The following is a 115343-nucleotide window of genomic DNA, read 5'->3' as shown; positions in this document are numbered from 1 at the left end:
GTCGAATTGCACGCGGGCGTCGTCCGGCCAGCCCGTGTCGCCGATCGGCACCATCATGTTCCAGCCGTGCGTTTCCAGCGTGCGCGACCGTTCGCCGTCGCGCAGCACGGCCCGCACGCCCGGCCGCGGCGCCGGCGTGCCGTAGTTGAAATCCTTCTTGGCGCACCAGTCCGACGTCAGCATCAGCGTGTTGATTGCAGCCTTCGCCATGAACGGCATCTGGTCCTTGACGATGGCGATGGTGACGCGGCACTCCAGGCGCAGGTCGCCCAGCCGGCGGACGTTGTCCGGCAGGCCGGCCGTGCGCACTTCCGGATGTCCCGTGTACAAACCGTTCTTCTGGTTCAGGATGAACGTGGCGTCCGCATCGTAGGCGGCCTGGTTGCGGCCGACGGTGAGCAGGCCCGCGGCATCGATGGGGACGTCTTCCTGGAAGCTCCCGTCGTCGCTTGCGAGCCGCAGCCGCAGGCCGTCGCCCGCGTTCGCCGGGGCGCCTTCCGCGTGGCGCATGCGGAAGCGGAGCAGGGCGTGCGGCGCCAGCGCGCGGTGCGCGTCGAACGCGTCGAGGCCGGCCACGACGCTGCGGTACGAGCGCATTTCCGGATCCGCGATGCCCTTCACCTGCACCGACGGCACGGGGTCGTCCGCATGCGCGGCGGGCAGGGCGCAGGCCAGCAGCGCGCACAGCGCTACAATCGTACGCTTCATGGCGCGGCTCCTTCCGGCGCGACGAACGCGAGGTCGACGACGGCATCGTTGCCCCAGCTGGCGTCATACAGCGGGAGTTCGAACTGGCGACCCTTCACCTTCAGCGGCAGCGTGCGCTCGCCTTCGCGCAGCATGGCGGACGCGAGCGGCGACTCCACGTTCACGGACCACGTGCGGTCCTGGTCCTTGAAGAAACTGCACCAGTCGCCCGTCAGGAACACGGTGTTGGCCAGCGCGACGGCCCAGAACGGCGCCTCTTTCTTGGCGACGGTGACGAAGACCTGGCATTCGAGCCGCAGGTCGCCCAGGCGGCGCTGGTTGTCGGCCAGGCCCGGCGTGCGCACGTAGGGCCAGACGCGGACCTCCTTGCGCTTGCGGCTCAGCACGAGTTCCGCGTCGGCATCCCACGCCGGCTGGCTGCGCGGGACGTCGAACAGCGCGTCGGCGCCGACCGGCAGCGCCAGCGTGAACGCATCGGCGGCCAGCTTCGCTGTCGGGAGGTCGCCTTCCAGCAGGGCGCCGCCACGCTTGCGTACGGCGAACCGCAGTTGCGGGACGGCGGGCGCCAGCGCGTGCTGCGCGTCGAAGGTGTCGAGGCCGGCCGCGATGGCGCGGTAGGAATGCATCTCCGGATTCTTGATCGCATTCACGTGCACGACGCCTTCGCGGTTTGCGCCCGGCTCGACGTCCTGGGCGCAGGCCGCGGCGGACAGCAGGGAGAGGGCGAGGAGGGTGGCGCGCACGGCTTCAGCCCTCGTCGCGCCAGCGACGCATGCGGATGGCGGCATACAACATCGCGACGCCCAGCACCACGCCGATCCACGCATCGGCGCCGGCCAGCGACAGGTAGGACTGGGACACGAGCCCGCCCATGTCGACACCGTGTTCGGTCGGACGCATGCCGGTCTGCAGGCCAGGCTGGAACGTGAACCAGATGCCAGGCACGATGCCGCCGAGGATGCGGGCGACGACGTCGCTCGCATAGTGCGACAGCAGCAGCGTCTGGCCGGAAAAATTCTCGAGCGCCGCGTTGATCCACTTGATGATGACGAGCGCGACGACCGGCACGCCGACGGCCCACAGGAACGGCTTCGATTTCGCCCAGCTCGACACGAGCATCAGCCAGCCCACGGTCGGCAGCGCCCACACGACGTACACCGGCAGCAGGGCGGCGAGGCGCAGCGGCGACAGGTACAAATCGGACGACGCCAGCAGCGACGCGAACAGATTCAGTCCCTGTGTACTGAGCGCCAGGCAGGCGATGAAGAGCAGGGCCAGCGAGGCGGCGACGGCCAGCACGAGCGTGATCGCGGGTGCGACGACCATCGCCATGACCGCCTTCGACAGCACCGTCATCGGATCGGACACGGGCAGCGATTTCCAGAACAGGATGCTGCGGTCGCGGCGCTCGTCGTACAGTGCGCCGAGGCAGTAGAAGAACACGACGCCGACCAGGATCGCGAACAGGGGCGCCGATGCGCCCAGGTACATGCCGGTGGCGATCTTCGCGACCACCAGCTTCGTTTCCTCGGGCAGGATCTGGTCGAGACGGGCGTGATCCAGCGTCTGGCCGTTGATCGTCACGTGCGCGGGTATGCCGTGCTGCATGATGCCGTAGGTGATCGTGCAGCCCAGCAGCACGACGAGCAGTGAGCCGACGATGAGCGGCGCCCAGAACATCGAGCCCTTATGCTCCCAGAACTCTCGCTTGAGCAGCCATGTCATGGTGTTCGTATTCATGCGTAGGTTCCTTTCATGGTCGCCACGAACAAATCGGCGACGGACGGATTACGGGTTTCGCCGAGCGCGGCCAGCTGCTGGCGCGACGCGCCGCCGGGGCCGGCATCGAACAGCAGCACGGCCTTGCCGAACACGGTGCGGCGGTCGAGCGGCTGCAGCGCGTTGGCGGCGCTCAGTTTCTCTTGCGGCACCATCACCTCGACATAGCGCTCGCCGATTTCTTCCATCGACGCGGCGAGCACGATGCGGCCGTCGCGGATGAACATCAGGTCGGTCAGGATGTGCTCGACTTCCTCGACCTGGTGCGTCGTGATGACGATCGTCTTGTGCTCGTCAAAATAGTCTTCCAGCAGGTTCTGGTAGAACTGCTTGCGGTAGATGATGTCCAGGCCCAGCGTGGGTTCGTCCAGCACGAGCAGCTTCGCATCGATGGCCATCACGAGGGCCAGGTGCAGTTGCACGATCATGCCCTTGGACATCTCCTTGACCTTCATGCCAGGCTGCAGCTTCGTGTTCGCGATATAGCGTTCCGCCTTCTCGCGGTTGAAGCGCGGGTGCACGCCGGCCACGAAGTCGATGGCGTCGCGCACGCGCAGCCAGCGCGGCAGGATCGCCACGTCGGCGATGAAGCAGACGTCCTGCATCAGCTCGTCGCGGTGGGTGCGCGGGTCGAGGCCCAGCACGGACAGCTCGCCTTCGAACGGGATCAGGCCCAGCGCGGCCTTCAGCGTGGTGGTCTTGCCCGAGCCGTTCGGGCCGATCAGGCCGACGATGCGGCCGGCGGGGATGGTGAAGTCGATGCCGTTCACCGCCGTGCGCTTGCCGTAGCGCTTCGTCAGGTTTTTCGCTTCGATCACGGCGCTCATTTGTCGCCTCCGGCTGGTTCGCGCAGCAATTGGTCGATGTCGAGGCCGAGGCGGCGGATCCGCTCCAGCATCGCCGGCCACTCCTCGCGCAGGAAGCGCTCCCTTTCGCTGGCGAGCAGTTTCTCGCTCGCACCTTCCGTGACGTACATACCGATCCCCCTTCGTTTTTCCACTAAGTTGTCGTCGACCAGTTCCTGGTAAGCCTTCGAGACCGTGATCGGATTCAGCTGGTATTCCGCTGCGATCTGGCGCACGGAGGGGAGCGGATCCCCGGCCTTCAGGGCGCCATCGAGCATCATACCGATCACCCTGTCCTTCAACTGCCGGTAGATTGGAGAGTTGTCATTCCAGCCGATGGTCATTGCCGGCCTCCTTGCGTCGCGGTGCAGTCCATGTCATGCCTGCCTCCATGTTGGTGATGTAGAGTCGTGGTGTTGTAGTGAAGTATAACACCATGTCGGCAATGGTCAATACAGCATCGACCTAGCAGGATTGAGGGGTTTAGATCGTGCGACCGTCGAGATCGCAACGCAGGATGCGGCCGTCTTCGTCGATCGCGATCCAGCCGCCGCGGACGGGATCCGCGTCGAGTTCCCAGTCCGGCAGCACATAACGCCGCTGGCCGCCGGCCTCGTGCAGGGCGGGGCGGTGGGTGTGGCCGTGGATGATGACGTCCGTGCCCGTGTCCGCATGCAGCGCGGCGACGGCGGCCGGGGTGACGTCCATGATCTCGTACGGTTTTTCGCCGTGCGCCGCGCGGCTGCCTTCGCGCAGGCCGGCGATGATCGCCTTGCGCTGGGCCAGTGGCATGGCGAGGAACTGGCTCTGCCATGCCGGGTCGCGCACCTGCGCGCGGAAGGCCATGTACTTGACGTCGTCCGTGCACTGGGCGTCGCCGTGTACCAGGACGACCTGGCGGCCGGCGATGGTCGCCACGTGCGGTTCGGGCAGCAGGGTGAGGCCGGCCGCGTCGGCGAAGCCGGTGCCGACGAGGAAGTCGCGGTTGCCGCCGAGCCAGTAGACGGCCGTGCCGCCGTCGCTCACACGGCGCAGCGCGGTGGCGACGCTGCGGTTGAACGGGTCGTCGAGGTCATCGTCGCCGGCCCAGTATTCGAAGATGTCGCCGAGCAGATAGAGCCGCTCGGCATGCGCCGCGCGTTCGGCCAGGAAGCGGAAAAAGGCTTCGGCCGTACGCGGGTGGGATGCCTGCAGGTGCAGGTCGGAAATGAAGAGTGCGAGCGTGCGCGCGGTCATGTGCTTCCAGGATCAATCGCCGGAGCAGGGCCCGCGCGTCATGCCTGCCTTGTTCAGATTACTGGACGACTTCGATCTTCTCGATGACGACGTCTTCGCTCGGCACGTCCGAGTGCATGCCGGCGCGGCTCGTCTTGACGTTGTTGATCTGGTCGACGATGTCCTGGCCTTCGACGACCTTGCCGAACACGGCATAGCCCCAGCCGTCCTGGCCCGGGTAGTTCAGGAAGTCGTTGTTCTTGGTGTTGATGAAGAACTGGGCCGATGCCGAGTGCGGGGCCATCGTGCGGGCCATGGCAATCGTGTACTTGTCGTTCTTGAGGCCGTTCTTCGCTTCGTTCTCGACGGTCTGCTCGGTCGGCTTTTGCTTCATGCCCGGCTCGAAACCGCCGCCCTGGATCATGAAGTCCTTGATCACGCGATGGAAGATCGTGTTCGAGAAGTGACCCTTGTTCACGTAGTCCAGGAAGTTGGCAACGGTCTTCGGTGCCTTGTCGGCGTCCAGTTCGACCTTGATGTTGCCCTTGTTGGTGGTCATGAGTACGGTGGTCATGTTTTTTCCTATCGTTGGAGTTGCGAGTTCGTTATTTTACTTTATCGCCCTTGAGGAGGGTCGCGGACTGAATCGTGACGGGCGTGACCGGCACGTTTTCGAGACCCCGGATGTCGTCCACGACGACGGCCTTGATCTTGTCGACGACGTCCTGGCCCTTCACGACCTTGCCGAATACGGTGTAGCCCGAGCCCTGCATGTTCGGATAATCGAGCCCGGGATTGTCGACAACATTGATGAAGAATTGCGAGGTGGCCGAGTCCGGATTCGATTCGCGCGCCATGGCGACCGTATACTTTTCGTTCGACAGGCCGTTGTTGGACTCGTTCTTGATCGGTTTGTTCGTCTTGCGTCCATGGAACTGGGCATCCATGCCGCCGGCCTGGATCATGAAGCCGTCGATCACGCGGTGGAAGATCGTACCCTTGTAGAAGCCGGACTTGACGTACTTGAGGAAATTGTTCACGGAGATGGGCGCTTTTTCCGGGTTCAGTTCCAGCACGATCTCGCCCATCGACGTTTTCAGCGAGACTTGCGGGTCGGCGGCGAACGCGGCGGCAGACAGGGTCAGGGCGGCCAGGCCGGCGGCAAAGCGGGCAACTAAGCGGGCAGTAAAGCGGGCGCCGGGCGATTTCAGGACGTGCATCGTAGCTTCCTCTCGGTGGATATAGCGCAAAGGGCTGTCAAGGGTTTTGCAGAAAAATAAACCTATGGCATATGCGGCCAGTCGGGATTTTATCAATGCTATACTTTGCGACGGACTGCCGATTCTATCAAAAAGAACAAGGTTCCCAAGATTCGCGGTCCTGACACTCCCGACGCGCCCGCCACGTCCCGGCACTGCCGCAAGGCTGCGTTTCGAGCGTCATGCTCCAACCCTCTAGCAAACATCCGATGAGCCAACTCAAGATCTACAACACGCTCGCGCGTGACAAGCAGGTATTCGTTCCCCTCCAGTCCGGCAAGGTCAACATGTACGTGTGCGGGATGACGGTTTACGATTACTGCCACGTCGGTCATGGCCGGATGATGATGGCGTTCGACGTCATCTACCGCTGGCTCAAGGCATCGGGCTATGAGGTCAAATACGTCCGCAACATCACGGACATCGACGACAAGATCATCAAGCGTGCCGTCGAGAACAATGAAACGATGACGTCGCTCACGACCCGTTTCATCAAGGCGATGGACGAAGACACTGCTGCCCTGGGCATCCTGCCGCCGGATTTCGCGCCGCGCGCGACGGAGTACGTGCCGCACATGCTGTCGATTATCGAAAAGCTGGAAGCGAAGGAACTCGCCTACCGGGGCGAGGACGGCGACGTGAACTATGCCGTGCGTAATTTTCCGGGCTACGGCAAGCTGTCCGGCAAGTCGCTGGACGACCTGCGTGCGGGCGAGCGCGTGGACGTGAACACGGGCAAGCGCGATCCGCTCGACTTCGTCTTGTGGAAGGCCGCCAAGGAATCCGAACCGATCGAGGCCAAATGGGACTCGAAATGGGGTAAAGGTCGTCCGGGCTGGCACATCGAGTGCTCCGCCATGTCGTGCGCCATGCTCGGCGAACACTTCGACATCCACGGCGGCGGCGCCGACCTGCAGTTCCCGCACCACGAGAACGAGATCGCCCAGTCGGAAGGCGCGTTCGGTCCGCCGATGGCGAACTACTGGATCCACAATGGCTTCGTGCGCGTCGACAATGAGAAGATGTCCAAGTCGCTGGGCAATTTCTTCACGATCCGCGACGTCCTCAAGAAATACGATGCCGAGGTCATCCGCTTCTTCATCCTGCGTGCCCATTACCGCAGCCCGCTGAATTACTCGGACGTCCACATCGACGACGCGAAGGGCGCGCTGACGCGCCTGTACACGGCCTTGTCCGAGGTCGATGTCGGCCCCGAGCCGCTCGCCGTCGACTGGGACGAAGCCCATGCGCAGCGCTTCCGCGACGCGATGGACGACGATTTCAATACGCCGCTGGCGGTGGCCGAGTTGTTCGACCTGGCCACGGAAGTCAACAAGAGCAAATCCATCGCGGCCGCGCGCCAGCTGAAGGCGCTGGCCGCCGTGCTGGGCCTGCTCGAACGCAGTCCGCAGGCCTTCCTGCAGGCCGGCACGCCGGGCGAGGGCGGTCTCGATGAGGCGGCGATCGTCGATGCAATCGCGCGCCGCGCCGCCGCCAAGAAGGCGCGCAACTTCGCCGAGGCCGACGCGATCCGCGCCGAGCTGACCGCGGGCGGCGTCGTGCTCGAGGACAAGCCGGACGGCAGCACCAACTGGCGTCGCGCCTGACCGGCCCTCCGCGCACGAGCATGGCACTTTCCAAGGACCTCGCGGGCGCCGTCCCGGCGCCGCCGGACGTTCAGCCTTCCGTCCCACCGTACTGGGCGGAGGCGAAGGCCGAGCTCATGCGTCGGGACCGCATCATGAACAAGCTGATCCCGCAATTCGGCGACATGCACCTGCGCGGCCATCCCGACCCGTTCACGACGCTGGCCCGCTCCATCGTCGGCCAGCAGGTGACGGTCAAAGCCGCCGAGTCCGCCTGGACGAAGCTGCGCGCGCTGTGCCCGAAGATGACGCCGTCGCAGGTCATCAAGGCCGGCGCCGAAGAACTGGCGGGCTGCGGCCTGTCGAAACGGAAGACGGAATACATCCTCGACCTGGCCGATCACTTCAAGGCGAAGCGCGTCCATGCCGACCAATGGTCGCAAATGGATGACGAAGCCGTCATCGCCGAGCTGGTCCAGATCCGCGGCATCACGCGCTGGACAGCCGAGATGTTTTTGATATTTAATCTGCTCAGACCGAACGTCCTGCCCCTGGACGATCCCGGCCTGATCCAGGGCATCAGCCAGAATTACTTCTCCGGCGAGCCGGTCTCGCGCAGCGATGCGCGCGAGGTCGCCGCCAATTGGGAACCCTGGCGAACAGTTGCCACATGGTATTTGTGGCGTAGCCTGGATCCGGTTCCGGTATAAAATAGCGCCCTTGCCGCCGCGCGGATGATCTTCCGCGGCCACGAACACACCCGGAGGTACAATGAGTAAAACAACTTTCCTCAGTTTCGAGCAGCCGATTGCCGAGCTCGATTCGAAAATCGAAGAGCTGCGCTTCGTGCAGGACGATTCCGCCGTCGACATCTCGGAAGAAATCGACCGCCTGGCCAAGAAGAGCCAGCAACTGACGAAAGACATCTATGCCAAGCTGACCCCTTGGCAGGTTTCCCAGATCGCCCGCCATCCGCAGCGTCCGTACACGATGGATTATGTGAACGCGATCTTCACCGATTTCCATGAATTGCACGGCGACCGTACCTTCGCCGACGACCAGTCGATCATCGGCGGCCTGGCCCGCTTCAACGGCCAGTCCTGCATGGTCATCGGCCACCAGAAGGGCCGCGACACGAAGGAACGCGCGGCGCGCAACTTCGGCATGCCGCGTCCGGAAGGCTACCGCAAGGCCATGCGCCTGATGAAGGTGGCCGAGAAATTCAACCTGCCGATCTTCACGTTCGTGGACACCCCCGGCGCCTTCCCCGGCATCGACGCGGAAGAGCGCGGCCAGTCGGAAGCCATCGGCCACAACCTGTACGTGATGGCCGAGCTGAAAGTGCCGCTGATCGCCACGATCATCGGCGAAGGCGGCTCGGGCGGCGCGCTGGCGATCGCCGTCGGCGACGCCGTGCTGATGCTGCAGTACGCGACGTATTCCGTGATTTCGCCGGAAGGCTGCGCGTCGATCCTGTGGAAGACCTCGGAGCGGGCGGCGGACGCGGCCGACGCCCTGGGCCTGACGGCGCACCGCCTGAAGGCGATGGGCCTGATCGACAAGATCGTCAACGAACCGCTGGGCGGCGCCCACCGCGACCCGGCCCAGATGGCCCAGATGCTCAAGCGCGCGCTGGCCGACACGCTGCGCCAGTTCCAGGGCATGAAGACCAGGGAACTGCTGGATGCCCGCCACGCCAAGCTGCTGGCCTACGGCAAGTTCAAGGAAACGACGCCGCGCGAAGAGTGAGCCGTCGTACGCAGGGGGCGGCCGTGATCGTCGCCCAGTTCGCGCAGGCCATCGCGGCCCTGCGCGAAGAATGCCTCCCCGATGCCATGCCGCCCGTCGCGGTCGCCCTCAGCGGCGGCCTCGATTCGATGGTGCTGCTGCACCTCGTGCACGCGCACGGCCTGAGCGCCCGCGCCTTCCACGTCCACCATGGGCTGAGCCCGAACGCCGACGCCTGGCGCGACCATTGCGCGGCCGCCGCCGCTGCGCTGGGCATCCCGTTCGACTGGCGCGCCGTCGTGGTCGCGAAAGGGAAGAGCGGCATCGAGGCCGCCGCGCGCAAGCTGCGCTACGCGGCGCTCGGCGAGATGTGCCGGGCCCACGGTGCCGGTCTGCTGCTGACCGCGCACCACCTCGACGACCAGGTTGAAACGGTGCTGTTGCAATTGCTGCGCGGCTCCGGTCCGGCCGGCCTGTCCGGCATGGACCCCGCCAATCGCGCGCCCGGCCTGCTGGGCGACGAACCCCTGGCCATGGCGCGCCCGCTGCTGGGCGTCGCGCGCGCCGACCTCGAACAGTTTGCGCGCGAGCAGGGCATCAGGTGGGTCGACGATGAATCCAATACCGATCCGCGCTATGCCCGCAACGCGCTGCGCCACCAGGTGATGCCGGCGCTGGCCGCCGCGTTTCCCGGCTACCAGCAGCGCATCGCGCGCAGCAGCGCCCACACGCGCTCGGCCCAGCGCCTGCTGGATGAACTGGGCGAACAGGACCTGCAGGCCTGCCTGGCCGGCGATGGTCTCGACCTCGTCCGCGTGCGCGCGCTGAGCCGCGAGCGCATCGACAACCTGCTGCGCCACTGGTTCACCGTGGGCCGCCTCGCGATGCCGTCGACGGCCTGGCTCGCGCAGATGGTGGCGCAGATCCTGTCCGCGCGCGAGGACGCGCAATTGCTCGTCGAACACCCGGACGTCGACGTGCGCCGCCACCGCGACCATTTGTACCTCGTGCCGCGTCTGCCGGACCTCGCCGGGATGCGCGATCCCGAGGATGCCGGCATCATCGACAAGCACGCCCAGGCGTTCCGCTGGAGCGGCGAGGCATCCATCGCGTTTCCCGATTACGGCGGGGTGCTGCATTTCGATGCGGCCGAACGCGGGTTCGATCCGGCCTGGTTGCGGGAGCAGGGCCTCGAGATCGATTTCCGCAAGGGCGGCGAACGGCTGCGCCTGGCGCACAACCGTCCCAGCCGCAGCCTCAAGATGCATTACCAGGCGAGCGGCATCCCGGCCTGGGAGCGGGGGCGCCTGCCGATCGTGAATGCCGGCTTCGACCTGCTGTTCGCGGCGGGTCTCGGCATGGATTGCCGGCACGTGACCGAGGGGCGGGAGCGCGTCGCGCTGCGTTGGGAAAGCGCGACGGCGGCCATCCCGGGTTAATGCCCTTTCCGTATTACCATATTCCTATTTGGTATAGCTTTCGCATCTTGACGGCTTGTGATTCCGCGCCGCAGCATGTAGAGTAAAAGGCTCATTTGATTTTTTACAAGCGGAAATCCCTTCAGTCATGGCCTTAATAGTCCACAAATATGGCGGTACGTCGATGGGTTCGACGGACCGCATTAAAAACGTCGCAGCCCGCGTCGCCAAATGGCACGACGCCGGTCATCAAGTCGTTGTCGTCCCCTCGGCAATGTCCGGTGAAACCAACCGTCTGATCGGCCTGGCGAAAGAGATTATGTCGCAGCCGGACCCGCGTGAACTGGACATGATTGCATCGACCGGCGAACAGGTGTCGGTCGGCCTGCTGGCCATGGCGCTGCTGGCGCGCGGCAAGGATGCCGTGTCGTACACGGGTTGGCAGGTGGGCATCAAGACGGACTCGGCCTTCACGAAGGCCCGCATCCAGTCGATCGACGACACGCGCGTGCGCGCCGACCTGGACGCCGGCAGGATCGTCATCATCACCGGTTTCCAGGGCATGGATGAGGACGGTAATATCTCGACGCTGGGCCGTGGTGGTTCGGACACCTCCGCCGTCGCGATCGCGGCCGCACTGAAGGCCGACGAATGCCTGATCTACACGGACGTCGACGGCGTCTACACGACCGACCCGCGCGTCGTGAGCGAAGCGCGCCGCCTGTCCAAGATCACGTTCGAAGAAATGCTGGAACTGGCGTCGCTGGGCTCGAAAGTCCTGCAGACCCGCTCCGTGGAATTTGCCGGCAACTACCGCGTGCCGACGCGCGTGCTGTCGTCGCTGACCGACCCCCTGATGTCGCTCGAAGAAGAAGCCAACTCGGGTACCCTGATTTCGTTTGAGGAAGAAAGCAACATGGAACAAGCCGTCATCTCGGGCATCGCCTTCCACCGCGATGAAGCCAAAATCACCGTCCTGGGCGTGCCCGACAAGCCGGGCGTCGCCTTCCACATCCTCGGGCCGATCTCGGAGGCCAATATCGAGGTCGACATGATCATACAGAACCAGTCGGTCGACGGTAAGACCGACTTCACGTTCACCGTGTCGCGCAACGATTACCAGCGCGCCATGGGCGTCCTGGAAGGCGTGAAGGCCGAAATCGGCGCCGACAAGATCCTGGGCGATGCCAAGGTCTCGAAGGTCTCGGCCGTGGGCGTGGGCATGCGCAGCCACGTGGGCGTCGCGTCGCAGATGTTCCGTACGCTGTCGGAAGAGGGCATCAACATCATGATGATCTCGACGTCGGAGATCAAGATCTCGGTCCTGATCGACGAGAAGTACATGGAGCTGGCGGTGCGCGCCCTGCACAAGGCGTTTAACCTGGAGCAAGCTTAACTTTTTTCAAAAAAATGGCCGCGCTTCCTTGACCAAAAAGGGTGTGGCCATTAATATGCGTGCACTCAGCGCTGACGCATAAACGTTGAAGCTGACTGGAGGCGTGGCCGAGTGGCCGAAGGCACTTCCCTGCTAAGGAAGCATACGGGCTTAAACCTGTATCGTGGGTTCGAATCCCACCGCCTCCGCCAGAATGTCGTCCTAGCATGTTTAGGGACATCAAAGAACCCGCTGTTCTCATAGAGACGGCGGGTTTTTTGTTGCCTAATACTGTCCAGCGAGGTCCCCAGTTATCCAAACTTTTGGGGGCCGATTTGGGGGCCGTTCTCGGAGCCCCTTGGGCAGGAGGCCCCCAAAATGTCAAAGCGTGTACCGCCGCTGACCCAGCTTCAGATCCGCAACGCGAAGCCGGAGGAAAAACCCTACAAGCTTGCCGACGGCGGCGGACTGTATCTCGAAGTGACACCTGCCGGCGGCAAGTATTGGCGAATGAAATATCGCCGTCCAAACGGCAAGGAAGCCAAGCTGAACTTTGGTGCGTTCCCTGACGTATCCATTAGTGATGCGCGTGAGAAGCGCGACAGCGCACGCCAACTGCTCGCTGCCGGCAACGATCCAGCCCACGCGCGGGCCGAGCAGGCGCGCCAGGCGCGGTTGGCCGAGCAGAACACCTTCGAGCACGTCGCGCGGGACTGGCACCGGACCATGCTCAATAAGTGGCGGCCGCAGACCGCCGAGGAAATCCTGCGGCGCTTCGAGTCCGACATCTTTCCGGCGTTCGGACACCTGCCGATCAACAAGGTCCAAGCGCGTGACGTGCTCGACGCCATCCGGGCCATCGAGCGGCGCGGGGCGCTCGAGATCGCGAACCGGCAGACCGCGAACTGCTCACGCGTGTTCAAGTATGCGATCCGCTGCGGGCTGGCTGAACGCAATCCTGCGGAGTTCCTGCGCGAAGTTCTGCAACCTCGCGAGAAGGGACACTTCGCGGCGATCGGCGCCGACGGATTGCCCGAGTTCCTGCGTGCGCTGTATGCCAATGAGGCCTGCATGGGTGTGCCCACCCGCATTGCAATGTGGCTGATGTTGCTGGTGTTCGTCCGCACGAGTGAGCTTATCGAGACGCCCTGGGCCGAGATCGACCTGGAGAAGGGCGAGTGGATCATTCCGTGGAAGCGCATGAAGCGCGGAAAGCGCCGCATCAATCCTGACAAGACCGATCACCACGTATGCCTGTCGCGACAGGCTCTCGGGCTCCTGCGCGATCTGCACCGGCGCACAGGCGGCGGGGAATACTTGTTCCCGAATCTGCGCGATCCGAAGCGACCGATGAGCAACAACACGTTGCTGAAGGCGATTGAGCGCATGGGGTACAAAGGCGACATGACTGGGCACGGGTTCCGCGCGCTGGCGATGAGCACACTGAAAGAAAACCTGGGCTACCGGCACGAGGTCGTCGATCGGCAACTGGCGCATGCGCAAAAGGACAAGCTGGAAAGCGCATACGACCGCGCAAACTACTTGGAAGAGCGGCGAAAGATGATGCAGTGCTGGGCGGACTACATCGACCGCATTGCGGCGGAAGCCATGCAAGCCTCGTCCGGCTGCGCAAATAATTCGATGCGCAGACGCTAGAGCGGCCGTATCTCGCTGATCGCGTTTTCGGGGGATTGCGTTCCATGCCAGTTGAGATATCTTGGCTCCATTGAGAACTCAAGAGGAGTACAGATGACTACCGACGCCAACTCGAGCGACCGGATGATCAAACTGCCGGAAGTGATCAGCATGACCGGGCTGTCGCGATCGAGCATTTATCTGCTGATCAAGAAGGGTAATTTCCCGCCTCAGATCAAGCTGTCGACCAGATCTTCAGGCTGGCTTTGGAGGGAAATAAACAGTTGGCTGGAATCGAGGCCCAGAGGGTCGAAACATTAACCGAGGACGCAGCAACAGAATAGCGCGGGCCTGTCGCCGGTAGGGGGATCACTTGCTCTGGCGCTCCGAGCTCGGCGTTAAACTTACATCGCGCAAGACCCCGAAATATCCACGGTACAGATTCGCATCCGGCAGCAGCCCCAGGGCCATCATCTCTCGATGTACCCTGCCCAAACCGTGGAAGGGGATGCGCACGAACAGGTGGTGCTCGATATGGTAATGAATCCCGTGCGGGCCGAACAGGAAGGTTTGCCAGGATGGGCGGACGATCGTCCTGGCGTTGCGGCTTTGGTCTTCGCATTCCGGCAGCCCCGCATGCTCCATGATGGCGCGGATGCGTCCGAAGAACTGCAGCAAGGTCAGCGATGGTAGCGTCCACAGGCCGAGATACAACCATGCATGGCCGCACGCAGCCAGCGCGCCCAGGATCAGGCCATTACTGGCCAGCATCGTAGACAGTTCCCACGCCTTATGGCGCGCGCAGTTGTCGAAGGCAGGCACCAGACCCCGGAAATCGCCGCGCATGAATTTGCGTGCGGTCACGAGATTGCCGACCCCGAACAGGTCGCCGACCAGCCGCAGGATCAGCTCGCGCCGCCCGATCGGGTAGTCGTTGACGCCGAAGATGATCGCCACTGGGTCATCGAACCGCATCGGCGCAAGGTGATGCTTCAAGTGGCCGGCCCGGTAGGTCTTGAGCGACAGGCACAACGGCCCAGCGGCGAACGCCTGCCCGACGGCGTCGTTAGCCGCTTGCGACGGAAGCAGCAGGCCATGAGCGCTTTCATGCATCATTACCGCCAGCGCGAGCTGCGTGCGTCCTATCACAATGGCGGCGAGCATGTACGTTGGCAGGGACGGCCACAGGAGCGCGGCCGAGAACGCGGCCGCGATCAACGCCCAGTCAGCTGCCAGCGCGGCCAGTCCGCGCCATGGCCGCGGCCGATAAAGAAGGGCGTCGGGAACGAAGCGGCCCCGTATTTCGGTACCGCTGGAATTTGCCTCACGTGGCGCCATGGAACACCTCCTGTCGTTTCAGCCTTGCCGTCAGCCCGGCGCACAGCAGCGCCATCGACAGGCCACCGGCCACGTCCGCAAGGGTGTGCTGCTTCAATGTCAGCGTCGACAGGCAGATGAGGACACCCGTCGCGGCGACATACCAGCGATGCGGGGCCCGCCAGACCATCCGGCACGCAAGGCACGTAATGCTCACGTGCAGGCTCGGACAGCCGTTCGATGCCAGGTCCATCATCCACAGCCGTGCGAGGCGCTGGCGCAGGAACGCGTTGTCGATGGTCGCCTGGTCGGGGCGGGGAATCTCCTCCGGGAACCACACGAAGCAGACGAAACTCAGGAGGAACGCCATGGCAGCCGCACACCTGAAGCTGTCGAAGTCCCGCTCTCGGGCGAGCGCCGACATTGCGATGACAAACGGGAAGAACAGCATGTAGATCGGCCAGGTCAGAGGAACGAACGGAATCGCGCTGTCCGCCGGCGTGGCAAAGTCATAGCGCGGCACTACCAGGCGCTCGATGAGCACGAACATGGCCAGTCCGATGGCCATGCCGCCGAAGGCGGTCAATGCCTGCCGCGTCGGCTGCGTCATGCCGGCGTCGCGCACAGCGCGAGAAGACGGTCGGTCCAAGCGTCGACCCGGGCTTGCGCCTGTACGATGCCGGACGCCAGCGTGGCCGATACGGGCGCGCCGGCTGCCAGGCCGGCCACCGCCGCAGCGACCTGGCGCTGAAAGTCGAGTGCGTCCCCGCGCCACGTAACTGTCCTGTGCCGGATGCGCAGCTGCATGGCGCGTCTCGCATTGGTGGCCTGCTCGGGCTGGTCCGTGAGCACGAGCACGATCGGCCGGCCATAAACCGTAGCCACCGACAGTGCCGCCATGCCTGGCGCGGACACGATCACGTCCGCATGGGCCGCATGCGTGGCCCAGTCGGGGTCGACGCTCAGCCAGCCACGGCTTGCGGCGTAGCCTTCGCCGACGCGATGTGCCGACAGGCCTACGTCTGCAATTCCGGCGCACAAGGCATCAGCGAGGGCGGTGTCGCGGAAATGCGGGTTGAGGTAGACGGCCGCCTCTGCCCGGCCCGTGCAGGGCTGCGGCCCGGCGATCGCGACAGGTGTCGGCAGCCGATGATCGCGGAGGTCGACAGCGTCGCCCAGGGCATACGCGAAATCGTGCTCGAAGCGCGCTCGCGCCGCGTCGATCTGCCAGCCAACGCAGCGCCGGAACAAGGGGCCGAAAAACGCGGGGCCGATGCCATCGAAATTGCCGAGGACAGCCTCGCGCAGACTCCCGCCATACACGTGCACGACCTTGCGGCGCCATGGCGGCAGCATGCCCATGACGATTGCGGCAGGGTGGAACGAGTCGCTGATCAGGAGGTCGTTGGCGCGCAGCGCGCGCTGTAGCCGCCAGATATCGCGCAACATCTTCGTCGGATTCGCCATATAGCCGGCCACATTGCGGTTCGATGCCTGGCGCAGCATGTTCTGGCGGGGGTCGAACTGCATCGCGTAGTCATGCGACAGGATGCGCGCCTGTATGCCGAATCCGCGCAGGAATGCGCAGCCAGCGTGCGAGGTCGTCACCACGTCGACGTCCGCGCCGGCCTGGCGCAACGCATGCACGAGCAGTTGCGCCCGCATCAAGTGGCCGCGCGCATCGGCCGTGGCAAGGTACAGAATGCGCGGCATTACCGGGGACCGTTCCCAGGCGCGATGCGCAAGGCCAGGCCTGCCGCATACAGGGCGATTGCACCGGAAATGGCGAATCCGGTCTCGATCTTCCGCACTTCGGCCAGGACCCGTGCCAGGTACGGCATCTCGGCGGGCGCCACAAGGCGGTGCAGCGTATGGGCACACAGGCGTACGTGCCGGCGTTCGTCCGCCAATACTTGGGAAAACAACGGGTACAGGGCGTGTCCGGCACCGATCGTTTCGCAGTGGCGCTGCAGTATGCGCACGGCCATCTGTTCCGCACACAGCACCGTTGCGTACGACAGGACGACGGACCCGTGGGCGAACGACGGAGCGTGCTTCCGCGCCACCCGGCCCCAGCGTTCAAGCTTGCGCCGGCTTAGCCCGGCCGGAACGCGACGAGAAGAAAGGCGCGGGCCCCGGGCGTCCAGCGCCGCGGCGTAGAGGGCCGTATGGATGTCTTCTTCCTCGAGGTGCTGGGTGATCTGGCGGGTCATCTGGCCATCCCTGTCGAGATGTAATTGGCCGCGCAGGATGTCCAGCGACGCCTCTTCGGCATCGAGGTACATGCTCAGCAATAGCCGCTCGCCCAGCGCACTCGCGTGGAGGTGGCGCAGCGCGCGCCGCTTGATACGATCGACGAGCCAAGCCTGTAGCGCTGGCCAGCCCTGCGTCGCAGGCGGGGCCGCAAGGGCGTCCGCCACGTTCGCCAGACCGTCCGGGCCGTCGCCAGCGAGGCGCGCGAGAGTCATGACTTCGACAGGCTCTGGTCGCGCTGCCAGGCGAGGATCAACCCCATGAAGCTTTCCTGCATGAAGGCGTGCCCCGAACGGACTGCACCGTCGAAGGGCGTCTCGCGGCCATTGAAGCGGACGTAGCCCTTGCCATCGCGGACCCCAAACGCGAGCGCGTCATGCTTCTTGAAGCCGCCGTCCTGCAATGCGCGCAAAACAGGCTGGTTTTCCAGGCCGAACAGAAACAGCTCGCGCTGTACGACCCAGCGCGGAATGTGGCTACTCAGTGCGTCGAGCTCGATTTCCCAGTTTCCGCTCCGGAAAGCCTGGTCCACCCCGACGGGGCTGCTCGTGCCGGTCGCTTTGAAGCCAGCCCGCAGGAGAGACTTCGACACCTTTCCAAAGCCTAATCCGACCGTGATCCCAGCCGTCGCCGGATCGCCGCTGTCGCTGGACCTGACCGAGACGACCGAACGCGCCAGCCGTTTTCTCAATGACGGGTCCGCAAACAGTTTGCCGACATCCGCCGGGGCCATGATCGTGTGCGCATGCGGGCCGTCCCGCACGACGATCTCGTACGCGTCCATCGACACTTGGGAGAAGTTGCCTTCGACAGGCGCATGGACATACGTCTCCATCTCCCATTGCTCTCCCTTGCGCCGTACCAGCACATGTAGGCTCAAAGGCACGCGCTGCCCGTCCGTCGCAATCCCGCTTCCTTGCAGCAGAACGTCGCCGACGACGATGTCCTTGCCGATCGGCCCGCTCGAAAAGAGAATCTGTCGACTCGTCGTATCCACCTCCGCTTTTGCCGCCGGGAGGTCGACCGCGATGCGGTTGCAGTCGGCGTTTGCCGCGGCGTCGCCGCCAGCCGGACAACCGCTGGCGGACGCGAAATGGTACACCCCGCGCCCGCTCAGTTCGATCGGGGCGGCGGCGGCGTTCGCGCCATACAGCAAGAGCGTAGCAATCGCTGCGCGCGAGGCCACCCTGCAAAATTCGTTCATGCTCATCCCCATGGTCGATGGATTAGTGACGGTGATAAGACAGCGCTTCGAGCTTCCGGTCTGGCGCTGGCGAAAACATGGCAATGAGGGAGCGCGTGATCGCGCCGCATGTATCGATTGCCGACAAGCCCAGCAGCAACAACACGCCCAGCGGGCGCTGCAGCCCGCGCAAGGGTGGCAGATCCTGGCGGTTGAGGGCCTTCAGGCTGTAGAACAGGCGGGCGGCCATGACGCACCCCGGACCGATCGGGCCGCTGCGCGCGAGCCATTGGAACGAGCTGGGCAGCTGCGAACGCACCAGGTAGGGCGTCAGGCTGACGCTGTCCTCTCCGCGCATCCACCGCAATTTGAACAGCTCGCGGCGCGTGTCGGGTAGCCGGTGCTCGGTGTGCGCGTCCACGGCATAATGCAGCTTGATGCCGTCGGCGAGCAGGCGCATTCCCAAGACCTGGCAGTGGGCACGATAGACTCCCGGCAATTCCTGGTAGCGATACTTGTCGAACACCTCGCGCCGGAATGCGACGTTGTTCGCGTAAAAATTGCTGGTCGCGCCAGTTCCCAGCGTACTTGGGAAGTACATGAAGTCGATGGACGTCAGCGCGACGCCGAATGCGCTTGACGAGTAGCTCGTACGGCCGGCGACGACTAGGGGGGCGTCCGCCGCAGGTGCCGTGAACGGGAGAAGCAGGTGCTCGAGCCACCGCGCGGCAGGATTGCAGTCAGCGTCGCAGAATGCCACGTAGTCGCAGCGCTCGGGGTCGGCGTAGTCGAAGCCGGCGTTCTTGGCTTCGTAATAGCTGTCGCTGGCGCTGATGGGGACAAAGTCGATAGTCCGGCCGGCGAGCCGGACGATTTCGGCACGAGCGGCGGCATCGATACCGTCGTGCGTAATGATCCACTGTGCCAGCGTGGCAGGTGCGACGGTTTGCAGCGCGAGGCTGGCCACGAGACGTTTCAGGCTCGCCAGCGCCTCTTCGACATTGCCGCCGCCGCGCAGGTTGTTCGTTTCAAGGATGAGTGCAGTTCTCGATGCGATAGAACGGACTGCGTCAGCCGGGGTCTCGCTTCCGTGCATCCCAACTCCTCGTCGTTTCCTATGGAAAACTGCACATTAGTGCAACATATTCCGGGCGGCAAGGGCGGATGACGTAACCTTTGATCTGCGTCGTGAGCGATGAGCAACGGACGCAGCAAGCTGAGCTATTCTAGTGTTGCTAAGCCATCAGGTCCGAAACTTACGTCTTTGCGCGGGATCTACGAGTACTTTCGGTTGATATGTGTACGCCGCCCTTCCACCAAAACTGAATCGCCCCGGCTTTCGTCGAGGCCGGTTGGTGTGCGCGCCCAGGTATGCGCCGGAAACCTGGCGGCGTCTGTGGTCCAGTAACCGAGGTGTCTCAAGATCGAGGGGGAAAGCCGGAGTGGCTGAGAGGTCCCCCGCCGGAGTGGCACGGGAATCGAACTGATAGGCGCCATGCGTCAGTTCGTCAGGTGCCACCCGTCCGATCGCCTGCGGCTGTCCTGAGGGGCGGCACCGTGACCGGAGCACCCGGACATGAGGGCTTATCGAATTCTCCTTTGTCGTAGCAGGCGGCTCCTTTCAGTGTCGACGTTTGATCGTTGAATACCGGGATAATTTATCATCGCTGTCCGGGCGCGCTTAGTGGAGAGCGATCCTATGGGAGTATCGACGCTGTGTTTTCCGGGCGCCGACAGCGGTCCGCCACAGATTCGTCACGCGAAGGCACCCGACTGCATCATCGCTAGCAGTTTCGCAACTCTTTCCTGTCCCTCGATCGAATGCATGTACTCGGCAGGGCACCGTCCACCTAATGCCGCCACGGGCTGATCCATCCAGTTGGTCAACCATTGGTCGAGGTCGAAGTCCGCAGCCGCAGCCGGGTCGCCCGATTCGGCGAGCATTGCCTCTAGCTGATCGATCAGCCGGGCTCTTCCAGCGCGGGCGTCCTCCTCGGGCAGAAATGACCCATTCATGTCCATTGCTCCTTTCTCCTGAGATGCAAACTGTTTGTGGGGCGACAAGTTTCGTCCGACCGCAGCACTGATTCTATAATCATACTCTTACGCATCTCCGTAATAGAGCAGCGGGGCGCAGCACCGAACCGGGTTGTGGGCTCGTGCTGGCTACGCTGCGTCGCTCGATGGCACGGCCCTTGTATTTGCCGGTCTTGATCGGGCACTTGCCCGGATTCTGGTGGCCGGCGCCGAACAATGCCACGCTCAGTCGGATCGCGCACGTATTGTAGAAGTTCGGATTGCTGATTTCTGATCCCCGTCATTTCCGCTACGAAATCCTATGCCACGACCACGCGTGTCGCGTTGCTAGTCAGCGGGTGAAGCAAGGATTACTCGCACTACCATCGCCCTACAGTCAAAGACTGAAACGCATCTAAACCCCGCGCCAGTAAGCGAAGTATCACTGGCGCCGCTTCGTGACGATCAACGCGCGCCTGCCCGATCAGGCGGGGCAAGATTAATGATGGGGTAGCTCTGTGCCAGTGAACGTACGTCCGTCGAGGTCGGCTCGTAAAGGCTAATTGTCGCCGTTCGACCAGTCAGGGCGCTTTTCTAGCGGGACATCGCCTTGGTAAAAGCTTGAGATCTCTCTCAAAGTCTTGGTGTCGTAAAGTATTTCGGTGCCAGCGAAATGTCTTCCTCCACAGTCAATCGCAATTTGACTGCCATTCTTCCAAAACCAGTAATCGCGAATAAATGGTCGGCATTTTATGGTTGCAATTTTTTTGTTGTGATAAATGGCGAGTTCTTCCGATCCGGGCTCAACGTCGCCTTCTGCAATCCAGTTATTAATCACAAGCCACGCTACAGTTTCATTATTGGGCGCAATCTCTAGGGATGTGGCGTTTCTTTTCGTCGTAAGTTGGACGTGGTGGCCGTGGCTTGTTACGATGTGAACGTTTTGATTTTTATCCAAGTAGGCATTTCTTAATGTCCCGGCATTAACAGTTGCAGTTGCTGCACCATAGGTCAAGAAGCAAGTTGCGATGATGAGACGCCGTTGTGGTCCTAGAGTTTTTCTCGTTGACATTATAGTGCTCGGTCGCTTGTCCGCTTATTGACATGGCGACGCGGGTTTGGTCTCGAAATGATTCTTGCTAATCATTAGTGTCCTCTTTTTTTTGTAATCATCCTCGACTAGTCGATAGGTAAAAGAGCCATCATTTTCATGAGTTAATCCATTGCTGGGATTGTCGTCTCCCTGATCTATGAACATAGATATACTTTTAAGGCAGCTTTGTAGCAAAAATTGATCTTTAAGTGTTAGTTTTTTGCCTCGTATCTCGACTAGCAACAGATAATCCTCGTAGCCCGCGCCACAGTATCCTTGCCCCATCGCACCTGGTCGAGAAGGTTCCCGAGTGAGTACAGTGAAGAGTTGTGCCTCTGGCTTGCTTTCGTTTTCAATTAGTCGAATATCCTCTGCTCGTCTAAAATGTCGTATGATAGCGTTGTCGATGATGTAACTGATTTTTCTTTCTTTGTCTTTTGCAAATACCTGGGACTTCTTTACATCGATCACAACACGCGTACCTTGAGCGGACTGCAGAATGAGGTCATCTGCAACGGCAGTAGGCGAAATAAGGATTGTGAGAAGAATGATCGTATAAGTGGGCAGGCTAGTCACTTTTGATATGGTCTGCATAAACAATCCCTGAGTAAAACCATAGACTATATTTGAATCTTTTGAAGCACAGTCCGTAAAGCGTAGTTCCGGCCGGGTTCCTACCCTTAGTCTTAGGTTGCTTTCGACACCGATAGCGGACCTACCTGGCAATCACAGTGATGAAATCAGTTTCGCACCACACGCGGTCACATCGCCGTCGTAGGCGTACGGGCGGCCCTCGTGCCGGGCGCCGGCTCCGTCCGGCTTGATCGGGTAATCGCCCTTGCACTTTGGGCACGTGGTCATGTCCCCGGCCAAGGCGGCTTCCGAGCCCATCACGATCGTGCCCGATGACACGGCCGTAACATGTCCCCCGTGATCAGTCTTGTCGTTCATGCGGATTACACCGCGTCCTTGATGCTTCATACAGTCCTGCTCCCTATGTGTTGGAGGACGGGCCGGCTTCCATCAGGTGCCACGTCAGTTCCGCGGGATCGAAAGGCGGTTGCTCGCCATGCCATGGATTCGGAAAATGCTGTCCCGCGACTAGCCAAGCCTGGCGCCACGGCTGGTTTAGCGCAACACGTGCTGGGTGGCCGGATGCAAGCCATGGCTGCCACACGCCGGTCACCGGGCAGGGCGTGCCCACAGCGCATGAGAGCGCCGGCTCCGCCAGCGGGACTTCGCGCACGACGCCGGCCACGGCGACCGGCGCGACCGAGGGGGGATCGCGATGCACCGTGAGGAATCGCTGCCACACCAGGCCGCTGATCGGGACCGGGCCGGTCGAAGCAGGCACGTGCACTTTGTCGAACGCCTCACCCGGCCGGTACAAGCCTGGCGGCATGCTCGCGAGGTGCGCCTGCAACTGCGCCGAACCGCCAGGCGCCGTCGGCCCCCAGTATCCGGCGCACGGCGCCGTGCCGCCCGACGCCGTGTCGCCGCACGGACGCAGGTCGTAGGTGCCATCGACATGCGCACGCCCGTCGCGCTGCGACGCGGCGCTTGACGCGGATACCGGCAGGCGGGGCGTAACGGCTTTCGCGGCATCAATCAACGAATCTTTGTCTCCGTTCCACCGGGGGAGCTGAGCCGGCGGCAAGGGCAGGATCTTGTCCAGGTTGGGGAATCGCAGTTCCGGATTGAAATCAAGAGCCTTGTACAGGACGTCGTAGCGATCCGCGCGCGCCTTGTCCAGGTGAGGGACCAGCATATCCGCGAGGTCGTCAGGGTGCTCGAATTCGATCGACAGGAAGCTCGCGCAGTCCTTGCAGCCCAGCCTGACACCCTGCTGCAGCGTCTGGAGGGCGACTGCCTTCGTCGCCGCGGTGCGCGGTCCGGAGCGCTTGCCGTCGGGCGAGCGGGGCCATGCCTGGATAAAAAATAGGCTGGTCGCAGCCGGTCCGTACCCTTGGTCGAGGGAACATTCGAGCATCTTGCTTGCGACCGACATATTCGCCCAGAATCCATCCGTCGGGCTGTCCCACGTCGCGGCCATCTTGTCGCCCAGGTAAGCCATGGCGTGCGGGCTGCCCATCTCAGCGGCCTTTTGCCAAAACGCGAAGGCCTTGGTGGCGTTCGCTGGCACGCCAACGCCTTCCATGTAATACGTTCCCATTCTGTCGTAGGCTGCAGGAACGCCAAGCCGCATCGCTTCTTCCACGAGCGCTAAGGCGTCGGCCGGGCCGTGAGGCAGGTCGCGCTTTTCCAAGTACAGGCTGGCCAGGTTGAGCATCGCTTTCCAGTGCCGGCGTTCGGCTGCGGCGCGTGTCAGCTGGACGATCTTCTTGTAGTCCCGATCCTCTTCCCACGTGTTGGGATCTTCCAGCGCCCGGGCCTCGCGGAACCACGCGTCGGCCTGCGCATCGATGGGCGGCACTTTCGTCGCCTCGATTTCGCAAGTGAAGCCGGTCCGGTGCGGATTGAAGAGGGGGAGTTGTTCGTTTCGAGGCAACGCCTGCTCGGCCTTGTGTTGATCGTGTGGCATTTTGAACCCCATGAAAAAGCAGGCGGCGGCGACCGCTGCAAGTATGCCGTAGGACAGCTTACGTAAGTAGGGCGCTTTCATCGTCAGCCTAATCTGTATGTGGCGCTGCGGTTGTCCCACAGGGGTAGCAGAAAACCCTGCATAGCCTCGGAATCGCGCTTCGCCTGCAAATTGAATAGCATCAGTCTCGTCCAGGCTTTGTAGGTTTGCGATATATCTTCCTGCGTGCCGCCCTTCCCATCGAAGTTGCCGCCACTGAGTTGACTGAAGATTCGTCGTCGCAGGTCCGTCGCGTGCCTGGTATCGTTCGTCGCGAAGTTGATCTCGCTGTCCACGGACATGCTGCGCTGGTTGAGGTTTGCGCTGCCAAAACTGATGAAGGTGTCATCGATCAACAGCATCTTCGAATGAATGTAGATTTCGCGATAGCGCATGCGGCGATATGATCGACCGCTGGTCTGCAGCATCGACACGGCCACCTTCAGTCCGTACTGTTTTTCCAGTGCGTCGATGCTGGGTTTGTCGATGCGATTGGCGTACTCGACGACTGCCGGCTTTGCACGCCCCAAGCTGATCGGCTGCCCGAACTCGTCGTGCATCGCGAGCGTGGCCGGCTTTTTGTTCTCGCTGTCGATGAACTCGGATTGTCCGGCCATTGTCGATTGCTGGCCGAGCACGGCGAGGGTGTCATAGGTCCGCGGCACCATCTGCTGGCGCTCGGGTACCGGTATCACGATGAACACATGCATGAGCGGCATGTCGGCTTTGCTCTTGCCAGCCTTCGCGGCGCCTGCCTTCCAGGCGGAGATGACGTTCTTGCGCGCCTGAACCAGCCGCTCGGACCATTCCTGGTATTGGAAATACTGATTTTCGATGTAGAGATATCCGGAGGCGAGCGCCGCCTGGTCCGTAGCAAGGAAGTACATCTCCTTGATGGTCTTGTCCTGTTCCTGCGGCTGGGTACGGATGATCTGCACCGAAGAGTGCGACGCCTGCCGGACCTTGTTCTTGATCGCGGGAGGAGTGTAATTCGGATCGTCGAAGTCGTAGCCGATCCGTTCCCACGCACGGGCGAAATTCGCGTACACGGCAGTCAGCGCCCCACCCGAGTCGATGCGGCAGGCGTAATCCCGGTAGGGCTTGAACGTCTCGAACCCGATGTATACGGACTGGTTCTTCTCGACCTGGACGATCTCGCCGGCTTCCCGCGCGCCACCGGTTTCCCGGCGCGGATCCTCGATGAGATGCGCTTCGGTGTCCCAATAATCCGTTACCGAATTCAGCCCCTTCACATATCCCACGGCCCGGGAGCCATCGTCCATGCGGTTGTAATCGATGAGAATCGTTTTCTGGTGATGGGTGCCGACCTTCACCATCCCAGCGCGCTCGACTTCCAGCTCGCCCAGTCCACCGGGCTGGTGTTTTTCACTCGCCAGGCTCTTTTCGATCGAACCAGAATCGCCTGCACGGGTGCGGACGTGGACATTCTCCAAAAGGCCTGCGAAGGCGGCCTTGTACCAGCTGTTGCAGTACTCCTCTCGCGCCAGCAGGGGAAGGTCGTCCGACGTCGCGCGGCGCCACCCGCTCGCACCGTTGAACATCAGGTTCCTGCCAGCGGCACTTTTGTAGTAATGCTCCTTGAGCAGGGAGAGGCTGCGCTGGGCTGAGATCTTGCCGGCCTCGTTAGATCCGACCGCTACCACCCGCCACGGGTTCGTTCCGTGTGTATGGCCTGGCATGTTCTGCGTCGAGCCGCCGACCAGACTGCTATACCACACCAGCAGCCGAACCTTGACGCCGCGCTTGCCCGCGGCGATCAGGAGGTCGCCATATGTCTCCCCGCGCGGCCACGTCGATCCCGTGCGCACGAACTCCATGCCCGGATCGAAACCCCAGCAAATGATGTCGATCGAGTGCTTCGCGTTACGAATGTGTTTCGCGACGTCTTCGAAAGCTTTTTCCCCGCAAATGAAGATCGTGAGCTCATTGTTGTGGGTGACCGGGTGGGTCGCCGTGCGGTTCTCGAGGAACCACTGGCCAGTGCTCCTGGCCCGGCGGCTGCGTTCATCGATGTGAACCTTCTCGGTGCGTGTGATCGGATCAGACATGTGGCCTCTTTCGGTGGAACTGTTGCGTCGGTTTTCAGTGATGCGCGCGGCTCGCGGTCGTTCCCGAGATCGCGCGTGCGCCCGCGTTGGACAACGTCTGCTCGGTATGCGCCTCGGAACCCGCCGGTTCGAACTGCGGAACGGCCGTCAGGTCGTAGACATGGCCGTTCGGAAGCTGGACCTGATAGTTTGCAGGGCCCGCGTGGTGTTCGACCGCGATCCTGCCCAGGTCGTCGGTGATCCCGTCCTCCACCTTGGCGCCGCCCTTGAGCAGCGTGTACGGGATGTTGGACCACGCACGCCCGTCCGCTGTGCTGTGCAGGGTGAACACCAGCTGCATCGGATCCTGCGGGGTCTGCGGATCGGTGACCGTGATCTTGTGCTCCGCGGCCGGCTGAGGCATGTTTTTCGGTCCGAGCGTCTGGAGGTTGCCATGAAACTGCACTGGCTTTGACGTGAAGACCTGTACCAGATCGCTGATCTCGACCATGGACTCGGCCCCGTGAAGCCTGACGCCCTTTTTTCCCTTCAGGTCGATCCAATCGGACTGGCTGATGAGTGAAAGCACCTTGTTTGCAATGATCTCGACGTCGTTGTCATGCGCTTGAACCGTGATCTTGCCGGCGGCCGCGACCAGCTTCATGCCGGCCTTGTGCACGAACAGCCGGAAGGTCTCCTTCACGCTCGCAAAGAAGCTCTCTCCCGCGGCTACCGACAGGTTGCGGCCCGTCGTCAGCGCCGTGTGCTCGCTGCTCGCGATGTGCGTCGACTGTGCCGAGGTCGTCTCAATCCCGGCAGGGCTGGACAGCACGAGGTGCGGCTCGCTCAACTCGGGAAATCTTTCGCCGGCGCCGCGGATGGCGTCGTTCTGCGCTTTGAGCGTATCTGCCACGTCGTGCTGATGGCCGTTCTCCTGCGCCTTGCCCTGCAGCGCGGCCGACGCGCTGGCGTCGTGTAGCGCATGCGCTGCTTTCAGTCGCTGGGCGGTTTCGCCCATGTCCTTCATCGCGGACTGCGCCCGCACGCGCGCCTCGGTGGTGATCAGCATCCCATCAGCCGCGCGCGCGACCCCGTGCCCGTCCGTGCGCAACTCCCAGCCTTCACCGCGCGCATCTGTCCGCCCGCAGTTGTCCTCGATCCGCGTGATGTATCCGAGCGAGAGCTGGCTGTGCAGATGATCGCTCTTGAGCTGTGCCTGGATCTGTCCGTTGGTGTCGTCGAGGATCAGGTGATTGCTACGCCCGCCGGCCGCGTTGCCGCCGCCCGGCGTCAATTCTCGGCTGCGTAGGCCGGACAGGGCATGTTGCCCGCCCAGCTTCCACGGCGGCAGGTTGTCGCTGTTGAACACGCGGCCGATGATGATGGGATGGTCGGGGTTCCCGGCGACAAACTGCACCGCCACCTCCTGGCCGACGCGGGGCAGGGCGATGAAGCCCAGGTCGTTGCCGGCCCAGACGCTGGCCACGCGCACCCAGGCCGAGCTGTTTCCGTTGTCATTGCCGTCGCGGTCCCAGTGGAACTGAACCTTCACCCGTCCGTATTCGTCGGTGTGGATGTCGCTGCCGGACGGCCCGACCACGATCGCGGTCTGCACCCCGGGCATCACCACGGCATGGCTGTTGAAGCCGCGGCGCGGCCGCCACAGGATGTCCTTGCGCATGCACGTGAACGAACATGCGTATTCCGACTTCGCGTCCCTGCCGGCCTGATAGTTGTTGCTGGCCTCGTGGACGGCCGACAGGATCACGTATTCGCGGCTGTCGATCGATGTCCTGGCTGGTTCGTCGGGCCGTACTGGCCGAGGCGCGCCGCTGAAGTGCCCGCCCAGGCGGAAGCTGCGGCCGGGCTGCACGGTGCGGTTGTTGCCGGAGGCTTCGAAGAACTGGGTCGGTGCGTCCCGCTCCTCCATGCGGCGCTTGGCGAGCTTGTCTCCAACATCGAACGAGGCGAAGGCGTAGCCGCCGGTGTTCTCGTACACTTCCAGTCGCGGCGCCGAGCCCTGGTCGTTTTTCGAGCTGCGCGTCTGCGCCTGCGGGCGCGGCCATTTGTAGTTGAAGCCGCCGACCGTGGTGCTGCCCGGCCCGATTTGCCGCACCGGCTGCCATTCGTGGATGCCGTCCGCCTCGCCCGAACCGGCGTTGCGCTGGAACGGGATTTCATCCGGCACCTCGACGTTCCCGCCTGGCTCGATCGGCCGCTGCATCTGCGTCATGTCACCGATCCGCAGCGTGTGACCGTCCGCGCGGTGCTCGTACCAGTAATGCAGGCCGAGATCTTCCCAGCGGCGGTGCAAGTGGTTGTGGTCTGTCTCCTCGTACTGGATGGCGCAGCTGAGCGGCTCGTATTGATTGTAGAGTTCGAGTTTCCAGTCGCGCTGCGGGTACTGGTTAAAGATCTCCTCGGTGATCTCCAGCACCGTCCGTTCCAGGAACACGACGCAGTTCTTCCGTAATTTCGCGAAGGCGAGCCACGGTTCCAGGACCATGCTGTACCAGGCATAGCCGCCGTCAGCCTTGATTAGCCTGAACTCGGTCACGTAGCCGTTAAAGTGCCGCAAGGTCCCGTCCTCGCGCACGAGGGAGACCGTGACCATATTGCCCATCATTTTCTTGAGCGGGATGCGCGCGTTGTCCGACAGGACCTCGACCTTGTAGCGGAAATCGCGCGACAGGCCTTCCTCGGCGACGAGCCTGTTGGCGAGCATGATCGCGTCGTCGGGTTTGTCGTCCCTCGGGAAGGAAAGCCGTAGCAGGCGGTTGTGTTGTTCGCCTTCCAGCGCCGCCAGTTCCCGTGTCGCACCATGAAATACCGCTCTACTCATTTTGCTCATCCCATGCCGTCTTCAAGAGACCAGAATGTAGAGAAAGAAATTGCCGAGGTATTGATATAAGTCTTCGAGGCAAGCTCTACGATGGCCGCAACAGGTAGCGGACGTCGGCCGCCTTGCCGGATACGCCGAGGCGCGCGTCGAATCCAATTCGCTTGCCCGGTCTCGATCCGCCCACGAGATCCAGGGACGCGACGTCCTCCGGCCTGAGCATCACATGCGCGATGTATCGCAGCCCGGAGATGCCGACCAGCGCCAATATCGTTTCCAGCGCGCGCGCGCCGGCGGTGCCGGGCAGGAAGCGTTCGAAGTCCGCCTTGTCGAGCGGGCCGATATGCAGCGTGACGCCGAGGTCGTGCCGCCAGGCGCGCACGCCAAGTGCGCCGCTGTGGCCAAGCGTGGAATTGGCGCCGCCCATCCGGCATTGCCGGTTGTCGGCGATATCGTTCCAGCCGCCGACGAACTGCTCGATGGCGATCGGCACGCCGAAGTAGTCTGGCAGGATGGAAGACAAGGCAGCCGCGGACATCGGCCGCTGCCGGAGCAGGCCGATGTAGAAGACCATCGCGTCGGCATGTGGGGCGAGGTCGTCGATGTGCGCACGTGGTTGCGCGGCGGGGCGAGCGCCGAGCGAGAGCAGCAGCGGACGGTATGGATCATCACCCTCGATATCGATGGCGTGCTCGGGGCGGTACTTGGTCCACGCCTTGAAAAACAGGCCGACTGCCCGGTCGCTGAACAGATCCAGGCAGGCACGGATCGATTCGTCGCGTTCGGCGTATTCGTGGGCCGCGATCCACTCGGTGTAATGCAGTGGTAGCGTGCCGTTGGCGCCGAGCAGGCCCATGAAAGCCGGGGTCAACTGGATACCCGATACGGCGCCGGGCTTCGGCGTATCCGCGGCCAGGTCGATACTCAATGACTCGATCTCGCTGGCCGGAAAGGTGAGGGTCAGGCTGTTCCGAAAGCGCAGGATCTGGCGCAGCGCTCGTTCGGAAGGTATCCCATCTCGGCGTAGCCAGATCAGCACCACGCGCAACGCCTGCATGAACTGGAAGCGGTAGGGCGCCGCCTCCAGGCGCGCGATCACGCCAGGTACAGGCCGCCGTTGCGGGGATGGCATCGTATGAGTTCCTTGCCTGTTTGGTTGGACAGGACGACCAGTTCCGTAAAGCTGTTGATCTGGACGTAAAGGCCGAGGAAGCGCTCGATCACATGCGCGAAGAGCACCAGGCCGCTGCCGACGAAACCGTCCTCATTGACTGTGATGCGCACCTCGATGCCATGCACGAGCGAGGCGCCGCGTTCGTTCCTGATCCATGCCGTGGTTGGCCGATGGGCCAGCCCGATGATCGATTCGATTTGCCGTCGGGTGGCGGGCGTTCGCACGAGGTCGTAAAGGGACAGCATCTCGCGAAAGCCTTCGAGCCCTTCCTGCACGAGCGAATGGAAGTTCAGCGTCAGGTGCGAGAGCAACCGCCACTGCAGGCCCGGCGTCGCGGCGAAGCGCCGGGGCGCGGTTGGCCTGCGCACGAACCTGATGGTGGAGCCAGATGCCCAGCCGATCGGAGGCGACAGATCGCTTTCCGGTTGGCCGTATGCGATCCGGGACGGCAAGTCGCGGTTGGTGCACGTGAGTTCTGCCGACACGGTCGCTTGCTCGCAGCGGGCTGGATCGAAATCGGCGTCGACGAACGCGATGCGGTGCTCGTGGCCGGCATCAAAGTTTTCGTCGCGCCGCACCACGTAGTAGTGGCCGCGCCTGTCCTGGCCCTCGCCGTGGCGGAGCGAATAGAACGGCCGGAATTCGGTCAGGGACGGCCCCTGTTCGTCCTGGCGCAACATCTGGACGGCATCGACGGTATGGATGTCATAGGCCCAGGCATGCTCGGCGTCGGAGAGTAGCGGATAGTCGGCCCGCTCGTGCGTGACGAGGATCGGCACGGCAGTCTGGCGAAACAGGTTCACCACCGGAGAGCAGTCGGTTAGGAAGTTTCTCGCGGACAGGGTCGACAGCAAGCCAGCCTCGTGCGAATCCGCGCGCACGTCGGCCAGGAGCAGGTGCAGCGTGAAGCGGCGGCATTCTTCTGGCACGTGCGGCACGATCTTCGCCAGGTCGACGTCGATGAAATTGAACTTCTCTGGGAAGGTGAAATATTCGGTGAGAAGTCGATAGGCAGGGTGCGAGCGCGGCGAAAACGGAACGAGCGCCTCGTCGTCGGCGAACCCGACCGCCGCCAGCGGCACGCACGGCAGCTGCGTCCATTCGCCGACCTCGGTCTCGACACAGGCCGCGACGATATGCCCTTCCAGGATGTCGCGCGCGACGGTGACCACCGACGTCTCGCCGTCAAGGTAGACGCGCAGGGCCGTGTTCGCGAGCGGTGCGAAGCATGCCTGTTGATCGGTCGTTTCGATGTCAATGTCGAGGCTGGCGCCGCAACTTCCCGGCACCCGAATCGACGGCGGGACGGCCAGGGCCGGGGTGAAGCAGACTTCCGGTAGTCGCACCGGCAAGTGGCGGATGTCGTAGCACGTCCTGAACCGGCAAGATACTCCACCGACAGGTGCTGCGTGCAATTCGGTACCACGCGAGATGACCTGCCCAGACTTCGCTTCGGCGGGAAGCCTGGCCTGCACGATCGCGCAGGAAGGGAAGGGCCTCAGGTAGTGTGGGAACAGGGTGTCGAGGAACGACTCGGTGAACCGCGAGTATCCATCCTCGAGCGATTTGTTGACCCGGGCCGTAAGCAGCGCGGTGGCCTGGATCAGCCGCTCGGTGTGCGGGTCGCCAACGGATCCGTGACCGATCTGAAGTTGCGAAGCCAGGCCGGGATACCGCGCCGCGAATTCCGCCGCGCGCTGGCGAAGGAGGCTCAGCTCTTGCTCGTAATGAGGAAGCAGGTCTTTCATCGAGGCGTCGGGAACGTGGCCGAGAGCGTCATTATTGACAGTCGGAAAACACGCCGATTGATTGTTCGCAAGATTTTTACGCTGGCCAGCGCGGATCATGACGGTTGAGTCAGGTCATGAACCGGGAGCCCGCAGATGAAGACACCATCGAAAATCCTGTGGACGGAAGGGGTGACGCTGCGCCCGCAGCACTTCCAGCAGCAGGACCGCTACCACGAGGCTCGCCTGCACCGGATGGCGACCGCGCTGCACCCATACGCATGGGGGCTCTCGGCGGAGTCCATCTGGAACGAACAGGCGCTGGCCAACAACATCTTGCAGGCCGAGTCCCTGTCGCTGGTGTTCCCGGACGGCGAGACCTATGACGCGCCGGGGGCGGACCTTTTGCCTCAGGCGGTCGAACTGGCGGGGCTGCCGTCGAGCGAGCCTCACTTCACGTTCTACGCGGCGCTGCCGGCCTATCGATCCCATGGTGGGAACGTCGCCGGCTTTCGGGGACAAGACTTGGGGCAGGCGCGGTTCCGTCAGTTGGAACTGGAGACCGCCGACCAGTACACCGAGGCATTGGATTCCCGCATCGTGTACTTGGCCAAACAGGCACGTCTCCTCCCGCATCTCGCTTCGCGAGACGGGCACCTCGCTGTCCCGGTGCTGCGAGTACGCCGTCGCGGTGGCGGTGGATTCGAAATCGATCCGACATTCATTGCGCCGGGCATGACGGTCGCGCCCGCGCCCGCGCTGGCGCGGCTGCTGGACGCCCTGATGCAGAAGCTGCAGGCGAAAACCGACGCGCTCTACGCCGCGCAGCGCGAGCCGAGCAAGGATGTGGTCGTGCAAGGCGGAGACATGTCGTCGTTCTGGTTGCTGCAGACGATCAGCGCGGGATGCGCGGTGCTGCACCACCATGCCCAAGGCCACAGGTTTCATCCGGAACGCCTGTTCCAGGATCTGCTCGGGCTGGCCGGCGGCCTGATGGCGTTCTCGCGCAAGGTCAGGATCAAGGATCTGCCGGTATATGACCACGAGCAGCCGGGACCTGCGTTCGCGAGGCTCGATGCCATCCTGCGCGACCTGGTCGACACGGTCGTTTCATCGAAGTACCTGGCGATCCCGCTGGCCCAGGATCCGGCGCGGCCGTCGTACTTCGAGGGGAGGCTGCCGGACGCCGTCGACCAGAAGACCATGCTGTGCCTAGGCGTGCGGGCCGACGTGCCGGCGCTGGAGCTGGTGGCGATGGTGCCATCTCGCTTCAAGGTCGGCGCGCCGGACGATGTCGCCCGGCTGGTCGCGTCCGCGCTGCCGGGTGTGGACCTGATGCACATGCCGCAGGTGCCGGCGGCAGTGCCCATCAGGCCTAACACCTACTATTTTGCGCTGCAGGACAAGGGGCCACTGTACGCGAACATGTTGCAGGCACAGGCCGCATCGGTCTACGTGCCGTCCGGGATTCGCGAGCTGTCGCTGGAACTGTTCGCCATCGCGCCATGAGGGAGTGATGATGAATGACCGTGTAAGTAATCGCATGGCGCAACGGGAGGACGGCGGCGTCCCAGTTCCGGATCGCGGGGGCGGCGCTCGTCGACTGAGGCATGGGAACGAAGAACTAGTCTACATCGGCGACGCTTTCGAACGCAGCCATGTCGAAGCCCTCAACGGGAGGCCCTATCCGGTCGAATGGCGGCGCCAAGGCGCGGAGGAGGCATGGTCTCGGGCGCTTTGTGAAACCCACCTCTGGCGGCGATGGAGTGCGCCTGGGACGTCGTGCGCAGCGATCAGGGACGAGATGCTCTGGCAGTTGGATCGGAATTTTCCTGTGGCTGAACACGATAATCCCGAGAGCCTGCGGAACAGTCAAACCCATATCGCTAACCAGATCAGCGTGAATCTGCTGTACTGCCTGCACAAGGGCACGGTGATCGAAGCGACGCCCGCGCTCGAATCACTGCTCGCGAATTCCGACGTCGACTTGGGTTTGCCGATGAGCATGGTGGCGCCGCCGTTCGCGGCGCAATATTTGCATTTTGGCGAACTGGCGATGCGTCACCTGACGCCGCCGGCTTCCAATATGCCTGGTCATGTATTCGATGGCGCCTGGAGGTTATTCTCATCAGCAAGCGCGGCGATCGCTATAGCGGCCAGGTCACGCTGGCTGGCGAGACCGACCGTGGAGACACGAGCCTGGGCCAGTGGATGGAGTGGGTACTCGGCGCGGCTGACGGTCGGCTTGACGATGACTGCCGCGAAGTCATGCATGCCGTCGTCAGCTACGTGGTCAAACTGTTCCTGTACATGGGCCTGAAAAACGCACGCCGCGTCGAGCGCAACGATCGTGACGACGCGCTTAAACGCGCCAAGGGCCTGGGCGAGAGGAAGCGCGACAGGCTGCTGAAGAGGACGGCGTCTGTCTACAACGCGATTCTGGTCGGCCCGGAGACATTACCCGCGCAGGCCACATCCTGTGGCGGCGGCTCGGCCGTCGCACCGCACTGGCGTCGCGGGCACTTCCGGATGCAGCCGTGCGGGCCGGGCTGGCAAGAGCGCAAGCTGATCTTCGTGGCGCCAGTCTTGATTCACGCAGACCAGTTGCAGGACGAGCCGCCGGCGCCGAAGGCATACTGCGCCGATGCGCGGCTTTGATTATTCAGGCTTATTAAGCAAAAACTGAAGTCTCTCATCAATTTCTTTCTCTAGCTGCATTGCCGTCGCGTTTGATTTGGCCTGCGGCCCAGCCTTCTTCTTTCTAGCGCGGCGCTTGCTCGGAACTCCTGGCTCGTCCGACGGAAATTCTACTACCCGCATAGCCGGAGTCAGAAGAGCGTCGGGCCATGGGAACACGTTTCGATTCATCCCACTCGGTACGTACCATTTCTTGAAATCCCAGTCCCAGCGTGCGCCTCGCCACTTCGCTTCATCTTTTTCTTCGAACGGAACCTCAAGAAAGCGACGTGTTGGATGTGGTTCTAAATCCAGAATTTCCTTCTCCTGTACCGCAAGCTTGGTCTCTTGAGATTGGGGAAGCATAGGTGCAAAGCACTTCGTTGGCGGCTGCAAGCTCCGGTCGAATTTGCAGCGGCGCAGCGCCAAAAGGAACATTTCCTGCCATACCAAATCCCAGTGCTCGGCGTCGAATCTGGATGGTTTTGATTTGGAAGGGATATTGATGATGCCGCAGCGAGCGAGCAGCTGGCCTGGCACGGTCGGATGGAACTCGAAGCAAGTATGCTCTTTGAACAGTGCGACGGCGTCTTGGGAAGTGAAAGTGTTCTGCAACTTTAAACGTTAGTGTCACTTATAGTGCGTCACTTTATGGCGTGGCCCCATAAAGGTCAAACACGTATGCTCGTGACATTGCATTTTGATAATGGCGTTATGGAATACGACTCTCTTCAGTTGTTCGGCCGGCACTTGGCAAAGCTGCGCAAGGCACGCGGCTGGTCGCAGGAGAGGCTTGCGCTGGAGAGCTAGTTAGCCAGATCTTATGTTGGCGGAATTGAACGCGGGCAACGCAACATTGCGCTAGTCAATATTTGCGTGTTGGCGGATACTCTTGGCGTGCCTCCAGCCGAGATGCTCGATTTTCTTGATCCGGATGACCAGTCGAGGCGGTTACGGCCGCCAGCGCCTGAATGCGGACGTCAACCATTTCACGTCGATCGGCGCGGACTATGTCTTGTCCCGGCGCACCACCTTGTATGCGAGCCTGGGCAACAAGCGTGACGCGACGACGGATGCGCGTACGTCATTTGGCGTGGGGCTGGCGCATGCGTTCTAGCATTCGGAACTGCGCAAAAAAAAGCCCGCTCATGAGCGGGCTGAATCTACTTTCTTGAGGAAAATAGAGGAGACACAGTCATTATGCTGCGCTGCGTCAGCAAACGCCAATGACGATCGCTGATGTCAGTTATTCAAAGGCAACATAATTTACTGGCGAATCAATCGATGTATTTGAGACCGGCAGCCGCCAGCGGTTCGCGCATCCTGTACATGTCCAGGCCCAGCACGCCCGACGCCAGCGTCGCGCGCTTCTCTCCCTCGAGCGATTCGCGTTTCTCGGCGACATCGGCGACGCGCCCGGCATCGAGCGCCGGCACGACGACGACGCCGTCGTCATCGGCCACGATCACGTCGCCCGGATTCACGAGCGCGCCGGCGCAGAGCACCGGGATGTTGACGGAGCCGAGCGTCGCCTTGATCGTGCCCTTCGCGCTGATCGCTTTGCTCCAGACCGGAAAACCCATCTCTTTCAACACGCGCACATCGCGCACGCCGGCGTCGATGATGAGCGCTTTCGCGCCGCGTGCCATGAAGCTCGTGGCAAGCAAGTCGCCGAAATAGCCGTCCGTGCATTCGGCCGTGATGGCCGCGACGACGATGTCGCCCGGCTGGATCTGCTCGGCCGCCACGTGCATCATCCAATTGTCGCCCGGGTGCAGCAGCACTGTCACGGCCGTGCCGGACACCTGCTGGTCGGGGAAGATCGGGCGCATGTACGGTTTCAGCAGGCCCACGCGGCCCATGGCTTCGTGCACGGTCGCACTGCCCAGTTTGCCGAGGCGTTCGGCCGCCGCGCGGTCGGCGCGTTCGATGTTGCGTTTGACGATGCCCAGTTGGTTCATCAATGGCGTGGTCATCTTAAAATCCTTTCAGTGTCAGGGCGGCGTCGAGGCGGGCGAAGACACGGCGGGCGTTGCCTTCGAAAATCTGGAAGCGGTCCTCGCCGGAGAGTGCCGCGGCCTCGATGTAGCGCTTCGTGTCGTCGTAGTAATGGCCCGTTTCCGGATCGATGCCGCGCACGGCGCCGATCATCTCGGAGGCGAACAGTACGTTTTTCGTCGGGATGACTTTCGTGAGCAGGTCGATGCCCGGCTGGTGGTACACGCAGGTGTCGAAGTAAATGTTATTCAGCAGGTGATCCTGCAGCAGCGGCTTTTTCATTTCCTGCGCCAGGCCGCGGAAGCGGCCCCAGTGGTAAGGCACCGCACCGCCCCCGTGCGGGATCAGGAATTTCAGGGTCGGGAAATCCTTGAACAAATCGCTCGTCAGGCATTGCATGAACGCGGTCGTGTCGGCGTTCAGGTAATGCGAACCCGTCGTGTGGAAGCACGGGTTGCAGCTCGTCGACACGTGGATCATCGCCGGGATGTCGTACTCGATCATCTTTTCGTAGATCGGATACCAGTGGCGGTCGGACAGCGGCGGAGACGTCCAGTGGCCGCCCGACGGGTCAGGGTTCAGGTTGATGCCGACCATGCCGTATTCCTTCACGCAACGCTCCAGCTCGGGGATGCAGGTACGTGGGTCGGCGCCGGGCGACTGCGGCAGCATGGCCGCGCCGATGAAGTGATCCGGGAACAGTTGCGACACGCGCCAGCACAACTCGTTGCAGATCGCGGCCCACGTGGCGCTCGTCTCGAAGTCGCCGATGTGGTGTGCCATGAAGCTGGCGCGCGGCGAAAAGATCGTCAGGTCGGAGCCGCGTTCGCGCATCAGGCGCAGCTGGTTCGTTTCGATCGACTCGCGCAGCTCGTCGTCGCTGATCTTCAGGTCGGAAACGCGTGGGCCCAGTTCGGGCGTGTTCAGGTTGGCGATCTGCGCGTTGCGCCAGTTTTCCAGCGCTTTCGGCGCCGTCGTGTAGTGGCCATGGCAGTCGATGACCAGGGGCTTGCGCATTTTATTCTCCTCTCCAGATGTCTTGCGATACCAGTACTTCGCCGCGCATGATGGGGCGCGCGGTGCGCAGCAGGGCGGCACGAATCACCTGCTGCGGATTGTCCTTGTCGAGTTCCAGCTCGACGCTGAATTCGCCGGTCGGATGCTCGACCGAGACCGTCTTGACGAGGCCCGCCGGCACGCTGGCGATGCCTGCCGTGACGGAATCTCCCAGCACGCACGCGGTGGCGACGGTGACGGCCGCGAGCACCCCGATCGCCTCGTGGCACACGTGCGGGATAAAACAGCGGGTGGCGATGCTGCCGCCCGCGCGCGGGGCCGCGACGAGGCACATCTTCGGGTAGTTTTTATTCGTCACGTCGCCCAGGCCCATGACCGGGCCGACGGCCAGGCGCAGGGCTTCCAGCTTCGCCTTCAGCATCGTGTTCGCGTTGAGATCGGCCACATCTTCGTAACCGGTCATGCCGAGGTCGGCCGCACGCACGAGCACCATCGGCATGCCGTTGTCGATCAGCGTCGCTTCGATGGTGAACGGTGCGGCGCCGGGCACGTCGATGCGGTCCAGCACGCGTCCGCTGGGCAGCAGCGACGGGCAGACCGATCCGGCCGTGTCGAGGAAATCGATCGTGATCGGCGCCGCGGTTCCCGGCACGCCATCGATGCGCGCTTCTCCCGTGTACTGCAGGCGGCCGCCGGGCGTCTGCACCGTGACGTCGCACTGCATGCCCGTGTTCAGCGTCAGGACACGCGCCGTGGTTGCGCCCTGGCGCACCGGCAGCAGGCCGCGTTCGAGCGCGAAGGGCAGCACGGCAGCGAGCATGTTGCCGCAGTTGGGCGACGTGTCGACGGTGTCCTTGTCCGGTTGCAGTTGGGCGAACAGGAAGTCGAGGTCGACGCCGGGGGTTTCGCTGCGGCGCACGATGCCGACCTTGCTCGTGAGCGGATGCGCACCGCCCAGGCCATCGATCTGGCGCTTGTCGGGCGACCCCATGGCCGCGAGCAGGAAACGGTCGCGCAGGGCCGGATCGGAGGGCAGTTCGGACTCGAGAAAGAAGGGGCCGCGGGATGTCCCGCCGCGCATCAGGATGCAGGGCACGGGCACCAGGTCGGAGCGGTCATGCGTGGTCATGGTGAGGATCCATCTATTCATTGTTATGCCGCCAGTATCTGCGCCGGCCGGGCCGGCATGGTTGCTTTGTGGGGGCGAGTTTGTTCTAATCTGCTTATTGCGAACTCCAGAAAGGGCGGGGCACCATGTCTCTCGTCAGCCTGCGCCATCTCCACGCCTTCAGTGCCGTCGCCGCCGCCGGCGGCATCCGCCGCTCCTCGGAAAGCCTGTTCCGCGCCTCGTCCGCGGTGACCCGCTCCGTGGCCGCGCTGGAAGCAGGATTGAATGTTCGGTTGTTTGAACGGAAAGGTCGCGGCATGCTGCTCACGAGCGCCGGCGAGACGGTCCGGTTGCGTGCCGACCGCATCGAAGCCGAGCTGCACGAGGTGCGTGAAGACGCGCTGCGCATGAGCGGACGCGGTGGCGAGCGGGCGGGCGGCAAGGTGGGCGGCAAGGTGGGAAGCATCGAGGCCCTGCTGAACGAGCGCAGGCTGCAGGCGGCGGCCTTGCTGGCCGAGGCGCACTACATGCCTGGCGTTGCGCGCGCGCTGGGGGCGTCGCAGTCCGCCATCAGCCAGGCGATCACCCACCTAGAGGACATGCTTGGCCAGCCGCTGTTCCTGCGCACCGCGCACGGCATGTTGCCGACCGACGCCGGACGGCGCTGGATCGAACGGTTCGAACGGGTGCTGGCCGAACTACGCCATATCCCGGAGGATATCGCGGCGCTGGCCGGCGTCGTGCGCGGCGTCGTCACGATCGGTGCGCTGCCGCTGGCACGCTCGCAATTCCTGCCGCTCGCGATCGCAGCGGTACAGGCCAAACACCCGCACCTCGTCATCCGTTCGCTCGAAAGTCCTTATGACGAACTGACGGCCGGTTTGTTGAGCGGACGCATCGATTTCATTCTTGGCGCGCTGCGCCCGTCGTCGGGCGTCGCATTCGTCGCGGAAAAACTGTTCGAAGACAAGGTCGCACTGGTGGCGCGCGCGGATCACCCGCTCGCGGGCCAGAAACGGGTCACTGTGCACGACCTCGAGCGCTACCCGTGGGTCCTGTCGCGCGCAGGGACGCCGTTGCGCGAACAGTTTTGTCGCTTCTACGAGGACGCCGGTGTCACGCCGCCGGCGCCCGTGGTGGAGACGGGGGATCTTGCCCTCGTGCGGGGTTTGTTATTGGCGAGCGACATGCTGACGGCGCTCTCCGTGCACCAGCTGTACCACGAAATCCGTACCCGCCAGCTGGTCGAACTGCCTTTCGCGCTGCAGGGCATGGAGCGCGACATCGGCATCACCACGCGGCGCGGGGCGCACCTGTCGCCCGGCGCGCGCGCACTGATCGAGGAATTGCAGAGACTTGGCGCTTCCTGGCGCTGATATGGTCAATAAGCAGATTGCAACGCTGGCGTAGCTGAAAGCAATACATTAAGGCAAGTCAAAACGTACACTGGAAAACTGATGGTGCCGCGATTCTACGGTTGTAGACACGGTCGGCACCGGCAGTCCATAACAGCGTATCTGACCAGGAGACTTAATGAATATGGCACACACCCTCGATGTGCGGGCGCACATCAACGGCCGCAAGATGTCCGGCTACCAGTGGCTCTTGCTTTTCCTTTGCTTCCTCATCATCACCACGGACGGCATCGACGTCGCCATCATGGGCTTCCTCGCGCCGGCCATCACGAAGGAGTGGGGCATCTCGAAAGCGGCGTTCGGCGTGGTGATGAGTGCCGCGCCCATCGGCCTGGCCATCGGCGCGCTGATGATCGGCCCGCTGTCCGACCGCTACGGCCGCAAGCGCCTGCTGATGGTCGCCGTGGCCTGGTTCGGCCTGTTCAGCGTGCTGGCGTCGCAGGCGAACGACGTCGTGTCGCTGTCCGCGCTGCGCTTCCTGACCGGTCTCGGTCTCGGCGCCGCGATGCCCAACACGACGACCCTGCTGTCGGAATACGTGCCGGAGGCGCGCCGCAGCACGCTGCTCGCCATCATGTTCACGGGCTTTAATCTCGGCTCGGCCCTCGTCGGCTTCGGCGCGGCCGCGCTGCTGCCGCAGTACGGCTGGCGCATGGTACTGGTCGTCGGCGGCGCGATCCCGCTCGCCTGCCTGCCGTTCTACATCTTCCTCGTGCCGGAGTCCGTGCGCTTCCTCGTCGTGAATAAATATCCGGCAGCACGCATCGCGGCGACCCTGAAGCGCGTCGTCGGCGGCGAGGTGCCGGCGGGTGCCGCGTTCACGATCAGCGAACAAAAGGTCGAGGGCAAGGCCAAGGTCGGCGCACTGCTGGCACCCGCCTTCCGCGGCATCACGCTGTCGCTGTGGGCCACGTATTTCATGGGCCTGCTGGTCATCTACCTGCTGTCCGGCTGGCTGCCCACGCTCATCAAGGAAGCGGGCCTGCCGATCGAGCGCGCCGCCAATATCACGGCGATGTTCCAGCTCGGCGGTACCGTGGGCGCACTGTTCGTCGGCTGGCTGATGGACCGCTGGACGCCGAACAAGGTCATCGCCGCAACCTACGTGGGCGGCGCCGCCTTCATCCTGACCGTCGCGTCGAGCGGCGTCGAATCGGCTTCCTTCGGTATCCTCGTGCTGTTGGCGGGCTTCTGCATGAGCGGCGCCCAGACGGGCCTGAACGCCTTCGCCCCGCAATGCTATCCGACGGCCGTCCGTGCCACGGGCGTCAGCTGGATGCAGGGCATCGGCCGCTTCGGCAGCATCTTCGGTTCGGCCGCCGGCGGCATCCTGCTGTCGCTGGGCTGGGGCTTCTCGGCGGTAATCGCGATCCTCGCCGTTCCGGCCACGCTCGCGGCGCTGTCCATCGTCTTCACCCGGTTCGCGGCCCGCGCCGTACCGGCAACCGCATAAGGAAATATCATGGCCAGGATCATCGGCGCAATCGCCTCCTCGCACACCCCGACCATCGGCTTCGCCCTGGACGCCAACAAACAGAACGACGCCGTCTGGGCACCGATCTTCAAGGCGTACGAGCCGGTGCGCCAGTGGCTCGACGACAAGAAGCCGGACGTGCTGCTGGTGGTGTACAACGACCACGTGACTTCGTTCTTCTTCGATCACTACTCGGCGTTCGCGCTCGGCATCGGCGACGAATGGCGTCCAGCCGACGAGGGCGGCGGGGCGCGCGACCTGCCGGCCGTGGGCGGCCATGCCGCGCTGGCGCGGCACATCGGCCAGTCGCTCGTCGCGGACGAATTCGACATGTCCTTCTTCCAGGGCAAGCCGCTCGATCACGGCTGCTTCTCGCCGCTGTCGATCATGTGGCCGCAGAAGGCGGAGGGCGGCTGGCCCGGCGCGATCGTGCCGCTGCAATGCGGCGTGCTGCAGTTCCCGGTGCCGTCCGCGCGCCGCTGCTTCAAGCTGGGCCAGGCCCTGCGCCGCGCCATCGAGAGCTATCCAGACGACGACCTGAAGGTGGCCATCGTCGCGACCGGCGGCCTGTCGCACCAGGTGCACGGCGAGCGCTGCGGCTTCAACAACACGTCCTGGGACAACGAGTTCCTCGACCTGTTCGAGAAGGATCCCGAGGTCATCCTGAACATGACGCAGGCCGAGCTGGCCAAGCTGGGCGGCTGGGAAGGCGCCGAGATCATCATGTGGATGATCATGCGCGGCGCGATGCCGGCCCGTATCAACTGCCTGCACCGGGAATACTACCTGCCGTCGATGACGGGCATCGCGGTCGCCGTGTACGAAAGCGATGTCGCCGTCGATCCGGCGCGCCAGGCCCGCGCCAACGCGGAGCACCTGGCGCACATCGGCCACCAGACGGCCGGCGCCGGGGAACTCGAGGGTACGTATCCGTTCACGCTGGAACGCAGCGTGGCGCACTACCGCATCAACCGCTACCTGCACCAGTTGATCCAGCCGGACTTCCGTGCGCGCTTCCTGGCCGATCCGGACGCGACCTACGAGGACGCGGGCCTGACGGCGCAGGAACGCGACCTGATCACGCGGCGCGACTGGCGCGGCATGATCCGGTACGGCGTCATCTTCTTCCTGCTGGAGAAGCTGGGTGCCGTCGTCGGCGTGTCGAACCTGCACATTTATGCCGCCATGCGCGGCGAGTCGCTGGAAGACTTCCAGAAGACCCGCAACACCAAGGCCCTGTATTCGGTCGCCGGCAAGGGCGCCGCCAGTACGGTCGACTGGAACAAGGACGGCGCGAAGTCCTGAGCCACAGGCAGGTCCATTCCCTCTGAACACGAGCAAGGCGGACGCCCCGTGCGTCCCGCCAGGGCGGCGCTCGCCCCTGCGCCGTCACGGACAACATTCATTCACTAAAAACCAAGGAGATTTCATGAAGAAGATGATCGCGATCGCCGCCATCGCGGTGTGCGGTGCCGCCCACGCACAGACCAACGTCACGGTGTACGGCCTGCTGGACACCGCCATCGACTACAACACGAACGCCGACGCGGCGGGCCACAGCCGCACGTGGATGCCGAGCCTGGGCGGCGGCATGTTCCCGTCGCGGATCGGCTTCCGCGGTACCGAAGACCTGGGCGGCGGCCTGAAGGCGATCTTCACGCTGGAGACGGGCATCTACACGGACAGCGGCACGACCGGCCAGGGCAACCGCCTGTTCGGCCGCCAGGCGTGGGTGGGCCTGGCCGCCAGCTGGGGCCAGGTCACGCTGGGACGCAACTACAACATGCTGTACAACTCGATGCCGGAAGTGGAGATCATCGGCCCGGCGCAATACGGTCTCGGCTCGCTCGACGCGGGCATCCCGAACGGACGCACCGACAACTCGATTGCCTATAAAGGTACGTTCGGCGCGGTGACGGTCGGCGCGACGTACAGCCTCGGCCGCGACGTGTCGAACGCCGGCGGTCCGGGCGGCACCAATTGCCCAGGCGAGGCGGCGGCCGATGCACAGGCATGCCGCGAGTGGTCGGCCATGCTGCGCTACGACACCCCGACCTGGGGCATCACGAGCGCCTACGACCGCAAGAACGGCGGCACGGGTGCCGCGGCCGGCCTCACGACGAGCAACCTGAAGGACAGCCGCCTGCACCTGGCCGGCTACACGAAGTTCGACGCCTGGCGCCTGGCAGCGGGCGCCGTCGTGCGCGACAACGAAGGTTCCTCGGCCACGCCGCGCAGCAACCTGTATTACTTCGACGGCGCCTACAAACTGTCGCCGGCCGTGACGGTCGACGGCCTGGCCGGCCGCCTGGATTACAAGAACAGCGGCAACGACAGCACCCTTACCATGCTGCGCGCGATCTACGACCTCTCGAAGCGTACGTCGACCTACGTCGCCATCGGCCATGTGAGCAACAGCGGCACGGCGGCGGTCGCGCTGTCCGCCGGCGGCGCCGTCGGCGCCGGCATGGCGCAGAACGGGATCATCACGGGTATCAAGCATTCGTTTTGAACTCTCACCGTTAATAACAGCAAGGAGACATCATGCATCGTTTTTCTCTGCCAGGATCGCTGCTCGGTACGGCCGCGCTGCTGGCCGCCTGCCATGGCGGCAGCAACGTCGCGCCGGACAGCACCGCGCCGGTCGCCACGACGGCGACCGCGCTCGCGGTCGTGAAACCGGTGGTCGATTGCACGCAACTGGCTGCGGTCGACGTGACCGATATCGGCGGTGCGGGCAGCAAGATCACCTCGGCCACGGTCGTCACCACGATGCTCAACGGCAGCAGCGTCAGCATGTGCGCCGTGAAGGGCACGCTGGCGCCGGCGAACACGTTCGAGGTTGCGCTGCCGGTCAGCACGTGGACCCAGCGTTTTGCTGAACTGGGCTGCGGTGGTCTCTGCGGCAGTGTCAGCGACCCGACCCAGCAAAGTTCGTTCAGCTTCAGCTACAAATGCCCGTTGGTGCAGCAGGGCGGCTTCGTGACCGCGGCAACCGACATGGGCCACCAGGGCAACGACGCCGGCTGGACCACGGATCCACAGAAGCAGGCCGATTTCGCCTACCGCGGTCAACACATCACGACCCTCGCCGCGAAAAAGCTGATCAAGGCCTACTATGGCCAGGAGCAGAAGTTCTCGTACTTCGTCGGTTGCTCGGACGGCGGCCGTGAAGCGCTGATGGCCGCGCAGCGCTACCCGAACGACTACAACGGCATCGTCGCCGGCGCCCCCGCCGCGCACTTCGAGGTCCAGAACTCGGTCTTTCACGGCTGGAGCGTGGTGGCCAACAGCACGACAGGTGACAGCACCGGCAATTCGGTCCTCTATCCGGACAAGGTCGCCGTGCTGCACAAGGCCGTGCTGGCCGCCTGCGCCGACACGCCCGATGGCCTGATCTCGGATCCGCGCGCTTGCAACTTCGACCCGGCATCCATCGCTTGCGCGGCCGGTGCGCAGGACACGAGACTATGCCTGACCGAGGCCGAAGTGGTCGCTGCCGGCAGGATCTACGGCGGTCCCGTCGACGCGAAGACGGGGATGCCGATGCAGATCGGCCGCCCGCTGCCGGGTTCGGAAGGCAACTGGGTCGGTGTCGAAGTGCCGAGAACAGGTTCGTCCGGCGCACCCGTTCCCGTGAAGTCCGGTGTGTTCAGCTACAACATCGTGACGGGTGCCTACAACCTGATCTTTTCGGGCATGCCGGCCATGCCGAACATCGACACCTTCGGCTACACCGACGGCGGCTTCTACAGTACGTACCTGCTGGAGAATCATCCGCTCAACGACGCGACGAACCCCGACCTGTCCGCATTCAAGAAGGCTGGAGGCAAGCTGATCCTGTGGCATGGCTGGGCCGACCAGCACATCTCGCCGATGTACACGATCCAATACTACGAAGCAATGCAGAACCAGATGGGGCAAAAGACGGTCGATGAATTTGCGCGGATGTATCTGGTGCCGGGTGTCGGTCACTGCAGCGGCGGCGAAGGTGACGATAGTATCGACCTGGTCTCGAACATCACCGGTTGGGTGGAGCAGGGCACGGCGCCCGGATCCGTCATGACGTACAAACTCGACAGCGCGGGCAGCCAAACGGCCTCGCGCCCCGTATATCCGTACCCGGCTGTGGCCCGGTACACCGGCAGCGGCGACTGGCATGACGGCACCAACTACGTGAGCGATGCGGCACGCTACAACGTGCGTACACCGTCTTGGCCGGGCTCGATCCTCTACGCGCCCTATGCGCCGAAAGTGCAGGGCGTTCCCGCGCCGTAAGCAGCGTTGCCCGGCAGCTTAATATCGCCAGCGCGTCGTGATTCGGTGGAATTGTCGAACCCGGCAATTCCACTTTTTGTTGATGGGCTCTGTTCATAATCTTGCCCCCGTCCGACGACTCCAATTGTTACGTAAGTACACTCAGCTTGCCTGAAACCGCCGCGCTTTTCTAAGTGCCGGAATGAGAAACACTCAACTTTACGGGGTCTCGCCCCCGTGCGATCATCAGTGGCCCTCGTACAGATGGTGTGCATTATTCAAACGGAGCCTGTTCAAGAGCGCGCGGGGGCGCCATCCTGATCGCCAAGCGGCCTTGCATATCAAAACGACGACGGCCGCTCGATGGGAGCTCGTCGTCGGCTGATTTCAACCAGAACGGATCTTGATGACTCCAGGCCAACCCCGCCGGTGCAGGAAGATCGCAAAAAAGTACGGAATCGCTGCCCCCTTGCCATCATCGACAAGCGCTGGCCTTTCAATTTTTGCGGCAGTCAGATACCAATGCCATACGAGCCGATCGTAAAACCGAACGTAATCAGGCCCGGCGGTTCTTTTGGTTTAGCGAATATTGATTGCAACCGCAGTCGCAAACGGCATCTTGTGTGGGGTAACGATGACCAGACCATCGGCGTCCTGGCGCCAGGTAATCGGCGCGCCCTCGTGGCCGACCAGCGACACCGAGGTAACCGGTTTGCCCAGCAGGTTCTCGCGGGATCCGAGCGAGGCAATCTTGAGCGTAGCGCCAGGTGCCGGAACCGTCATGGTGAATGCGTACAGCGAACCATCGCGGCCGACCGTGAAGCGGAAATCGTGGGGGCCGAACTTGAAGTCGGCCTGCTCCCGTCCCAGCTTGCCGGCGGGCAGGGTGCGCAGCTTGCCGTTTTCGCCTTCGCCCAGCCGCACCCAGGCCTTGCTGCCATAAATGCCTTCGCCGTTCACGCGCATCCAGGCGCCGACTTCCTTCAGCATGCGGACGCTGCCCTCGTCCAGCGATCCATCCGGCAGCGGCGAGATGCAGATCGCCACGTTGCCGTCGCGCGCCACCTGTTCGAGCAGGTAACGGATCACGGCGCCCGAATCATAGGTGAACCACGGGGCGTAGTACCAGTCGCCCACGGGCGTTTCCGCGATCCACGCCTCATCGTTCCGGATGCCGGCCGGGATCGAACCTTCTTCCGTGCTGACGGTGCCGTTGAATTTCGGATGGAACTTGACGACGCTGAACGTGTCGACCTTGCCGCGCTTCTTCAGCGTCCGATTGTAGAAATCCGCCATCACGAGTTGGATGGCATCGGACTTCATCCCGGTCCCGGTCCCGTTGCCGCTGAAAGGCTGGTCGCTGGTGCCATCGGTATAGATGAAATCCGGCTCGTATTTTTCCACCACGTCCATCATGCGCAGCGCCCAGCGTGTCGCGTACCACTCGGCATAGGCCGTGTGGCGGCTGAAGATGCCCGCGGGCGGCGGATTCCAGTCCGTGTGCGCCGCTGCCGTCACGCCCTTGTATTCGCGCAGGTCCGGGCCATAGAGCAGGCGCGGATCGAGCCCCTCCCACCATTGACCTTTGCCGTCGGCCAGGGTCAATGCGCCGTCGTACGGCTTGCCCGCGTACGGGCCCGTCGGGTCGCTGCCGAAGGCGGTCTGCCACCACCACCACGTATATTCATGGTGGAACGCCACGCCATAGCGCAGGCTGGACGCCTTGGCCGCGGCCGCCCATTCGCCGAGCAGGTCGCGCTTCGGCCCGAGGCGCACGGAATTCCACGGCTGGTAACGGGAGTCCCACAAATCGAAATTATCGTGGTGCACGCCCTGGATAAGGAGGAAGCGCGCGCCGGCTTCCTTGTACAGCGCCGCCAGTTTGGCCGGGTCGAGCTTGCGCGGGTTCCAGGCCCGCAACACCTCCTTGTAGCCGGACTGCGAGGGATGGCCATAGTCCTTGAGGTGGTTGGTGTAGGCCGTCGTGCCGGGCACGTACATCCTGCGCGCGTACCAGTCGCCGCTCATGCCGACCGCCTGTGGGCCGAAGTGGACCCAGATGCCGAACTTCGCTTCACGCAGCCACGCCGGTGTTCCCGGATACTGTTTCGCGATCGATTCCCAGGTCGGCTTGAACGGGCCTGCAGTCACCGGCAAGTCCAGGTGCACGACGGGAGCAGATTGCGCGTCGCCCATGGCAACGCTGTCGGGGTGCAGCGGGGCCGGCAGGGCCGGCATCGGACCAAGCTCCGGCAGGGCCGCATGCGCAGGGGCGGCGGCGAGCAGGACGACGGCCAGCGCGAGGGTCAGGTGCTTCAAAATCAACGCTCCATTGGAAGAAGGCTGACGTTAATTGTATTGTATATATTCAATACAATCAACGATAACAAAAAATTGGTTCATGCGCCGGTTGCATCGCTAAAGTCAATGCCACATCGGCAGCCAACAAGACGAGGGACAGGCGATCCTTTGCCTTGTCGATCGTATGACCACGCTGAGGCAACAAGGCCAGGCAATCGGACTTCCGCTTACGTGCGAACTCGACCGTTCAGTCATTGGTAGCCGACCCAGCAGCTTGCAGTCGCCGAGCAGCATTTTTACTTCAGAAGTTTGCGCACTTTTGCTTCAGAGCGGGAACGTAACGCACGACGCCGGTGCGCGTCGTTCGCATCCCGATTATTTCGCCCCGGCCGCGAACGCGCGGGCCGGAACCTTCACGGTGACCGCGCTCAAAGGCGCGTCCGCTGCCGTGGCGAGGGTGATCTTGTACTCGCCCGCTGCGATCTTCCACGTATGGCTCCGGCCGTCGAATACGGCCAGGAGACGCGGGTCGATCACGACCGTTGTATCGCGGCTTTCCCCCGCGCGCAGCGCCAGCTTGTCCCAGCCGCCGAGACGCTTCGGCGCTTCCCATCCGCCACCGACCCTGGACACGTATACCTGCGGCACCGCCTTGCCGTCGCGCTTGCCCGTGTTCTCGACGTTGAACGATACGTTCACCGTGCCGTTCGCCGGCGTCGCCTTCAGCTTGCCGTAGCTGAACGTCGTGTACGACAGACCGTGGCCGAACGCGAACAGTGGCGTCAAGCCCTTCTTGTCGAACCACTTGTAGCCGACGGCGGCGCCTTCGACGTTGTAGTCCACCGAGAACCGGGTTCCCTCCGGAAGCCCGAGACCATCGAGTTTCGGACGCGGCAGCTGGGATTCGTCGGCCGGGAACGTGGCCGGCAGGCGGCCGGCCGCATCGACTTCGCCCGTCAGCACGCGGGCGATCGCTTCGCCGCCGTTGGTGCCCGGGTACCACGCTTCGACAACGGCGCCGACGGCGTTCAGCCACGGCATGGTCACGGGCGAGCCGGTTTCGAGGACGACGACGGTTTTCCGGTTGGCCGCAGCCACTGCCGCGATCGTCGCGTCCTGGCCATGCGGCAGTTTGATGTCAGACTGGTCGACCGATTCCGCCGTCCACTGCGTCGCGAAGACGATGGCCAGGTCGCTGCCCGCGGCCAGCGTCGCGGCGGCCGCCGCGTCCTTGCCGTCGTGGTACACGAATTTCGCGTGCAGGCGCGCCGCCAGCGCCTGTAGCGGCGACGAGCGGTGATATACGATCGGTCCCGGGAATTGCGCCGGGCCTTCGTTCGGCACGGGCGAACCGCCTTCGGGATACACCTGCGACGAGCCGCCGCCGGACAGCACGCCCGCATCCGCGTGCCCGCCGATGATGGCGATGGTCTTGTAGCTGTCGACCAGCGGCAGAACGCCGTTGTCGTTCTTCAGCAGGACGATGCCATCCTCTGCCGCCGCCTGCGACGTCTTCGCATGCGCGCTGTAGTCGATGCGTTCCGGCTGGACCTTGGCGGGATCGTCCATGAGGCCATGGGCGTACATTGAACGCAGGATGCGGTGCGCCATGTCGTTCAGGCGGGCCTCGGGCACGTGGCCGTTCTGCACCGATTCCAGCAGCGCGCCGTTAAAGTAAGGCGATTTGTCGAATGGCCAGCCGGATTGCTGGTCGAGGCCGGCGAGCGCAGCCGGAATCGTCGAATGCGTGCCGCCCCAATCCGACATCACATACCCCTTGTAGCCCCAGTCGCCCTTCAGGACTTTGTTGAGCAGGAAGTCGTTCTCGCAGGCGTACGTGCCATGCAGGCGGTTATAGCTGCACATGACGGAACCCGGGTTCCCGCGCTCGATGGCGATCTGGAACCCGAGCAGGTCCGACATGCGACCGGCCGGATCGTCGATCTTCACGTCGGCGATGAAGCGACCGGTTTCCTGGTCGTTGTAGGCGAAATGCTTCAGCGTCGAGATCACGTGGTTCGATTGGATGCCGCGAATCTGAGCGCCGACCATCACGCCGGTCAGCAGCGGGTCCTCGCCTGCGTACTCGAAATTGCGGCCGTTGCGCGGGTCGCGCTGCAGGTCGGCACCACCGGCCAGCATGACGTTGTGGCCGGACAGGTGCGCCTCGTTGCCGATCATCGCGCCGCCGGCAAACCCGGTGTCCGGATTCCAGCTGGCCGCAATGGCGATATTCGCCGGCAGCGCGGTACGCACGCGCGGCGTCTTCGCGGCCGGCTGCGTCGCCACGCCGATGCCTGCGTCGGTGATCTGCTGGGCGGGAATGCCGAGGCGCTCGATACCGTACACGAACCCGGCCGCTCCTTCGATGCCCGGCTCCGGCTTCTTTGTGCCGTTGAAATCCGTCGAAAAATAGCCAAACACCAGTTTGATCTTCTCGTCCGGCGTCAGTGCTGCGACGGCCTGGGTGGCGCGGGCATCGGCATTGTCTGCAGCGTGTGCCTGTGCACACAGCAGGGCCACCGCGGTTGCGATGACGAGTTTCTTCAATTCGTTGGATTTGTTCATTCCGATGCTTTCGATTCGGCGTTATTGGTGGGCAGGTTGCGGGCGCGGTGCCATGCCACCGCCTTTTCGCATGGTCTTCGCGGTCAGCCACTGGCGGACCGGGACGTCATAAAACGTCAGGCAGATCCAGGCCAGCAGTGCGCACAACGCCAAGGTCGCGAGGGCGACCGGCCATCCCTGCGCAACGGTGATCTTGTTGTCCTGGACCCATGCCGTGTACGTGTACACGAAGGGGTAATGGATGATGTAGATCGGATACGAGATCGCGCCGACGAAGCTGCAGATCCTGGCGGACAGCCCCGATTTGACCTCGCCGCTCGCGCCCAGGTAGACGACCAGCGGGAACACGACGATGATGCACAGCGATTCATACAACCCGTTCATCCACAGATCGTGCTCGCCGCCGAAGCGCGGCAACGCGAGCGCGACCAGGATGATGGCGCTGCAGAGCAGGAACGCATGCCTGACGTGTCCCGCCTTCACGACACGCGACAACAGCAGGCCCGCAAAGAACGGGTACAACAGGCGGGTCAGGCCAATCCGGATCTGCGCTGCGTCGAGCGACCAGCCGCCGATGACGTCGCCCGTCGGTCCGGTGACGCAATAGTGGACAAGCGCGGCGCCCGCGACAAACACGCACAGGGACAGCAACAGTTTGGAGAACTTGCGGACGAACAGCGCGTACAGGATGTTGCCGACATATTCGTAGAACAGCGACCAGCCCGGGCCGTCCAGCGGATGCATCTCGCCCCAGCCGCGGATGTCCAGCGAGGCCCCCACCGGGATCAGGGTCATGCCGATCACCATCACGACCAGCAGCAGCCACACGGGCGTCTCGTGGATCTTCGGGAAGATCGGGCTGGACTGGAAATAGAACATGACGGCGCCGATGACCATCGCCACGACGATCATCGGATGCAGGCGGATCAGCCGGCGCTTGAAGAACTCCATCGTCGACATCGTGTTCCAGCGGTCATCGTAGGCATAGCCGATGACGAAGCCGGACAGGACGAAGAAGAAGTCCACCGCCAGGTAGCCGTGGTTGATGATCTGAACGAAGCGGCTGGCCGCATGCGCTTCGAACAGGTGGAACGCGACGACAATCAGGGCCGCGACGCCGCGCAGGCCGTCGAGGATCGGGTAATGGCGTTTTGTATCGGCAAAGCCGGCGGACGAGAGTTCTTTCGCCACTGGGGGCTCCTTGTTATGGTTGATGAAATCAATCGGCACTGGTGCGTATGGTTCGGGGCGCTGCGACCAGGTTCGCGCAGACCGGAACGAGGGCCAGCAATCCCGCCAGCATCCAGAACGCGGTGTGCAACCCGGTCGCCCTGGCGACGAAGCCGATCCCTGCGGGCCCGGCGAGAATGCCCGTGTACGCGGTCGTGCTGATGGCCGCGATGGCCAGGCCGGGCGGCATGGATGTCTGTGCGGACGCGCGCCGGAAGAATACGGGCACGATGTTCGAGCAGCCGACCCCGATCAGCGCGAAGCCGACGAGGGCGAAGGCCGCGCCGGGCGCCGTCAGCAGCGCGACGAAACCCGTGAGTGCGATCATGCCGCCTGCGATCAGAGTATTCCGGTCGCCGAAGCGCGCACTGATCGCATCGCCGGCCAGGCGACACACCGTCATCGCGATGGAAAACACGATGTAGCCCATGCCACCCTGCGCCACTGGGACCATGCCGTTTTCGGTGATGAGCAAGGCGCTCCAGTCCAGCAGCGCGCCCTCGACCAGGAACGTGATCGTAGCCAGGACGGCGATCACGAGGACGGTCCCGCGCGGCAGCGCGAACAGAGGACCGTCTTTCGAGGCATGGCCGTTCAACAGCCGCGGCGCGGCGCCCGCCATGGCCGCGATCATCAGGATGGAACAAAGGAAGGTGCTCGGCACTGTCCCGAGGTGTTTTGACAGCAGGAATGTCATGAACGCGGAACCGGCAAACCCGCCGATGCTGAAGTGCGCGTGAAAGCCCGACATCAAAGGCTTGCCGGCCGCCCGTTCGACGTCGACGGCGTGCAGGTTCATCGCCACGTCCAGCGCGCCGAGTGTCGCGCCGAAGACGACCAGCGCGAGGCCGAGCGTGAACACCGTATCCGACACAGCCAGCAGCGCGAGCGCGAACGCGAATCCGAAACCGCTGCCGAGGATGATCGGCTTGCTGCCGAACCGCGCCGTCAACACGCCCGTCACCACCATCGCCGCGATCGAGCCACAGCCGATGCACAGCAATAACATGCCGAGGATATGGTCGGCGATGCCGAGCTGGTGTTTCACGAATGGCACCAGTGGCGCCCAGCACGAATAACCGAAACCGGCGACGAGAAACAGCAGGCGTGTCGCGAGGCGAGTCGACGAGCGATCAGCGGAAAGCACGTTGGATACTCCTGGAGTGAACAAGTCGGTTAGCGTGTCAGGACAGCGGCGCCGCCTGCAGGATCGATGCGCCGGCCTGCACGAGTGCGTCCACTGCGTCGGCCGGGGCATCGCTCTCGAGGACGAGTTTTCCGATCTCCCCCACCGCGGCGATGCGATGCGGCGCACGCGTGCCAAGCTTCTCCGTCGTTGTCATGATGACCGTGCGCTGTCCCGCGTCCCGCAGTGCGCGCTTGAACATCGCATCGGCAACGTTGAAGGCGCTGACGCCGGTCGCTACGGACACGGCGCACGCGCCGATGAAGCACGTGTCGATGTTCATCTCGGCCAGCCGCGCCATGGCGTTCGCATCGACGCAGCCGCCGACGTGCGGATCGACGAGCCCCCCCAGCATGATCAGCTGCATGTCCTTGCGCTTGACGACTTCCGCAGCAATGGCAATGGAATTGGTGGCGACAGTGAGACGGTAGTCGGCCGGGAGGAATTTGACCAATGCGAGATTGGTGCTGCCGTTGTCCAGGAAGACCAGTTCCCCGGACTCGACCAGCGTTGCCGCCACCCGTGCAAGGGCTTCCTTGCGTTCGCGTGCTTCATCGACACGCGTCGCCATCGGCGTCGATGCCGGCGACACCGGCAATGCGCCACCGTACACGCGGCGGCACAGTCCGTCCGCCGCCAGCGCGCGCAAGTCACGGCGGATTGCGTCTTCGGATACGCCGAATTCAAGGGCCAACGTGGTGGAAACCGCCGGCTGGCCGCGCATCAGTCTGGCGGCGATGGCGTCGCGCCTGGCAAGGGGGATATCACTCATGAACAAATCATATCATGCAAAAACAAATAAAGTAATCGATTTCAAATCGTGCAAAATCGTGCACATCAGTCCAGAGCAATATCCCGCAAAGAGACAAGGAGGATTACTCGGCGTTGGCGAGGACGCATTGCCATCCCCGTGTTGGGATACCTGTACGGGATCGACCGGCATGTGGCTCAAGGCATAGCGCTGGTCATGATCGCACCCAACGTCCTGCCCAGGGCATGGCACTGGTGTTGGTGGTGCCCGGGGCTCTGATTTCGCTCGTCGCCTATGCGCAGGACGGGCACGTGGTGTCGCTTGTGTGCTCGTGATCCTGGATCGTTCAGAATGACTGCCGCATGCCAGCGGACCTGCCGCGTCCGGCCAAGCGCATGCCGGCCGTGACCGCACCAAAGCAGTTGGCCGGGGAGCATTTCCGAACGGGATGCCGACCTAGAAAGCGTGACTGATACCGACGCTGATGCCGCGGCTGCCGGTTCCCGACTCGCTCGCGTTACCGACTGTATAGCCCGCGCCGTTGCGGTTGTCGATGTGGGCGTAGACTGCATACATGCTGGTGCGCTTGGACAGCGTATAGCGGTAGCCGATCGCCACCTGGTGCGCATCCTGGTTGAAGGCTGTCCGGTCATCCTTGCGGATATACGAAGCGAGAAGCGTATGCGGTCCGAGGGGTATCGTCAGGCCGACCAGGGCATCGCGGCTATCGGTCGACGCCACCGGAATCGTGGGTCGGCTGAACGGATTGCTGGTATTGCGCAACACCGAACTGTTCAGGCCACGATTCGCGCCGTACAGCAAGTGCGCCTTGAGGACCCCGAAATCGTAGACCGCCGCCACGACGGCGTTGCGTGCGTTCTCGGTATTTTTCAATGTGGCAGTATCGTTGTTGCGGTTGTGGTAACCGACACGCACCTGCAGCGGCCCTGTCGCGTAGGCGATCGATCCACCGAACTGCCGGCCGGCGGCACTGTCCCCTGCGACTTCGCCAGGCGCGACCGCAAGTTCCGCGGTCAGCCCGGAGACCGTCGGGGACAGGTATTTGATCGTGTTGTCCATCCGGCTGAACGAGTTGCCACTGGTGGCGACGATGTTCTTGCTGTCCGCGACATAGCCGGATCCAAACGGATCGGCGAATGCGACGACGAGATATTCCGGCGTGTATTGGCGACCCACGAGCAATGAACCGAAGCCGCCGCGCAAGCCGACGTATGCCTGCCGCCCGAACAGCAGACCCCCTTGCCCCAATGTCCCGGTGTCGCCCTGGAACCCGCTTTCGAGTACGAACACAGCCGACAAACCGTGTCCGAGGTCTTCGGTGCCCCTGAAGCCAATGCGCGAGCCGACGCTGACGCCGCTCGTCAACTTGGTCACCGAACCGGCGCTACCGCCGCTTTCCCGGACCATCGCCATGTCGATCAAACCATAGGGTGTAATGGCGCTCTGGGCGCTGGCTGCGTGCGTGACGGCGGCCAGGGCGGCGCAGACCAGTCCGGTCAGAAGCGTCTTGTTCCTTGCGCCGGGTGATGACGTTTTTAGTGAAGTGTTATCACGGGTGTTCATGGGGTCTCCTCTGTCTCGAATCGATGGCTCTGCGGCCTGTCTGGTACGGTGAAGGCAAAGCAACTCCCATCCCCGCGCAGCAGGCGCGGAGCGTCGATCAGGACAGGAGTCGCGAAGGGAAGGGGGTCAGCGGTCGACGATCTGCTTCGGCACCAGCACGAGCAGGCAGGCCCCGACCAGGAGAACCGCGGAGGTCAGCATGAGCCCGGCACTTTGCTTGCCGGTGAAGTCGTTCAACCAGCCAACTAGCGAAGGCGAGAAGAACCCGGCGAGGTTCGCGATGCAGTTGATGGTGGCGATACCTGCGGCGGCCGTCATGCCGCCCAGGAAGGCCGTCGGCAGCGTCCAGAACTGCGAGGTGCAGCCGATTGCACCCGCCGCAGCGGCGCTCAGCAGGACCAGCGCGACGCCGACGCCATTGGTGAAGGGGAGCGCGAGGAGGGCGGCGGCCGCGACGAGCATCGGCACGCCGCAGTGCAGGCGCCGTGCCCGTGTACGATCGGAACTACGGCCGATGATCGGCAGGCACGCCAGCGCCACCGCATACGGGATCGCCGCCAGCAGGCCGACCATGCCGGTCGTGGTCACACCCGCATTCTTCACGATGGCGGGCAGCCAGAAGGTGATGCCGTACTGGCCCATCACGATGCAGAAGTAGATTGCCGTCAGCAGCCACAGGCGACGGTCGGACAGGAAGGCCGCGGCGGAGTGGTGCGCCACTTTGTCGCCGTTCTCGCTGGCGAGGTTACGCTGCAAAATATCCTTCTCGTCACGGGTCAGCCACGTCGCTGCCTCGATGCTGTCGTCCAGGTAGAACAGGATGGCCAGGCCGAGCACCATGGACGGCAGCGCCTCGAGTGCGAACAGCCATTGCCAGCCCCTCAGGCCGGATACACCCGAAAAGTGTTCGAGGATCCAGCCCGACAGTGGGGCGCCGACGATGCTCGCCAATGGGATCGCCATGAAGAAGAGGGCCATCACCTTGGCACGGCGCGCTTGCGGGAACCAGTAGGTGATGTAGAGGATGACCCCGGGCGCGAAGCCGGCTTCGGCCACGCCGAGCAGGAAGCGCATGGCGTAGAACACCGTCGGCGACTGGACGAAACTGAAGCTGGCCGAGATGACCGCCCACGTGATCATGATGCGCGCCAGCCAGCGCCGCGCGCCGAAGCGGTGCAAAATCAGGTTGCTGGGCACTTCGAACAGGAAGTAGCCGATGAAGAAAATGCCGGCACCGAGGCCGTACACGGTATCGCTCCAGCGCAGGTCGCTCAGCATCTGCAGCTTGGCGAAGCCGACGTTGACGCGGTCGAGGTAGGCCGCCAGGTAGCACAGCATGAGGAAGGGGACCAGCCTGCGCGTGACCTTGGCATAGGTGCGCGATTCGAGGTCGGTGGTACCGGCGATGGCCGCGGCGCCTACGGTCGAGGGTAGGACGGAAGGTGTTTTCATCATTGTCTCCAGATTGTTCTCGTTGTTCGCGCGGCCGACCAACGGTCTTGGTGCCGTTGGCGGAGGTCTGCCGCGTACTGCGGCTGACGGGCTCGTCAGCGCAGCCAAGTCTTGATGCTTGCCGTCATCGCCTGTGTCGAGATGCCGTAGCGGTCGTGCAGCGTGGGCAGCGCACCGGCGTCGAGGAAGGCGTCTGGCAGGCCGATCTGGCGGAACGCCGGTGCCACACCCGCGCGCAGCAGGGTGCCGGCGACTGCCTCGCCGAGGCCGCCGACGACCGAGTGATTCTCCGCGACCACCACGAGCCGGCCGCTGCGGCGCGCCTCGCGGATTACGGCCTCCTCGTCCAGCGGCTTGATGGTGGGGGTGTGCAGCACGGCCACGCCCACGTTGTCCGCCTTCAGCGCCTCGGCCACTTCGAGCGCACGCATCGTCATGATGCCACTGGAAATCACCAGCACGTCGCGGCCGTCGCGCAGCAGTTTCGCCTTGCCGAGCTCGAACCTGTAATCGTACTCGTCCAGCACGAGCGGGACCTTGCCGCGCAGCAGACGCATGTAGACGGGGCCATGGTGCGCGGCGATCGCGGCGACGGCCTGTTCGGTGTCGAGCGCGTCGCACGGGTCGACGATCGTGAGCCCAGGCACGCCACGGAAGATCGCGATGTCCTCGGTGGCCTGGTGGCTGGGACCGTAGCCCGTCGTCAGTCCCGGCAACGCGCAGGCGATCTTGACGTTCAGGTTTTCCTCGGCGATCACCTGGTGAATGAAATCGTAGGCGCGGCGGGACGCGAACACGGCGTACGTCGTGACGAACGGCGTGAAACCTTCCTTGGCCATGCCGCCGGCGGCTCCCATCAACAGTTGCTCGGCCATGCCCATCTGGAAGAAGCGTTCCGGATAAGCCTGGGCGAACAGGTGCAGGTCCGTGTACTTGGCCAGGTCGGCGCTCATGCCGACGATGTCCTTGCGGTCGCGCGCCAGTTCGACGAGCGCGTGGCCGAACGGGGCGCTCCGCGTGCGCTGGCCCTCGGCCGCGATGGAGGCGATCATCGCCGACGTGGTCAGGCGCGGTTTGCTGGTGGTGGCGGTGCTCATGCTTGTTCTCCTGCGTGGTGGGCGTCCAGGATGGCGATGGCCTGCTGCCATTCGTCGGCTTCGACGCGGATGAAATGGTTCTTGTCGCGCTGCTCGAGGAACGGCACGCCGCTGCCCATCAGGGTGTCGCACAGGATCACGCGCGGCCGGGGCTGCGGATGGTTGCGCGCGGCATCGAACGCTTGCAGAACGGCGGCGATATCGTTGCCGTCGACGCGCTGGACGAACCAGCCGAAGGCTTCCCACTTGTCGGCCAGCGGTTCGAAGCCGAGGATCTTGCTCGACGGGCCATCGGCCTGTTGATTGTTGATGTCGACCAGGGTGATCAGGTTGCCGAGGCCGAAGTGGGCCGCCGACATCGCCGCTTCCCAGGTCGAACCTTCGTCCAGCTCGCCGTCCGACATCGAGTTGTAGACGAAGGCGGGATTGTTCTTCCGGCGCAGGCCCAATGCCATGCCGACCGCGATGGACAGTCCCTGGCCGAGCGAACCGCCCGAGATTTCCATGCCAGGTGTGTACGTCGCCATGCCGGACATCGGCAGGCGGCTGTCGTCGCTGCCGTAAGTCTCGAGTTCCTCTTCGGGCAGGATGCCTGCTTCCAGCAGCGCGGCGTACAGGGCGATTGCATAATGGCCGTGCGACAGCAGGAAACGGTCGCGCCCTTCCCATTCCGGCTCGTCGGGCCGATAATGCAGTGCGTGCCGGTAGGCCACCGCCAGGATATCGGCCATGCCGAGTGCCTGTCCGACATAGCCCTGGCCCTGCACCTCGCCCATGCGCAAGGCGTAGCGGCGGATGCGATAGGCCGCGCATTTCAACGTGGCGAGCGGTGTTCCTGACGAGGGGTGCGTATGCTCCATGTGGTGTCTCCAATCTGGTCGTTAGGACGCTGCGGACGTCTTGTGCAGCGAATACGGGCCAGTGTATAAATCGGTCCCCGAACCGTATAGCGAGTAATTCTTGGCAATAGATGAATCCAGTTCAGCGATATCGCGCGTTGCGCAAAGCTTCACTCAAGGGATTGCAGGCGTTCGAGGCGGCCTACATGCACCGGTCGTTCGCGGCGGCCGCGCAGGAACTGTCGATCACGTCATCGGCCGTCAGCCATTCGATCCAGACGCTGGAAGAGGCGCTCGGCACGCTGCTGTTCGAGCGGGCGCGGCGCGGCGTGGTACCCACCGCCGACGGTGCCCGCCTGTATGAGGTCATCCAGCGCTCGTTCGCCGACATCGACAACGAGCTGCGTACGCTGCTCGACCGCAGCAGCCGCCAGCAGGTCGTGACGATCCAGTCGGCGCCCAGCTTCGCGGCGATCTGGATCATGCCGCGCCTGCCGGCGTTCCTGCGCGCCCATCCGGAGATCGACGTGCGCCTGTGGGCCGTGCACCAGGCGCCAGACTTTTCCAACAGCGGGGTCGACGTGGCCGTCACGTACGGCCGCCCGCCGGCATCGGCGGGCGTGCACGTGGAGCCGATCTCGGCGCATGAACGTTACGTGCCCGTGTGCAGTCCGACGCTCGTGGACGGCTGGACCCTGCCGCTGCCGCCGGGCGACGTCGAGAATTTCTACCTGATCCAGAACGATGTCTCGCTGACGTCGTGGGACGACTGGATCGCGCGCTTCGCGCCGGACTGCGACAGCCCCGTGCGCGGCCTGCGCCTCGACCGCGCCTTCATGACGCTCGGCGCGGCCGAGAACGGGCTCGGCATGTGCATCGAGAGCACAGTGCTCGTGCACGACTATCTGCGGGAGGGGAAGCTCGTGTGCCCGTTCGGAGAACTGGCCATCGAGGCGACCGCGCACCACCTTGCCGTCCCGAAGAGCCGGGAAGGTCTGCAAGGTGTGCGGACGGTCGTGGAGTGGATCCGGGGATTCGCCGACTTCGGCGTTTAGTGGATCAGCATGCCGCCGTTGACGTCCAGCGTGATGCCGGTGCAGTAGGCGGACAGGTCGCTGGCGAGGAAGACAACGGCCCCGGCGATGTCGCTCGCGCGGCCCAGGCGCGCCAGCGGAATGTCGTTCGCGATCTCGCCCTTGCGTTCTTCCGTCAGCTTGCCCTTGATGATGTCGGTGGCGATCAGGCCCGGCGTGATGGCGTTGACGCGGATGCCGTCCGGGCCGAATTCGCGCGCCATCGCCCGGGTCAGTCCCAGCACGCCGGCCTTGGCGGCCGAGTAGTGCGGACCGCCGAGGATGCCGCCGCCGCGCTGCGCCGACACCGACGACGTGTTCACGATGCAGCCGCTTTTTTGCTGCTGCATGGCAGGCAGCACGGCCTGCGACATCAACAGCGTGCCGCGCAGGCTGACGTCCAGCACGGCGTCGTAGTCGGCCGCCGAGATGTCGAGCGTCTTGCGTGGCTGCGTGATACCAGCATTGTTGAACAGGATGTCGATGCGGCCGTACCGATCCAGCACGGCGCGGGCGGCGGCGTCGCACTGCGCCTTGTCCGTGATGTCGGCCGCGAGGCCGAGGTGGCCCGTGCCCAGCTCCGCAGCGGCACCTGCCGGAATGGCACCCGGCAGGTCGAGGATGACGACGCGGGCGCCCTGTTCGGCCAGCATGCGTGCCGTGGCAAATCCAAGGCCGTTGACGCCGGCGCCGCCCGTGACGATCGCCACGCGTTCTTTGAGTAACATGTTCCGTCTCCTGAAGTATTCGAAGGTGACGTCATGTTCGCGGATGACGGCTGGCAGGGCAAACGAGGAAAACTCAACACGAGGCGAAATCAATTCATGGCTGTGGTTGGTTTCGGACTGCAAAGCCGTCGTGACATGTTGCTGAGAAGTGCTCATCAAACATGGCCGTACGGCGTTCGATACCTGATCCGCACTAGAATCGCTCTGTTGGCAGGACAGACCAAAGCAAGTCCGGGATCTTCCGGAAATGTCCTGCCTCGACCAATACGTGTAGGGGTACAGCTAAGGGTAGACGGTGATGCGACTTGCGGCCGAGCCAGTATTCATGTGTGCCTGTCGCAGCAGGCGCTGGCGCTCCTCCTTGACCTGCATCGGCACACAGGCGGGGGCCTGTTTGTGCCCGAACCTGCGCGATCCGAAGAAGCCCATGAGCAATAACACATTGGTAAAGGCGATCGAACGTATGGGATACAAGGGCGACATGACCGGGCACGGGTTCCGTGCACTGGCGAAGAGTACGCTAAAGGAAAACCTGGGCTCCCGGCCAGAGGTCGTCGACCGCCAACTGGCGCATGCGCAACAGGACAAACTGGAGAGAGCGTACGACCGGCCCAGGTAACTGGAAGAGCGACGAAAGATGATGCAGTGCTGGGCGGACTACATCGACCACGTCACCGCAGAAGCCATGCGTGCCTGTCCTTCGCCGCACGAGTAATTCAATGCGCGGACGCTCGAACCGCCGTATCTCGCCGATCGGGTCCGTGAGGAATTGCGTTCCTCGTCCGTTGAGTTATCTTGGCTCTACCGAGAACTCAAGAGGAGTACAGATGACTACCGATGCCAGCTCGAGCGACCGGATGATCAAGCTGCCGGAAGTGATAGGCATGACCGGGCTATCGGTATCGAGTGTTGATCTGCTGATCAAGAAAGGTTATTTTCCGTCTCAGGTCAAGCTGTCGACCAGATCTTCTCGCGGGTTTTGGAGAGAGATAAACAGTTGGCTGGAATCGAGGCCCAGAGAGTCACCGAACTAACGGATGCGGTTCACCCGGCGAGTCCTGCGGAGCCAATCCAGCGCTATGTTGCGCTGTCGTGACCTTCGTCGACCGGCACGTCGAAGACGCCCCGAACGGGCTCCAGGCATTTTCGTATATGTAGCGACTTCGGGACTTTATCTTTTCAGGATAAACGCCCAAAGTGCATAGACATGGATGCGAAAATGGCTCCTTACGCCCAGGTGCTTGCGACAGTTCTCCGCCGAGGTAGCAAAGCGGTTGTGCAGCGGCCTGCAAAGCCGTCTAGACGGGTTCGACTCCCGTCCTCGCCTCCAGCATACACGCAGATCAGCGCGAGAACGCTGATCTGCATCACGGTAAGCGCTTCCTGAGTGGTGCGCATCTTTCGGCTTGAATCAATTTTCTTGGTGGCGCACCAGGAAAGGTCCGACTGTCACCTGCTTAGTTGCTGATGCCTTCGGCATAAGGGGCTGGTCTCAGGATGGGCCAAGGCTTGCCAGAACGAAGATCCGGATGACGCGCCTCTGCTTCTGGCTTGCCGTAGCGGTGCCTGCATTCGTCGATGATGCGAAGGATGCGGGCGGCGATGTCACCTTCGCCGCCATCCGTCGTGATGGCAAGCAGGCGACTGCGCAAGCTGTTGGCGGCGATGGGAACAACGTCGTAAGCATTTGACCAGTCTTCGATCGGAACATCCTCCGTGATCGCCTTTTGGATTGATCGTTCGCCGACGTGGCCGATGCTCAATTCCATCTCGAGTTGAGTGAGTAGCAGTATCCCATCCTCGTCCGGGGTTTCACCGACCGCCCGCGCAAGCAACGCATGTCCGGCAGTCGCAGGACGCGTTTCGAGTAACCCGTACACGTGGGTGCGTACGTCCGCGGAACTGGCGATCAGGTGCGCGAGCGCTTGCGTCGTGTTCCAGTCCGTGCGTTCATGGGAAAACACTCCCCGCGCCGTCAAGTCCATGATCCGATGGGCCGACGATGGCGTGCCGAAATGCAGCGCGGCGTGACGCCAGTGATGGTCCGAGTAAAAACGTGGATCCTCTTCCACGAGGCCGAACAAAGCGTCCTCGGCATCGGATGCGGGCGAGTGCAGAAACAGGTCGATTATGTTTGCCAGATAGCGCGGTTCCCTTTGTGCAGGGGGCATGGAACGCAGAATAGGCAACATCTCCATTACCCGATCGACAAATGGCAGGAGTCGCAGCCATTGCTTGAGTTCGTAGCCCTCGCTTTGCATCAGTATCCAAGGATTGGATTTGGCGGCCTCGACTGTATCGCTGATTCCCGCTGCAATGTCCGCAAGGTCAATGTGGTCGCCGGACAGCACGAGGTTCAAAAGCAGGTCTGGGCGCTTGCGCCGGGGCGCACACGATACTAGCTTGCGAATGATATCGTCGCGTCGACCATGGGGCAGTCGCGCTGCAATGGCTCCCAACGCCACGGCCAAATGTTTTTGTTCGTCCGTCGGATCGCCTTCCATCAGTCGCTCGGCCGCCGCGAAGATTTTGTCAGCTTCCGCCGAAGACCGGTCTGGTTCTAAAGTACGAGCCCTCCGCTTGTCCTTGACGACTGAGAAATCTGTCCCGCCCCCTGTATAGTGCCTTGCTGGCGCCTCGTTTTCGAAACGCCAGTGCTCGGCAAGTACCTGCGCAGCGAGTTCACCGAACTGCGCGTCCGTAAGATATAGCTCCATCATGCGGGCAGTGTCGGGCGAACGAATCGCCTCGAACGCACGAAAATAATGGCCCGTGTATAGTGTCCGAGCTTCGTTCACGGCCGGTCCACGTTGCCAGCCGTGAGCTTTTGCCTCGATGCGAAACGCTCGATACCGCTCCAGTTCGTCATCTAAAAGCTGTTTTAGTATGGGCAGCAGTGTCTCGTCGGGAACGGATTTCGCGAGTTGGGCCAGCGCGGCTCTCTCGAAGCGCGTAGCATCTCTGGCCATCAGCATGCGACTGGCCCATTCTGCAATGAGGTGCTGGATAGTAGTCCGAGCGTGCGCGCCGAACGGTCGGCTTCGTGGTTGGACGCCGTCGTTCGAGCGTGTGAGTACTTCCGCTAATTGGGCCAGGCGCTTACTGTTCGCCGCTGTTGAGCGTTCCTGTACGGCGGCGACCAAGCTGGAGCCCGGCACATGCGCGATGCGAGTTCGCAGACTGAATGCCGCGTCACGGACATCGCTGCCCTGTTGTTCGTCGGCGTCCCGACGCGAATCAAGGTCGAGAAACGCATCCACGAGATGGCCCGTGGTGCGTTGACCCAACACAGAGGCGGCCGCATAGGCGCGGTCGTCGCGTGCCGCGGGATCGGCGAGCGCCAGGTCAAGCAGATTATCGTCATCTAGGATGATGCCGGACGCTGCCAGCATGTCATCTGCGCCTGGAAAAAGCGCACTGCCGGTATGTAGTCGCGCTAGCAGTCCTTCCACCACGGCAGCTGGTCGCCGCTTCCAGGCGGTATGGATGAGATCGACCGAGGTGTCTTGCGGACCGTCGATTTTCAAGGTTGCAATTATTTCCGTTAGTTCGCCGTCCCTCACGTCGCCGACATCGCCTAGTATGATCGCGTGCAGCCGGTCACTAGTTAGTTTTGCGTGGGGCGCGGATCGTTCGCGCGCTCGCAGGACAGCTTGCCGGACCTGTTTGTCTGTTATCTCGTCGGGGAGGAGTTTCGCTGCGACGAGCTGCAGGGTCTTTTCGGACGCGTCACGCAACACCGCTGTGATGTGATGGTCAGCGCGTCGGAACGCGAACGCCTCAACGACACGGGCTTGAATCTTAGGATCAGGGTCGTCGCGTGCCACCGTGCTGGCAAGTGCGAGAGAATCTGCGTCTCCATGCCAAGCCATCTCTGCGACGAGAACGGCACGGGTATGAGTGGGGAGCTTCCTGAGCTTGTCAGCTGCGTCCTGGCCGAGTATCGAGGCTCGGAACCTTTCGCATTGGCGTACCGCCTCCATGCTGACCTGGTCGTCGTCGTCGGTGATAAGAGGCCATACCGCGTCAAGGAACTCGACGCGGCCCGATGACAACATGAAGCGCAGAGCGCGATCAATTTTGCCCGGAGCGTGCCAGCGTGCGACAAGTTCCACAATCGTTGGTTCGATACGCGCCCACACCTCGTCCGTGCAGCGGTAGATCATTTCGGCAGCAAGGTCAGGATCCACCTCGAATGCAGCGCGAATCGCTTCTCCACACGCCGCCTGCTGCCGATCATTACCGCGCGCCAAGCGCTCCGCCGCGAACAGAATCACTTCCTCCCATGCCGGTTGGTCAAAGATTTCGGCCTTCAGTGTTTCGCGATCTGCGGGGCTTGCCACTCCTATGAAAATACGCCGCTCGAGCTCGCTGGCGGCATACCATTCCTGAAACTGCTGGTGCTGGAACGCATAGCCGGTCGCGTCGTTAGAACGAAGCAGCAGATGGTTGCTCACGAGTGCAGCAAGGACGTCGTCGGGTTGGGGCTTGTTCGAAATTTTCCAGTCGTCGGCAAGCATGTTCGCGGTGCCGACAATGCATCGACGCGCATTGTTGTCGGAGATCGTCGTATTCGCCGCACGCATGGCGCACGTTGCTAATTCTTCGAGGTATTCCCGGTGGAACCCCTGCGTCGCGGCGTTCAGCCCTTCGGCGTGGTCGGGGTCGTTTTCGTGCGATGCCACGAAACGGCGTAGCACTTCTTCCTTGGTAGTCGGGAACGGGGCATCGTCAGGCAGAGCAAGCAAGGTAGCGAGGTAAAGGGGGATCGTGACGAGTTCGCGTACTCCCTTTGTCCGCCATGCACGGTCTAGAACCGCCGCACCGGCGTCACCGCGCAACGTGGTTGCCATCGCCAGTTGCTGCTCCTCGCCGAGAGGCTGGAGCTCGATGCGCATCCCATCGAATGGAACATCGAACGCCTGTTTGCGCGATGACACTACAAGGCTAAGTTCGGGCAACTCCGCTTTGAGCATGTCGACCTGAACACGCGCTCTTTTGCGAGATGCAGTATCGAGCTCGTTCCAACCGTCCAGTAGCAGGACCACACCCGGCCGCGCGGCCGAGGCGCGAAAATCATCTTCCGTCAGATCGCGAAATGCGGGACGTCGAAGGATCGTTTCTAAAATCGTCGCTTTGTCCGTCGCCCAGTCGCCGAGCAGCACAACAAGGGGAATTCCGGCACCACTCTGCAATAAGCCGTCGGCTACCTGAAAGAGCGTCGTGGTCTTGCCCATCCCAGGCGGCGCGACGAGGATCAGATCGTCAAGCGCAACGCTGGCGCGCGCCAACGCTTCAGTCGTAACCGGGCCGTCGAAACCATCCACTTTCAATGCCAGCGGCACCGATGTGGTGGGCCATTTTTGTGTCCTGCGAAAGACATCGAGGTCGGCCCGCGCTGCGGACCGGATGAGTGCGTCGGATTGGCCGCCCTTAGGCGCCGCCGGTCCGGAGATCGGTTCGTTATGCAGTACTCTCCAGCGCGACTCCGACTCTGCCTGCTTCTTCCATTCATGCAGCTGCGCGACAGTGAATTCGGAATCCGGCGAGTCGATTGCCTTACCGTGGTCCCGACACATCCAGATGCCGTTCTTGACGGAGGAACGCGCTTCGGGTGTTTGCGTCGCGTCGTAACGGGGACCGCCCCGAGCTGCCGCGCAAATATGGGCAGCGGTGCCGATATCGATCGCATGGTCGTCGTCCTGTGTTGCTCCAACAGTCGGTTTTCGGCAGGTAGGGAATGAGCACAACCAGCCCGCTCGCTTTGCGAGAACTAACCTCGTGGAGGGCTTAAAATCGTCGCGGCTCTGTTTTTTCAACTGAATGATATCCGCCAGAATAGCATCTGACAGATTATCCCACGTTAGGCCCAGTAAGACACGACATGGACACTATCACGATAAACGATCAACCAGAACCGTTCCGGCGTAAACCCGCAGGCGGGCTACCTGCTTGCATTTGACTTCTCTAGGCTTGATCTTCCACCGCAACGCGTTATCTGTGGGATCGTCCGCGGCCCCATTTGTGAGCAGGGATGTACTCAGATAATTTATGGTGGAAGTCTGCTTAGGCTGCCGAGTTACAGCTACTATGAGTACTAATGGTTGGGCTCTGGAATAGTCTATGATAAAAAAGGCAATCAGGATTCAAAATGCGCTTGAGCGGAGTATTGCTGAGCATACGTTGATTCAGAAACTGCTCCCGTCTGCGATTAGAAAGGTAGCAAAGAGTCGAGGTTTACGTCAGCAGTCCGCGTTAACCACCCACGTCTCTTCCTTGTCCCAAGAGCAACTCTTGCGTACACTGATGGTGGGGACGCGGCGTGTGATGGGGTGTTATAAGAGCAAAACGTGGTCGCGCTACACTCAAGAAAACGGCGGAGGCTGTTACAGCCTCTTTCTCATTTTTGCGTAAACTAGCTACTTTTCCCGCAAAAGAATTCATAATTATTGTCAATTAAAACCATTTTGCGTGGTACGTTTCTTTCACCAATAATGAAAGCCGCTAGGCATGTTTTTCAGTACGCCACACGAGTTGCTCAAGCCTATACATAGCTTGCTTAAAAAACCATTCGCTTTTGAAGCCGGGATCAGTATCGGCGAAAAGCTGAAACCGCACCTGGAAGCTAGGGAGGACTTTGCCGAGTTGCAGGAGCTGGCCCGCTTATACGACATGGCCAGGCTGGAGTTGCTACCGTATCTGATGACGCTGCGGCACAAACTGGAGAACGAATTGTCGCTGGTTATTCCAGTGGAGGCCCATCTGGGTACGGTCTGCAGCAACCGCTTTGCCGGACCCGCACCGCAGATCCATGGCATGGACGGCAGCGCCTATCTGAGTTACGTAAGCGTACAATGCCAGCTCGAAAGGCTTTACGATCATTTCGGCCTGAAGCGATCCGGCAGTAAAAATCCCTTACAGTCGCATGAATGTGTGAATGCGATCAAGGTATTGATGCTGAGCGAGTTGCTGGCGCTCGCCATGGCCGGGATCGCCAAAGTTGAACAGCATCCGGGCGGTTTTTTGTGCACCGCCAGCGGCTCCCCGGCGCAGTATACCTTGCGCAACACTTGGTTTGCCCGGGCGGCGGAGCTATCGAGCCACATGGGCACCATGGCTTTTGCCAACCGTCTGGCGGCCAGCGACGATGTCACTCCAGCGGCCCTTCAGATGTTGACTGAGCGGATACTGGAACAGGATCTGTCTCTGCCCTGGCGCAAGCTGTCCGAGGCCGGTCGGGCTCTGAAGAGTGTCGAGCAGATTCATGTCGCGGCCCGTCTGGTGGCCTTGTTGATGCTGTTGGGTATCCAGAATAAAACACTGACAATGTCAGCAGCCAAGCTGACCCGATATGGCCTTGGCTTCGGTGCCGTTGCCGCCCTATTGCAGCGGCAAAAAGACGCGCTGGTCACAGACCAGTTTTTGTTACGGCGCGACGATTGCCTCACCATGCGTATCGAAGGCGCGGCAAAAGGCCTGCGGCAGCTGTTCCATGTGCTGGAGGCGGAGTACGGTGACCGTGATGCGCTGCGGATACACGTCGGTGGTCACTTTTATGAGCGAACCCATATACGCCAACGCATCGAGCAGGGTGCTGATTTTCTGCCCCGGTTCCGCATCTTGGAGGGCTTTGACCGTTACAAAGTGATGGGCGAGGTGGAGAGCCAGTGCGATGTGGAATTCATCATCCACGATACCGAGCAAAACCACTATTACTTCATTCAGGCAAAGCATGCCCTGCTGGGCGAAAAAGCGTTTCTGGAAGCTGTTGTCGAAGCCATCCAGAAGGATATTGGCAAAGGATTGCATCAGCTGCGCGAGGCAAAACGACTGCTCAATGATGGCGCGCTGGACGCAACGCTGAAGGCGCGAGGAGTGACCGACGCCGTCCCTGCGAATTGCAGTTTTGTTTTGCTGCACAATATCGCGCAGCTGGATTTCCAGTACGCGGAAGACGGCATTTCCTTGTACGACTGGGCCACTTTCCGCAATCTGCTCAAGGACGCCGAGTGCAGTTACGGCCACTCCGATCATGAGCCGGTCTGGATACGGCTGCCCACGCCGCTGGTGGTCTCGCATCCGACCGCGGTGATTCAGCGCTTGCTGTCCGAGCATCCAGCGTATCAACAGCTTTATCGCGATCCATGGGCGCAGGAGCGTGTAAGCGTCAGCTACACCGTGTCGGGCAAGTCAGTCCAGGTGCACGGGCTCGGCATTTAGCGTCCCGTCAGCGGTGGCGAGACTTGCGCGTGTAGACCCTTTATAAGGAAGTTACAAAGCCAGGGCCGTTAGCGCACATACTTGCGAGGGCGTGTTGCGAAGAAAAACAGGATAGCGGAGGCGAACAAGAACATTAATACGATCGCTTCCCACAATCGAAGGTCACTGAGTGCGAGCTCACCTTTAAAGTGACTCAAAGCTTGAAGTATGCCCATCATGGAATAGATGGCTACCGCTAGCAGAGGCACGGAACCACGCTAACACCAACTCCGTTTCGCACCCAAACCCATATAAGATGTATAGCTGATTTCGTACCTCAAAACACACCTGTTAACTGACCTCAGCCGAAGAGGGTAAGTGCGGGAGATTGAGAAGGAGTAGCACTGGCGCGCCCTCTGACGGTGGGCGACCTCATGCGGTGCAGAGTGCGGTGCAGAGCTAACTCTTTGATTTGTAAGAGCCAAAACGGCCTGCAAAGCCGTTCGGACGTGTTCGACTCACGTCCTTGCCTTCAGTTTTCCTCGAATTCGGCAAACGGGGTCAATGCTGCACGTTGTTGCGCCCTGCCAGTTTGGCGGCGTACAAAGCGGCATCGGCCGATTCGATCAGCGTGCGGGGCACCGTCGCGGCGTCCGGCTGCAGGACCGCGACACCCGCACTGATGGTCACGACATGGAGCTCGCTGCCGCCGTGCGGCATCGCGGCACCCTCGACCGCGCGGCGGATCGACTCCGCGATGCTCAGCGCACCTTGCTGGTCCGTGTTCGGCAACAGCACGGCGAACTCTTCTCCGCCGAAGCGGGCGGCCACGTCGGCGGGGCGGCGGACCGTCGTCCCGATGGCCTGCGCCACCGAGCGCAGGCACACGTCGCCGGCGGCATGACCATGCGTGTCGTTGTAGCGCTTGAAGTAATCGACGTCGATCATGATCAGCGCGATGCTCGTACATTCGCGCGCCGCGCGGCTCAATTCGGCGTCGAGTCGTTCGTCGAGGTAACGCCGGTTGTGCAACCCCGTCAGGCCATCCGTGCGTGCGAGATGATCGAGCGTGGCGTTGCGCAGTTCAAGAGCGGCGTGGGCATCGCGCAATGCCGTTTCGAGACGCGCACGCGCGCGCAGCTGGGTGACCAGCCACATTGCCACGGCCGACACGATGAGCAGCATTGCCGCGACGGCGCCCACTTCCTGCACCGTCATCTCGCGCCAGTCGGCGAAGATGTCGTCCTTGCCCAGCGAAGCACTGAACAGCAAGGGATATACGCGCGAACGCTGGAACGAATGCAGGCGCTCCTGCTGGTCGTAGCGTGTCGTAAGAAGGACTGTCCCGTGGTCCTGCCGGCTACGCAGGGCATACTGGAACAGCGGTGTGGTCCGCACGTCGCTGCCGATGGCACTGGAATTCTCGGGCAGCCGCGTGATGACGGTCCCGTCGTCGAGCGCCAGCAGGATCGCGCCATTGCGCCCGATACCGATCTGTCTGCAATACCGGGTGAAATAGTCCACCGGAATAGTGGCAAGCACCACACCGGCGAACTGCCCGTCCGGATCGTTTACGCGGCGCGAGACCGGAATGACCCAGTCGCCGGTCGAGCGGCTGCGGACGGGTGACCCGACATGCACGCCGCGGTCGGGATGCGTGCGGTGGTAAGCAAAATAAGGCCGGTCCGCATTGTTCGCGTCCGGCTGTGCCGGTTCGGCCGTGCTGACGATCCAGCGACCGTCGCGGTCGTAGACGAACAGGCCCTGCAGAGGCGACGTCTTTTTCGCGATCCGCGACAACATGAAACGCTTGATACGGGCCCGGTTGTGGTCCGTGACCCCGTCCGTTTCGACGCGTTCCACCAGTCCGTCGAGCACCCATGTGACGCTGTTCAGCGTGAGGTCCACGTATTGAATGGCCCCTTGCGCGATGTTTTTGCCCGCAACAGTGCTTTCGGCCAGCTGGTTACGATAGGCGCGCTCGCGCCCCCAGTATTCGATACCCGACGAAAAGAGTATCAGACCGACAAGAACGCAGTGGATCGCAGGGATCAGCGGCTGAGCAAGCAGGCGCCGGACAGTGGAACGTAACTTGTAAATAAAGCGGACGATTGGATAGGGCACGGCGAACTCGATAGTGTGGATCGATAGACGCGCCGGCTGGGTTTGGGCCGTGCAACCGAGAACTATATCACGCTCCCAGGGAGAAATTTTCAGTTCTTTTTGGAATGTTTTGACTCAACAACAGTCCTGGCGTACAGCGGTTGCATGGGCAGGATGGCTCTGCGAACCCTTCGTCAACCCGGCTTCCAGCCGTCCGTCAACATTCTGTTCAGCCTGGTCCGCGTGTACCCTGCCAGCCTGAGCGACTCCAGCGTCCTGCCGCTCCGATACAAGTCGCGTCCGGTCACCGCGCCCGCGATCGCCAGGAGACTTTCGGCCACGGGTACGGGCACGCCCACCCACCGTCCTATCGAGACGAGGAATGCGAGTCCGAGCGCGACGTCCTCGAGCATGTAGCGGTGCGCTTTCAGGTCGATGTGCTCGCGCCAGTCTCCGCTGTCGGTGAGGCGTTCGTGGCTGTTGCGGCCATACATCCATTCGTCGCCGTCGGCCGAGTAATGGTCGGCAAGCGGAAAATGCGGACCGCGATAACCCAGCGCCTTGCGCACGAGAATGCGCTCGTTGTCGAGCGCCGTCGTCACCGCGCGCACCGCCGGCGTGGTGCCTTCGTTATGGATGTCCCAGCGCGGAAAATGTTCGAGCGGTGCGGCGTTCATGACGAGCAGCGGCGGGTGGATGACCGGACCGGCGTTCATGAGCGCGCCACTCAGCGCGTCCTCCACGGCTTCCACGGCAGGGTAGGCGATGCGAAGCACGGCCATGGCCTCGTCCGTCATGCTGGCGGGGAAGACGCCGGTCGGGAGGCGGGTGGCATACGCACTGATCACGACTTCCGCATTGCCGTGCTTCCTCGCCAGGTAGGGAAGCGTGCCCGTCTCGGCGAATGCCACGCGTGCAGGATTCCCGGCATCGCGCAGGGCCCGGCCGAACAGATAGCTGCCGAACGTGCCGGGAGGCAGGAATACGACTTGCCCGTCACGGAGCAGCGGCGCCATGGCCGCCGCAAGGTCGTCGTGGCTGGTCGCGGGCAGTGGAACGACGACGAGGGTCGCGTCGCGCAACGCCGTGGCGAGATCGAATTCCAGTACGATGCCATGCGCCCCGGCGCCGACGGCCACGGTGCGCGAACCATGGCGATCGCGCACCGTCATGGCGCCACGCTCACGCAATTCGACGGCGTCGGCGGTATGGCGGCGCCACCAGGTGACCCGGTGACCCTGTTCCGACAATGCCGCCGCCGCGGCGTAGCTGCCGTGTCCGCCTCCTGTCACGGTGATCCGCATATTGTTCCTTCTTTATGATTGATTTTTTTTCGAGACCGCGCCGATGCATGGATGCGCAGGACCTTATCGGCCGCCCGGGGGCTTGCCCGTGGAAGCGACCAGGATGTCCGGACCGAACGCCAGCACGACGTCGCGGACGAGTCCGGCCGAGCTCTGGCATCCCAGCTTGTCCTTGATGCTGGCACGGTGAACGTCGACCGTGCGCGCGCTGATGTTCAGCTCGCGCGCGATGATCTTGCTGACGTCGCCGCGCAGCATGCGGTCGAGGACTTCGCGTTCGCGCGGGCTGAGCAGCTTGATCTTCTCGCGCAGCTGTGCGCGCCGCGCGCGTTCGGGATGGCGGCTCTGGACGTCCTTCAGCGTGAGCTGGATGCGGTCCAGCATCTGCTGCGAGTTGTACGGTTTTTCGAAAAAGTCGACGGCACCGTTCTGCAACGCGCGCACGGACATCGGAATGTCGCCATGTCCGGACACGAAGATGATCGGCAGCTCGCTTGCCAACGCGTTCAGCCGTTCCTGCAACTGGAAGCCGCTGATTTCCGGCATCCTGACGTCGAGCACGAGGCAGCCGGGCAGGAGAGGGTCGTAGGTGTCGAGGAACGCCGCCGCGCCGGCGAAGCATTCGGTGCGGATGTCGACCGAGTTGAGGAGCCACGCCAGCGATGTGCGCGCTCCTTCGTCGTCGTCGACGATATATACCACTGACGTATCCATGTCCGTTCTCCAGCGTGTTTTATAAATATTTATCGGCACGATCAGTGCCGGCACTACGTAATTTCCTTAGGCGATCTGTCGTTCTGGCGAATTGTCCGCGCGCGACGGCTCCCGTATTCTGGTCGTGACAGCCGCACTTGCGGCGACGATGAACCAGGAGACCTCATGACCACCTCGACGCCCGCCGCCAAACCCGCGGCGACCCTGACCCCGGTACAGATCGCGTTCCGCAACGCCATGGCCCACCTGCCGGCAGCCGTCTGCATCATCACCACCGATGGCGCCGCCGGCCGCTGCGGCATCACCGCGAGCGCCGTATGCTCCGTCACCGACAGCCCGCCGACGGTCCTCGTCTGCCTCAATCGCAGCAGCGCCATGCACGACGTCTTCAAGGCGAACGGCCACCTGTGCATCAATGTCCTCAGCGGCGACCACGAAGAGCTCGCGATGCATTTCTCCGGCGCCACCAAGATCCCGATGGAAGAGCGCTTCACCCTCGACGACTGGCGCGCCGGCGTGTCCAGCCAGCCGGTGCTCGACGGCGCCCTCGTCAAGCTGCAGGGGCATATCAAGGACAGCAAGGTCGTCGGCTCCCATTCCGTCATGTTCGTCGAGCTCGACAGCATCGACGTCAACGAGCAGCGCGACAGCCTCATCTACTTCAACCGCCTGTTCCACACGGTCCGTCCGACCCGCGCCGAAGCCTGATCCCGTGTCCGGCGCCCGGCGCCGGGCCACCAGGGGTGTCCGTATCACGCGGACACCCTTTTTTTAGTGGAACATTGTCACCTTGGTAAAACGCCGGCGTGCCGCGTCAACGGCATGCCGGCGTTCAGGCCCAGTGTAGAGGCGGAAGCGGATCGACGGATATCCGAAATCCGCAAAGGTCCCGTTTCAGAGGTCCAGCACCAGCTGGGCCGTGCGCGAACGCGACACGCACGCGCAGATCTGGTCGTTGGCCGCCTTTTCCTTCTTCGACAGGCAGTGGTCGCGGTGGTCGGGTTCCCCCTCCAGCACCGGCACGATGCACGTTCCGCAAATCCCTTCGCGGCACGAGGTGTCGATCTGGATCCCGGCGCGTGCGAGCACGTCCACCAGCGTGACGCCCGGCGGCACCGCCAGCAACTGGCCCGAACTGGCGAGCTTCACTTCGAACGCGTGATTCTCGCCCGCCGCCGACACCGGATCGGCCTGGAAGTGTTCCAGGTGAATGGCGTCTTCGGCGCGGCCGTGCGCCGCCCGGGCCACGACCTTGTCCATGAACGGTCCGGGGCCGCAGGTGTAGACGTGGGCCGCGCCACCCGATGCCGCCGCGGCCAGGCAGGCGTCCAGGGCGCCGTCGATGGCATCCGGCTGCACCGCGTAGTGGAAGCGCACGTTGTCCGCGAACGGTTGGCCCGCGAGCAGGCCCGAGAATGCGGCATCGGCAGCGCTGCGCGCGAAATAGTGCAGCGTGTAGCGCGCCCCCTGGGCATTCAGCGCATAGGCCATGTTCAGCAGCGGCGTGATGCCGATGCCGGCGCCGAACAGCAGGTGCTCGGGCGCCGACGGCTCCAGCGCGAACAGGTTGCGCGGTTCGCCGACCTCGAGCGTGTTTCCCGTCTTGACGTCGGCATGCAGCGAGCGCGAACCGCCGCGCGAGGCCGGCTCGAGTTTCACGGCGATCAGGTAGGCACTCAGGTCGGCAGGATCGCTGCACAGCGAGTACTGCCGCACGATGCCGCCCGGGACGGTGATGTCGACGTGCGCGCCCGGGGTGTAGGCCGGCAGGGGTTTCCCTGCCGGATGCACGAGGCGGAACGAGCGGATGCCCGGTGCCTCGTCGGTAATGCGGTCTACGATGAGTTTCATGATCGCTTACAGCAGGAAGCCCAGCGCGTTGAGCGCGTCTTGCGAGTTGACGAGGCGGACGACTTTCTGCAGCAGCTTGGGACCTTCGTCCGTCATGCGGATGCGGTAGGTCACGTTACCGGCGAACAGGGTGGTTGTCGTGCGCTTGTACGCGGCCAGCAGCTGGGCCGCCTTGACGTCGATGACGTTGCCGTCGGTGCCGACGTGCGTGAAGCGCGACACGGTGCGTACCGTGATGGCCGAATCGGCGGCCGACATCGAGAACCCGGAATTGAAGCGTTCGATGCGCAGCTGGCGCATGCGGGCGTCGTCGTAGGCGTAGTTCAGCGTCGACGCGAAATCCTCGGTGTCCGGGTCGATCGGCACGACGTAGTAACCGTCGTCGGCCCACAGCGCGCCCCAGGCGTTGTAATCCTTGCGGTCGAGGATCTCGGCTTCCTCCCAGATGAAGGCAATCGCGCGGCCGAGCGGCGTCGTCAGGTCTGCGGTTGGCATTTTCGTGTTAGTCATTTGCTCATCATCCTTTTCCACATGGCATAGGCTTCACGCATGCCGGTTTCGTCGGTCGAATGCGACACCTTGTCGCCGTTCGTGTCCTGCCATTCGCGGTTCAGGCCGCGGTTCACGAGGATCGGCACGTCGCGTCCGGCGCGGGCGCCTTGCTGCACGCGCTCCCAACCCTCGGCGTCGTCCGGGCTGCCGAAGCCGAACGGGCCCTGGAAGTGCTCGTGGATGCGCATGCGCTCGCGGTTGGCGATCTCGGGGCCGCCGTCCATGCCGAGGGCGATGTGGCGGATCTCCGTCTCGTCGACGGCGACGGGACGCAGCACGCGGAAGAACGACATCGACATCGCGACGTTCGGGAACAGGTTCAGGTTGAAGCCGGCGCCGTGCAGCGAGCGCACGATGCGGCGCACCTGTTCCGGCGGATAGTCCCTGGACAGTTCTTCGATCACGTGGGAAAAGCGTTCCTGCAGCTGCTCGCTGCCGTCGTCGATGTCGAGGTCGACGTGTTCCGGCACCATCACCATCACGCTGTGGCCGTTGCCCAGCGAGCGCGTGATCGATTCCTCGTCGGTCATGAACGACAGCATTTCCGACGTCTCGGCGTCGACCGATTGCAGGAAAGTTTTATGGACGACCGGGAAGTGGTAGCCGTCCGTCGTGTTCTCGAGCTGGATCTTCCAGTTGCCCCTGAAGCTGAACTTGTGTTCGCCCTGGGTCTTGATCGGGAAGCCGGCGCCCTGTTTCATGAACAGGTCCATCCAGTGCTTCGCATTGCCGAGGAAGTCCTCGAGCGGTTCGATCTCTTCGTTGTAGCTGGCGAAAATCATGCCGGCGTAGACACCGACCTTCAGCGCCTTCAGCGGCAGGTCGGACTTTTCAATGACGTCCTCGTAGCCGTCCGAATACGGCAGGCCGCGCAGTTTGCCGTCCAGGCCGTACGACCAGCTGTGGTACGGGCACGTGAAGCCGGTGGTGTTGCCCTTGGTCTTCTCGCACACCGTCGCGCCGCGGTGGCGGCAGCGGTTTTCCAGCACGTGGATGTTGTTCTGGCGGTCGCGCACGACGATCACCGGGTTGCGGCCGACGAAGGTCGAGCGGAAATCGCCCGGTTTCGGCAGTTCGCTGACGTGGGCGACCCATACCCAGGTCTTCATGAAGATCTTGTCCATTTCGACGTCGAAGATCTGCGGATCGGTGTACAGCGCGGGGTCGACGACGGCATCCTGCACCAGGTCGGCGTAGGTGGAATCCGGCGTGCGCGGATGAAAGCGTAAGGGGGCGTTCATGCAATGCTCCTGTGGTTGTGTTCTCGTTAGTGGTCGGACTTCTGCAGCGCCTGCTCCAGATGGAGCGCCAGCGCGCACAGGCGTTCGTCGTCGCCTTTGCGGCCGACCAGTTGCAGTCCTGCCTTGACGGAGGTCGTTCTTCCGCTGCCCATGACGGGGACGGGAATCGGGATGCTCAGGGCCGGATGGCCGCTGAGGTTGAAAGGGCGTACCAGGCGGCTCAACGTGATGATGGAAGCCCCGGCGGCCACCTCGGCCAGCGTCGGAGGCAGCGCCGGAAGCGTGGGAAGGACCAGTGCGTCGACACCGTCGAGCGCGAGGTTCACTTCTTCGATGAACGCGATGCGGACACGTTCCGCCGCCTGGCGGTCATCCGCCGTGGTGGCACTGGCTGCCTTGAGGCGCCGCGCGACGTCGTCGCCGACCCGGCCGCCCTCGACCAGGTGCCCGAACGCGGCCCAGGTTTCCTGGTTGATCACGGTCAGGCCGGCATCGAACGCCGCATGCAGTCCGGGGAGCGCGCGGACTTCCTGGGTCCAGCCGCTGGCGTCCAGCGCCGCCGCGACGGCGGCTTCGACCGGCGCGTCGCTGCCGGTGGCAATGATGCCGACGCGGGCTTTCGCCGCCGGCGCGGTGGCCTTCCTGGCATCGAAATCGAGGGCGATGGCCTGCATCACGCCGGTCAGCAGCAAGGCGTCGCGCGCGAACGGGCCGACGCAATCGAGACTGCTCTCGCGCGGCCACGCGCCGCGGCGGCTGACCCGGCCGAACGTCGGCTTCATGCCGAGCACGCCGCAGCATGCCGCCGGCAGGCGGATCGAGCCGCCGGTATCGCTGCCGATGGCCGCGTCGGCCTCACAAGCACCAACCGCGACCGCGGACCCGCTCGACGATCCGCCCGGGATCAGGTCGGGATCCTGCGGATTCACGGGCGTTCCCGCCCATGGGTTGATACCGGTCATGCCATAAGCCAGCTCGTGCATGTTGGTCTTGCCGACGATATGCCAGCCGGCGCGGATCAGCGCGTCGACGACGACGGCGTCGCGCTGGGCCGGCAGGATGTCCGACAGGGCCGCGCTGCCCGCGCGCGTCGGCATGCCGGCGATGTCGATGCAGTCCTTGATGGCGATCGTGGGGCCGTGCAGGTCGCCGAGGTCGAACCGTTCCGCGAAGGCATTCATTGCACTGCCTCCTTGTCCGGCGAATTCCAGGGCACGCATTCGAGGCGTTCGGTGCGGAAGTGGGCAATGAGCCAGTGGCCGTCCGGTGCCGGACGGAACTCGACGTCGAGACGGGCCGTGATGGCTTCGGAACCGCCGGCGCCATAGGTGGACAGTTGCAGCATCAGCCACTGGCCGCGCGCGCTTGCGCCGTCCTCGGCCACCTTGACCTGGTCGGAGGTGAGGAAATGCAGATTACGCTCGAAGTGCGGCGACGGCGCCAGATAGCTGCCGACGAACGCGACGATCGCGGCCGGACCCACGTGGCGGCCGAACTTGCCGGCGTACAGCGGGCCCACGCCTTCCCAGATCGCGTCTTCGGTAAACAGGTCGGCGAGCTGGGGGAATGCGCTGTCGGCGCAGGGCTGGTCGCACAGGTGCATGTAGCGCGCCAGCGTGCTGCGCGCCGCTTGCGCGCCCTCCAGGCGGCGCAGCCTTGCCTCCAGCGACTGGAGGGCATGCGCGGCGGGCGGGGTCGATGTCATGGTCTCTCTTTCTTTTCGATGTTGCGAGGGGTTACCGAAACGATTCTAGAAGTCGAGGTTGCATAGATCAAATTGATGTGACATATTGATCGCATAAATCACATGGATTTTGGTGGCAATGACAACCTTTAACAACATGGACCTGAACCTGCTACGGGTCTTCCAGGCCGTATCGGAAGAACGCAGCCTGACCCTGGCGGGCAACCGGTTGCATTTGTCGCAGCCGGCCGTCAGCTATGCCGTGAACCGCCTGCGCGAGCTGTTCGGGGATCCGTTGTTCGTGCGCACGCGCGACGGCATGCAGCCGACGCCGACGGCGCTGGAACTGGCCAAGCCGATCGGCCGCGCGCTGCAGGCCGTGCAGGATGCGTTGCGGTTCGCGGGCGGATTCGACCCGGCCGAGAGCAACCGGACGTTCCGCGTGTCGATGACGGACGTGGCGGAGATGGTGTTTTTGCCAGCGATCTGCGAACAGTTGCGCGTGCTCGCGCCACGGGTGCTGCTGAAAGTCGAGCAGGTGCCGCAGGACGACATCGTGGACGCGTTGCGCACGGGCCGCCTCGATTTCGCGATCGGCAACCTGCCGGCATTGGCGGCGTCGACGCGCCATGCGCTGCTGTTCAGCGAGTCGTACTGCTGCCTGACGCGCACGCGCACGGGGTTGCCGGCGCAGGACACGTTATCGCTGGAGGCATTCCAGGCACTGTCGCACGTGCAGGTGCGGTCGGCCGAAAGCAGCCACAGCCAGGTGGCGCAGGCATTATTGGAAATGGGCGTCGAGCGCCACGTGGCGCTCGAGATTCCGCACTTTTCCGTGCTGCCGCTGATCCTGCTGCAATCCGACCTCGCCGCGACGCTGCCGCTGCGGATCGCGAAGCTGTTCAATGCGGCCGGGCAGTTCCGGATCTTTGCATTGCCGGTCGCGTTGCCGACGGTCGACGTGATGCTGCACTGGCACGCGGAGTTCGAGGACGACCGGGCGAACGCGTGGCTGCGCCAGCTCGTGCTCGACCTGTTGCAGCGTTACGGGCGCAATTCCTGACCGGGCAGCAGCGGCAGCGAGAACTGGAACAGCGCGCCCCCGCCGGGCGCCGCCTCGGCCCAGATGTCCCCGCGGTGCCGGCCGATGATGTTCTTGCACAGCGCCAGGCCGATGCCGTTGCCGCTGACCTTAGACGTGAAGAAACCGTCGAACAGGCGTTCGTGCAGCGCGGCGTCGATGCCGTTGCCCTGGTCCTGGACGGACACGTACGCCTTGTCCCCGTCGCGTGCGGTCCCGATACGCACCAGCCGGCGTGGCTCGGGAAGGCGCTGCATTTCCTCGATGGCGTTGAACGCGAGGTTCAGGACGACCTGGCCGATCAACACCTTTTCGCAGCTGACCATCAGCGGATCCGGCGCGAACGAGAACGCCAGGCGGACGCCGGCTTCTTCCGCCTTCAATTCGATGAAGTAGCGCGTATCGGCGAGGATGCCGTTCAGGTCGGCCGGCGCCTCGGTCTGTTCGAGTTTCACGACATAGTCGCGGACGCTCTTGATGATGGCGCTGGCGTGGTCGACCTGGCGCGCCGCCGCTTCGAGCCCGGCGCCGATCCCCTCGCGGGTGGCCTCGCTGCTCCGCAGGCGTAGAAGCGAGCCCTGCAGGTAATTGCGGATCGCCGCCAGCGGCTGGCTCAGCTCGTGTGCGATCGCACCGGCCATTTCGCCCATCGCATTGTGGCGCGCGAGGTATTCCAGCGCGGCCTGCTGGTCGCGGCGTGCCTGGTCCGCCTCGACCTGTGCCGTGATGTCGCGGAAATGCAGCAGGTGGCCGCGCAGGTCGCCTTCGATGTCGATATGGCGGCAACTGGCCTGGAACCAGCGGCGGGCACCGGTCGCCTGCTCGGTCTCGAAGACGAACTGCAGCGCCGGGCCGTGCGGCAGCGCCAGCGCCTGGATCTGCGCCAGTTCGCGCCGCGTCTCCGGCGTACACAGGGTCGCGAGATGGGGCAGGGTGGCACCGGTGGCCGGAGCGAGGCCCAGCAGCTTGCGGCCCGTCGTGCTCAGGTAGTCGAAGCGGCTGTCCGCGCCCAGCACGGCGACACCTTCGTCCGAGTCCTGCATGAATTCCGTGAGGCGGCTTTCCAGCCGCTTCATTTCGCGCCGCGCCTGTTCCTCGCGCGCGATGTCGCGGAACTGGACCATGACCACATCGCCCCGGGCCAGGTGCACGAGCGTGGCGATCGCTTCCGACATGATCTCCTCGCCGTTCTTGGCGCGGTAGCACCATTCGATGACGTTGATCCCGCGCTCGACCGCACCCTGCAGCCAGCGCAGGCCGACGTCGCGCCCGTACTGCGCCGCCCGGCCGCTCATGTCGGGCGCCTTCAGCGGCAACAGCTCGTCGAGCGTGAAGCCGAGCACGGCGCATGCCGCGGGGTTGGCCCACAGGATGGCCTTGGTGGCCGCGTCGTGCACGATGATGCAGGACGACATGGCGTCGGCCATCCGTTTGAAATCGTCGGGTTCGAACTGCGCCATCGGCATGCCTTTTCATTCCAGTCCGGCCGATTATACGGTCGCGCCGGGTGGCGGAATCGGGCACTACGTAGTTTCTTTAGGCGTGGGCGGGATTTCGCCTAGCAAAACCGAAATCCCGCGAATTGAACCACATCAAGGGCCTGCCTACACTGGTGCAACGCTATTCCAATGCCCACCGGGCAACCGAACCCAACGGAGACAACAATGCTCGCAATGCAAGCCGAGGCCGCGCCCGCCCGCGCCGGCCACACCCCTACCGAATCGCTCGATCAGCTGCTGGCAGACATTCGCGCACGCCACGCCGAATTCACCACCTTGCGCCACGTGCCGCGCGACATCATCGATCGCCTGAAGCAGCAGGGCGTCTACCGCGCCGCCACGCCGGTCTGCTTCGGCGGCAGCGGCATGAGCCCGAGCGATTTCCTCGCCCTGGTCGAGCGCATCTCGCAGGCCGACGGTTCGGTCGGCTGGGTGGCCAGCTTCGGTTCCGCCTCGGTCTACCTGGCCGCGCTGCCGAAGGCGACCCAGGCGCAGATGTACCGCGACAGCCCGGACCTCGTGTTCGCCGGCGGCCTGTTCCCGATCCAGCCGGCCACGCCGGTGGACGGCGGCTACATGGTCAACGGCACGTGGAAGTTCGCCAGCGGCTGCAAGGGCGCGGACCTGCTGGGCGTCGGCATCGGCACCGGCACCCCGGGCCAGCCGGGCGGCAAGCCGCGCACCGCCGTGCTGCCTCCCAACCAGGTCGACATCATCGACAACTGGGACGTGATGGGCCTGTGCGGCACCGGCAGCCACGACCTCAAGGTGACGTCGCAGTTCGTGTCCGAAGACTGGACCTTCATCCGCGGCGGCGAGTCCAACATCGACGAACCGCTGTACCGCTATCCGACCATCGCCTACGCCGCGCAGGTGCTGGCCGTCGTCAACCTGGGCATCGCCCGCGCCGCCATCGAGGAAATCACCAACATGGCGGGCGGCCGGGTCGCCATCACGGGCGCGCCCAAGCTGGCCGACCGCTCCTATGTCCGCATCGAGGTCGCCAAGGCCGAGGCCCGCCTGCGCGCCGCGCGCGGCTTCTTCTACGACATCACGGGCGAAGTGTACGCGTCCATCCTCGCCGGCAATGCGGTGACGCCGGAGCAGGTCGCAGCGCTGCGCCTGGCCGCCGTCGACGCCGCCCGCGCGGGTGACTGGGTCGTGCAGCAGATGTACGGCCTGGCCGGCACCACGGCGATCTACAACAGCCATCCGCTGCAGCGCTACCTGCGCGACGCGGCCGTCGTGCGCCAGCACGCGTTCCTCGGCGAAGGCATCTATGACGGCGCCGGCGCCGTCGCCCTGGGCGTGCCGCCGATGCCCGGCTTCCTCTGATCAATCAAGCAACACACTGGAGACAATATGTCCGATACCCAAAAAGATCCGCTGCGCGTCCTGTTCTGCATCGGCGTCACGCAAAACTTCTTCGACCTGCCGGAAAGCGACATCGGCGCCGTCTGGAAAGGCTATGGCGAGATGATGAGCGCCATGAACGCCATGCCGGGCGTCACGATCCTCGGCACGATGGACGACGACCGCACGATGGTCGGCAGCTCGGCATCCTGGCCGTGGACCGTGTACATCATGGCCGACGTGGTCGATCTCGACACCGTCGTCGCCGCGTGCAACCTGTTCCGTACGGTGAAAGTCGGCGAATTCCGCCTCTGGAAGTACGGCAAGATCGAGGCCCGCGTCGGCCGCGCCCTCATCATCCAGGGAGGCTGACCGATGGCCGCCAATCACAGAGTCGCGCTGGTCACCGGCGCGGCGCGCGGCCTGGGCGAACTGGTCGCCCGTCGCCTGCACGCGGCCGGATACCGGGTCGCGCTCGGCGACCTGGACGTCGAGGCGGCGCAGGGCGTCGCGCGCAGCCTCGACGGCAGCGGCGAGAGCGCCATGGCATTGCGCCTCGACGTGCGCAACAAGGCCGACTTCGAAGCCGCCGACAGGCTGCTGGACGAACATTGGGGCGGTGCCGACGTGCTGGTCAACAATGCCGGCCAGTCGCGCGTGGCCGCCCTGATGGACATCAGCCCGGAGGAGTTCGACGCGGTCGTGCAGGTCAACCTGCGCAGCGTGTTCCTGGCGTGCCAGGTGTTCGGCAAGGCGTTCGCCGCGCGCGGTCAAGGGCGTATCGTCAATATCGCGTCGCTGGCCGGACAGACCGGCGGCACCGCGACCGGCGCCCATTATGCGGCGGCCAAGGGTGGCGTGCTGACGCTGACCAAGGTGTTCGCCCGCGAACTGGCGGCCCAGGGCGTGACCGTCAATGCGATCTCGCCGGGGCCGCTGGACCTGCCGATCGTGCACGAGAGCGTGCCGGCGGAAAAGCTGGCCGCCGTGATCCAGACGATCCCCGTGCGCACGCTCGGCGACGCCGGCTTCATCGCCGACGCGGTCGTGCTGCTCGCCGCGCATGAAGCGGGTTCGGTGACAGGCGCCTGCTGGGATATCAACGGCGGCCTGTTCATGCGCTGACCGGGAGAATGTGATGCCAACCATACAAGCCCACATCATGGAAGGCCACGCCGACGGCCAGAAGGCGCGGCTGATCGAAGTGCTGACGGACGCCGTGGTCGCCGCGCTGGATGCGCCCATCGATTCCGTCTGCGTGCTGCTCAACGAGATACCCCGCGCGCACTTCGGCATCGCCGGCAAGGCCGCCAGGGCGGGCACGGCGCCGCGTGCCGTCCTGCAGGCATTCCTCATCGCGGGGCGCACCGACGCGCAGAAAGTGCGCCTTGTCGAGAAGCTGACTGCCGCCGCCGCGGCGATCGACGTCGCGCCCGGCTCGGTACGGGTGTTCATCCAGGACCTGCCCAACGAGGACTTCGGTCTCGGCGGCCTGACCGCCAGGGCGCTGGGCCGCGGCATTGGCCGCGCGGCGCTGGTGTCCCACAACTAGGAGGACGCGATGGAACTTCGCCATCTGAAGTATTTTCATGCGGTGGCGGAGACGCTGAGTTTCAGCCGCGCGGCCGAACGCCTGCACATCGCGCAGCCTCCGCTCAGCCGGCAGATCCGCCAGCTCGAGGAGTTGCTCGGTGCCGAGCTGATCGATCGCGAGTCGCGTCCCATCGCCCTGACGGTTGCCGGCAAATTTTTCTACGAGCAGACGTACCAGGTGCTGTCCCGGCTGCGCGAGATCGAGGAGGGCACCCGCCGCCTCGCCCGCAACCAGCGCGTCTGGTTCGGCATCGGTTTCGTCCCGTCCGTCATGTGCGGGCTCCTGCCCGACCTGATCCGCCAGTTCCGGCAGGCCGAGCCCGGTGTGGAAACCGGCTTCACCGAACTCATGACGATGGAGCAGGCGGCGGCGCTCAAGCTTGGCCGGATCGACGTGGGCTTCGGCCGGTTGCCGATCGACGACCCGGATATCGAATGCGTCACCTTGCTGCGCGAGCCGCTGCTGGCGGCGCTGCCGTGCACGCACCCCCATGCGGACGCCGAGGTCGTCGACCTCGACGATCTCGCCGCGGATCCGCTGGTCGTCTATCCCGCGCGGCCGCGGCCCGGCTACGCCGACCAGGTCCTCGACCTGTTCGCACGGCGCGGTGTGCGCCCGGCAACCGTGCGCGAGGCGAACGAGATGCAGACCGCACTCGGTCTCGTCGCCGCCGGGATCGGCGTCGCACTGGTGCCCGCGTCGGCCTGCCAGGGCAGGCGCGGCAGCGTGGTCTTCCGGCGCGTCGCGGCGGAAGAGGCGGTGTCGCCGGTCATCATGAATTTCCGGCGCGGCGATGCGGGCGACGTCCTCGCGCGCTTCCGCGCGATGGCCGAAACGCTCCTCCCGCTGGCCATCCATACGACGGCGCGAGCGGTGGCGACGCCCGACCCCGCGCCGCGCATCGTGGAATGGGCGCGGGCGGCCGCGATGCCGCTGTAACCCCATGATTCCCTGATGTCTCCTCCGGTCCGACCGGCCTTGCAGACCCGCTTCGTGCGGGTCTTTTTTTGCGCGGCTTTATACCTTGGAGGTATGCGACTTGCCCCAATCGGTCTTGGACGGCATGTCGGCTTGTTCCTATGATTGATCGAAACAGACCCGAGGATTCAATGAGCGAGACTTCCATCAAGATCGAGAGCGTCGACGTACTCCTGCTCGACCTTCCGACCATCCGCCCGCACCAGCTGTCCGTTGCCACCATGCGCCGCCAGAAGCTCGTGCTGGTCCGTATCCGCGCCAGCGACGGGATCGTCGGCTGGGGCGAAGCCACCACCATCGGCGGCCTGGCATACGGGGAAGAGAGCCCCGAAAGCATCCGTACCAATATCGACACGTACATGACGCCGGTGCTCGTCGGCACCGACGCCACCAGCCCGAACGCCCGCATGTTCGCGCTGCGTTCGCACCTGCAGGGCAACCGCTTCGCGCTGTGCGCCATCGAGACCGCGCTGTACGACGGCCAGGCGCGCCGGCTCGGCGTGCCGCTGTCCGACCTGTTCGGCGGCCGCGTGCGCGACAGCCTGCCGGTGGCATGGACCCTGGCCAGCGGCGACACGGCACGCGACATCGCCGAGGCGGAACACATGCTCGACATCCGGCGCCACCGCGTGTTCAAACTGAAGATCGGTGCGCGCGACGTGCGTGCCGACGTGGCCCACGTCGCGGCGATCAAGCGCGCCCTCGGCGACCGCGCGAGCGTGCGCGTGGACGTGAACCAGGCCTGGAGCGAAACCGACGCGATGCTCGGCATGGGCATGCTGCAGGACGCCGGCGTCGACCTCGTCGAACAACCGATCGCCGCGCACGATATCGAAGGCATGCGCCGGCTGCGCACCATGAACCGCATTCCGCTGATGGCCGACGAGGCGCTGCATGGCCCGCTGGACGCGTTCCGCATCGCCGAGTCGCGCGCAGCGGACGTCTACGCCATCAAGATCACGCAGTCCGGCGGCCTGCGCGGCGCGCAGCAGGTGGCCGCGATCGCCGAGTCCGCGAACATCGGCCTGTACGGCGGCACGATGCTCGAAGGCGCCGTCGGCACGATCGCCTCCGCCCAGCTGTTCGCCACGTTCCCCGAACTGGCGTGGGGCACCGAACTGTTCGGCCCGCTGCTGCTGACCGAAGAGATCCTGCGCACGCCGCTCCAGTACCGCGACTTCGAACTGCAGCTGCCGGCCGGTCCGGGCCTCGGCATCGAGCTGGACGAAGACCGCCTGGCGTTCCTGCAACGCCAGCAGCACTGACCAACGAGAAAGAGAAGCACGATGTTATTCAAAGTCAGCATGAATGTTCGCCTCCCACACACGATGCCGCGCGAAGAGGCCGACCGGCTGAAGGCCGCCGAACGTGCGCTGGCCCAGGACCTGCAGCGCAGCGGCAAATGGCGCCACCTGTGGCGCGTGGCCGGACGCTACGCCAACGTGAGCATCTTCGACGTGGCCGACAGCACCGAGCTGCACGACACGTTGATGTCGCTGCCGTTGTTCCCCTACATGGACATCGACGTCGAGGCGCTGTGCCGCCATCCTTCGTCGATCCATGACGACGACCGCTGAGCCGCCACGAGCAACCGGCAAGGGAGACCAGGATGGGCAAGACCGCAATATTGAATCCAGGGCAGGACCAGATCGCCTACACGCTCGACGGCCCGGCGGACGCGCCGGTCCTCGTGCTGTCCAATTCGCTGGGCACGACGATGTGCATGTGGAACAGCCAGATCGACGCGCTGTCGCGCAGGTATCGCGTCCTGCGCTATGACACGCGCGGGCACGGCAGCTCGGGCGCCGGTGCCGATACCGGCGACGGTTATACGCTGGACCAGCTTGGCGGCGACGTGGTGCGCCTGCTGGACGGCCTCGGCATCGAACGCGCCGGCTTCTGCGGCATTTCGATGGGCGGCCTCACCGGCCTGTGGCTGGGCGTCCATGCGGCCGACCGTATCCAGCGCCTCGTCGTCGCCAACAGCGCGGCCCGGATCGGCTCGGCAACCGGCTGGACGGAGCGGGCGAACCTGGTCATGTCCTCGGGCATGGACGGCGTGGCCGAGGGCGCGCGCGGACGCTGGTTTACCGATGCATTTTGCCGCCGCTCGCCGGCGCTGACCGACGTGCTGATCGACGAACTGCGCCTGTGCCCGCCCGCAGGCTACGCGGCATGCTGCCTCGCGCTGGCGGCGGCCGACCTGCGCGACGACATCCGCGCGATCCGCGTGCCGACCTTGCTGATCGCGGGGCGCCACGATCCGGTCACGACCGTCGCGGATGGGGAATTCATGCGGGAACGCATTGCGGGATCGCGTCTCGCCGTCGTCGACGGGTCGCACCTGTCGAACGTCGAAGACGCCGACAACTTTACCGGCCTGCTGCGCACCTTCCTGGGGTGAGCCGGGCGATCCCCCCGGGGTCGCCGCAGCGATGCATGACAAACAACGAGCCCGTAAAAACAGGGCCGGGCGCCGCCATCCGGCGGCAGCCAAATCACAATGGAGACAAGCATGTACGACGCCACCACGGGTCCGGACGCAATCCGGCCGGCCGCTGTCCGCAATGCGGACGATGCGCTGTACCGCAAGGTATCGCGCCGCCTCATTCCCTTTCTGTTCCTCTGCTATGTGGTGTCCTTCCTGGACCGCATCAACATCGGATTCGCCCAGCTCCAGTTGAAGCAGGACCTGGGCTTTTCGGATGCCATGTACGGCCTGGGCGCGGCCGTGTTCTACATCGGCTACGTCCTGTTCGAAGTGCCCAGCAACCTGCTGCTGGCGAAGTTCGGCGCCCGCAAGACCTTCGTGCGCATCATGCTGTTGTGGGGCGCGGCGTCGGTCGGCATGATGTTCATCTCCACGCCGGCGCACTTCTATGGCCTGCGCTTCATGCTCGGCATGTTCGAAGCCGGCTTCTTCCCGGGTATCGTGCTGTACCTGACCTACTGGTATCCGCCGCTGCGCCGCGCGTCGGTGCTGTCGTATTTCTTCGCGGGGGTCGCGGTGGCCGGCGTGCTCGGCGGGCTGCTGTCCGGCTGGATCATGCGCGACATGGCCGGCGTCCTCGGCCTCAAGGGCTGGCAGTGGATGTTCGCCATCGAAGGCTCGCCGGCGCTCGTGCTGGCCGTGGTCGCGTATTTCTACCTGCAGGATTATCCGGAAGACGCCTCCTGGCTGAGCGCTGCGGAAAAGAGCCGCATCGCGGCCAACCTGGACCAGGGAACGCGCGCCGGGCATGGCGGCTCGGGCAGCGGCCTGGCCGCATGCCTGCGCGACCCGCGCGTCTACCTGTTCGCGTTCCCGTACTTCGCGCTGACCGGCGCCGCATTGATGCTGGCGTTCTGGATGCCGCTGATGATCCGCGACTTCGGCGTCAAGGACGTCATGATGGTCAGCCTGTATTCCGTCATTCCGAACGCGATCGGCGCGGTAGGCGTGCTGCTGGTGGCGCGGGCGGCCGACCGCACCGGGCGTCACCCCGCGTTTTTCGCCGGATGCGTGGTCACGGCCGCGCTGGCGCTGGCGGCGCTGACGACGCATCCGGGCAGCCTGCCGGTTGCCCTCGGCTTGCTCGCCCTGGCGGCGGTGACCCTGTTTTCCGGCCTGCCGATCTTCTGGGCGGTGCCGACTTCCCGGCTCGCACCCGAGGCGCGTGCCGCCGGCATCGGCGTGATCAGCAGCATCGGCACCAGCGCGGGCATCGTCACGCCGTGGGCCATCGGCCAGGTCAAGTCCCTGACCGGCAGCATGGATGGTGCGCTGCTCGGCCTGGCCGTGCTGCTCGTGGTGAGCGCGTGTGTCATGGTCGCGGCGAGCCGCAAGGGCGAGGAGCGGGCATGAACGGGTTCAAGCAAACGAACGTGGGCATGAGCGCAAACCGCCTCGCGTTGGCCGTACTGGCGGCGCTGGCCGCCGGTGCGCCGGCGCGCGCGCAAAGCAATGTCACCGTATTCGGCATCCTCGACACCTACGTCGACGCCAGCCACGCCGGCGACCGCGGCGCGGTCCGTGTCCAGAGTGGGGCGATCTCCGGATCGCGCCTGGGATTCCGCGGCAGCGAAGACCTGGGCGACGGCCTGAAGGCGATTTTCCTGCTCGAAGCGGGCATCAACGTCGACGACGGGACGTCCGGGCAGGGCGGTGTGCTGTTCGGCCGCCAGTCGTGGGTCGGCGTGAGCACGCGTGCCGGCGACCTGACCGTCGGGCGCCAGTATTCGCCGAACTTCTTCACGATCATCACCTACGGCCTCGGCGGCGGCATGGCGTGGGGGAATGCATCGAACTACTTTACCGACAATTCTCCGCTGCGCGTCAACAACTCGATCAGCTATGTCTCGCCGTCGTTCGGCGGGCTGAAGGGACGTGTGTTCTACGTCCTCGGCGAGAACACGACGCTGCCGGGCGGCTCCCATGTCGGCAACATCCACAGCGCCTCGCTGCAGTACGACGCCGGCCGCTTCTCGGCGGGCGCCTCCTATGAAGAGCGCAGGACGACGCAGGCGAACACGGACCGGTTCTACGCGGCCGGCGCCAGCTACCGCTTCGACGCCGTGAAGCTGGGCGTGCTGGCGCAGGCAAGGCGCGACGATGCCGACGTCGCCGCCAGCAATGCGCTCGAGGTCGGCGCACTGGTGCCGATCGGCCCCGGCGCGCTGCTGATCGACGCGGGCTGGTATCGCGCGCGCAGCGTGGTGAACGGCAACGCCGCGGCGTACAGCCTGCGCTACGACTACAACCTCAGCAAGCGGACGATGGTGTACGCCGGTGCGGCGCATATCCGCAACGACGCGGGGGCGCAGTTCGGCATCAACGGCAATACCGGGCCGGCATTCGCCGTCGCCCGGGGCGAGGATCCGCGCGCGCTGATCGTCGGCGTCCGGCACGCGTTTTGATGAACATGAACCTCTCGAATGGGTTCGACAGAAGGCTTGCTTGCCTCTTGGCCCGTGCTCGCGCACGGGCATTTTTTCGCATCCGGCATGAGTCGCCAGGAAGCGGAAACGGCACGGCATATCCATCGATTCGACGGCATCGTGACTTTTAACTTGGAGTGAGACAAATGAACAAGCAATCAGGTTTGATCGGAATTCTGGTGGCAATGGCGGTCGGTAGCGCATGGGCGGCGTCGCCGCAGGACATCGGCACGACGCTGACCCCGCTCGGCGGCGCCGAGAAGGCCGCGAAAGGCGACATCCCCGCGTGGACCGGCGAAAACGTGGTGTCGAACAGCTGGCACTACGGTGAATATCGCAAGGACGCCTTCAAGTACAAGGACGAGAAGCCCGCGGTCGTCATCGATGCGAGCAACGTCGACAAGTACGCGGACAAGCTGACGCCGGGCCAGGCCGCCCTGATCAAGAAGGTCAAGGGCTACAAGATGGATGTGTACCCGACGCACCGCTACTGCAGCGCGCCCGACTTCGTGGTGGAGAACACGAAGAAGAACGCGGGCGGCGCGGCGAAACTCGGCGCCGACGGCCAGACGCTGGGCGACGCCGTGGTGCCGGGCATTCCGTTCCCGTTCCCCAAGAACGGTGTGGAAGTCATGCTGAACTCGAAGATGCGCTATCGCGGCGTGGCGGTCGAGTACAAGAAAAACACGACGTCGGTGTCGCCGCGCAAGGGCGCCAGCGAGTGGATCAAGGCGGTCAGCGAACAGACCGTGTTCTATCCATGGGGCGCGAAGGGCAGCACGGCCCTGAGCACGCTGCCGCAGGTCGAGTTCTACACGTATTACGCGTACGTCGCGCCGACAGCGCTGGCCGGCCAGGCGCTGTCGATCACCTATTTCCTCGACAAGCCGGGCACCGAGACGTTCTACTACTTCCCCGGCCAGCGCCGCGTGCGCCGCATGCCGAGCTATGCCTACGATGCGCCGCAGATCGGCATGGAAAACCAGTACACGATGGACGAACCCTACGTCTTCAGCGGCAGCCTGGACCGTTTCGACTGGAAGCTGGTCGGCAAGAAGGAGGTCTATGTGCCGTACGGTTCGTTCGGACTGTACAACTTCAAGGCCAAGCTCGAGGACGTCCTGCATGACGACAGCGTCGCCGAGGGCGCGCGCCGCTACGAACTGCACCGGATGTACGTGGTCGAGGCCACCGTCAAGCCGGGCACCCGCCACCTCGCACCGAAGCGCACGTTCTACGTGGACGAGGACAGCTGGAACCTGCTGCTGGCGGACGACTACGACGCCCAGGGCAAGCTGTGGAAGCATCGCGAGGGTCACCTGATCCCGGTTGCGGAAACCGGCACGTGCGATGCCTCCGCCTTCGCCGAATACAACCTCGCCGAAGGCCGTTACCTGGTCGACGTGCACTCGGTGGGCGCGGGCAAGGACATCCAGTATGCGACCGACCCGAAGACCAGCCCACGCTACAAGGCCAGCTTCTATAGCGCCGACAACCTGCGCGCCATCAGCGAGCGTTGATCGCAAGGAGACAGAACATGAAGAATAATTACAAATCGGTGGCGCTCGCGGCATTCGCCCTGTGCGCAGGCACGGCGAATGCGATGACGTTCGAAGGCCAGACCGTGTCCGGCAATTTCGATTCGACGATCACGTTCGGCATGGGATTCCGTGCGCAGAACCGGGCCTGCGCCGGCGTCATCGGCAGCGTCGCGGGCAATCCGGTCGCCCCCACGGGACCGACGGCCGGTCCCGGTTGCACCGACGCCGTGTCGGGCTATAACGACCAGGGCAACCTGAACTACGACAAGAACGACCGCTTCACGACTTACCTGAAGGGCACCCACGAGCTGCTGTTGAATTTCCCGGACGACGTGAAGTTCCTGGCGCGGGTCAGCTGGCTGCGCGATTTTGCGGCGACGCACACGACGGGCAACCTGAGCGCCCTGGGCAGCACGCAGCCGATCCCCGCCAACGCGGAACAGGACCTGCACGACAAGGAACGCCTGCTCGACTTCTGGGTCAGCAAGGGGTTCGAGATCGGCGAGCAGCGCGCGCGCGTCCGGGTCGGCAACCAGGTGCTGAACTGGGGCGAGAGCATGTTCCTGCCCGGCGGCCTGAACCAGACCAACAGCCTCGACCTGCTGCGCCTGGCCCAGCCCGGCACGCAACTGAAGGAAGCGGTGCTGCCGGCGCCGATGATCGACTTTTCGACCGGACTCGGCAGCGGCCTGTCGATCGATGGCTACGTCCAGCACGGCTGGAACGGCAACTATTTCGCGCCGGTGGGCAGCTACTGGTCGACCGCTGCGGTCGGCAAGGGCGCGGAAGACTACGGCATCGCCGAGATCGGCAAGCCGCGCAAGAGCGGGCAATACGGCGTCGCACTGCGTTACCAGCCGGAAGGCACGGCGCTCAACCTCGGGCTGTACGCGATGCGCTACCACGACAAGTCGCCCGTCATCACGACGTCGGTGGCCACGCCGTCCGGCCTCGCCTACCGTTACCTCGAAGACCGCAAGCTGTTCGGCATCAGTGCCAATTTCCCGCTGGGGAACTGGGCGATCGGTACCGAATTGTCGTATCGTCCGCGCGACGCCGTCAGCCTGAACAGTTCGGCGCCGGGTCTGGGCGCGACGTCGCAGACGGCGGTGACCGGCGCCCGCACGTGCCTGGCGAACGGGAACTGCTATGTCGAAGAGAAAAAATACCAGTTCCACCTGACCGGCACCCTGAGCCTGACCCCGAGCGATCAAGGGGCCATCCTGAATCTGCTGGGGGCCGACACGGCGACGTTCATGGCCGAGGCGGTCGCGATCCGCTTCCCGCACCTGCAGGCACAGTACGACGGCATCCCCGTCGCCGCGGGCAACTGGGGGTATGGCTACGGCACCGCGGCGGAGGTCGCCGCAACGGGCGCCGGCGCACCGGCCGCAGTCGGTACCGCGACCTCGTACGGCTACAACCTGGACTTCAGCTGGGTCTACGACGGCAAGCTGGTCCCGGGATGGCAGGTCGTTCCTGAGATCTATTTCTTCCAGGCCGTGAAGGGCCGCACGCCGAATGCGATGGGCACGTTCATGCAGGGTGCGAAGTCCGCGAACCTGATCGTCAACTTCATCCAGAATCCGGCGAAGTGGCAGGTCAGCGTCAACTACGCGCGCTTCTGGGGCGGCGGTTCGATCTTCGACCAGCCGCTGCGCGACCGCGGCTTCTTCGGCGCGACGGTGTCCCGCAACTTCTGATCCGCACCGGCCAGGCCGCAGGTTCCGACCGGCGGCCTGGCCGGTGATCAATCCGCAGGTAAAGAAATGGCAAACCCTCCGAAATTCTTCAGTCTGGCGCGGTTCGAACGGTTCGTGTTCCGCGTCCGGATCCCGATCCTCGTCGTGCTGATGCTGTTCACCGTCGCGATGTCGGTCTTCGCCTTCAGGCTGCGCATGGATGCCGGCTTCGAAAAGCAGATGCCGACCCACCACGAATACATCGAAACCTTCAACAAGTACAAGAACGACGTCATCGGCGCGAACCGCCTCAACATCGTGCTCCGTGCCCGGCATGGCACGATCTGGACGGCCAAGGGACTCGCGCGCCTCAACGACCTGACGCAATCGGTGATGTTCCTGCCGAACATCAACCGCCTCGGCGTGCAATCGCTGTGGACGCCGAACACGTTCGTCAACGAAATCACGGAAGAGGGCTTCCGCGCCGAACCCGTCATTCCCGGGAACGTGACGGCGTCGAGCCTGACGCCCGACACGATCGCGCAGATCCGCAACGCCACCAGCAACGGCGGCTTCGTCGGCACCTTGGTATCGAACAGCCAGGACAGCGCCATGGTCTCGGCCGAGATCAACGAATTCGACGCGCAGGGCAACAAGGTCGACTACCTGAGCTACAACCTCGCACTCGAACAATTGCGCAAGAAATACGAAGATGCGGATTTCGAAGTGCAGATCATCGGCTTCGCCAAGCAGATCGGCGACATCGCCGACGGCGCGGCCGGCGTCATCAAATTCTGCCTCGTCGCGCTCGTGCTGACGACGCTCGCCGTCTACTGGTACAGCCGCTCCATCAGCTTCACGCTGCTGCCGGTCGCATGCTCGCTGACGTCGCTCGTGTGGCAGTTCGGCACCCTGTACCTGCTCGGCTACGGCCTCGACCCGCTGGCCGTCCTCGTGCCGTTCCTCGTGTTCGCGATCGGCGTGTCGCACGGCGTCCAGCAGATCAACTACATCGTGCGCGGCATCGCCGAGGGCAAGACCTGCGAGCAGGCGGCACGGGACAGCTTCCGCGGCCTGCTGGTCCCGGGCGTGCTCGCCCTGATCACGGCGTTCGTCTCGTTCGTCACGCTGGTGTTGATCCCGATTCCGATGGTCAAGGAACTGGCGATCACGGCGTCGATCGGCGTCGGCTACAAGATCGTGACGAACCTCGTGATGCTGCCGCTGGCGGCGTCGCTGATGAAGGTCGGCGCCGCGTACGCCACGTCGGCGCTGCGCAACCAGGTCAGCCGCGGCCGCTGGCTGCGCGTGCTGGGACGGGCGGCCGATCCCACGGTCGCCAGGGTGATCGTCTGCCTGACGCTCGTGGTATTCGCCGGCTCGGTGTGGTACAGCCGCGACCGGCTGGTCGGCACGCTGCAGCCGGGTGCGCCGGAACTGCGCGAGGACGCGCGCTTCAACCAGGACGCGAAATCGATCGCCGCCAACTACGCCACGGGCCTCGACTGGATGACCGTCGTCCTCGAGACCCCCGCGAACTCCTGCGAGAACGTGAACTACGGCCGCTACCAGGACGGCTTCGACGGCGCCATGCGCAATGTGCCGGGCGTGCTGTCGGTGAGCTCGTTCGCCGACCAGATCAAGACCTATAACGAGGGCTACAACGAAGGCAACCCGCGCATGTGGGTGGTGCCGCTCGACGCCGCCAACTACTCGGCGCTGGCCGTGGAGATCGGCCGCGTGCGCGGCTTCCTGTCGAAGGACTGCAGCATGCTGGCCACGCACCTGTACCTCACCGACCACAAGGCGTCGACCATCAACGGCGTCATTGCCGCGGTCAAGCAATATCGCGACGCCAACAAGCTTCCCGGCCTGCACGTGCGCCTCGCGTCCGGCAACGCCGGCGTGATCGCGGCCGTCAACGACGAGGTCGAGAAGTCGGAACTGCCGATGATGCTGTACGTGTACGCCGCGATCATCATCCTCGTGTTCGTCGTGTACCGCGACTTGCGCGCCGTCGTGGCCTGCTGCCTGCCGCTGACGGTGGCGACTTTCATCGGCTACGCGTTCATGAAGAAGCTCGAGATCGGCCTGACCGTCGCGACCCTGCCCGTGATGGTGCTGGCCGTGGGTATCGGCGTCGACTACGCGTTCTACATCTACAACCGCCTGCAGATGCACCTGGCCGCGGGCGAATCGATCGCGGTGGCGCTCGAGAAATCGATCCAGGAAATCGGCATGGCGACGATCTTTACCGCGATCACGCTGGCGATCGGCGTGGCGACGTGGTCGTTCTCGGCGCTGAAGTTCCAGGCCGACATGGGCAAGCTGCTGGCGTTCATGTTCATCGTGAACCTGGTCATGGCGATGACGGCGCTGCCGGCGTTCGCCGTACTGCTCGAGCGCATGTTCCCGCGCCGTAAGCCGATCCGCGTTTCCGCCGCACTCCAACATTGAGGACACACATGAGAACCATGACATTCGCGGCCTGCGCCGCGGCATTGCTGGTCGCGGCCGTGTCGGGCGCCGTGCGGGCGAACGAGGGCGGGGTCGTCGTCGCCCCGGCCAGGCACGGCGCCGCGGCCCTGCATTCGATGATCCTGGACGCGGCACCGGCCGGCAAGCGCATCGTGACGGTCGGCGAGCACGGCGGCATTCTGCTGTCGGACGACGGCGGTGCGACGTTCCGCCAGGCCGCCGGCGTGCCGGTGGACCTCACGCTGACCGCGGTGTCGTTCGCCGATGAGCGCAACGGCTGGGCGGTCGGACATGGCAGCACGATCCTGCACACGGCGGACGGCGGCGAGCACTGGGACCTGCAACACCAGGACCTGCAAGTCGACCAGCCGCTGTTTTCCGTTCACTTCCGCGACAAGGACAACGGCTGGGCCGTCGGCCTGTGGTCGCTCATGCTGGCCACGACGGACGGCGGCAAGACGTGGGCGAAGGTCGCATTGCCGGCGCCCGAAGGACAGAAGCGCGCAGACATCAACCTGATGCACCTGTTCGAAGGTGAAGGCGGCAAGCTGTATGTCGCCGCCGAGCAGGGGCTGGTGCTGGGCTCCGCCGACGCGGGCCGCTCGTGGCGGTTCAAGAAGACCGGCGTCCTCGCGTCGCTCTGGAGCGGCGCCGCGGGGCAGGGCGGCGCGGTGCTCGCCGGCCTGCGCGGGAAAATGGTCGCCACTGCCGACGGAACCGCCTGGCATGCGCTGCCGTCCCCGACCGAGGCCTCCATCACGCACATCGTCCGCGCCGGCCCGGTGTACTGGGCCAGCGCACTGAACGGCGCGTTGCTGCGCAGCCGCGACGAGGGCCGCAGCTGGCAGCTGGTGAAGACCTACGGCAAGCCCGTCACGGCCATCCTGCCGCTGGACGACCAGCGCGTCCTGGCGTTTTCGAAACAGGGCCTGCTGCGCGACTAGCGCGAGGCCACAACGTCCATGGCCTTCGACTGAAGGCCATCTCACTGGAGAATTCTATGAAACACTATCCGATGTATATCAACGGCAAGGCTGTGCGCACCGAACAATTGCTCGAGGTGATCAACCCGGCCCTGGGCGAGCCGTTCGCCGTCGTCGACACGGGCCTGCCGGAACACGTCGATGCCGCCGTGGCCGCGGCGCGTGCCGCGTTTCCGGCCTGGAGCGCCCTCCCGGACGCCGAACGCAAGGGCCTGCTGCATGCGCTGGCGGGCACCATCGAGCGCAACATGCCCGAGCTGATGGAACTGGTGACGCGCGAAAACGGCAAGCCGATGAACGGCCTGAACGGCATCGGCTCCGGCATGGAGATCGGCGGCGCCGTCGCGTGGACGCACGTGACCGCCGACTTCGACCTGGAACCCGAGGTCATCCAGGACAACGACGTGGCGCGCATCGAAGTGCACCGCAAGGCGCTCGGGGTGGTGGCATCGATCACGCCCTGGAACTGGCCGCTCCTGATCGCGATCTGGCACGTGATCCCGGCCCTGCGCGCGGGCAATACCGTCGTGCTGAAGCCGTCGGAATACACGCCGGTCGCCACCGCCCGTTTCGTCGAACTGGCCAACGAAGTCCTGCCCGCCGGCGTCATGAATCTCGTGATGGGCGGTCCGGATGTCGGCGCCGCGATCGCGCGCCACCCGGACATCAACAAGATCGTCTTCACCGGTTCCACCCGCACGGGCAAGCGCATCATGGAAAGCGCGGCGGCATCGCTCAAGCGCCTGACGCTCGAACTGGGCGGCAACGACGCGGGCATCGTCCTGCCGGACGTCGACCCGAAAACGGTGGCGCCGAAGCTGTTCGGCGTGGGCTTCCACAACAACGGCCAGACGTGCGCCTGCCTGAAGCGGCTGTACGTCCACGAAAGCATCTACGACGACGTATGCGCCGAACTGGCGCGTATCGCGAGCGGCGTGAAAGTGGGCGACGGCATGGACCCGTCGACGGAACTGGGCCCGCTGCAAAACCGTGCCCAGCTCGACATCGTGACCAATCTTGCCGCCGACGCGCGCGAGCGGGGCGGCCGTTTCCTGAGCGGCGGGCAGCGCCGTGCGGGCAAGGGCTATTTCTTCGAGCCGACCATCGTCGCGGGCCTGTCGAACGGCGCGCGCCTGGTCGACGAAGAGCAGTTCGGTCCGATCCTCCCGGTCATCAAGTACAAGGATATCGACGAAGCCGTGCGGCTCGCGAACGACAATCCGAACGGCCTGGGCGGCTCGGTGTGGTCGAACGACCTTGCCCTCGCCGCCGAGATCGGCAAACGCCTCGAATGCGGCAACGTGTGGATCAACGACCATGGCGCGGTGCAGCCGGACGCGCCGTTCGGCGGCGTGAAGCAATCCGGCATCGGCGTCGAGTTCGGCAAGCAGGGCCTGGAAGAGTTCACGACGATCCAGACCGTGAAGATCATGAAGAACTGACGTGTATTGCTCTCGTCCGGTGGCCGGCGCGAGGCCGACCGGCCGGACACCTTTCCGGTCAACACTTACTGGACGAATCCGATGATCCACACCATCCGTTCCGCGTCCCGGCGCGGCCTTGCACTGTCCCTCAACGCGCGCATCTGCGCCACCGCGACGGCACTCGTGGTATTGAGCCTGGGCGTGACAGCCACTTTTATCGGCATCAAGAGCAGCGGCGAGGCCGAGGCGGCCGCCATGCGCCAGGCACAAACCTCCGTGCGCGAAGCCGCGCATGCCGTCGAGAGCCGGCTCGCCGACAACCTGGGCAGCCTGAACAATCTCGCCGGCGCAATGGCCAGCAGCCGCGGCGCCGACCTGGCCCTGTCGCGCCCGCAGGTGGGCACGCTGGTCAAGGGGATGCTGCTCGGTTCCGACGACCTGGTCGGGGCGGCGGTCGTGTGGGAACCGAATGCGCTGGACGGCAAGGATGCGGAATTCGCCGGGAAGAAGCCGGAATACGATGATACGGGCCGTTACATGCCGTATTTCTCGCGCGGCGCCGACGGCACGGTGCATGTCGAACCCGCCGTGCTGTCGGAAGCGATCGAGGTGTACAACGTGCCTCGCGATACCGGCAAACCCTATTTCAGCGAACCGTATCTGTATCCCGTGGATGGACACAAGGTCGCCATGACGACGATGTCCATCCCGCTCATGGTCAACGGCCGGTTCCAGGGGGTCGCGAGCGCGGACCTGATGTTGTCGCACCTCGGGGACATCCTCGGCGGCATCCGTGTGCTGGAGGGAGGCCGCCTCGCACTCGTCTCGAACGGCGGCAGGTACGCGAGCCACCCGGACGCCGCGCGCAACGGCGGCGCCGCCGACGACATCCCGGCAGAGGGCCTCGCGCGCGTACGTGCCGGCGAGCCTTACGAATACCACGACGGCGCAGGCAACGTCCATCTGCTCCAGCCGCTGCGCCTGCGTCACGGTGTGGCGCCCTGGGCCGTGCGCCTGTCGTTCCCGCAGAGCGTGGCCACGGCGTCGTCGCGCGAGCTGGTGCGCTATACGCTGCTGGTCGCGGCGCTGTGCTCGCTGGCCGCGGCGGCCGTGCTGGTCGTGGTGCTGAACCGTCAGACGCGGCCGCTGCGTACCTTGAGCGCTGCGATGACCGATCTCGCCGGCGGCGATGCCGACCTCACACGTCGCCTCGAAGTCACGGGCAACGACGAACTCGCGACGATCTCGGACAGCTTCAACCGGTTCGTCGCCAAGATCCACGATGTGCTCGCGCAAGTGCGCGGCAGTTCGGGCGACGTCGCGTCGGCCAGCGGCGAGATCCGCCGCGGCAACAGCGACCTGTCGGCACGCACCGAAAGCCAGGCCAGCGCGCTCGAGGAGACGGCGGCGGCCATCGAGGAACTGACGGGCACCGTGAAGCAGAACGCCGACAATGCGCGCAGCGCCGACAGCCTTGCCGTCGCCGCGTCGGAAGTCGCGGGCCGCGCGGGCGAAGTCGTGTCGTCGGTCGTGGCGTCGATGGCGTCGATCGATGCGTCGTCGCGCAAGATCGTCGACATCATCGCCGTGATCGACGGGATCGCCTTCCAGACCAATATCCTCGCACTGAATGCGGCGGTCGAGGCGGCGCGCGCCGGCGAGCAGGGCCGTGGATTCGCCGTCGTGGCGAGCGAAGTGCGCAACCTGGCGCAGCGCAGCGCGGCCGCGGCCAGGGAAATCAAGCTGCTGATCGGCGACGCCGTCAGCCAGGTCGGCACCGGCAGCGCGCGCGTGTCCGAGGCCGGGGCCACGATGGAAGAGGTCGTGTCGAGCGTGCGCAGCGTGACGGCCACGATCGCCGAGATCGCGGCGGCGAGCGCGGAACAGAGCGCGGGCCTCGCCCAGATCAACCAGTCGATCGGCCAGATCGACGGCATCACGCAGCAGAACGCCGCCCTCGTCGAGGAAGCCGCCAGTGCGGCCGACCTGCTGCAGCGCGAGGCCGACCAGTTGGTGCGGCTGGTGGGACAGTTCAGGCTGGAGTCGAACGTGCAGGGCGCCGGCGCGGAGCCGTCACGTCACGTGCGCCGTTCCACCAGTCTCGCGATTGCCGCGCAGCCCGGCTGAGCGGGCATCGAAGCGGCACGCCGGCGGCGTGCCGTTGCATCAATCCTGCGCGCAGGCTTCGGCAGCCGTGCCGCGCAGCGTTTCCGACGGCAGGGTGCCGAACAGGCGCTTGTAATCGCCCGCGAAGCGGCTGGCGTGCTCGTAGCCGCATTGCGCGGCGACGTCCGCGATACTGGTCCGGCGCTGCGCCGACGGCTCGTGCCTCGACAGGCGGCGCAGCAGGCGGCGCGCCGCGTTCAGGCGCAGGATCTTCAGGTATTGTTGCGGCGCCATCCCCAGGTTTTCCTCGAAATGGTATTGCAGCGTACGCGGGCTGACGTGGGTCGCCGCGCACACGTCGGCGATGCTGACGTCGGTGTCGAGATGGGCACGCATGAAGCGCACCGCCTGCTGCATCACGCTCACCTTGCGTTCGCACGCGTCCGAACGCGGGACGGCCGAGGCGTCCAGCTTGCTCATGTTTAACGCCAGCAAAATATTGCTGAGTGCGGTCTCGGCGACCAGCGTCAACGGCATGCTCACGGGCCAGTCGACTTCGCGCTCGAGTGTCCGCGACAGCATCAGCCAGAACTGGCGCAGCATGGCGGTGCTTGCCGGATCCAGCGGCACCACGTTGCGTTTCAGCGCATCCTCGACCAGGGCGGCATGTTCGCCGCCATGGCAGTCGAACAACCAGTCGCGTTCGAACGAGATGCCCAACAGCTCGGTACTGCCGCTCGTGCGGAAATCATATTCCCTGCCGCCGTCGAGGGCGATGAGCGACGTCGTCTTGACCTGGTGGTGATTGATCCTGAGCGCGTCGTCGTTATTCAGGACGAGTCCGAACACGAGCGTGTCGGATGGGGGCACGATGTTTTCGTGGAGAGACTGGTTCGTGCGTTCGCCGGCGATCGTGATGCGGGGGCCCCGCGCGGTTGCAACATTGCCCACGAATTTGCCGCAGCTAAGTTGGCGGTACTCCTGTTCCCAACCCGAGAGAAGATCGGACTGTACGTCGATGTCCTCGGTGTCCCAGCGCTGAATTGTGGATGTCTCCGTTGCCATCTTGCTCGACGGTATGTGAATGTTTTGGGTATTGCCTCGTCGATCTTACGCGCTTATTGCGTTCGCGCCTATCCAGAATGCGCAAACCTCAACGGCCGCGTAGCCGGTACACAACGATACTTGCCGGGACGTCGCGCCTGCGTCCCCACGCGGGCAGGCTGTTCATGCGTTCATCTCCCTGACCGCCCGCTGGCGGCGCGTGCTCGAGGCATCCGCACCGGGGACGATTTGCGGAATCAGGATAACGCCACCGCATGAGTGCTGCATAAGCTGTCGACACGCTGGTATCACGCGCCAGCCTTATTCGACAACATCTGAGACAGCACCATGAGACCGATAACGAAAACAGGACCTCGAGCGCCTGTATGGAAGACCGCACTCGCTGCGGGATTCGCCTTTTTCGCCGCCGGCGCAACGGCCGCCGACTTCGAGCCGGAACGATTGAAGGACGGCGTCGCGCTGCCGGCCGACATGCCGCGCGTCTACGTTTCCGATTTCGCGATCGGCCACCTGATGGATGGGCGCATCAACGTCTTCGACGGGCGTAACGGCAAGTATGCCGGCCTGCTCGATGGCGGGTTCGCCGGCCACTTCGCGCCTTCGCCCGACGGCAAGACGCTGTACGTCGCGACGACCTATCTGACGCGCCACACACACGGCGAGCGCCACGACGTGGTCGAAATCTACAATGCCGACACATTGCGCATGACGGGCGACGTCGAGTTGCCCACGCGGCGCGCCGAGTCCGCCTACCAGCAGACGCTGACGCGCCCGTCGTTCGACGGCCGCTACCTGTTCGTGCAGAACGCCACGCCGGCCACGTCGGTGTCTGTCGTCGACCTGCAGAACAAGAAGCTGCTGACCGAAGTGCCGACCGCGGGCTGCTGGGGCATCTATCCTTCCTCGACCGAGGCGCTGCGCTTCTCGATGATGTGCGGGGACGGCAAGCTCGCCACCGTCACGCTCGACGCGGCAGGGAAGGTGACCCAGCGCGCGGTCACGGCCAAGTTCTTCGATTCCGGCAACGATCCCGTGTTCACCGCCACCGTCGCGAAGGATGGTCATTACTTTTTCGTCACGTTCACCGGTACGCTCCACCGCGCCGACCTGCGCGGCGCGCAGCCCGTGCTGGAAGGTTCGACGCCGTTCGTGACGGCCGAAGACCGCAAGGCCGGCTGGCGCCCCGGCGGCTTCCAGCTGCTCGCCCTCGACGCCCCGCGCGGCCAGCTGTTCGTGGGCATGCATCCGAAGGGCGCGGAGGGTAGCCACAAGAATCCGGCGCAGGAAATCTGGACGCTGGACCTGGCGACCGGCAAGCGCATCGCGCGCATGAAGGCGCCGAATGCCATCGCCCTGTCGGTCGGCACGAGCGGCCTGCATTACCTGTATGCGCTCAATGGCGCAACCAACCAGCTCGTCGCCTTCGATCTCGACACGAAGCGCCAGGTCTTCGTATCGCAACCGATCGGCGAAGCGCCGCTGCAGGTGGACACGCCATGACCATGGCGTTCGATCCCGTGCTGACGATGCTGCCCAGCGCGTTCTTCGCGCTGCTGTTCGGCATCGCCGCGACGCACAAGCTGATGGCATGGCGCCTGTTCCAGCAACAGGTGGCCGACTACCGCGTCCTGCCGCGTTTCTGGAACACGCCGGCCGCGGTCGCGATCCCCGCGCTCGAGGTACTGCTGGCCCTGGGCTGGCTGGCGGCGGCCACGCGGCCGTATGCGGCCGGCCTGTCGGCCGTGCTGCTCGCGGCCTATGCGGCCGCCATGGACTGGAACCTCGCGCACGGTCGCGACACGATCGATTGCGGCTGCGGCGGCGCGGACGGCTCCCAGGTGATCCGCTCGGCGCTCGTCGTGCGCAACCTGGTGCTGTGCGTGATCGCCACCGGGCTGGGCCTGTCCACGGCGTTCGTCCCCGAAACGGGACGCATGCCCGGCTGGATCGACTGGCTCACCGTGTTCGCCGGCGCGCTGGTCCTGCAAGGCCTGTACGTGACAACGAATCAGATCCTGGCCAACCTGCCGCCGCAGCGCGTGCTGGACTGAACTCAAGATTTTGGAGACATAGATGGAAACCGCTTTGCTGATTTCGAATGGATTGTTGTGGTGCGCCGTGCTGGCGCTGGTGGCGATGGTGATCGCCCTGGCGCGCCAGGTGGGCGTGTTGTTCGAGCGTGTCGCCCCGATGGGCGCGCTGGTGACCGATTCCGGTCCGAAGGTCGGGGAGGCCGCGCCGGCGATGGCGTTGCGTACGATCGACTCGCAGGCGGTGCAACTGCCCGGCGCCGCCGGCACGAACACGCTGCTGTTCTTCCTGTCGCCGACCTGCCCGGTATGCAAGAAGCTGCTGCCGGTACTGAAGTCGATGCAGAAGGCCGAGTCGGGCTGGCTGCGCATGGTGCTGGCCAGCGATGGCGACCAGCCGGAACACCAGGCGTTCCGCCAGGAGTATGGTCTGACGGGCTTCCCGTACGTGCTGTCGGCCCAACTGGGCATGGCCTATCGTGTCGCGCGCCTGCCGTACGCGGTGCTGATCGACGCCAGCGGCAACGTCAGCGCCAAGGGCCTGATCAATTCGCGCGAACAGCTGGAAAGCCTGCTGACGGCCCAGGAACTGGGCGTGGCGTCGGTGCAGGAGTTCCTGTACGCGCCGGCATCCGGCGAGCACGCGCATGCGCACGGCCACGCGCACGGCCACACCCACTAAGGAGTCACTACGATGTTCAAATGGTTCGACACTCTGGCCGAGCGGCAGAGCCGCCGGCTGGCGCAGACCGTCTCGCGCCGCCACGCACTCACCCGCATCAGCCGCGCGCTGGTCGGCGCCGCTTTTGTCCTGCCGGTGCTGCCGTTCGACCGCAGCGAGGCGAAAGCCGCCACGCACGGCGGCGCGAAGGGCGGCGCCAACGCCGCCACCGACGACGCGACGGCATGCGAATACTGGCGCTATTGCGCGATCGACGGCTTCCTGTGCTCGTGCTGCGGCGGTTCGCTGACGCAGTGCCCGCCGGGCACCAACGCGTCCAAGGTCAGTTGGGTGGGCACCTGCCACAACCCGAAGGACGGCAAGGACTATCTGGTCAGCTACAACGACTGCTGCGGCAAGACCTCGTGCGGCAAGTGCATGTGCAACACCAACCTGCGCGAGCGCCCGGGCTACAACCTCGGCCTGCACAACGACATCAACTGGTGCATGAGCAACGACAGCTCGATGTTCCACTGCACCACGGCATCCGTGGTCGGCCTGGCGGAGGAGTGACCATGCATGACGCGATGAAGCTGGCACTGGCCGCGATGTTCGTGGCCGTATCCACCGCCGCCCAGGCCCAGGAAGTCAAGGGCGCCGACGTGTTCCGCGCCGCATGCGCCATGTGCCACCAGGCCGAGGCGCAGGGCGCCGCGGGCCTGGCGCCGCCGCTGAAGGGCAGCTACTGGGACAAGCTGGCGAAGACCGGGACGTACGTGCCGGGCGTGCTGCTGGCCGGGATGCACGGCCAGATCACGACCGACGAGGGCCCGTTCAACGGCGTGATGCCGACGCAGAACCGCCTCGCCGACTCCGAGATCGCGGCCCTGAGCAATTACCTCGTGCAGGACGTGAACGGCGTGAAGTCGGTTCCGGCGGTCACGGCCGACGAGGTGGCGAAGCTGCGCGCGAAGACGCCGTCGGTGTCGGAACTGCGCGCGCTGCGCAAGCAGGCGCTGGCGAAGTGATGGACGGCCGTCACCTCGTCCGGGCGGCGGCCGCGGCCGGCGTGCTGTGGCTGGGCGCGAGCCTGTCCGGCGCGCAGGCGGCGGACGTGCGTCCGGTTGCGGTGGGCGGCCACGCGGCCGCGCAACCGGCCGCGATCACGCCGCAGCGGGCGCGCAGCCTGTACCTGCTGCACTGCGCGGGCTGCCACCAGGTGGACGGCAGCGGCACGCCGGCATACGGCGTGCCGAGCATGATCGACACGCTGGGCGTGTTCCAGCGCACGAAGGCGGGCCGCGCCTTCCTCGTGCAGGTGCCGGGCGCGCGCAATGCCAACGTCACCGATGCCGAGCTCGCGGCATTGACGAACTGGGCCTTGCGCACCTTCTCGCCGAAGACGCTGCCGGCGGACTTCAGGCCGTACACGACGGCCGAAGTGACGCGCTGGCGGGCCAACCCGCCGCTCGACATCGCGGGCGCGCGGACGCAGGTGCTGGTCGGGTTGCAGATGACGGCCACACGCGGACGCGATGGCAATTAGCGGCGACCGATCAGGCGGCGGCAACAGATGACGAGCATGCAAGACACACCGGCTTCTATCGGCAGGCGCCTGCACAGCGCCCACCGCTACGTCGAGGACGTCGACGTCGGTGCGCACAGCGTCAGCGGCTGGGCACTTCAGTACGACCAGCTGTCCGCCGGCCGCTATGCCGGCGAGATTCGCGAAGTACGCTTTCTGGACGTACAGGCGTTCCACGAATCGATGAACCGCATGGTGCACCACCGGGGCCGCTTCCCCGGTGACGCGATGGTGTTCGGGATCGCCACCCACGCGACGGGCGACTGTTATTTCGAGGGCGAGCGTGTCAAGCCCGGCAGCCTGATGCTGTGCCCATCCGGTGGCCCCATCGACTTCCGTACGCCATTGTCGATGGAGCTCCTGAGCGTCAGCATCGACGCGCGCCGCGTGCGGGACGTCTTCGCGCGCATCGGCATCGACCTGGCACGGTACGAACGCCGCCCGGCCCTGCGGCTGTGCGAGCCCGGCCCGAAGGTCGATGCGATCCACGCCATCCTGAAGGAGATCTTCTGGCTGTCCGGTCACGCCGCGGATCGTCTCGGCTTCGGTGCCGTGCAGCGCGAACTCGAGGACCGCCTGCTGCTCGCCTTCGCGGACCTGTTGCCGGAAACCGGGGAGGCCGGCGGCGACGCGACGCTGGGTGCGCGCAGGCAGCTGGTCAGGAAGGCGTGCGAACACGTCCTCGACAACCTCGGCGATTCGCCCTCGATACTCGACCTGTGCGCGCGGCTGGGAACCAGCCGGCGCAAGCTCAATTATTGCTTCCAGGAGGTGCTGGGTGTCAGTCCCGTCCAGTACCTGCGGGCCCTGCGCCTGAACGGCGCACGCCGGGACCTGAAGCAGCCGGGCCGCCTCACGCGCAGCGTGCAGGACATCTCCGGCAAGTGGGGATTCTGGCACCAGGGCCAGTTCGGCCAGTACTACCGCGCGATGTTCGGCGAAGCGCCGTCCGAGACGCTGCGTCACGGCGCGGGCGCGTAACGTTAGTTGACTCCGACTGCGCACGTGCGTGGCGCATGTTTTCCGATTTTGGATAGTGGATGCAACCGGGTGCCCCTACACTCGGTTCACTTAGCTCGTCCGCCCGGGCGATTTCCCGATCCGATCTCGGAGCATCTGAATGAATACGCGTGAAGGCTCGTCGGGCCTCAAGTGGTTGAACGTCGCCGGTCTCGGCATCGCATTCGCCATCTCCGGGAATTTCTCGGGCTGGAACTTCGGCCTCGGCCTCGGGGGATGGGGCGGCATGGTGGCCGCCTCCGTCGTCATGGCCTGCTTTTACCTGTGCCTGTCGCAATGTGTCGCCGAGCTGGGCGCCGCGCATCCGCAGGCCCAGGGCATGGATTCGTACGCCGGGTATGGTCTCGGCCGGGCCGGCAGCTACTTCGCCGGCATGTCGGTCGCCATCGCCGTGGGCTTCGCGGCCGGCGCCGGCTGTAATTTCATCGAGGCCTATTGCACGGCAGTGCTGGGCGCCGGCGGCCTGCCGCTGAAGCTGGTGCTCGTCGCCGTACTGGTCGCAGTCCAGCTGCGCGGCGCGCGCGAGGCCGTCACGCTGACGGCTGCCGGCGGTCTCTTTTCGGTCATCGTCCTGTTGCTGTTTTGCGCCGCCATGCTGCCGCATTTTTCGGTGGCGGGACTGTACAGCCAGCGGCAAGGGGCGGCGACCGTGTTCCCGCACGGCGCGTACGGCGTCATCGAATGCATTCCGTATGCCCTGTTCATGTTCTTCGGCGTCGAACAGGCCGCCAACGCGGTCGGCGACATGCACCAGCCCGGTCGCAACCTGCCGAAAGCCCTGCTGGCGGCGGTCGGCGTGATTCTCGCACTGGGCAGCGCGGTCCTCGTCCTGGCGACCGGCGGCGGCGGGATCGCGCGCGTCGCGCTGGCGGACGGCAATCCCCTGTACGTGGCGATGGGCGGGCCGGGCCTCGCCAACCTCGGCTGGCTCGGCACCGCCGTCGGCGCCGGCTCGATCGTGTCGCTGGTGTCCACCGTGTTCTCGATGACGTACAGCGGTTCGCGCCAGCTGTATTCGCTGGCGCAATCCGGCCTGCTGCCGGCGCAGCTGGCGCGCACGAACGGCAGGGGCGCGCCGGTCAATGCACTCTATGTGGTCGGCGCGTTCGCCCTGGCGGGAATGGCCATCGACGCCAATACGGTGCTGGTCTGCTTCATCTTCAGCGTCAGCGTGTGCAACGTGCTCGTGCTGGTGTCGTTCATGCGCCTGCGCCGCACGCAGCCGGACCTGCCGCGACCCTATCGCGCGATCGGCGGGACACGCACGGCCGCCACGGCCCTGGCGCTGTCGATCGTGGTCCTGCTGGCTTGCGCGGGCCTGCAGCCGGCGGCGCTCGCGTATGTGGCGCTGGCCTATGCATCGTGCGGCCTCTACTACCTGACACTGACACGCACCCGTTCCGCCCGCGTCGCCGGAACGGAATGAATTCGACACCCGATTCAAAACGATGGGAGACATGATGGAAACAGGATTACTGGAACGCCGGTACCGGCTGCTGGGCAAGGGCGCACCGCTGTTCTACGATACGCCGCTGCATATCGTGCGGGGCGAGGGCGTGTGGCTGTACGACGCCGACGGCAAGCGCTATCTCGACGCCTATAACAACGTGCCGGTGGTCGGGCATTGCCATCCGCGCGTGGTCGCCGCGCTGGCAAGCCAGGCGGCGCAGCTGAACGTGCACACGCGCTACCTGCACGAGAACGTGCTCGACTACGGCGAACGCCTCACCGCGACGTTCGACGCCTCGCTCGACATGGTGTTCTTCACCTGCACCGGCAGCGAAGCCAACGACCTCGCACTGCGCATCGCGCGGCAACGCACGGGAGCGAAGGGCATCGTCTGTTCGGACTGCACCTACCACGGCAATTCCACCGCGGTCGATGAACTGTCGACCATGTTCCGGGACGGCGCGACAGGCAGCCCGAACGTGCGCTCGGTGCCGTTCCCGCAAACCTTTCGTCCGCTCCACGGCCTCGAGGGCGAGGCGCTGTGCGACGCCTACGTGGCCGAGGTGGCGCGCGCGATCGCCGCGCTGCAGGAAGACGGCACGGGCTTCGCCGGCATGCTGGTATGCCCGATCTTCGCCAACGAGGGGCTGCCGACCATTCCGGAGGGCTATATGCGCAAGGTCGCGCAGCTGGTACGGGATGCCGGCGGCCTGCTCATCTTCGACGAAGTGCAATCCGGCTTCGGACGCACGGGCCATATGTGGGGCCAGCAGATGCACGGCGTCGTGCCGGACATCGTCACGCTCGGCAAGCCGATGGGCAATGGCCATCCGATCGGCGGCGTCGTCACGCGCGCGGAGATCGGCAACGGCTTCCGCGACAGCACGATGTACTTCAACACCTTCGGCGGCAATCCGGTCTCGTGCGCAGCGGGGCTTGCCGTGCTGGACACGATCAGGGACGAAGACCTGGTAAACGGTGCGCGCCGGGTGGGAGAGTACGTGCTCGATGGCCTGCGCGCGCTCCAGAAACGGCACGCGTCGATCGGCGACGTGCGCGGTTCGGGGCTGTTCTTCGCCGTCGAACTGGTCGAGGACAGGGCCGGGCGCGTGCCGGCGCCCGCGCTCGCGGGCAGGCTCGTGAATCACATGAAGGAAAACGGCGTGCTGATCAGCCGCCTGGGACCCTATAACAACGTCCTCAAGATCCGTCCGCCGTTACCGTTCTCGACCGCGGATGCCGACCTGTTGCTGACCAGGCTGTGCAGTTCGCTCGGCGCACTGGAGGGGTAGCGATGGGTGCACAAACGCATGACAAGATGCACGATGCCCGCGCGCTGCACGACCTGGCCATGGCGGCGCTGCCGGCGTGGAACATCGATTGCGCCGAACTGGCGCTGATCAAGCACAGGGAAAACGCGGTCTTCAAGGTCAGGACGACGTGCGGCCGCCTGTATGCCCTGCGCATCCATCGGGGCGGCTACCATTCGGACGACGCGCTGCGCGCCGAATTGCAATGGATGGCGGCGCTGCAACATGCCGGCATCGACGTCCCCACGGTGATTCCGACCAGGGAGGGGGACCTGTTCATCACGCGCACGTTGCCGCACCGGCCCGAGCGTGTGCAGATCGACCTGTTCGCCTGGATCGACGGGCGGCAGCTCGGGACTTCCGAGCATGGCCTGGGCAGGGACATCGTCGGCATCGCCCATACCTATCGAACCATCGGCAACGTCGCGGCACGCCTGCACAATCATGCGACGACCTGGCGGCTGCCCGACGGCTTCGTGCGGCACGCCTGGGATGCCGAAGGGCTGGTGGGCGAACAGCCGTTCTGGGGACGGTTCTGGGAGCTGGAGCAGCTCAGCGCCGAGCAGCGCGCGCTGCTGCTGCGCGCGCGCGCGATCGTCCGCGCCGAGCTCGACGCGATGTCCCGCTCGCCCGACCATGCCGCGTGCTACAGCCTGATCCATGCCGATTTCGTACCCGAGAACCTTCTCGTCGAGGACGGCAAGGTGCGCCTGCTCGACTTCGACGACGCGGGCTTCGGGTGGCATCTGTTCGAGATCGCGACCGCCCTGTATTTCATCCGCAAGGATCCGCTCTACGAGACCGCCTACGCGGCGCTGATCGAGGGCTACCGGGAATGCCGTCCGCTGCCGCCGGCGATCCTGGACAAGCTGCCGGTCTTCATGATGGCGCGCGGGTTTACCTACCTGGGCTGGGTCCACACGCGCCGGGACACCGATGTGGGGCACGAGCTGGGATCGTACGTGGTGACGCTGGCCTGCGAGTTCGCGGCGGCATTCGTTGCCCGTCACGATAGTCACATGACGTACGCCCCGCTCGGTGGCGGGGCGTAGACGACTGGAAGAAGGTGGCGGCATGCCCCGGGTGGGGCTTGCCGCACTGGGGGTCAGGCCGCGGCTGCGGTACGCAGGCGATTGACGACCTGGTTATCCTTGCCTTGCACCAGTGGCGTCAGCTCGATGTCGAACTTGATTTCCTTGTACGCGCCGGTCTTGAGGCCGAGCGCCAGGCCGCCCGTCTTGTCGACGCAATCAGGCACGAGTTCTTCGCGGGTAGCGTACGCAAAGTCGTCCCAGATCAGCGGATCGCCCGCGATGTTGATCTGCGTGGTCAGCTTGCGGGCCTTGTCGCTCGTGACGAAGAAGTGCACGTGGGCCGGGCGGTTGCCGTGACGGCCGATCGTGTCCAGCAGTTGCTGCGTCGCGCCGTCAGGCGGGCAGCCATAGCCGACCGGCATCAACGTACGGAATTCATACTTGCCTTCCGCATCCGCGCGGACCGCGCCGCGCAGGTTGAAATCGCTTTGCGCACCGGTCGGATCGAAGTGGGAATAGAAACCCTTCGAATTCGCGTGCCAGCATTCGACGACCGCGCCAGGCAGCGGTTTGCCGTCTGGGCCGGTGATCGTACCGCGAATGATCAGCGGGCCGGCATCCTCATCCGGGTTGATGTCCAGCCTGGAGACGCCGTCGCGTACCGGTGCGCCTGCGACATACAGCGGGCCCTCGATCGTACGCGGCGTGCCGCCGTGGATGTCCGCTTCGCGGTCGGCTGCATCCATGCGGATGTCCAGGTATTTCTCCAGGCCGAGGCCGGCCGCGAGCAGTGCTGCCTCGCCGTCCTTGCCCAGTTTGTTAAAGTAATTGACGCCTTTCCAGATTTCATCGGGCGTGATGTCCAGGTCGTCGATCGCCTTGAACAGGTCGGCGAGCAGGCGGTTGACGATCTGCTTCGTGCGCTCGTCGCCATCCGGGCTACCCAGGTTCGACGCGGCCTTCAACAGGTCCTGCGCTTCTTTTGTATTGAACACCTTCATGTGTATGTCTCCGTTTGAACTGCTGTCGTGGGGGCGCTCGCCTTGTCGACGCCCGGTCGTACGGGCATCGGACATTGCGACATATTGGAGAGTTTAAGTAGAACATCCACGTTCGGTCCATGACCGAATAAGTATCGCTCCATACCTGATAGGTATTCCGGGGTCGTGGTCCTTGCCGTCGGCGAATATCGTGAGATCGATCGAGATTCTGGTGACTTTACAGCTTCGTGCCGGCGATTTACGCCCACGCCGCAGAGGCAAGGCCGGCGCGACCAGTTCTGCCGGATTTCGATACCGGTAACAGCCCGGCCAGTACTACGATGCCTGGCACCGTCCGTCGGACGGACCGCAGAAATCGATACACAGGTACCACATGCATTTCGAACAACGGCTGCTGTCATCCTCGGCCTTGATGATGGCAGTCTTCACACCGCCGGCCTTTGCGGCGGAAGGCGCCGGCGAGCCCGCGCCGGCACGGGATCCCGCCAGTCCGCCATCTACCCTGAGCGCCAACGTGACATTCGCATCGCAGTATGTCGGACGCGGCATCCGCCAGTCGTGGGGCCGTCCGGCCCTGCAGGGCGGCGTCGACTACGTTCGCCCGGACGGGTGGTCGGCCGGCGCGTGGGGCTCGACCGTCGACGCACGTTTCGTGGAGAACGGCTCGCGCGAACTCGACCTCTACGGCGGCTACACGGGGACGGCGGGTGCCCTCGGCTACAACGTGTCCGCCATCTACTATCTCTACCCGGGCGCGCGCATCGCGGCCACGCATACGCGCTTCGACTATGGCGAACTCTCGGCCGGCCTGACCTGGAAATCGTTCTACGTGAAGTACAACGTCACGGTCACGCCCACGTTCTTCGGCATCACGCAGGCGCGCGGAAGCGGCTACGTCGACGCCGGCATCAACCATGAACTCGGCCACGGCGTCACGCTGAACCTGCACGCCGGCGATGGCCGCGTCGCCGGCAGCGGCAACGCGGCCTGGAACTGGCGCGACGTGCGGGCGGGGTTCACCGCGCAGCTGGACGACCGGTGGAGCGCCGCCGTCGCCTGGAGCCGCGCGTACGGGGCGACGCCCGCCTACGAGCATTACTCGACTGGTGTGCCGGACAGGAATGGCATGCCCGCGGTAGCGGACGTATCGCGCCGCGCGGTCGTCCTCACCGTGACGCGCACGTTCTGAGCCGGCGCTGGATTACGAGCAGATCTTCCTGCAACCTCGCGCATGGCGGAGATGGATCGTGCCCGGCTCATGAAGACATTCTCGGCCGCCACCTCGTCCGAACGCGTACGCAAACTGGCGTGGGCGCGTCCGGCGAGGTGGCGGGCCGAATTATTGCGCGTCGGCCTGCCGCTCCGGCCGGGCATCGGCGAACGCCGCCAGTGCCTCGCACCGTTCCGCGATGGCGACCAGCATGGGGTAGGGCGTCAAGTCGCATTCGAAGCGGCGCGCGTTGTACAACTGCGGCACGAGGCAGCAGTCGGCGATGGTCGGCGTGTCGCCGTGGCAGAAGCGGCCCGTTTCCGGATCGCGCGCCACTTGCGTTTCCAGCGCCTGCAGGCCCAGCGCCACCCAATGGCGGTACCACGCGCCTTTCTGCTCGGCCGGGATGCCCAGTTCCCCGCTCAGGTACTTCAGCACGCGCAGGTTGTTGATCGGGTGGATGTCGCACGCGATGGCCTGGGCGAGCGCGCGCACCCTTGCGCGGCCGCGCGCATCCGGCGGCAGCAGCGGAGGTTCCGGATGCGTCTCGTCCAGGTACTCGATGATCGCGAGCGACTGCGTCAGCCGCATGCCGCCGTCTTCCAGCAGCGGTACGAGGTGCGACGGGTTGAGGGCGTCGTAGGCGGCGCTGAACTGCTCGCCGCCATCCTTCACGAGGTGCACCGGCGCCATCTCGGCCTGTAGCCCCTTGAGGTTCAGCGCGATGCGCACGCGGTACGCGGCCGAGCTGCGGAAGTACGTGTGAAGTTTCATGTCGCCCTTTCTTCAACGCGCCGGTAGCACGGTGCCCGACGCCTCGCCGAAGCCGATGCGGGGCCGGCCGGGCGCGGCGGCCCAGCCGCGCAGCACGATGCGGTCGCCGTCCTCGATGAACACGCGCTGTTCGCCGTTAGGCAGCGTGAGCGGCTGCTTGCCGCCGACCGTCAGCTCCAGCAGCGATCCCGCTTCCGCGCTGTCCGGACCGGATTGCGTGCCGGAGCCGAGCAGGTCGCCCGCATTCAGCGCGCAGCCGTTCACGGTGTGGTGGGCCATCAGCTGGGCGACCGTCCAGTAGGAATGGCGGAAGTTCGACTGCGACAGGCGCGCCGGCGCCTGGCCTTCGCGCCGCATGGTTGCCGTCTCCAGCAGGACTTCCAGCTCGATGTCCAGGCCGCCGCTCGCGCGCAGGCTGTCGTAGTCGAGGTAGGGCAGCGGCTGCGGGTCGGCGGCGTCGCGCTGCCACGCGGCGCGGTACGGCGCGAGCGCTTCCAGGGTGACGATCCAGGGCGAGATCGTGGTCGCGAAGTTCTTCGACAGGAACGGGCCCAGCGGCTGGTATTCCCAGGCCTGCACGTCGCGCGCCGACCAGTCGTTCAGCAGGCACAGGCCGAATACGTGCGACTCCGCCTGGCCGGCCGGAATCGGTTCGCCCGCGTCGTTGCCGCGGCCGACGAAGATGCCGACTTCCAGCTCGTAGTCGAGACGCTTGCACGGGCCGAAGCTCGGTTCCGCGTCGGCCGGGCCGCGCGTCTGGCCGCGCGGACGGGCGAACGTCTGGCCCGAGACGCCGATGGTCGAGGCGCGGCCGTGGTAGCCGATCGGCACCCATTTGTAATTCGGCAGCAGCGGATTATCGGGGCGGAACAGGCGGCCGACGGCGGTCGCGTGGTGGATCGACGTATAAAAGTCGGTGTAGTCGCCGATGCGCGCCGGGACAGCGTATTCGGCATCGGCTTGCGCCACCAGCAGGTGCGGACGCGGCGTGGCGCCGCTGCGCAGCAGGCGCGACAGTGCGAGGCGCAACGCCGACCAGGCTTGCGGGCCCGCCGCCATCAGGTCGTTCAGGCTGTCGCGCGCGCCCAGCACGGCGGCATCGCGGGCGGCACCGTCCACGGCATCGCCGAGCGCGGCGAGATCGACGATCCGGTCGCCGATCGCGACGCCGCCGCGGAACGCCTGGCCGCTGCCGCGCGGACGGAACACGCAGAACGGCAGGTTCTGGATCGGGAAGTCGGTGTCCGGCGTGTTGGCCGAGTCGACCCAGCTGGTGAGCGAGGGATCGTGGGTTTCGTTCAGTTGCATGATCATGCCTTGTGCGGATTGAAGAGTTTCTTGAAGCCTTGCCAGCACTGGAAGTAATCCGGCTGGATCTGGGGCGAGGCCAGCGCGTACGCGGTCGGACGAATCACGTCGCGCGTCTCGAACATGAAGGCCATCGTGTCGTCGACCTTTTGCGGCGCCGTCGTGTCGATGTCGCTCGCCTTCGTGAACGTCGGTTCGTCCGGTCCGTGGCCGCTCATGCAGTTGTGCAGGCTCGATCCGCCCGGGCGGAAGCCGGTCGACTTGGCGTCGTACTGGCCGTGGATCAGGCCCATGAATTCGCTCGCGACGTTGCGGTGGAACCAGGGCGGGCGGAACGTGTCTTCGGCGGCGAGCCAGCGCGGCGGGAAGATCACGAAGTCCAGCGTGTCGACGCCCGGCGTGTCCGACGGCGCCTGCAGCACGAGGAAGATGGACGGGTCCGGATGGTCGTAGCTGATGGAGCCGATGGTGTTGAAGTGGCGCAGGTCGTACTTGTACGGCGCATAGTTGCCGTGCCAGGCGACGACGTCCAGCGGCGAGTGGCCGATCGAAGCAAGCCACAGGTTGCCGCCGAATTTGGCGACCAGTTCGAAGTCGCCTTCGCGGTCTTCGTAGGCGGCGCGCGGCGTGAGGAAGTCGCGCGGGTTGGCGAGGCCGTTCGAGCCGATCGGCCCCATGTCCGGCAGGCGCAGGAAGGCGCCGAAGTTTTCGCAGATATAGCCGCGCGCCTCGCCGTCCGGCAGGCTGACCTGGAAGCGCACGCCGCGCGGGATCACGGCGATCTCCTGCGGCTCGATGTCGATCACGCCCATCTCGGTGGCGATATGCAGGCGGCCCTGCTGCGGCACGACGAGCAGCTCGCCATCGGCGCTGTAGAAGTAGCGGTAGGCCATGTCGCGGTTGGCCGCGTACAGGTGGATGGCACAGCCGCTCTGCGCGGCGGGCGAGCCGTTGCCGGCCATCGTCACCCAGCCGTCGATGAAGTCGGTGGGCACCTGCGGCATCGGCAACGGATCCCAGCGCAGCTGGTTCGGCGGCGCCGCGACCTCGTCGAAGCTGCTGACGATGCGGCCGTTGTC

The 115343-nt window shown here is 64.4% G+C and carries 101 protein-coding genes, 1 tRNA gene and 2 pseudogenes (2 of these 104 only partly in view); 52 read left to right on the top strand and 52 right to left on the bottom strand.

All coding sequences use genetic code 11. From position 1 onward, the window contains the following. From ACEN9H_RS19630 to ACEN9H_RS19595, 8 genes are all read right to left on the bottom strand, one after another. Positions 1-708: the 5' portion of a hypothetical protein gene (locus ACEN9H_RS19630; protein WP_413671772.1), read on the bottom strand. The gene continues 60 nt to the left of window position 1, outside the view; 708 of the gene's 768 nt are visible here — the first part of the coding sequence; its start codon is at positions 706-708; its stop codon lies off the left edge, out of view. Then, positions 705-1451 (bottom strand): hypothetical protein, encoded by a 747-nt coding sequence (locus tag ACEN9H_RS19625; protein ID WP_413671771.1) that lies wholly within the window; start codon positions 1449-1451, stop codon positions 705-707. The genes ACEN9H_RS19630 and ACEN9H_RS19625 overlap by 4 nt, the downstream gene beginning before the upstream one ends. Before the next feature lie 4 nt (positions 1452-1455). Continuing rightward, positions 1456-2448 (bottom strand): hypothetical protein, encoded by a 993-nt coding sequence (locus tag ACEN9H_RS19620; RefSeq protein ID WP_413671770.1) that lies wholly within the window; start codon positions 2446-2448, stop codon positions 1456-1458. Beyond that, complete coding sequence (locus ACEN9H_RS19615) at positions 2445-3314, bottom strand: ABC transporter ATP-binding protein (RefSeq protein ID WP_036234786.1); 870 nt, start codon at positions 3312-3314, stop codon at positions 2445-2447. The genes ACEN9H_RS19620 and ACEN9H_RS19615 overlap by 4 nt, the downstream gene beginning before the upstream one ends. After that, a complete protein-coding gene (locus ACEN9H_RS19610) occupies positions 3311-3676 on the bottom strand; it encodes a GntR family transcriptional regulator (protein ID WP_056128153.1) in 366 nt (121 codons plus the stop codon). The genes ACEN9H_RS19615 and ACEN9H_RS19610 overlap by 4 nt, the downstream gene beginning before the upstream one ends. A gap of 139 nt (positions 3677-3815) precedes the next feature. Then, a complete protein-coding gene (locus ACEN9H_RS19605) occupies positions 3816-4568 on the bottom strand; it encodes a UDP-2,3-diacylglucosamine diphosphatase (protein WP_413671769.1) in 753 nt (250 codons plus the stop codon). A gap of 58 nt (positions 4569-4626) precedes the next feature. Next, positions 4627-5121, bottom strand: coding sequence for a peptidylprolyl isomerase (locus tag ACEN9H_RS19600; RefSeq protein WP_056128158.1), 495 nt, complete (start codon positions 5119-5121; stop codon positions 4627-4629). Between the two features lie 31 nt (positions 5122-5152). After that, positions 5153-5767, bottom strand: coding sequence for a peptidylprolyl isomerase (locus tag ACEN9H_RS19595; RefSeq protein ID WP_413671768.1), 615 nt, complete (start codon positions 5765-5767; stop codon positions 5153-5155). Between the two features lie 248 nt (positions 5768-6015). Between ACEN9H_RS19595 and cysS the strand changes: the two genes are divergently transcribed. The 8 genes from cysS (at position 6016) to ACEN9H_RS19555 (ending at position 13869) form a co-directional block, all read left to right on the top strand. Beyond that, positions 6016-7413, top strand: coding sequence for a cysteine--tRNA ligase (gene cysS / locus ACEN9H_RS19590; RefSeq protein WP_413671767.1), 1398 nt, complete (start codon positions 6016-6018; stop codon positions 7411-7413). Positions 7414-7433: 20 nt separating this feature from the next. After that, positions 7434-8102: a DNA-3-methyladenine glycosylase family protein gene (locus ACEN9H_RS19585; RefSeq protein WP_413387827.1), complete on the top strand. Its 669-nt coding sequence runs from the start codon at positions 7434-7436 to the stop codon at positions 8100-8102. Positions 8103-8163: 61 nt separating this feature from the next. Beyond that, positions 8164-9141 (top strand): acetyl-CoA carboxylase carboxyltransferase subunit alpha, encoded by a 978-nt coding sequence (locus ACEN9H_RS19580; RefSeq protein ID WP_056128171.1) that lies wholly within the window; start codon positions 8164-8166, stop codon positions 9139-9141. Next, positions 9138-10559, top strand: a complete 1422-nt coding sequence (gene tilS / locus ACEN9H_RS19575) for a tRNA lysidine(34) synthetase TilS (RefSeq protein ID WP_413671766.1) — start codon at positions 9138-9140, stop codon at positions 10557-10559. The genes ACEN9H_RS19580 and tilS overlap by 4 nt, the downstream gene beginning before the upstream one ends. A gap of 127 nt (positions 10560-10686) precedes the next feature. After that, positions 10687-11934, top strand: coding sequence for an aspartate kinase (locus tag ACEN9H_RS19570; RefSeq protein ID WP_160408667.1), 1248 nt, complete (start codon positions 10687-10689; stop codon positions 11932-11934). Positions 11935-12031: 97 nt separating this feature from the next. Continuing rightward, positions 12032-12125 (top strand) — tRNA-Ser (locus ACEN9H_RS19565). 166 nt (positions 12126-12291) lie between these two features. Further along, positions 12292-13569, top strand: a complete 1278-nt coding sequence (locus ACEN9H_RS19560; protein WP_413671765.1) for a tyrosine-type recombinase/integrase — start codon at positions 12292-12294, stop codon at positions 13567-13569. 93 nt (positions 13570-13662) lie between these two features. Then, complete coding sequence (locus ACEN9H_RS19555) at positions 13663-13869, top strand: helix-turn-helix transcriptional regulator (protein WP_413671764.1); 207 nt, start codon at positions 13663-13665, stop codon at positions 13867-13869. Between the two features lie 48 nt (positions 13870-13917). Here ACEN9H_RS19555 and ACEN9H_RS19550 read toward each other — a convergent pair whose 3' ends face one another. From ACEN9H_RS19550 to tssF, 15 genes are all read right to left on the bottom strand, one after another. Beyond that, positions 13918-14886 (bottom strand): fatty acid desaturase family protein, encoded by a 969-nt coding sequence (locus ACEN9H_RS19550; protein WP_413671763.1) that lies wholly within the window; start codon positions 14884-14886, stop codon positions 13918-13920. Next, positions 14873-15475, bottom strand: coding sequence for a phosphatase PAP2 family protein (locus ACEN9H_RS19545; RefSeq protein WP_413671762.1), 603 nt, complete (start codon positions 15473-15475; stop codon positions 14873-14875). The genes ACEN9H_RS19550 and ACEN9H_RS19545 overlap by 14 nt, the downstream gene beginning before the upstream one ends. Then, positions 15472-16578: a hypothetical protein gene (locus ACEN9H_RS19540; protein ID WP_413671761.1), complete on the bottom strand. Its 1107-nt coding sequence runs from the start codon at positions 16576-16578 to the stop codon at positions 15472-15474. The genes ACEN9H_RS19545 and ACEN9H_RS19540 overlap by 4 nt, the downstream gene beginning before the upstream one ends. Further along, positions 16578-17333, bottom strand: coding sequence for a hypothetical protein (locus ACEN9H_RS19535; protein ID WP_413671760.1), 756 nt, complete (start codon positions 17331-17333; stop codon positions 16578-16580). Before ACEN9H_RS19535 ends, ACEN9H_RS19540 begins: the two co-directional genes overlap by 1 nt. Then, the gene (locus tag ACEN9H_RS19530) at positions 17330-18328 is read right to left on the bottom strand and encodes a hypothetical protein (protein ID WP_413671759.1); all 999 of its coding nucleotides are present in this window, start codon (positions 18326-18328) and stop codon (positions 17330-17332) included. The genes ACEN9H_RS19535 and ACEN9H_RS19530 overlap by 4 nt, the downstream gene beginning before the upstream one ends. A gap of 16 nt (positions 18329-18344) precedes the next feature. Next, complete coding sequence (locus tag ACEN9H_RS19525; protein WP_413671758.1) at positions 18345-19397, bottom strand: glycosyltransferase; 1053 nt, start codon at positions 19395-19397, stop codon at positions 18345-18347. Positions 19398-20056: 659 nt separating this feature from the next. Continuing rightward, positions 20057-20323: an antitoxin Xre/MbcA/ParS toxin-binding domain-containing protein gene (locus tag ACEN9H_RS19520; protein ID WP_371762644.1), complete on the bottom strand. Its 267-nt coding sequence runs from the start codon at positions 20321-20323 to the stop codon at positions 20057-20059. Positions 20324-20876: 553 nt separating this feature from the next. Beyond that, a complete protein-coding gene (locus ACEN9H_RS19515) occupies positions 20877-21389 on the bottom strand; it encodes a hypothetical protein (RefSeq protein ID WP_413671757.1) in 513 nt (170 codons plus the stop codon). Between the two features lie 24 nt (positions 21390-21413). Next, positions 21414-22004, bottom strand: coding sequence for a hypothetical protein (locus tag ACEN9H_RS19510; protein ID WP_413671756.1), 591 nt, complete (start codon positions 22002-22004; stop codon positions 21414-21416). 132 nt (positions 22005-22136) lie between these two features. Next, a complete protein-coding gene (locus ACEN9H_RS19505) occupies positions 22137-22361 on the bottom strand; it encodes a PAAR domain-containing protein (RefSeq protein ID WP_413671755.1) in 225 nt (74 codons plus the stop codon). Positions 22362-22404: 43 nt separating this feature from the next. Next, positions 22405-24033, bottom strand: coding sequence for a DUF6396 domain-containing protein (locus tag ACEN9H_RS19500; RefSeq protein ID WP_413671754.1), 1629 nt, complete (start codon positions 24031-24033; stop codon positions 22405-22407). Between the two features lie 2 nt (positions 24034-24035). Then, positions 24036-26060 carry a phospholipase D-like domain-containing protein gene (locus ACEN9H_RS19495; RefSeq protein ID WP_413671753.1) on the bottom strand — a complete coding sequence of 675 codons (2025 nt, stop codon included), beginning with the start codon at positions 26058-26060 and terminating at the stop codon, positions 24036-24038. 34 nt (positions 26061-26094) lie between these two features. Beyond that, entirely contained in the window at positions 26095-28890 is a 2796-nt protein-coding gene (locus ACEN9H_RS19490; RefSeq protein ID WP_413671752.1) for a type VI secretion system Vgr family protein, read from the bottom strand. A 76-nt stretch (positions 28891-28966) separates the two neighbouring features. Then, complete coding sequence (tssG, locus tag ACEN9H_RS19485) at positions 28967-29977, bottom strand: type VI secretion system baseplate subunit TssG (RefSeq protein ID WP_413671751.1); 1011 nt, start codon at positions 29975-29977, stop codon at positions 28967-28969. Next, complete coding sequence (gene tssF / locus ACEN9H_RS19480) at positions 29974-31800, bottom strand: type VI secretion system baseplate subunit TssF (protein ID WP_413671750.1); 1827 nt, start codon at positions 31798-31800, stop codon at positions 29974-29976. The genes tssG and tssF overlap by 4 nt, the downstream gene beginning before the upstream one ends. Positions 31801-31935: 135 nt before the next feature. Between tssF and tssK the strand changes: the two genes are divergently transcribed. Genes tssK through ACEN9H_RS19465 form a run of 3 tightly spaced genes read left to right on the top strand, consistent with a single transcriptional unit; the run spans position 31936 to position 34437 of the window. Continuing rightward, entirely contained in the window at positions 31936-33288 is a 1353-nt protein-coding gene (tssK, locus tag ACEN9H_RS19475) for a type VI secretion system baseplate subunit TssK (protein ID WP_413671749.1), read from the top strand. A 7-nt stretch (positions 33289-33295) separates the two neighbouring features. Beyond that, complete coding sequence (locus ACEN9H_RS19470) at positions 33296-34099, top strand: hypothetical protein (protein ID WP_413671748.1); 804 nt, start codon at positions 33296-33298, stop codon at positions 34097-34099. Continuing rightward, the gene (locus ACEN9H_RS19465) at positions 34048-34437 is read left to right on the top strand and encodes a hypothetical protein (RefSeq protein WP_413671747.1); all 390 of its coding nucleotides are present in this window, start codon (positions 34048-34050) and stop codon (positions 34435-34437) included. Before ACEN9H_RS19470 ends, ACEN9H_RS19465 begins: the two co-directional genes overlap by 52 nt. Here ACEN9H_RS19465 and ACEN9H_RS19460 read toward each other — a convergent pair whose 3' ends face one another. Beyond that, entirely contained in the window at positions 34438-35070 is a 633-nt protein-coding gene (locus ACEN9H_RS19460) for a DUF5710 domain-containing protein (protein ID WP_413671746.1), read from the bottom strand. 99 nt (positions 35071-35169) lie between these two features. Here ACEN9H_RS19460 and ACEN9H_RS19455 point away from each other — a divergent pair. Together ACEN9H_RS19455 and ACEN9H_RS19450 are read left to right on the top strand one after the other, a co-directional pair. Beyond that, positions 35170-35379, top strand: a pseudogene (locus tag ACEN9H_RS19455) (helix-turn-helix domain-containing protein); the annotation flags it as partial. 10 nt (positions 35380-35389) lie between these two features. Next, entirely contained in the window at positions 35390-35572 is a 183-nt protein-coding gene (locus tag ACEN9H_RS19450) for a hypothetical protein (protein ID WP_413675655.1), read from the top strand. Positions 35573-35732: 160 nt separating this feature from the next. On the opposite strand, the gene ligK is transcribed toward ACEN9H_RS19450, so the two are convergent. The 3 genes from ligK to ACEN9H_RS19435 are packed head-to-tail and all read right to left on the bottom strand — an operon-like array spanning position 35733 to position 38599. Further along, positions 35733-36416, bottom strand: coding sequence for a 4-carboxy-4-hydroxy-2-oxoadipate aldolase/oxaloacetate decarboxylase (ligK, locus tag ACEN9H_RS19445; RefSeq protein WP_413675607.1), 684 nt, complete (start codon positions 36414-36416; stop codon positions 35733-35735). Positions 36417-36432: 16 nt separating this feature from the next. Next, the gene (locus ACEN9H_RS19440; protein ID WP_413675606.1) at positions 36433-37458 is read right to left on the bottom strand and encodes an amidohydrolase family protein; all 1026 of its coding nucleotides are present in this window, start codon (positions 37456-37458) and stop codon (positions 36433-36435) included. A 13-nt stretch (positions 37459-37471) separates the two neighbouring features. Further along, on the bottom strand, positions 37472-38599 hold the full coding sequence (locus tag ACEN9H_RS19435; protein WP_413671745.1) for a 4-oxalomesaconate tautomerase: 1128 nt from the start codon (positions 38597-38599) through the stop codon (positions 37472-37474). Positions 38600-38724: 125 nt separating this feature from the next. Here ACEN9H_RS19435 and ACEN9H_RS19430 point away from each other — a divergent pair, with 125 nt between their 5' ends. The 5 genes from ACEN9H_RS19430 to ACEN9H_RS19410 all read left to right on the top strand — a co-directional run bounded on the left by ACEN9H_RS19430 (position 38725) and on the right by ACEN9H_RS19410 (position 45745). Next, on the top strand, positions 38725-39954 hold the full coding sequence (locus ACEN9H_RS19430) for a LysR family transcriptional regulator (RefSeq protein WP_413671744.1): 1230 nt from the start codon (positions 38725-38727) through the stop codon (positions 39952-39954). A 157-nt stretch (positions 39955-40111) separates the two neighbouring features. Then, positions 40112-41446, top strand: coding sequence for an MFS transporter (locus ACEN9H_RS19425; protein WP_413671743.1), 1335 nt, complete (start codon positions 40112-40114; stop codon positions 41444-41446). A 9-nt stretch (positions 41447-41455) separates the two neighbouring features. Beyond that, positions 41456-42772: a gallate dioxygenase gene (locus ACEN9H_RS19420; protein ID WP_413671742.1), complete on the top strand. Its 1317-nt coding sequence runs from the start codon at positions 41456-41458 to the stop codon at positions 42770-42772. Positions 42773-42896: 124 nt separating this feature from the next. Continuing rightward, on the top strand, positions 42897-43979 hold the full coding sequence (locus ACEN9H_RS19415; protein ID WP_413671741.1) for a porin: 1083 nt from the start codon (positions 42897-42899) through the stop codon (positions 43977-43979). A 32-nt stretch (positions 43980-44011) separates the two neighbouring features. Continuing rightward, positions 44012-45745: a tannase/feruloyl esterase family alpha/beta hydrolase gene (locus ACEN9H_RS19410; protein ID WP_413671740.1), complete on the top strand. Its 1734-nt coding sequence runs from the start codon at positions 44012-44014 to the stop codon at positions 45743-45745. A gap of 558 nt (positions 45746-46303) precedes the next feature. On the opposite strand, the gene ACEN9H_RS19405 is transcribed toward ACEN9H_RS19410, so the two are convergent. From ACEN9H_RS19405 to ACEN9H_RS19385, 5 genes are all read right to left on the bottom strand, one after another. Beyond that, positions 46304-48043 carry an alpha-L-fucosidase gene (locus ACEN9H_RS19405; RefSeq protein ID WP_413671739.1) on the bottom strand — a complete coding sequence of 580 codons (1740 nt, stop codon included), beginning with the start codon at positions 48041-48043 and terminating at the stop codon, positions 46304-46306. 357 nt (positions 48044-48400) lie between these two features. Then, on the bottom strand, positions 48401-50593 hold the full coding sequence (locus tag ACEN9H_RS19400) for a beta-glucosidase (RefSeq protein ID WP_413671738.1): 2193 nt from the start codon (positions 50591-50593) through the stop codon (positions 48401-48403). Positions 50594-50614: 21 nt separating this feature from the next. Next, a complete protein-coding gene (locus ACEN9H_RS19395; RefSeq protein ID WP_413671737.1) occupies positions 50615-51784 on the bottom strand; it encodes an acyltransferase family protein in 1170 nt (389 codons plus the stop codon). Between the two features lie 28 nt (positions 51785-51812). Further along, a complete protein-coding gene (locus ACEN9H_RS19390) occupies positions 51813-52970 on the bottom strand; it encodes an MFS transporter (RefSeq protein ID WP_413671736.1) in 1158 nt (385 codons plus the stop codon). 37 nt (positions 52971-53007) lie between these two features. Beyond that, positions 53008-53781: a DeoR/GlpR family DNA-binding transcription regulator gene (locus ACEN9H_RS19385; RefSeq protein WP_413671735.1), complete on the bottom strand. Its 774-nt coding sequence runs from the start codon at positions 53779-53781 to the stop codon at positions 53008-53010. Between the two features lie 97 nt (positions 53782-53878). Between ACEN9H_RS19385 and ACEN9H_RS19380 the strand changes: the two are divergent. Then, positions 53879-54015, top strand: a pseudogene (locus ACEN9H_RS19380) (sulfite exporter TauE/SafE family protein); the annotation flags it as partial. A 201-nt stretch (positions 54016-54216) separates the two neighbouring features. Here the strand turns inward: ACEN9H_RS19380 and ACEN9H_RS19375 are convergent. From ACEN9H_RS19375 to ACEN9H_RS19360, 4 genes are all read right to left on the bottom strand, one after another. Next, the gene (locus ACEN9H_RS19375; RefSeq protein WP_413671734.1) at positions 54217-55344 is read right to left on the bottom strand and encodes a porin; all 1128 of its coding nucleotides are present in this window, start codon (positions 55342-55344) and stop codon (positions 54217-54219) included. 126 nt (positions 55345-55470) lie between these two features. Next, positions 55471-56796 carry an MFS transporter gene (locus tag ACEN9H_RS19370; protein ID WP_413671733.1) on the bottom strand — a complete coding sequence of 442 codons (1326 nt, stop codon included), beginning with the start codon at positions 56794-56796 and terminating at the stop codon, positions 55471-55473. 95 nt (positions 56797-56891) lie between these two features. Continuing rightward, on the bottom strand, positions 56892-57893 hold the full coding sequence (locus ACEN9H_RS19365) for a transketolase family protein (RefSeq protein WP_413671732.1): 1002 nt from the start codon (positions 57891-57893) through the stop codon (positions 56892-56894). Next, positions 57890-58753 carry a transketolase gene (locus ACEN9H_RS19360; RefSeq protein WP_413671731.1) on the bottom strand — a complete coding sequence of 288 codons (864 nt, stop codon included), beginning with the start codon at positions 58751-58753 and terminating at the stop codon, positions 57890-57892. The genes ACEN9H_RS19365 and ACEN9H_RS19360 overlap by 4 nt, the downstream gene beginning before the upstream one ends. 137 nt (positions 58754-58890) lie before the next feature. On the opposite strand from ACEN9H_RS19360, the gene ACEN9H_RS19355 reads away from it, so the two are divergent. Beyond that, positions 58891-59787, top strand: a complete 897-nt coding sequence (locus ACEN9H_RS19355; RefSeq protein ID WP_413671730.1) for a LysR substrate-binding domain-containing protein — start codon at positions 58891-58893, stop codon at positions 59785-59787. Here the strand turns inward: ACEN9H_RS19355 and ACEN9H_RS19350 are convergent. Then, positions 59784-60533, bottom strand: coding sequence for an SDR family NAD(P)-dependent oxidoreductase (locus ACEN9H_RS19350; protein WP_413671729.1), 750 nt, complete (start codon positions 60531-60533; stop codon positions 59784-59786). The two genes, ACEN9H_RS19355 and ACEN9H_RS19350, sit on opposite strands and share 4 nt — an antisense overlap. A gap of 427 nt (positions 60534-60960) precedes the next feature. On the opposite strand from ACEN9H_RS19350, the gene ACEN9H_RS19345 reads away from it, so the two are divergent. Together ACEN9H_RS19345 and ACEN9H_RS19340 are read left to right on the top strand one after the other, a co-directional pair. Beyond that, on the top strand, positions 60961-61152 hold the full coding sequence (locus ACEN9H_RS19345) for a hypothetical protein (RefSeq protein ID WP_413671728.1): 192 nt from the start codon (positions 60961-60963) through the stop codon (positions 61150-61152). Between the two features lie 208 nt (positions 61153-61360). Then, the gene (locus ACEN9H_RS19340) at positions 61361-61567 is read left to right on the top strand and encodes a helix-turn-helix transcriptional regulator (protein ID WP_413671727.1); all 207 of its coding nucleotides are present in this window, start codon (positions 61361-61363) and stop codon (positions 61565-61567) included. 423 nt (positions 61568-61990) lie between these two features. Here ACEN9H_RS19340 and ACEN9H_RS19335 read toward each other — a convergent pair whose 3' ends face one another. Continuing rightward, entirely contained in the window at positions 61991-66352 is a 4362-nt protein-coding gene (locus tag ACEN9H_RS19335; protein ID WP_413671726.1) for a hypothetical protein, read from the bottom strand. 691 nt (positions 66353-67043) lie between these two features. Between ACEN9H_RS19335 and ACEN9H_RS19330 the strand changes: the two genes are divergently transcribed. Continuing rightward, entirely contained in the window at positions 67044-68753 is a 1710-nt protein-coding gene (locus ACEN9H_RS19330) for a hypothetical protein (RefSeq protein WP_413671725.1), read from the top strand. A 540-nt stretch (positions 68754-69293) separates the two neighbouring features. Here ACEN9H_RS19330 and ACEN9H_RS19325 read toward each other — a convergent pair. The 3 genes from ACEN9H_RS19325 to ACEN9H_RS19315 form a co-directional block, all read right to left on the bottom strand. Continuing rightward, positions 69294-70856 (bottom strand): diguanylate cyclase, encoded by a 1563-nt coding sequence (locus ACEN9H_RS19325; protein WP_413671724.1) that lies wholly within the window; start codon positions 70854-70856, stop codon positions 69294-69296. 173 nt (positions 70857-71029) lie between these two features. Continuing rightward, positions 71030-72139 (bottom strand): NAD/NADP octopine/nopaline dehydrogenase family protein, encoded by a 1110-nt coding sequence (locus ACEN9H_RS19320; protein WP_413671723.1) that lies wholly within the window; start codon positions 72137-72139, stop codon positions 71030-71032. Positions 72140-72202: 63 nt separating this feature from the next. Continuing rightward, positions 72203-72853, bottom strand: a complete 651-nt coding sequence (locus tag ACEN9H_RS19315) for a response regulator transcription factor (protein WP_413671722.1) — start codon at positions 72851-72853, stop codon at positions 72203-72205. A gap of 165 nt (positions 72854-73018) precedes the next feature. Here ACEN9H_RS19315 and hpaC point away from each other — a divergent pair, with 165 nt between their 5' ends. Next, positions 73019-73561 (top strand): 4-hydroxyphenylacetate 3-monooxygenase, reductase component, encoded by a 543-nt coding sequence (hpaC, locus tag ACEN9H_RS19310; RefSeq protein ID WP_413671721.1) that lies wholly within the window; start codon positions 73019-73021, stop codon positions 73559-73561. Between the two features lie 186 nt (positions 73562-73747). Here hpaC and ACEN9H_RS19305 read toward each other — a convergent pair whose 3' ends face one another. The 5 genes from ACEN9H_RS19305 to ACEN9H_RS19285 are packed head-to-tail and all read right to left on the bottom strand — an operon-like array spanning position 73748 to position 78202. Next, positions 73748-74704: a PDR/VanB family oxidoreductase gene (locus ACEN9H_RS19305; RefSeq protein WP_413671720.1), complete on the bottom strand. Its 957-nt coding sequence runs from the start codon at positions 74702-74704 to the stop codon at positions 73748-73750. A gap of 6 nt (positions 74705-74710) precedes the next feature. After that, entirely contained in the window at positions 74711-75214 is a 504-nt protein-coding gene (locus tag ACEN9H_RS19300; protein ID WP_413671719.1) for an aromatic-ring-hydroxylating dioxygenase subunit beta, read from the bottom strand. Continuing rightward, entirely contained in the window at positions 75211-76497 is a 1287-nt protein-coding gene (locus ACEN9H_RS19295) for an aromatic ring-hydroxylating oxygenase subunit alpha (protein ID WP_413671718.1), read from the bottom strand. The genes ACEN9H_RS19300 and ACEN9H_RS19295 overlap by 4 nt, the downstream gene beginning before the upstream one ends. Before the next feature lie 26 nt (positions 76498-76523). Further along, positions 76524-77678 carry an amidase gene (locus ACEN9H_RS19290; RefSeq protein WP_413671717.1) on the bottom strand — a complete coding sequence of 385 codons (1155 nt, stop codon included), beginning with the start codon at positions 77676-77678 and terminating at the stop codon, positions 76524-76526. Beyond that, on the bottom strand, positions 77675-78202 hold the full coding sequence (locus ACEN9H_RS19285; protein WP_413671716.1) for a nuclear transport factor 2 family protein: 528 nt from the start codon (positions 78200-78202) through the stop codon (positions 77675-77677). Before ACEN9H_RS19285 ends, ACEN9H_RS19290 begins: the two co-directional genes overlap by 4 nt. A gap of 118 nt (positions 78203-78320) precedes the next feature. On the opposite strand from ACEN9H_RS19285, the gene ACEN9H_RS19280 reads away from it, so the two are divergent. After that, positions 78321-79244, top strand: a complete 924-nt coding sequence (locus ACEN9H_RS19280; protein ID WP_413671715.1) for a LysR family transcriptional regulator — start codon at positions 78321-78323, stop codon at positions 79242-79244. Here ACEN9H_RS19280 and ACEN9H_RS19275 read toward each other — a convergent pair. Further along, complete coding sequence (locus tag ACEN9H_RS19275; protein WP_413675605.1) at positions 79226-80722, bottom strand: ATP-binding protein; 1497 nt, start codon at positions 80720-80722, stop codon at positions 79226-79228. The two genes, ACEN9H_RS19280 and ACEN9H_RS19275, sit on opposite strands and share 19 nt — an antisense overlap. A gap of 204 nt (positions 80723-80926) precedes the next feature. On the opposite strand from ACEN9H_RS19275, the gene ACEN9H_RS19270 reads away from it, so the two are divergent. From ACEN9H_RS19270 to ACEN9H_RS19195, 16 genes are all read left to right on the top strand, one after another. After that, a complete protein-coding gene (locus ACEN9H_RS19270; protein ID WP_413671714.1) occupies positions 80927-82096 on the top strand; it encodes an acyl-CoA dehydrogenase family protein in 1170 nt (389 codons plus the stop codon). Between the two features lie 27 nt (positions 82097-82123). Then, on the top strand, positions 82124-82486 hold the full coding sequence (locus tag ACEN9H_RS19265) for a hypothetical protein (protein ID WP_413671713.1): 363 nt from the start codon (positions 82124-82126) through the stop codon (positions 82484-82486). Positions 82487-82489: 3 nt separating this feature from the next. Beyond that, positions 82490-83239 carry an SDR family NAD(P)-dependent oxidoreductase gene (locus ACEN9H_RS19260; protein WP_413671712.1) on the top strand — a complete coding sequence of 250 codons (750 nt, stop codon included), beginning with the start codon at positions 82490-82492 and terminating at the stop codon, positions 83237-83239. Between the two features lie 13 nt (positions 83240-83252). Continuing rightward, on the top strand, positions 83253-83666 hold the full coding sequence (locus ACEN9H_RS19255; protein ID WP_413671711.1) for a tautomerase family protein: 414 nt from the start codon (positions 83253-83255) through the stop codon (positions 83664-83666). 9 nt (positions 83667-83675) lie between these two features. Continuing rightward, entirely contained in the window at positions 83676-84647 is a 972-nt protein-coding gene (locus ACEN9H_RS19250; RefSeq protein ID WP_413671710.1) for a LysR family transcriptional regulator, read from the top strand. Between the two features lie 170 nt (positions 84648-84817). Continuing rightward, complete coding sequence (locus ACEN9H_RS19245; RefSeq protein ID WP_413671709.1) at positions 84818-85951, top strand: muconate/chloromuconate family cycloisomerase; 1134 nt, start codon at positions 84818-84820, stop codon at positions 85949-85951. Positions 85952-85972: 21 nt separating this feature from the next. After that, positions 85973-86263, top strand: a complete 291-nt coding sequence (catC, locus tag ACEN9H_RS19240) for a muconolactone Delta-isomerase (protein ID WP_413671708.1) — start codon at positions 85973-85975, stop codon at positions 86261-86263. Positions 86264-86295: 32 nt separating this feature from the next. Continuing rightward, the gene (pcaD, locus tag ACEN9H_RS19235) at positions 86296-87090 is read left to right on the top strand and encodes a 3-oxoadipate enol-lactonase (protein WP_413671707.1); all 795 of its coding nucleotides are present in this window, start codon (positions 86296-86298) and stop codon (positions 87088-87090) included. A gap of 111 nt (positions 87091-87201) precedes the next feature. Continuing rightward, positions 87202-88530: an MFS transporter gene (locus ACEN9H_RS19230; RefSeq protein ID WP_413671706.1), complete on the top strand. Its 1329-nt coding sequence runs from the start codon at positions 87202-87204 to the stop codon at positions 88528-88530. Next, positions 88527-89582, top strand: a complete 1056-nt coding sequence (locus tag ACEN9H_RS19225; RefSeq protein WP_413671705.1) for a porin — start codon at positions 88527-88529, stop codon at positions 89580-89582. The genes ACEN9H_RS19230 and ACEN9H_RS19225 overlap by 4 nt, the downstream gene beginning before the upstream one ends. 167 nt (positions 89583-89749) lie before the next feature. Further along, positions 89750-91123 carry a DUF1329 domain-containing protein gene (locus tag ACEN9H_RS19220; RefSeq protein WP_413671704.1) on the top strand — a complete coding sequence of 458 codons (1374 nt, stop codon included), beginning with the start codon at positions 89750-89752 and terminating at the stop codon, positions 91121-91123. Between the two features lie 17 nt (positions 91124-91140). Further along, positions 91141-92847, top strand: a complete 1707-nt coding sequence (locus ACEN9H_RS19215; RefSeq protein ID WP_413671703.1) for a DUF1302 domain-containing protein — start codon at positions 91141-91143, stop codon at positions 92845-92847. A 66-nt stretch (positions 92848-92913) separates the two neighbouring features. Beyond that, positions 92914-95283 carry an efflux RND transporter permease subunit gene (locus ACEN9H_RS19210; RefSeq protein WP_413671702.1) on the top strand — a complete coding sequence of 790 codons (2370 nt, stop codon included), beginning with the start codon at positions 92914-92916 and terminating at the stop codon, positions 95281-95283. A gap of 8 nt (positions 95284-95291) precedes the next feature. Next, positions 95292-96248: a WD40/YVTN/BNR-like repeat-containing protein gene (locus ACEN9H_RS19205; protein WP_413671701.1), complete on the top strand. Its 957-nt coding sequence runs from the start codon at positions 95292-95294 to the stop codon at positions 96246-96248. Between the two features lie 56 nt (positions 96249-96304). Continuing rightward, the gene (locus tag ACEN9H_RS19200; protein ID WP_413671700.1) at positions 96305-97729 is read left to right on the top strand and encodes an aldehyde dehydrogenase family protein; all 1425 of its coding nucleotides are present in this window, start codon (positions 96305-96307) and stop codon (positions 97727-97729) included. Positions 97730-97810: 81 nt separating this feature from the next. Continuing rightward, positions 97811-99838 carry a methyl-accepting chemotaxis protein gene (locus tag ACEN9H_RS19195; RefSeq protein WP_413671699.1) on the top strand — a complete coding sequence of 676 codons (2028 nt, stop codon included), beginning with the start codon at positions 97811-97813 and terminating at the stop codon, positions 99836-99838. A gap of 39 nt (positions 99839-99877) precedes the next feature. Here ACEN9H_RS19195 and ACEN9H_RS19190 read toward each other — a convergent pair whose 3' ends face one another. Next, positions 99878-100687: a helix-turn-helix domain-containing protein gene (locus ACEN9H_RS19190; protein ID WP_413671698.1), complete on the bottom strand. Its 810-nt coding sequence runs from the start codon at positions 100685-100687 to the stop codon at positions 99878-99880. A gap of 522 nt (positions 100688-101209) precedes the next feature. On the opposite strand from ACEN9H_RS19190, the gene ACEN9H_RS19185 reads away from it, so the two are divergent. The 10 genes from ACEN9H_RS19185 to ACEN9H_RS19140 all read left to right on the top strand — a co-directional run bounded on the left by ACEN9H_RS19185 (position 101210) and on the right by ACEN9H_RS19140 (position 109989). Next, complete coding sequence (locus tag ACEN9H_RS19185; protein WP_413671697.1) at positions 101210-102382, top strand: amine dehydrogenase large subunit; 1173 nt, start codon at positions 101210-101212, stop codon at positions 102380-102382. Continuing rightward, complete coding sequence (locus tag ACEN9H_RS19180) at positions 102379-102933, top strand: MauE/DoxX family redox-associated membrane protein (protein WP_413671696.1); 555 nt, start codon at positions 102379-102381, stop codon at positions 102931-102933. The genes ACEN9H_RS19185 and ACEN9H_RS19180 overlap by 4 nt, the downstream gene beginning before the upstream one ends. A gap of 22 nt (positions 102934-102955) precedes the next feature. Continuing rightward, positions 102956-103594 carry a methylamine dehydrogenase accessory protein MauD gene (mauD, locus tag ACEN9H_RS19175; protein ID WP_413671695.1) on the top strand — a complete coding sequence of 213 codons (639 nt, stop codon included), beginning with the start codon at positions 102956-102958 and terminating at the stop codon, positions 103592-103594. A gap of 12 nt (positions 103595-103606) precedes the next feature. Beyond that, positions 103607-104146, top strand: coding sequence for a methylamine dehydrogenase light chain (locus ACEN9H_RS19170; protein ID WP_413671694.1), 540 nt, complete (start codon positions 103607-103609; stop codon positions 104144-104146). 2 nt (positions 104147-104148) lie between these two features. Then, on the top strand, positions 104149-104601 hold the full coding sequence (locus ACEN9H_RS19165; RefSeq protein WP_413671693.1) for a c-type cytochrome: 453 nt from the start codon (positions 104149-104151) through the stop codon (positions 104599-104601). Next, positions 104601-105119, top strand: coding sequence for a cytochrome C (locus tag ACEN9H_RS19160; protein WP_413671692.1), 519 nt, complete (start codon positions 104601-104603; stop codon positions 105117-105119). Before ACEN9H_RS19165 ends, ACEN9H_RS19160 begins: the two co-directional genes overlap by 1 nt. 36 nt (positions 105120-105155) lie before the next feature. Then, positions 105156-106139 (top strand): helix-turn-helix domain-containing protein, encoded by a 984-nt coding sequence (locus tag ACEN9H_RS19155; RefSeq protein WP_413671691.1) that lies wholly within the window; start codon positions 105156-105158, stop codon positions 106137-106139. 139 nt (positions 106140-106278) lie between these two features. Further along, positions 106279-107604, top strand: coding sequence for an amino acid permease (locus tag ACEN9H_RS19150; protein WP_413671690.1), 1326 nt, complete (start codon positions 106279-106281; stop codon positions 107602-107604). A gap of 34 nt (positions 107605-107638) precedes the next feature. Beyond that, a complete protein-coding gene (locus tag ACEN9H_RS19145; protein ID WP_413671689.1) occupies positions 107639-108919 on the top strand; it encodes an aspartate aminotransferase family protein in 1281 nt (426 codons plus the stop codon). A gap of 2 nt (positions 108920-108921) precedes the next feature. Further along, the gene (locus ACEN9H_RS19140) at positions 108922-109989 is read left to right on the top strand and encodes a phosphotransferase enzyme family protein (RefSeq protein ID WP_413671688.1); all 1068 of its coding nucleotides are present in this window, start codon (positions 108922-108924) and stop codon (positions 109987-109989) included. Between the two features lie 53 nt (positions 109990-110042). On the opposite strand, the gene catA is transcribed toward ACEN9H_RS19140, so the two are convergent. Continuing rightward, entirely contained in the window at positions 110043-110978 is a 936-nt protein-coding gene (catA, locus tag ACEN9H_RS19135) for a catechol 1,2-dioxygenase (RefSeq protein ID WP_413675604.1), read from the bottom strand. Between the two features lie 367 nt (positions 110979-111345). Here catA and ACEN9H_RS19130 point away from each other — a divergent pair, with 367 nt between their 5' ends. Further along, a complete protein-coding gene (locus ACEN9H_RS19130; protein WP_413671687.1) occupies positions 111346-112161 on the top strand; it encodes a TorF family putative porin in 816 nt (271 codons plus the stop codon). 150 nt (positions 112162-112311) lie between these two features. Here ACEN9H_RS19130 and maiA read toward each other — a convergent pair whose 3' ends face one another. The 3 genes in view from maiA to hmgA are tightly spaced (at most 12 nt apart) and all read right to left on the bottom strand, a layout consistent with a single transcriptional unit that may run on beyond the window. Next, complete coding sequence (gene maiA, locus ACEN9H_RS19125) at positions 112312-112956, bottom strand: maleylacetoacetate isomerase (protein ID WP_413671686.1); 645 nt, start codon at positions 112954-112956, stop codon at positions 112312-112314. 12 nt (positions 112957-112968) lie between these two features. Continuing rightward, positions 112969-114270: a fumarylacetoacetase gene (fahA, locus tag ACEN9H_RS19120; protein ID WP_413671685.1), complete on the bottom strand. Its 1302-nt coding sequence runs from the start codon at positions 114268-114270 to the stop codon at positions 112969-112971. Then, on the bottom strand, positions 114267-115343 hold the 3' portion of the coding sequence (gene hmgA / locus ACEN9H_RS19115; protein ID WP_413671684.1) for a homogentisate 1,2-dioxygenase. The gene runs 234 nt beyond the window's last position; 1077 of the gene's 1311 nt are visible here — the last part of the coding sequence; its start codon lies beyond the right edge, outside the window; the stop codon is at positions 114267-114269. Before hmgA ends, fahA begins: the two co-directional genes overlap by 4 nt.

Source organism: Massilia cellulosiltytica, assembly GCF_047325105.1.
Classification (GTDB): domain Bacteria; phylum Pseudomonadota; class Gammaproteobacteria; order Burkholderiales; family Burkholderiaceae_D; genus Telluria; species Telluria orientalis.
The sequence above is the reverse complement of the archived record's forward strand: the minus strand, read 5'-3'. Positions and strand labels throughout refer to the sequence as shown.

Coding starts and splice junctions, on each gene's coding strand:
- ACEN9H_RS19180 (WP_413671696.1), top strand. CDS start 102,379: ATGACCATGGCGTTCGATCCCGTGCTGACGATGCTGCCCAGCGCGTTC.
- ACEN9H_RS19230 (WP_413671706.1), top strand. CDS start 87,202: ATGTACGACGCCACCACGGGTCCGGACGCAATCCGGCCGGCCGCTGTC.
- ACEN9H_RS19280 (WP_413671715.1), top strand. CDS start 78,321: ATGACAACCTTTAACAACATGGACCTGAACCTGCTACGGGTCTTCCAG.
- ACEN9H_RS19220 (WP_413671704.1), top strand. CDS start 89,750: ATGAACAAGCAATCAGGTTTGATCGGAATTCTGGTGGCAATGGCGGTC.
- ACEN9H_RS19290 (WP_413671717.1), bottom strand. CDS start 77,678: ATGAATGCCTTCGCGGAACGGTTCGACCTCGGCGACCTGCACGGCCCC.
- ACEN9H_RS19145 (WP_413671689.1), top strand. CDS start 107,639: ATGGAAACAGGATTACTGGAACGCCGGTACCGGCTGCTGGGCAAGGGC.
- ACEN9H_RS19195 (WP_413671699.1), top strand. CDS start 97,811: ATGATCCACACCATCCGTTCCGCGTCCCGGCGCGGCCTTGCACTGTCC.
- ACEN9H_RS19270 (WP_413671714.1), top strand. CDS start 80,927: ATGCTCGCAATGCAAGCCGAGGCCGCGCCCGCCCGCGCCGGCCACACC.
- ACEN9H_RS19595 (WP_413671768.1), bottom strand. CDS start 5,767: ATGCACGTCCTGAAATCGCCCGGCGCCCGCTTTACTGCCCGCTTAGTT.
- ACEN9H_RS19610 (WP_056128153.1), bottom strand. CDS start 3,676: ATGACCATCGGCTGGAATGACAACTCTCCAATCTACCGGCAGTTGAAG.
- ACEN9H_RS19160 (WP_413671692.1), top strand. CDS start 104,601: ATGGACGGCCGTCACCTCGTCCGGGCGGCGGCCGCGGCCGGCGTGCTG.
- ACEN9H_RS19305 (WP_413671720.1), bottom strand. CDS start 74,704: ATGAAACTCATCGTAGACCGCATTACCGACGAGGCACCGGGCATCCGC.
- ACEN9H_RS19245 (WP_413671709.1), top strand. CDS start 84,818: ATGAGCGAGACTTCCATCAAGATCGAGAGCGTCGACGTACTCCTGCTC.
- ACEN9H_RS19515 (WP_413671757.1), bottom strand. CDS start 21,389: ATGTCAACGAGAAAAACTCTAGGACCACAACGGCGTCTCATCATCGCA.
- ACEN9H_RS19130 (WP_413671687.1), top strand. CDS start 111,346: ATGCATTTCGAACAACGGCTGCTGTCATCCTCGGCCTTGATGATGGCA.
- ACEN9H_RS19505 (WP_413671755.1), bottom strand. CDS start 22,361: ATGAACGACAAGACTGATCACGGGGGACATGTTACGGCCGTGTCATCG.
- ACEN9H_RS19275 (WP_413675605.1), bottom strand. CDS start 80,722: ATGGCGCAGTTCGAACCCGACGATTTCAAACGGATGGCCGACGCCATG.
- ACEN9H_RS19250 (WP_413671710.1), top strand. CDS start 83,676: ATGGAACTTCGCCATCTGAAGTATTTTCATGCGGTGGCGGAGACGCTG.
- ACEN9H_RS19185 (WP_413671697.1), top strand. CDS start 101,210: ATGAGACCGATAACGAAAACAGGACCTCGAGCGCCTGTATGGAAGACC.
- ACEN9H_RS19530 (WP_413671759.1), bottom strand. CDS start 18,328: ATGAGCATGAACGAATTTTGCAGGGTGGCCTCGCGCGCAGCGATTGCT.
- ACEN9H_RS19535 (WP_413671760.1), bottom strand. CDS start 17,333: ATGACTCTCGCGCGCCTCGCTGGCGACGGCCCGGACGGTCTGGCGAAC.
- ACEN9H_RS19265 (WP_413671713.1), top strand. CDS start 82,124: ATGTCCGATACCCAAAAAGATCCGCTGCGCGTCCTGTTCTGCATCGGC.
- ACEN9H_RS19210 (WP_413671702.1), top strand. CDS start 92,914: ATGGCAAACCCTCCGAAATTCTTCAGTCTGGCGCGGTTCGAACGGTTC.
- ACEN9H_RS19600 (WP_056128158.1), bottom strand. CDS start 5,121: ATGACCACCGTACTCATGACCACCAACAAGGGCAACATCAAGGTCGAA.
- catC (WP_413671708.1), top strand. CDS start 85,973: ATGTTATTCAAAGTCAGCATGAATGTTCGCCTCCCACACACGATGCCG.
- ACEN9H_RS19345 (WP_413671728.1), top strand. CDS start 60,961: ATGAGCAATAACACATTGGTAAAGGCGATCGAACGTATGGGATACAAG.
- ACEN9H_RS19470 (WP_413671748.1), top strand. CDS start 33,296: ATGATGAATGACCGTGTAAGTAATCGCATGGCGCAACGGGAGGACGGC.
- ACEN9H_RS19225 (WP_413671705.1), top strand. CDS start 88,527: ATGAACGGGTTCAAGCAAACGAACGTGGGCATGAGCGCAAACCGCCTC.
- ACEN9H_RS19200 (WP_413671700.1), top strand. CDS start 96,305: ATGAAACACTATCCGATGTATATCAACGGCAAGGCTGTGCGCACCGAA.
- ACEN9H_RS19340 (WP_413671727.1), top strand. CDS start 61,361: ATGACTACCGATGCCAGCTCGAGCGACCGGATGATCAAGCTGCCGGAA.
- ACEN9H_RS19215 (WP_413671703.1), top strand. CDS start 91,141: ATGAAGAATAATTACAAATCGGTGGCGCTCGCGGCATTCGCCCTGTGC.
- ACEN9H_RS19545 (WP_413671762.1), bottom strand. CDS start 15,475: ATGACGCAGCCGACGCGGCAGGCATTGACCGCCTTCGGCGGCATGGCC.
- cysS (WP_413671767.1), top strand. CDS start 6,016: ATGAGCCAACTCAAGATCTACAACACGCTCGCGCGTGACAAGCAGGTA.
- ACEN9H_RS19415 (WP_413671741.1), top strand. CDS start 42,897: ATGAAGAAGATGATCGCGATCGCCGCCATCGCGGTGTGCGGTGCCGCC.
- ACEN9H_RS19430 (WP_413671744.1), top strand. CDS start 38,725: ATGTCTCTCGTCAGCCTGCGCCATCTCCACGCCTTCAGTGCCGTCGCC.
- ACEN9H_RS19540 (WP_413671761.1), bottom strand. CDS start 16,578: ATGCCGCGCATTCTGTACCTTGCCACGGCCGATGCGCGCGGCCACTTG.
- ACEN9H_RS19165 (WP_413671693.1), top strand. CDS start 104,149: ATGCATGACGCGATGAAGCTGGCACTGGCCGCGATGTTCGTGGCCGTA.
- ACEN9H_RS19570 (WP_160408667.1), top strand. CDS start 10,687: ATGGCCTTAATAGTCCACAAATATGGCGGTACGTCGATGGGTTCGACG.
- tssK (WP_413671749.1), top strand. CDS start 31,936: ATGAAGACACCATCGAAAATCCTGTGGACGGAAGGGGTGACGCTGCGC.
- ACEN9H_RS19150 (WP_413671690.1), top strand. CDS start 106,279: ATGAATACGCGTGAAGGCTCGTCGGGCCTCAAGTGGTTGAACGTCGCC.
- tssF (WP_413671750.1), bottom strand. CDS start 31,800: ATGAAAGACCTGCTTCCTCATTACGAGCAAGAGCTGAGCCTCCTTCGC.
- ACEN9H_RS19375 (WP_413671734.1), bottom strand. CDS start 55,344: ATGAACACCCGTGATAACACTTCACTAAAAACGTCATCACCCGGCGCA.
- ACEN9H_RS19510 (WP_413671756.1), bottom strand. CDS start 22,004: ATGCAGACCATATCAAAAGTGACTAGCCTGCCCACTTATACGATCATT.
- hpaC (WP_413671721.1), top strand. CDS start 73,019: ATGACCACCTCGACGCCCGCCGCCAAACCCGCGGCGACCCTGACCCCG.
- fahA (WP_413671685.1), bottom strand. CDS start 114,270: ATGATCATGCAACTGAACGAAACCCACGATCCCTCGCTCACCAGCTGG.
- ACEN9H_RS19260 (WP_413671712.1), top strand. CDS start 82,490: ATGGCCGCCAATCACAGAGTCGCGCTGGTCACCGGCGCGGCGCGCGGC.
- ACEN9H_RS19285 (WP_413671716.1), bottom strand. CDS start 78,202: ATGACATCGACCCCGCCCGCCGCGCATGCCCTCCAGTCGCTGGAGGCA.
- ACEN9H_RS19615 (WP_036234786.1), bottom strand. CDS start 3,314: ATGAGCGCCGTGATCGAAGCGAAAAACCTGACGAAGCGCTACGGCAAG.
- ACEN9H_RS19400 (WP_413671738.1), bottom strand. CDS start 50,593: ATGAACAAATCCAACGAATTGAAGAAACTCGTCATCGCAACCGCGGTG.
- ACEN9H_RS19170 (WP_413671694.1), top strand. CDS start 103,607: ATGTTCAAATGGTTCGACACTCTGGCCGAGCGGCAGAGCCGCCGGCTG.
- ACEN9H_RS19490 (WP_413671752.1), bottom strand. CDS start 28,890: ATGAGCAAAATGAGTAGAGCGGTATTTCATGGTGCGACACGGGAACTG.
- ACEN9H_RS19425 (WP_413671743.1), top strand. CDS start 40,112: ATGAATATGGCACACACCCTCGATGTGCGGGCGCACATCAACGGCCGC.
- ACEN9H_RS19555 (WP_413671764.1), top strand. CDS start 13,663: ATGACTACCGACGCCAACTCGAGCGACCGGATGATCAAACTGCCGGAA.
- pcaD (WP_413671707.1), top strand. CDS start 86,296: ATGGGCAAGACCGCAATATTGAATCCAGGGCAGGACCAGATCGCCTAC.
- ACEN9H_RS19585 (WP_413387827.1), top strand. CDS start 7,434: ATGGCACTTTCCAAGGACCTCGCGGGCGCCGTCCCGGCGCCGCCGGAC.
- ACEN9H_RS19605 (WP_413671769.1), bottom strand. CDS start 4,568: ATGACCGCGCGCACGCTCGCACTCTTCATTTCCGACCTGCACCTGCAG.
- ACEN9H_RS19450 (WP_413675655.1), top strand. CDS start 35,390: ATGACCAGTCGAGGCGGTTACGGCCGCCAGCGCCTGAATGCGGACGTC.
- ACEN9H_RS19620 (WP_413671770.1), bottom strand. CDS start 2,448: ATGAATACGAACACCATGACATGGCTGCTCAAGCGAGAGTTCTGGGAG.
- ACEN9H_RS19205 (WP_413671701.1), top strand. CDS start 95,292: ATGAGAACCATGACATTCGCGGCCTGCGCCGCGGCATTGCTGGTCGCG.
- ACEN9H_RS19255 (WP_413671711.1), top strand. CDS start 83,253: ATGCCAACCATACAAGCCCACATCATGGAAGGCCACGCCGACGGCCAG.
- ACEN9H_RS19360 (WP_413671731.1), bottom strand. CDS start 58,753: ATGGAGCATACGCACCCCTCGTCAGGAACACCGCTCGCCACGTTGAAA.
- ACEN9H_RS19300 (WP_413671719.1), bottom strand. CDS start 75,214: ATGACTAACACGAAAATGCCAACCGCAGACCTGACGACGCCGCTCGGC.
- ACEN9H_RS19410 (WP_413671740.1), top strand. CDS start 44,012: ATGCATCGTTTTTCTCTGCCAGGATCGCTGCTCGGTACGGCCGCGCTG.
- ACEN9H_RS19560 (WP_413671765.1), top strand. CDS start 12,292: ATGTCAAAGCGTGTACCGCCGCTGACCCAGCTTCAGATCCGCAACGCG.
- ACEN9H_RS19465 (WP_413671747.1), top strand. CDS start 34,048: ATGCATGCCGTCGTCAGCTACGTGGTCAAACTGTTCCTGTACATGGGC.
- ACEN9H_RS19420 (WP_413671742.1), top strand. CDS start 41,456: ATGGCCAGGATCATCGGCGCAATCGCCTCCTCGCACACCCCGACCATC.
- ACEN9H_RS19550 (WP_413671763.1), bottom strand. CDS start 14,886: ATGGCGCCACGTGAGGCAAATTCCAGCGGTACCGAAATACGGGGCCGC.
- ACEN9H_RS19365 (WP_413671732.1), bottom strand. CDS start 57,893: ATGAGCACCGCCACCACCAGCAAACCGCGCCTGACCACGTCGGCGATG.
- ACEN9H_RS19435 (WP_413671745.1), bottom strand. CDS start 38,599: ATGACCACGCATGACCGCTCCGACCTGGTGCCCGTGCCCTGCATCCTG.
- ACEN9H_RS19320 (WP_413671723.1), bottom strand. CDS start 72,139: ATGCGGATCACCGTGACAGGAGGCGGACACGGCAGCTACGCCGCGGCG.
- ACEN9H_RS19350 (WP_413671729.1), bottom strand. CDS start 60,533: ATGTTACTCAAAGAACGCGTGGCGATCGTCACGGGCGGCGCCGGCGTC.
- ACEN9H_RS19295 (WP_413671718.1), bottom strand. CDS start 76,497: ATGAACGCCCCCTTACGCTTTCATCCGCGCACGCCGGATTCCACCTAC.
- ACEN9H_RS19155 (WP_413671691.1), top strand. CDS start 105,156: ATGCAAGACACACCGGCTTCTATCGGCAGGCGCCTGCACAGCGCCCAC.
- ACEN9H_RS19370 (WP_413671733.1), bottom strand. CDS start 56,796: ATGAAAACACCTTCCGTCCTACCCTCGACCGTAGGCGCCGCGGCCATC.
- ACEN9H_RS19330 (WP_413671725.1), top strand. CDS start 67,044: ATGTTTTTCAGTACGCCACACGAGTTGCTCAAGCCTATACATAGCTTG.
- ACEN9H_RS19500 (WP_413671754.1), bottom strand. CDS start 24,033: ATGAAAGCGCCCTACTTACGTAAGCTGTCCTACGGCATACTTGCAGCG.
- ligK (WP_413675607.1), bottom strand. CDS start 36,416: ATGAACCAACTGGGCATCGTCAAACGCAACATCGAACGCGCCGACCGC.
- ACEN9H_RS19520 (WP_371762644.1), bottom strand. CDS start 20,323: ATGGACATGAATGGGTCATTTCTGCCCGAGGAGGACGCCCGCGCTGGA.
- ACEN9H_RS19140 (WP_413671688.1), top strand. CDS start 108,922: ATGGGTGCACAAACGCATGACAAGATGCACGATGCCCGCGCGCTGCAC.
- ACEN9H_RS19495 (WP_413671753.1), bottom strand. CDS start 26,060: ATGTCTGATCCGATCACACGCACCGAGAAGGTTCACATCGATGAACGC.
- ACEN9H_RS19315 (WP_413671722.1), bottom strand. CDS start 72,853: ATGGATACGTCAGTGGTATATATCGTCGACGACGACGAAGGAGCGCGC.
- mauD (WP_413671695.1), top strand. CDS start 102,956: ATGGAAACCGCTTTGCTGATTTCGAATGGATTGTTGTGGTGCGCCGTG.
- maiA (WP_413671686.1), bottom strand. CDS start 112,956: ATGAAACTTCACACGTACTTCCGCAGCTCGGCCGCGTACCGCGTGCGC.
- ACEN9H_RS19385 (WP_413671735.1), bottom strand. CDS start 53,781: ATGAGTGATATCCCCCTTGCCAGGCGCGACGCCATCGCCGCCAGACTG.
- ACEN9H_RS19525 (WP_413671758.1), bottom strand. CDS start 19,397: ATGCACGGAAGCGAGACCCCGGCTGACGCAGTCCGTTCTATCGCATCG.
- ACEN9H_RS19580 (WP_056128171.1), top strand. CDS start 8,164: ATGAGTAAAACAACTTTCCTCAGTTTCGAGCAGCCGATTGCCGAGCTC.